97 protein-coding genes, 2 tRNA genes and 1 pseudogene are annotated in these 101,785 nt (G+C 58.8%); 48 read left to right on the plus strand and 52 right to left on the minus strand.

The window, feature by feature from the left end; all coding sequences use genetic code 11:
• Positions 1-636: 636 nt before the first annotated feature.
• The 6 genes from NOM06_RS07485 (at position 637) to NOM06_RS07510 (ending at position 6,609) form a co-directional block, all read left to right on the plus strand.
• Positions 637-1,179: a fimbrial protein gene (locus tag NOM06_RS07485; RefSeq protein ID WP_026034942.1), complete on the plus strand. Its 543-nt coding sequence runs from the start codon at positions 637-639 to the stop codon at positions 1,177-1,179.
• Positions 1,180-1,278: 99 nt separating this feature from the next.
• Positions 1,279-1,668: a hypothetical protein gene (locus tag NOM06_RS07490; protein ID WP_335865372.1), complete on the plus strand. Its 390-nt coding sequence runs from the start codon at positions 1,279-1,281 to the stop codon at positions 1,666-1,668.
• Between the two features lie 67 nt (positions 1,669-1,735).
• A complete protein-coding gene (locus NOM06_RS07495) occupies positions 1,736-4,270 on the plus strand; it encodes a fimbria/pilus outer membrane usher protein (RefSeq protein WP_370688911.1) in 2,535 nt (844 codons plus the stop codon).
• A gap of 10 nt (positions 4,271-4,280) precedes the next feature.
• The gene (locus tag NOM06_RS07500) at positions 4,281-5,012 is read left to right on the plus strand and encodes a molecular chaperone (RefSeq protein ID WP_159144406.1); all 732 of its coding nucleotides are present in this window, start codon (positions 4,281-4,283) and stop codon (positions 5,010-5,012) included.
• A 5-nt stretch (positions 5,013-5,017) separates the two neighbouring features.
• The gene (locus tag NOM06_RS07505; RefSeq protein WP_108541502.1) at positions 5,018-6,046 is read left to right on the plus strand and encodes a fimbrial protein; all 1,029 of its coding nucleotides are present in this window, start codon (positions 5,018-5,020) and stop codon (positions 6,044-6,046) included.
• An 11-nt stretch (positions 6,047-6,057) separates the two neighbouring features.
• Positions 6,058-6,609 carry a fimbrial protein gene (locus NOM06_RS07510; protein ID WP_255910869.1) on the plus strand — a complete coding sequence of 184 codons (552 nt, stop codon included), beginning with the start codon at positions 6,058-6,060 and terminating at the stop codon, positions 6,607-6,609.
• Positions 6,610-6,611: 2 nt separating this feature from the next.
• Here NOM06_RS07510 and NOM06_RS07515 read toward each other — a convergent pair whose 3' ends face one another.
• From NOM06_RS07515 to NOM06_RS07545, 7 genes are all read right to left on the minus strand, one after another.
• On the minus strand, positions 6,612-7,847 hold the full coding sequence (locus NOM06_RS07515) for a winged helix-turn-helix domain-containing protein (protein WP_005354938.1): 1,236 nt from the start codon (positions 7,845-7,847) through the stop codon (positions 6,612-6,614).
• 300 nt (positions 7,848-8,147) lie between these two features.
• A complete protein-coding gene (gene menE / locus NOM06_RS07520; RefSeq protein WP_255910872.1) occupies positions 8,148-9,551 on the minus strand; it encodes an o-succinylbenzoate--CoA ligase in 1,404 nt (467 codons plus the stop codon).
• Positions 9,544-10,473, minus strand: a complete 930-nt coding sequence (gene menC / locus NOM06_RS07525) for an o-succinylbenzoate synthase (protein WP_255910875.1) — start codon at positions 10,471-10,473, stop codon at positions 9,544-9,546. The genes menE and menC overlap by 8 nt, the downstream gene beginning before the upstream one ends.
• On the minus strand, positions 10,473-11,333 hold the full coding sequence (gene menB, locus NOM06_RS07530) for a 1,4-dihydroxy-2-naphthoyl-CoA synthase (RefSeq protein WP_042081860.1): 861 nt from the start codon (positions 11,331-11,333) through the stop codon (positions 10,473-10,475). Before menB ends, menC begins: the two co-directional genes overlap by 1 nt.
• On the minus strand, positions 11,326-12,123 hold the full coding sequence (menH, locus tag NOM06_RS07535; protein ID WP_255910878.1) for a 2-succinyl-6-hydroxy-2,4-cyclohexadiene-1-carboxylate synthase: 798 nt from the start codon (positions 12,121-12,123) through the stop codon (positions 11,326-11,328). The genes menB and menH overlap by 8 nt, the downstream gene beginning before the upstream one ends.
• Complete coding sequence (menD, locus tag NOM06_RS07540; RefSeq protein ID WP_255910881.1) at positions 12,083-13,828, minus strand: 2-succinyl-5-enolpyruvyl-6-hydroxy-3-cyclohexene-1-carboxylic-acid synthase; 1,746 nt, start codon at positions 13,826-13,828, stop codon at positions 12,083-12,085. Before menD ends, menH begins: the two co-directional genes overlap by 41 nt.
• Before the next feature lie 32 nt (positions 13,829-13,860).
• On the minus strand, positions 13,861-15,183 hold the full coding sequence (locus tag NOM06_RS07545) for an isochorismate synthase MenF (RefSeq protein ID WP_255910884.1): 1,323 nt from the start codon (positions 15,181-15,183) through the stop codon (positions 13,861-13,863).
• Between the two features lie 208 nt (positions 15,184-15,391).
• Here NOM06_RS07545 and NOM06_RS07550 point away from each other — a divergent pair, with 208 nt between their 5' ends.
• Positions 15,392-16,297, plus strand: a complete 906-nt coding sequence (locus tag NOM06_RS07550; protein ID WP_255910887.1) for a 1,4-dihydroxy-2-naphthoate polyprenyltransferase — start codon at positions 15,392-15,394, stop codon at positions 16,295-16,297.
• A 75-nt stretch (positions 16,298-16,372) separates the two neighbouring features.
• Here NOM06_RS07550 and NOM06_RS07555 read toward each other — a convergent pair whose 3' ends face one another.
• A complete protein-coding gene (locus tag NOM06_RS07555; RefSeq protein WP_255910890.1) occupies positions 16,373-17,767 on the minus strand; it encodes a PepSY domain-containing protein in 1,395 nt (464 codons plus the stop codon).
• Positions 17,768-18,032: 265 nt separating this feature from the next.
• Between NOM06_RS07555 and NOM06_RS07560 the strand changes: the two genes are divergently transcribed.
• Positions 18,033-18,440: a hypothetical protein gene (locus tag NOM06_RS07560; RefSeq protein ID WP_005354927.1), complete on the plus strand. Its 408-nt coding sequence runs from the start codon at positions 18,033-18,035 to the stop codon at positions 18,438-18,440.
• Positions 18,441-18,467: 27 nt separating this feature from the next.
• Here the strand turns inward: NOM06_RS07560 and NOM06_RS07565 are convergent.
• From NOM06_RS07565 to dbpA, 3 genes and pseudogenes are all read right to left on the minus strand, one after another.
• Positions 18,468-18,560, minus strand: a pseudogene (locus NOM06_RS07565) (YkgJ family cysteine cluster protein); the annotation flags it as partial.
• 46 nt (positions 18,561-18,606) lie between these two features.
• Positions 18,607-18,897 (minus strand): YkgJ family cysteine cluster protein, encoded by a 291-nt coding sequence (locus tag NOM06_RS07570; RefSeq protein ID WP_005363120.1) that lies wholly within the window; start codon positions 18,895-18,897, stop codon positions 18,607-18,609.
• Between the two features lie 88 nt (positions 18,898-18,985).
• Entirely contained in the window at positions 18,986-20,365 is a 1,380-nt protein-coding gene (gene dbpA, locus NOM06_RS07575; protein ID WP_005335919.1) for an ATP-dependent RNA helicase DbpA, read from the minus strand.
• Between the two features lie 542 nt (positions 20,366-20,907).
• Here dbpA and NOM06_RS07580 point away from each other — a divergent pair.
• Entirely contained in the window at positions 20,908-22,113 is a 1,206-nt protein-coding gene (locus NOM06_RS07580; protein WP_005363118.1) for a NupC/NupG family nucleoside CNT transporter, read from the plus strand.
• A gap of 64 nt (positions 22,114-22,177) precedes the next feature.
• On the opposite strand, the gene NOM06_RS07585 is transcribed toward NOM06_RS07580, so the two are convergent.
• Both NOM06_RS07585 and NOM06_RS07590 read right to left on the minus strand, forming a co-directional pair.
• The gene (locus NOM06_RS07585) at positions 22,178-22,678 is read right to left on the minus strand and encodes a metal-dependent hydrolase (protein WP_213387784.1); all 501 of its coding nucleotides are present in this window, start codon (positions 22,676-22,678) and stop codon (positions 22,178-22,180) included.
• 125 nt (positions 22,679-22,803) lie between these two features.
• A complete protein-coding gene (locus tag NOM06_RS07590; RefSeq protein WP_255910893.1) occupies positions 22,804-23,253 on the minus strand; it encodes a YaiI/YqxD family protein in 450 nt (149 codons plus the stop codon).
• Between the two features lie 139 nt (positions 23,254-23,392).
• Here NOM06_RS07590 and zntB point away from each other — a divergent pair, with 139 nt between their 5' ends.
• On the plus strand, positions 23,393-24,358 hold the full coding sequence (gene zntB / locus NOM06_RS07595; RefSeq protein WP_255910999.1) for a zinc transporter ZntB: 966 nt from the start codon (positions 23,393-23,395) through the stop codon (positions 24,356-24,358).
• 13 nt (positions 24,359-24,371) lie between these two features.
• Positions 24,372-24,884: a mechanosensitive ion channel domain-containing protein gene (locus NOM06_RS07600; protein ID WP_005354921.1), complete on the plus strand. Its 513-nt coding sequence runs from the start codon at positions 24,372-24,374 to the stop codon at positions 24,882-24,884.
• 60 nt (positions 24,885-24,944) lie between these two features.
• Here the strand turns inward: NOM06_RS07600 and NOM06_RS07605 are convergent, their stop codons facing one another.
• From NOM06_RS07605 to lpxL, 7 genes are all read right to left on the minus strand, one after another.
• On the minus strand, positions 24,945-25,193 hold the full coding sequence (locus tag NOM06_RS07605) for a hypothetical protein (RefSeq protein ID WP_005363113.1): 249 nt from the start codon (positions 25,191-25,193) through the stop codon (positions 24,945-24,947).
• A gap of 78 nt (positions 25,194-25,271) precedes the next feature.
• Complete coding sequence (locus tag NOM06_RS07610; RefSeq protein ID WP_255910896.1) at positions 25,272-25,844, minus strand: DNA-J related domain-containing protein; 573 nt, start codon at positions 25,842-25,844, stop codon at positions 25,272-25,274.
• On the minus strand, positions 25,841-27,628 hold the full coding sequence (locus tag NOM06_RS07615) for a sodium:proton antiporter (RefSeq protein WP_255910898.1): 1,788 nt from the start codon (positions 27,626-27,628) through the stop codon (positions 25,841-25,843). Before NOM06_RS07615 ends, NOM06_RS07610 begins: the two co-directional genes overlap by 4 nt.
• Positions 27,629-27,818: 190 nt before the next feature.
• Positions 27,819-28,340 carry an MltR family transcriptional regulator gene (locus NOM06_RS07620; RefSeq protein ID WP_005335907.1) on the minus strand — a complete coding sequence of 174 codons (522 nt, stop codon included), beginning with the start codon at positions 28,338-28,340 and terminating at the stop codon, positions 27,819-27,821.
• Between the two features lie 133 nt (positions 28,341-28,473).
• Positions 28,474-29,619, minus strand: a complete 1,146-nt coding sequence (locus NOM06_RS07625) for a mannitol-1-phosphate 5-dehydrogenase (RefSeq protein WP_255910900.1) — start codon at positions 29,617-29,619, stop codon at positions 28,474-28,476.
• A gap of 37 nt (positions 29,620-29,656) precedes the next feature.
• Complete coding sequence (locus tag NOM06_RS07630) at positions 29,657-31,579, minus strand: PTS mannitol transporter subunit IICBA (RefSeq protein ID WP_076493337.1); 1,923 nt, start codon at positions 31,577-31,579, stop codon at positions 29,657-29,659.
• A 626-nt stretch (positions 31,580-32,205) separates the two neighbouring features.
• Entirely contained in the window at positions 32,206-33,129 is a 924-nt protein-coding gene (lpxL, locus tag NOM06_RS07635) for an LpxL/LpxP family Kdo(2)-lipid IV(A) lauroyl/palmitoleoyl acyltransferase (RefSeq protein ID WP_255910902.1), read from the minus strand.
• A gap of 204 nt (positions 33,130-33,333) precedes the next feature.
• On the opposite strand from lpxL, the gene hldE reads away from it, so the two are divergent.
• Positions 33,334-34,761: a bifunctional D-glycero-beta-D-manno-heptose-7-phosphate kinase/D-glycero-beta-D-manno-heptose 1-phosphate adenylyltransferase HldE gene (gene hldE, locus NOM06_RS07640; protein ID WP_005335903.1), complete on the plus strand. Its 1,428-nt coding sequence runs from the start codon at positions 33,334-33,336 to the stop codon at positions 34,759-34,761.
• 116 nt (positions 34,762-34,877) lie between these two features.
• Here the strand turns inward: hldE and tolC are convergent, their stop codons facing one another.
• Entirely contained in the window at positions 34,878-36,200 is a 1,323-nt protein-coding gene (gene tolC / locus NOM06_RS07645) for an outer membrane channel protein TolC (protein ID WP_058057939.1), read from the minus strand.
• A 304-nt stretch (positions 36,201-36,504) separates the two neighbouring features.
• Here tolC and nudF point away from each other — a divergent pair, with 304 nt between their 5' ends.
• The 6 genes from nudF to parC all read left to right on the plus strand — a co-directional run bounded on the left by nudF (position 36,505) and on the right by parC (position 43,447).
• The gene (gene nudF, locus NOM06_RS07650) at positions 36,505-37,146 is read left to right on the plus strand and encodes an ADP-ribose diphosphatase (RefSeq protein WP_005335901.1); all 642 of its coding nucleotides are present in this window, start codon (positions 36,505-36,507) and stop codon (positions 37,144-37,146) included.
• Positions 37,109-37,597 carry a DUF1249 domain-containing protein gene (locus NOM06_RS07655; RefSeq protein ID WP_305120753.1) on the plus strand — a complete coding sequence of 163 codons (489 nt, stop codon included), beginning with the start codon at positions 37,109-37,111 and terminating at the stop codon, positions 37,595-37,597. Before nudF ends, NOM06_RS07655 begins: the two co-directional genes overlap by 38 nt.
• A 22-nt stretch (positions 37,598-37,619) precedes the next feature.
• Positions 37,620-38,438: a 3',5'-cyclic-AMP phosphodiesterase gene (gene cpdA / locus NOM06_RS07660; protein ID WP_041202814.1), complete on the plus strand. Its 819-nt coding sequence runs from the start codon at positions 37,620-37,622 to the stop codon at positions 38,436-38,438.
• A gap of 12 nt (positions 38,439-38,450) precedes the next feature.
• The gene (locus NOM06_RS07665; protein WP_255910906.1) at positions 38,451-39,038 is read left to right on the plus strand and encodes a YqiA/YcfP family alpha/beta fold hydrolase; all 588 of its coding nucleotides are present in this window, start codon (positions 38,451-38,453) and stop codon (positions 39,036-39,038) included.
• A gap of 132 nt (positions 39,039-39,170) precedes the next feature.
• Positions 39,171-41,081, plus strand: a complete 1,911-nt coding sequence (gene parE, locus NOM06_RS07670; protein ID WP_255910908.1) for a DNA topoisomerase IV subunit B — start codon at positions 39,171-39,173, stop codon at positions 41,079-41,081.
• Positions 41,082-41,152: 71 nt separating this feature from the next.
• On the plus strand, positions 41,153-43,447 hold the full coding sequence (gene parC, locus NOM06_RS07675) for a DNA topoisomerase IV subunit A (RefSeq protein WP_255910910.1): 2,295 nt from the start codon (positions 41,153-41,155) through the stop codon (positions 43,445-43,447).
• A 55-nt stretch (positions 43,448-43,502) separates the two neighbouring features.
• Here the strand turns inward: parC and NOM06_RS07680 are convergent, their stop codons facing one another.
• The 9 genes from NOM06_RS07680 to NOM06_RS07720 form a co-directional block, all read right to left on the minus strand.
• Positions 43,503-45,428 (minus strand): anti-phage dCTP deaminase, encoded by a 1,926-nt coding sequence (locus NOM06_RS07680; RefSeq protein ID WP_255910912.1) that lies wholly within the window; start codon positions 45,426-45,428, stop codon positions 43,503-43,505.
• A 454-nt stretch (positions 45,429-45,882) separates the two neighbouring features.
• On the minus strand, positions 45,883-46,680 hold the full coding sequence (locus NOM06_RS07685) for a CPBP family intramembrane glutamic endopeptidase (RefSeq protein ID WP_255910914.1): 798 nt from the start codon (positions 46,678-46,680) through the stop codon (positions 45,883-45,885).
• 320 nt (positions 46,681-47,000) lie between these two features.
• Complete coding sequence (locus NOM06_RS07690) at positions 47,001-48,488, minus strand: oligopeptide:H+ symporter (RefSeq protein ID WP_255910916.1); 1,488 nt, start codon at positions 48,486-48,488, stop codon at positions 47,001-47,003.
• 523 nt (positions 48,489-49,011) lie between these two features.
• Entirely contained in the window at positions 49,012-49,914 is a 903-nt protein-coding gene (locus tag NOM06_RS07695; protein ID WP_255910918.1) for a hypothetical protein, read from the minus strand.
• Between the two features lie 11 nt (positions 49,915-49,925).
• A complete protein-coding gene (locus NOM06_RS07700; RefSeq protein ID WP_139735529.1) occupies positions 49,926-50,693 on the minus strand; it encodes a hypothetical protein in 768 nt (255 codons plus the stop codon).
• 12 nt (positions 50,694-50,705) lie between these two features.
• On the minus strand, positions 50,706-51,248 hold the full coding sequence (locus NOM06_RS07705; protein ID WP_064335393.1) for a hypothetical protein: 543 nt from the start codon (positions 51,246-51,248) through the stop codon (positions 50,706-50,708).
• Positions 51,249-51,271: 23 nt separating this feature from the next.
• Positions 51,272-51,556, minus strand: a complete 285-nt coding sequence (locus tag NOM06_RS07710) for a DnaJ domain-containing protein (protein WP_005343121.1) — start codon at positions 51,554-51,556, stop codon at positions 51,272-51,274.
• 280 nt (positions 51,557-51,836) lie between these two features.
• Entirely contained in the window at positions 51,837-52,589 is a 753-nt protein-coding gene (locus NOM06_RS07715) for an SDR family NAD(P)-dependent oxidoreductase (RefSeq protein ID WP_255910920.1), read from the minus strand.
• Positions 52,586-53,464, minus strand: a complete 879-nt coding sequence (locus NOM06_RS07720) for an NAD(P)-dependent oxidoreductase (protein WP_255910922.1) — start codon at positions 53,462-53,464, stop codon at positions 52,586-52,588. The genes NOM06_RS07715 and NOM06_RS07720 overlap by 4 nt, the downstream gene beginning before the upstream one ends.
• Before the next feature lie 130 nt (positions 53,465-53,594).
• Between NOM06_RS07720 and NOM06_RS07725 the strand changes: the two genes are divergently transcribed.
• Positions 53,595-54,419, plus strand: a complete 825-nt coding sequence (locus tag NOM06_RS07725; protein WP_255910924.1) for a LysR family transcriptional regulator — start codon at positions 53,595-53,597, stop codon at positions 54,417-54,419.
• A gap of 76 nt (positions 54,420-54,495) precedes the next feature.
• Here the strand turns inward: NOM06_RS07725 and NOM06_RS07730 are convergent, their stop codons facing one another.
• The 4 genes from NOM06_RS07730 to NOM06_RS07745 are packed head-to-tail and all read right to left on the minus strand — an operon-like array spanning position 54,496 to position 58,242.
• A complete protein-coding gene (locus tag NOM06_RS07730; RefSeq protein ID WP_255910927.1) occupies positions 54,496-55,011 on the minus strand; it encodes a protein disulfide oxidoreductase in 516 nt (171 codons plus the stop codon).
• 3 nt (positions 55,012-55,014) lie between these two features.
• Complete coding sequence (locus NOM06_RS07735) at positions 55,015-55,758, minus strand: DsbA family protein (protein ID WP_255910929.1); 744 nt, start codon at positions 55,756-55,758, stop codon at positions 55,015-55,017.
• 9 nt (positions 55,759-55,767) lie between these two features.
• Complete coding sequence (locus NOM06_RS07740) at positions 55,768-57,810, minus strand: protein-disulfide reductase DsbD (RefSeq protein ID WP_255910931.1); 2,043 nt, start codon at positions 57,808-57,810, stop codon at positions 55,768-55,770.
• 54 nt (positions 57,811-57,864) lie between these two features.
• Positions 57,865-58,242, minus strand: coding sequence for a hypothetical protein (locus NOM06_RS07745; protein ID WP_193861068.1), 378 nt, complete (start codon positions 58,240-58,242; stop codon positions 57,865-57,867).
• Between the two features lie 185 nt (positions 58,243-58,427).
• Between NOM06_RS07745 and NOM06_RS07750 the strand changes: the two genes are divergently transcribed.
• The 4 genes from NOM06_RS07750 to pspG all read left to right on the plus strand — a co-directional run bounded on the left by NOM06_RS07750 (position 58,428) and on the right by pspG (position 60,505).
• Complete coding sequence (locus NOM06_RS07750) at positions 58,428-59,156, plus strand: 1-acylglycerol-3-phosphate O-acyltransferase (protein WP_019446682.1); 729 nt, start codon at positions 58,428-58,430, stop codon at positions 59,154-59,156.
• Positions 59,157-59,366: 210 nt separating this feature from the next.
• Complete coding sequence (gene pspA / locus NOM06_RS07755; RefSeq protein ID WP_255910933.1) at positions 59,367-60,029, plus strand: phage shock protein PspA; 663 nt, start codon at positions 59,367-59,369, stop codon at positions 60,027-60,029.
• A gap of 2 nt (positions 60,030-60,031) precedes the next feature.
• Positions 60,032-60,238 carry a PspC domain-containing protein gene (locus tag NOM06_RS07760; protein ID WP_043826074.1) on the plus strand — a complete coding sequence of 69 codons (207 nt, stop codon included), beginning with the start codon at positions 60,032-60,034 and terminating at the stop codon, positions 60,236-60,238.
• A gap of 48 nt (positions 60,239-60,286) precedes the next feature.
• A complete protein-coding gene (gene pspG, locus NOM06_RS07765) occupies positions 60,287-60,505 on the plus strand; it encodes an envelope stress response protein PspG (protein ID WP_005335871.1) in 219 nt (72 codons plus the stop codon).
• 90 nt (positions 60,506-60,595) lie between these two features.
• On the opposite strand, the gene NOM06_RS07770 is transcribed toward pspG, so the two are convergent.
• Positions 60,596-60,940, minus strand: a complete 345-nt coding sequence (locus NOM06_RS07770) for a GIY-YIG nuclease family protein (RefSeq protein WP_123172323.1) — start codon at positions 60,938-60,940, stop codon at positions 60,596-60,598.
• A 44-nt stretch (positions 60,941-60,984) separates the two neighbouring features.
• On the opposite strand from NOM06_RS07770, the gene NOM06_RS07775 reads away from it, so the two are divergent.
• Positions 60,985-61,719, plus strand: a complete 735-nt coding sequence (locus tag NOM06_RS07775; protein ID WP_255910935.1) for an ABC transporter substrate-binding protein — start codon at positions 60,985-60,987, stop codon at positions 61,717-61,719.
• Here the strand turns inward: NOM06_RS07775 and rarD are convergent.
• Entirely contained in the window at positions 61,701-62,591 is an 891-nt protein-coding gene (gene rarD, locus NOM06_RS07780) for an EamA family transporter RarD (RefSeq protein WP_255910937.1), read from the minus strand. The two genes, NOM06_RS07775 and rarD, sit on opposite strands and share 19 nt — an antisense overlap.
• A 99-nt stretch (positions 62,592-62,690) precedes the next feature.
• Here rarD and NOM06_RS07785 point away from each other — a divergent pair, with 99 nt between their 5' ends.
• Complete coding sequence (locus NOM06_RS07785; RefSeq protein WP_129503254.1) at positions 62,691-63,278, plus strand: uracil-DNA glycosylase family protein; 588 nt, start codon at positions 62,691-62,693, stop codon at positions 63,276-63,278.
• A 4-nt stretch (positions 63,279-63,282) separates the two neighbouring features.
• On the opposite strand, the gene NOM06_RS07790 is transcribed toward NOM06_RS07785, so the two are convergent.
• Entirely contained in the window at positions 63,283-64,140 is an 858-nt protein-coding gene (locus NOM06_RS07790; protein WP_255910939.1) for a DMT family transporter, read from the minus strand.
• A 91-nt stretch (positions 64,141-64,231) separates the two neighbouring features.
• Between NOM06_RS07790 and NOM06_RS07795 the strand changes: the two genes are divergently transcribed.
• A complete protein-coding gene (locus tag NOM06_RS07795; protein ID WP_107682801.1) occupies positions 64,232-65,122 on the plus strand; it encodes a LysR substrate-binding domain-containing protein in 891 nt (296 codons plus the stop codon).
• Between the two features lie 12 nt (positions 65,123-65,134).
• Here the strand turns inward: NOM06_RS07795 and znuB are convergent, their stop codons facing one another.
• On the minus strand, positions 65,135-65,914 hold the full coding sequence (gene znuB / locus NOM06_RS07800) for a zinc ABC transporter permease subunit ZnuB (protein WP_158113567.1): 780 nt from the start codon (positions 65,912-65,914) through the stop codon (positions 65,135-65,137).
• Positions 65,915-65,935: 21 nt separating this feature from the next.
• Positions 65,936-66,712: a zinc ABC transporter ATP-binding protein ZnuC gene (znuC, locus tag NOM06_RS07805; protein WP_005354861.1), complete on the minus strand. Its 777-nt coding sequence runs from the start codon at positions 66,710-66,712 to the stop codon at positions 65,936-65,938.
• Between the two features lie 93 nt (positions 66,713-66,805).
• Here znuC and znuA point away from each other — a divergent pair, with 93 nt between their 5' ends.
• Complete coding sequence (gene znuA / locus NOM06_RS07810; protein ID WP_058057960.1) at positions 66,806-67,744, plus strand: zinc ABC transporter substrate-binding protein ZnuA; 939 nt, start codon at positions 66,806-66,808, stop codon at positions 67,742-67,744.
• Positions 67,745-67,811: 67 nt separating this feature from the next.
• Positions 67,812-68,486 carry a transglutaminase-like cysteine peptidase gene (locus NOM06_RS07815; protein WP_058057961.1) on the plus strand — a complete coding sequence of 225 codons (675 nt, stop codon included), beginning with the start codon at positions 67,812-67,814 and terminating at the stop codon, positions 68,484-68,486.
• On the opposite strand, the gene NOM06_RS07820 is transcribed toward NOM06_RS07815, so the two are convergent.
• Together NOM06_RS07820 and NOM06_RS07825 are read right to left on the minus strand one after the other, a co-directional pair.
• Complete coding sequence (locus NOM06_RS07820) at positions 68,481-69,422, minus strand: TAXI family TRAP transporter solute-binding subunit (protein WP_255910941.1); 942 nt, start codon at positions 69,420-69,422, stop codon at positions 68,481-68,483. The two genes, NOM06_RS07815 and NOM06_RS07820, sit on opposite strands and share 6 nt — an antisense overlap.
• Positions 69,419-70,717: a LapD/MoxY N-terminal periplasmic domain-containing protein gene (locus NOM06_RS07825; protein WP_255910943.1), complete on the minus strand. Its 1,299-nt coding sequence runs from the start codon at positions 70,715-70,717 to the stop codon at positions 69,419-69,421. The genes NOM06_RS07820 and NOM06_RS07825 overlap by 4 nt, the downstream gene beginning before the upstream one ends.
• 260 nt (positions 70,718-70,977) lie before the next feature.
• On the opposite strand from NOM06_RS07825, the gene mepM reads away from it, so the two are divergent.
• Positions 70,978-72,315 carry a murein DD-endopeptidase MepM gene (mepM, locus tag NOM06_RS07830; RefSeq protein WP_255910945.1) on the plus strand — a complete coding sequence of 446 codons (1,338 nt, stop codon included), beginning with the start codon at positions 70,978-70,980 and terminating at the stop codon, positions 72,313-72,315.
• A 71-nt stretch (positions 72,316-72,386) separates the two neighbouring features.
• On the opposite strand, the gene NOM06_RS07835 is transcribed toward mepM, so the two are convergent.
• Complete coding sequence (locus NOM06_RS07835; RefSeq protein ID WP_005363043.1) at positions 72,387-73,331, minus strand: D-2-hydroxyacid dehydrogenase; 945 nt, start codon at positions 73,329-73,331, stop codon at positions 72,387-72,389.
• A gap of 162 nt (positions 73,332-73,493) precedes the next feature.
• On the opposite strand from NOM06_RS07835, the gene NOM06_RS07840 reads away from it, so the two are divergent.
• Positions 73,494-74,075 (plus strand): YjaG family protein, encoded by a 582-nt coding sequence (locus NOM06_RS07840; protein ID WP_005335839.1) that lies wholly within the window; start codon positions 73,494-73,496, stop codon positions 74,073-74,075.
• A 213-nt stretch (positions 74,076-74,288) separates the two neighbouring features.
• On the opposite strand, the gene NOM06_RS07845 is transcribed toward NOM06_RS07840, so the two are convergent.
• Genes NOM06_RS07845 through NOM06_RS07855 form a run of 3 tightly spaced genes read right to left on the minus strand, consistent with a single transcriptional unit; the run spans position 74,289 to position 77,768 of the window.
• Entirely contained in the window at positions 74,289-74,858 is a 570-nt protein-coding gene (locus NOM06_RS07845; protein ID WP_255910947.1) for a membrane integrity-associated transporter subunit PqiC, read from the minus strand.
• Positions 74,855-76,504, minus strand: coding sequence for an intermembrane transport protein PqiB (gene pqiB, locus NOM06_RS07850; protein ID WP_005335774.1), 1,650 nt, complete (start codon positions 76,502-76,504; stop codon positions 74,855-74,857). Before pqiB ends, NOM06_RS07845 begins: the two co-directional genes overlap by 4 nt.
• On the minus strand, positions 76,497-77,768 hold the full coding sequence (locus NOM06_RS07855; RefSeq protein WP_139733551.1) for a paraquat-inducible protein A: 1,272 nt from the start codon (positions 77,766-77,768) through the stop codon (positions 76,497-76,499). The genes pqiB and NOM06_RS07855 overlap by 8 nt, the downstream gene beginning before the upstream one ends.
• A 177-nt stretch (positions 77,769-77,945) precedes the next feature.
• Between NOM06_RS07855 and hfq the strand changes: the two genes are divergently transcribed.
• Entirely contained in the window at positions 77,946-78,305 is a 360-nt protein-coding gene (gene hfq, locus NOM06_RS07860) for an RNA chaperone Hfq (protein ID WP_005335772.1), read from the plus strand.
• A 132-nt stretch (positions 78,306-78,437) separates the two neighbouring features.
• Here hfq and NOM06_RS07865 read toward each other — a convergent pair whose 3' ends face one another.
• The 6 genes from NOM06_RS07865 to NOM06_RS07890 form a co-directional block, all read right to left on the minus strand.
• Positions 78,438-79,028: an HAD family phosphatase gene (locus tag NOM06_RS07865; protein WP_064341665.1), complete on the minus strand. Its 591-nt coding sequence runs from the start codon at positions 79,026-79,028 to the stop codon at positions 78,438-78,440.
• Positions 79,029-79,093: 65 nt separating this feature from the next.
• Positions 79,094-80,197: an EAL and HDOD domain-containing protein gene (locus NOM06_RS07870; RefSeq protein ID WP_255910949.1), complete on the minus strand. Its 1,104-nt coding sequence runs from the start codon at positions 80,195-80,197 to the stop codon at positions 79,094-79,096.
• Between the two features lie 4 nt (positions 80,198-80,201).
• On the minus strand, positions 80,202-81,842 hold the full coding sequence (locus NOM06_RS07875) for a GGDEF domain-containing protein (RefSeq protein WP_255910951.1): 1,641 nt from the start codon (positions 81,840-81,842) through the stop codon (positions 80,202-80,204).
• 254 nt (positions 81,843-82,096) lie between these two features.
• Complete coding sequence (locus NOM06_RS07880) at positions 82,097-84,133, minus strand: exoribonuclease II (protein WP_255910953.1); 2,037 nt, start codon at positions 84,131-84,133, stop codon at positions 82,097-82,099.
• Between the two features lie 99 nt (positions 84,134-84,232).
• Entirely contained in the window at positions 84,233-85,132 is a 900-nt protein-coding gene (locus NOM06_RS07885; RefSeq protein ID WP_255910955.1) for a LysR family transcriptional regulator ArgP, read from the minus strand.
• A 201-nt stretch (positions 85,133-85,333) separates the two neighbouring features.
• Positions 85,334-85,984 (minus strand): acyl-homoserine-lactone synthase, encoded by a 651-nt coding sequence (locus NOM06_RS07890; protein WP_255910957.1) that lies wholly within the window; start codon positions 85,982-85,984, stop codon positions 85,334-85,336.
• Between the two features lie 62 nt (positions 85,985-86,046).
• Between NOM06_RS07890 and NOM06_RS07895 the strand changes: the two genes are divergently transcribed.
• Complete coding sequence (locus tag NOM06_RS07895; RefSeq protein WP_005335753.1) at positions 86,047-86,829, plus strand: LuxR family transcriptional regulator; 783 nt, start codon at positions 86,047-86,049, stop codon at positions 86,827-86,829.
• Between the two features lie 207 nt (positions 86,830-87,036).
• The gene (gene lysE, locus NOM06_RS07900; protein WP_255911001.1) at positions 87,037-87,645 is read left to right on the plus strand and encodes an L-lysine exporter; all 609 of its coding nucleotides are present in this window, start codon (positions 87,037-87,039) and stop codon (positions 87,643-87,645) included.
• An 81-nt stretch (positions 87,646-87,726) separates the two neighbouring features.
• Here lysE and NOM06_RS07905 read toward each other — a convergent pair whose 3' ends face one another.
• On the minus strand, positions 87,727-89,736 hold the full coding sequence (locus tag NOM06_RS07905; RefSeq protein WP_255910959.1) for a methyl-accepting chemotaxis protein: 2,010 nt from the start codon (positions 89,734-89,736) through the stop codon (positions 87,727-87,729).
• Positions 89,737-89,997: 261 nt separating this feature from the next.
• Between NOM06_RS07905 and ruvA the strand changes: the two genes are divergently transcribed.
• The 15 genes from ruvA (at position 89,998) to NOM06_RS07980 (ending at position 101,784) form a co-directional block, all read left to right on the plus strand.
• Positions 89,998-90,612 (plus strand): Holliday junction branch migration protein RuvA, encoded by a 615-nt coding sequence (gene ruvA, locus NOM06_RS07910; RefSeq protein ID WP_005335746.1) that lies wholly within the window; start codon positions 89,998-90,000, stop codon positions 90,610-90,612.
• 8 nt (positions 90,613-90,620) lie between these two features.
• Positions 90,621-91,631: a Holliday junction branch migration DNA helicase RuvB gene (ruvB, locus tag NOM06_RS07915; RefSeq protein WP_005335744.1), complete on the plus strand. Its 1,011-nt coding sequence runs from the start codon at positions 90,621-90,623 to the stop codon at positions 91,629-91,631.
• Between the two features lie 934 nt (positions 91,632-92,565).
• Positions 92,566-94,122, plus strand: coding sequence for a cytochrome ubiquinol oxidase subunit I (locus NOM06_RS07920; protein ID WP_005335743.1), 1,557 nt, complete (start codon positions 92,566-92,568; stop codon positions 94,120-94,122).
• 11 nt (positions 94,123-94,133) lie between these two features.
• Entirely contained in the window at positions 94,134-95,270 is a 1,137-nt protein-coding gene (cydB, locus tag NOM06_RS07925; protein WP_005335741.1) for a cytochrome d ubiquinol oxidase subunit II, read from the plus strand.
• 14 nt (positions 95,271-95,284) lie between these two features.
• Entirely contained in the window at positions 95,285-95,401 is a 117-nt protein-coding gene (cydX, locus tag NOM06_RS07930; protein WP_005304933.1) for a cytochrome bd-I oxidase subunit CydX, read from the plus strand.
• Complete coding sequence (locus tag NOM06_RS07935; RefSeq protein ID WP_041202810.1) at positions 95,388-95,699, plus strand: cyd operon YbgE family protein; 312 nt, start codon at positions 95,388-95,390, stop codon at positions 95,697-95,699. The genes cydX and NOM06_RS07935 overlap by 14 nt, the downstream gene beginning before the upstream one ends.
• A gap of 105 nt (positions 95,700-95,804) precedes the next feature.
• A complete protein-coding gene (gene ybgC, locus NOM06_RS07940; protein ID WP_005335737.1) occupies positions 95,805-96,212 on the plus strand; it encodes a tol-pal system-associated acyl-CoA thioesterase in 408 nt (135 codons plus the stop codon).
• A gap of 1 nt (position 96,213) precedes the next feature.
• Positions 96,214-96,891 carry a protein TolQ gene (gene tolQ, locus NOM06_RS07945; protein ID WP_213324849.1) on the plus strand — a complete coding sequence of 226 codons (678 nt, stop codon included), beginning with the start codon at positions 96,214-96,216 and terminating at the stop codon, positions 96,889-96,891.
• Positions 96,891-97,337 (plus strand): protein TolR, encoded by a 447-nt coding sequence (tolR, locus tag NOM06_RS07950; protein ID WP_005335733.1) that lies wholly within the window; start codon positions 96,891-96,893, stop codon positions 97,335-97,337. Before tolQ ends, tolR begins: the two co-directional genes overlap by 1 nt.
• A 5-nt stretch (positions 97,338-97,342) precedes the next feature.
• On the plus strand, positions 97,343-98,476 hold the full coding sequence (gene tolA, locus NOM06_RS07955) for a cell envelope integrity protein TolA (RefSeq protein WP_013723471.1): 1,134 nt from the start codon (positions 97,343-97,345) through the stop codon (positions 98,474-98,476).
• Positions 98,477-98,571: 95 nt separating this feature from the next.
• Entirely contained in the window at positions 98,572-99,897 is a 1,326-nt protein-coding gene (gene tolB, locus NOM06_RS07960) for a Tol-Pal system beta propeller repeat protein TolB (protein ID WP_005335728.1), read from the plus strand.
• Between the two features lie 49 nt (positions 99,898-99,946).
• Positions 99,947-100,471 (plus strand): peptidoglycan-associated lipoprotein Pal, encoded by a 525-nt coding sequence (gene pal / locus NOM06_RS07965; protein ID WP_005313284.1) that lies wholly within the window; start codon positions 99,947-99,949, stop codon positions 100,469-100,471.
• A 158-nt stretch (positions 100,472-100,629) separates the two neighbouring features.
• Positions 100,630-101,430 (plus strand): tol-pal system protein YbgF, encoded by an 801-nt coding sequence (gene ybgF, locus NOM06_RS07970; RefSeq protein WP_064339412.1) that lies wholly within the window; start codon positions 100,630-100,632, stop codon positions 101,428-101,430.
• 174 nt (positions 101,431-101,604) lie between these two features.
• A tRNA-Lys gene (locus NOM06_RS07975) sits at positions 101,605-101,680 on the plus strand.
• A gap of 31 nt (positions 101,681-101,711) precedes the next feature.
• Positions 101,712-101,784 (plus strand) — tRNA-Val (locus NOM06_RS07980).
• The last annotated feature ends 1 nt before the right edge of the window (position 101,785 follow it).

Below are 101,785 nucleotides of genomic sequence, written 5' to 3' on the forward strand. Positions count from 1 at the left end.
TACCTGATTACCTGATTACCTGATTACCTGATTACCTGATTACCTGATTACCTGATTACCTGATTACCTGATTACCTGATTACCTCTTTAGGGGGCGATTCATGAAGTGGTTGATAACTATTGTCAAAAATAGATAGGTTATCTTTGTTGTGTTTTTGTTGGAGTTTTGTGTGCGGCTTTAAATTCATAGTCTGACAATATTACAATAGATGTCCTTTATATGAACTTTATTTATTTCATGATCTCGCTTTATGTTTCATTGTTTGCTTAAGTTATTGTTTTCTATGTGTTTATAAAAAAATTTATACAAATCAAAATGTATTTGATGTGCATCAAACGAGTCGTTAATTTGTTCGTCAAGCAAAAGCGGAATGCGGCTTTCTGCACAGACGACAAGGACGTATGTAGTTGTGCAGTTGAGGTGTAGCGGGAACTACCCCTGATGCGGTGTGCTGCTTTTGCTTATTTAAATAAACCTGAAGAGGCACAGTTTATTATTGGCATGACTTCTCATCGGCTTAATGAGAGACGAGCGCCAGCAGTTGCTGTGCAGTATATCGCGGCATCACTTAATATCGTGACTCCAGCATGATTGGAGTGATGCAGTACAACACACGTTAATGTAGGTATAAACGAATGAAAGCTAATAAGATTCTGGTTGCTATGGGTGTTGGTTCCATGCTGCTGTGCGGCTCCGCTTTTGCTGCTGGTGGTGCCGGTTCCGGTAAAGTCACTTTTAACGGTGAAATCATCAACGCTCCTTGCTCTGTAGCCCCTGAGTCTGTTGACCAGGTAGTTGAAATGGGCCAGATCAGCACCAAAGAGCTGGCCAACGGTGGTGAGTCCAACTCCAAGCCGTTCAGCATCAAGCTGCTGAACTGTGAAATCTCCGACGCCGAAGATGCTGTCAAGGTGACTTTCAGCGGTGCCAAAGACCCGGTAGATTCCAGCCTGCTGGTGATCGGTGGTGGTGACGCCGCTGGTGCCGGTATCAAGATGACCGCTCCGGGTGGTGCTCCGATCGTGCTGGGTACTCCGACTTCAGCCTTTACCCTGGTTAATGGTGATAACGAACTGCCGTTCAGCGCCGTGCTGAAAGGCTATGCAAAACAAGACACCAACCCGCTGAAAGCCGGTGCTTTCACTGCAGTGACCAACTTTACTCTCTCCTACGAGTAATAGAGTGCCTTAACGTGTGACAAGGGTTGTGGTGGTGCGAGCCACCACAACTTCACACATTCTGTTTCCTCACATCGAACCCTAATCATGAAAACTTCAATGATGGCGGCCATGGTGCTGCAGCTGGTGATGATGGCGGGATCAGTCCACGCCAACGAACTCACGGATGGACTAGCCGAATCGGGCTGTACGCTGAAGGTGCTGCGCAGCATTCCGCTGCAGGCTCAGCAACCGGGTACGTTGAAAATCAGCGGTTGTCAGGTTGATGGGGCGACGGTGGCATCACTGCCTTTTATTTCCATGTCCGTGCGTGGTGCCATGAGCGATGAGCTGGGCATTCTCAATAACGGCCAATATCACAAGGTATCCGGTGAGCGCTTTATTGTCTCGGATATCGTCAACAGTGATCTGGAATTCAATTTGGGGCTCATCAGCAGTCAGCTGTTTCTTCCGGACAGTACGACGCTGTTAGAACTCAATTATATGTAAGCAAACCAATTGCTTAGTGTAGATACCTCATTACGTGAGACCTTTATGCAATTCCTAGAGTGAAAATATGAGCGTTTCAACATCAGACTCTGTGAGAAAAAAACATTATTCAAAAATGGCTTTTATGCTATGCGTGTCCGGCCTGATGGCGGTGGCAAATCACGCATGGGCAGAAACGGAGTTTAATATTGATGCGCTCGATCTGGATGATCGGACCAAGATTGACCTCTCCCAGTTTGCCGACGAAGGCTACATCCTGCCCGGCGACTACTACCTCGAGATCGAGGTCAACAAGAACAAGCTGCCCCTGCAGAAAATCCCTTTCTACGAGAGCGATACTGGCAAGGGAAAGGGTGGGGTAGCCTGCCTGCCGCAAGAGGTGATTCCCAAGCTGGCGCTGACCGACGAGGCCATCGCCAAGATCGATACCTGGCACGATGGTCAGTGTGCCAACCTGTTGGCGCTGGACGGCGTAGTGATCTCGAACGATATCGGTAACGGCTTGCTGCGCATTGCCATCCCTCAGGCGTGGATGAAGTACAGCGATCCCAACTGGATTCCGCCCGAGCAATGGGATGAAGGGATCCCGGGGATGATGCTGGATTACAACATCAATGCCCAGGTCAACGAAGGCGATGGTTACTCCAATCACAACATCAGCAGCTATGGTACGCTGGGGTTCAACTACGGCGCCTGGCGTCTGCGGGGTGACTATCAGGCCAGCTCTTACTGGGGTGATAATGAGCGGACGTCGACCGAGCTGAACCGTATCTATGCCTATCGTCCGCTGCCGAACATGGCCGCCAAGCTGACAGTGGGTGAGCAGCAGCTCAACTCCCAGTTAATCGATGGTTTCCGCTATACCGGCGTCAACCTGGCCAATGACGAGCGCATGCTGCCGCCTAGTCTGCAGGGTTATGCGCCGGAAGTGAGCGGTATTGCCAAGACCAACGCCAAGGTCACTATCTCCCAGTCCGGCCGGATCATCTATGAAACCAACGTGCCGGCGGGCCCGTTTCGCATCCAGGGGCTGGACAGCTCGGTGCGCGGCCGCCTTGATGTGCGGGTAGAGGAGCAAGATGGCAGTGTCAATTCGTTCCAGGTAGACACGGCAACCGTTCCCTACCTGACTCGCCCTGGCTATGTCCGATACAACCTGGCGGTTGGTGCACCTTCCGAACAGACGGATTCGGTGCACGATGTGCACGGCCCTGCCTTTGTGACCGGTGATTTCTCCTGGGGGGTGGCGAACTCCTGGTCGCTGTACGGCGGCAGCCTGATTGCGGGTGAATACAACTCCATGGGATTGGGTATCGGTCGTGACCTCTATGCCTTCGGCGCTATTTCCGCCGACCTGACCCAGTCCATCGCCAAGTTGCCGGGCCTGTCGACCAAGATTGGCCAGTCGGTACGGGTGAACTACGCCAAGCAGTTTGATGAATACAACAGCTCGATCACCTTCGCGGGTTATCGCTTCTCCCAACATGACTTCATGACCATGTCGCAGTTCCTCAATAACAAGGATCGGTTGGAGAACAACACTACGACCTCGAATGATGACTACAACACCTGGGGTGACAAGGAGCTCTACACCATCACCGCCAACAAGACCTTCTGGGCGGAGGATGCAGCCAAGGCGCTGACTGTTTATCTGGACTACACCCACCGAACCTACTGGGATCACGAGGCAGAGGATCGCTACGGCCTCACTATCAACAAGAACGTGAACATCGGCAGCTTCAAGGATGTTTCCGTCTATGTGTCGGCCTACAAGACCAAGACCGAGAACTACGAGGATGACAAGAGCGTCATGTTGACCCTCAGCGTGCCAATAGGGGACAGAAAGAGCGCGGGATACAGCGTACAGTCCTCCAACGGCAAGGTGACTCACCTAGCCACCTATCAGGACTACAGTCGACCGGATGATACCTATCAGTTGGGGGCGGGCGTGCAGAGCAATGGCCACGCCGTGGCGCGGGGTTACTACAACCACAACAGCGACATCGGAGCTGTCAGTCTCAATGCCTACAGCGTGCAGAGCGAATACACCTCGGTTGGTGCCAGCCTGCGTGGCGGTCTGACGGCGACCCAGCACGGTGCAGCCCTGCACCAGGCGACTCGTCGTGGCGGTACCCGTATGATGGTGGATACCGATAATACCTCCGGCATCTCTTTCAACAATGGCCGCGCCGTGACCAACCGCTTTGGCGTCGCGGTGATCAGCGACATGACCGACTATCGCAAGAGTGACACCCGGGTCGATGTGGATCAGCTGAGCGACGACATCGATGCGATGAATGCCATCAAGCAGGGGACCCTGACCGAGGGCGCAATTGGGTATAATGCTTTCGAAATTGCGGAAGGGTTCAAGCTGCTGGCCAATGTCAGACTACCCGATGGCTCAGTGCCGCCGTTTGGTGCCACCGTCGTCAAGGATTCCGGCCGTGTGCTCTCGGTGGTGGATGAAGATGGCCTGGTCTATCTGACCGGGGTGAAACCGAATGAAGCGTTTGAACTCTCCTGGGGCGGGGCCCGCCAGTGCAAGATAGTGGCGCCGCAACAAGTAACCGATCTGTCGATGAAGACTCTCACTTGCAAGTAATGGGATACCGATGAAAAAGCTGCTCTCTTATATCTGTTTGGCTGCGCTTGGCATGACCTCACTCAACGTCAGTGCCGCCATTGTGCTGGATCGTACTCGTGCCGTTTATCCGGGCGGCGCAAAGTCCATCAGCCTCAACATCAAGAACGAGAACCAGAAGCTGCCCTACTTGGCGCAGGCCTGGATTGAAGATGCCCAAGGCCAGAAGATCTCTTCTCCCTTCGTGGTGCTGCCGCCGGTACAGCGGGTGGATGCCAACCAGAAGTCCATCGTGCGCATCGCCAGTGTGCCGGCCATCGACAGCTTGCCCAAGGATCGTGAGTCCATCTACTACTTCAACCTGCGCGAGATCCCGCCCAAGAGCGAGAAGAGCAACGTGATGCAGATTGCCGTGCAGTCCAAGATCAAGCTGTTCTACCGCCCCGAGGCGATCCTGCCCGAGCGCGGTGCCATCTGGCAGGATCAGGTGCTGATCAGCAAGCAGGGCAAGGCCCTCAAGGTCAACAATCCGACCCCTTACTACATCACCTACGTGGGCCTAGGTCATCCACAGGGCAAGGAGCGGACCACCATCAAGGGTTTCTCTGCCTTTATGGTTGCCCCCAAGTCAGAGCAGACGGTCACCATTCCGGAAACACTGGGAAATGAATTTGTGATCAGCTACGTCAATGACTACGGCGGATATATGGACATCAAATACCAGTGTGCAGGCAATGCCTGTAAAGCCGTGAAGAGCGAGTAAGGCCTATGCTACGTTCCATCTTCTGTTCAAGTCTTATGCTGTTTGCAGGAACGGCATTGGCAAATGGCTATGTGACGCCTAATCCAACCCATGATTACTATATATCGTTGGACAAGGCTGACATTCAAAACAGACCTGGTTTTACTACCAAGGCATTTGAGTGGAATTTGGGAGGGCAATACTCAGGTATCGTTACCTGCCCAGATAGAAGCATTCCGCAATCTCCAGTGTACTATAAAGCAACAATGACGGATGGCTTGCCTCAAGCTGGTGATGGTTTTGTAAAATTAAATGACTTTTTGGATATGAAAGTCGAAATTTGGATAGCCGGTTGGAAGAAAAAATTTGTTACAGCCCCATTTCCGAATGAAAGTAACGATTACCCAAATTACTCTTGTACTAAAGGGAAAGAGACAAGAATAAATAATTTCGAAAGCGGTAGCCGTGGAAAGGTAACTTTTCGCGTGAGAAAACAAATAATTAATGGTGTGCAAATTTCAGATCGTCAAGTGGTAGAAATGTATGGCCGTTTGGGGTCTACCACTACAGATTTTAATAATTTGCCAATGTCTCGAATTACGATTACATCTGCAATATTATATGTTCCTGAAGAGTGTGTGATTAATGGTGGGCAGACTATTGAAGTAGAGTTTGGTGATTTGCCGGGATCAGGATTGGATGGAAATAACTTTGAAAAGACGGTTCCTCTGACATTTCAATGCCGTGGTGGTGTTTTCGAAGGGGATGCTTTGAAGATCAATCTTGGTATTTCTGGAAAACCAACCTCTTTCAGTCAAGACTATCTGCGGACAACTCGGGATGGCTATCAAGGTGGAAATGTTATTTCCGATTTAGGGATAAAATTCAAACAGCTGGATGGTTCTCAGCTGAAATTGAATACCTTCTATCCGGTTTCCATGCAGGGAAATATCGGTGATTGGGGCTTTATCGCTGCACCGGTAACCCCGACAGGTGCAGATATTCCGGCGGGCGATTTCTATGCGACAGCCACCATCGTTGCCGAGTTCCAATGAGGAGATGTTTTATGCTACGGACATTGTGGATAGGCTTGGCGCTGTACCCGTTGTGGGGGGTAACGGCAGCCCCCCGTGCCAGCAATGATCTGGAATTGCTTGGCAATACGGTCCATCTCCATGGCAGGATCATCGATCAGCCCTGTGTGGTTTCTCCTGAATCCCTTGATCAGGAGGTCGAGATGGGGGTAGTTGATGTGAAGGAACTCTATGCCAACGGAGTCGCGGAGCTAGTGCCGTTCTCCATTCGTCTGACCAATTGCAAGCCGGGTATTTTCCGCATGGCCAAGGTGACCTTTACTGGCTCGCAGGATACCGAACTAAGCGGCGGATTGGCATTCACGGCTGGGATTGCCAAGGGGGCAGGCATCCGCCTGTATGACGTGGCTCAATCACCTCTGAATTTGGGTAGTGCCTCCCGCGGCTATCTGCTGGGTGGTGCGGCAGATAATGAGCTGCAATTTTTTGCCAGGGTCGAAGGACATCCAGCGGCATTGACCGCCAAGAACATCCAGCCTGGCGACTATTCTGCCGTCGCCAATTTCATCGTTGCTTATGAATAAACTCAGAAGTCATTGCGCTGGATGACTTTTGTATTGCCATGGCTGGGCCAGGTGATGACGCCACCTAGATAACTGGAAAGGTAAATACCTCCGGGCAATTGAATGAACTTGGCTTTTTGTTTGGGGGGCGTTAGCGCCGCGACCAGAGTGGCGACCAGAGCGTTATTGGTCAGCGCCTGCTGGTCAATGAAATTGACAATGGTATTTTTTATCTCAACCGAAATATCGCCATTATCCCGCTCCAGATCCCCAACAGAATCCAGATTGAACAGCGTCTTTCCCTGATTGTCAGTGGCTATCACGGTGGCCACTACTATTTCTCTGTTCATGGTCACAATATATTTACTCTTTCTGGTCATTTCTACCCAGTTGTCTGGTGCCTGACAATCTCTGTGATATCTGACTGTGGTTTCTTGATTATTGTAATAGTTGTTGGAAACATTATTTCCCTGCTGGTTCATGGTTGTGATAACGCATTGAACTTCTTCGGCCACAGGGTGACCGCTACGCAACAGGAAGATATTTTCGGATAATTTCCTGCTGCTATTGTTGATGGAAAAATAGCTGATGGCTTCTTTTCCAACCAGAATTGAAATCTGCTCATCAGCTTTACGTGAAACTGGTTTTATCAAGGGCGTCAGTGAATCTATTTTCACATTCAGTGCTTTTTCCGTCTCGCTGGTCATATAGAGAGAAATCTGACCTAAATTGATAGTGCGTAGTGTATTTGCTGTCGCATAGTTATAAATGACGAGGGCTAGTGAAGTCAGCGAGACCAGCAGCAATGCAAACAGCAAAATACGCTTTGGGCTGAAATATCGGTCATATTTGCGGCGAGTATATTGCCGCCTAGCTTGAGGTGCAGGGGAAGGCGTCGGCGCATGAATTTCTTCCGCTGGTGCTGGCTCTTCACTTTCCCCTGCGAGCTCAATCGGAGCACAAAACATATAGCCAACCCGTGGAATGGTATCGATCGCATCCATTAAGCCGAAGGATTCCAGCTTTCTTCTCAACGAGAGTATCTGCCGGTTCAAATTGGTATCGGTATTGTCCTGATTTGGCCACAAGGCATCCTGCAGTTTGCTTCTTGGAATGACAGTGCCTGCCTCATCACACAGCATTTCGAGTAGCTCGGCTTCCTTGTTGCTGAGCTTGATGTCCTTGTCCCCTTTCGAGATTCGGAATATTGCAGCGGAGAAAAAGATATCCTCTGCAATTTTATAAATTCTGTTACTCATGTGTGACTCGTCTTACTGCCAAGGAGAGCATTTTACCACCACGCAGTCTTTGTTCAAATAATGATAAATCGTCAATTTCGTTTATTATCATATAGTTAGCTTTCCTACTAAATGCATGGTGGAGGGTATGGTACTACAGCCAATTAATTTGGTTCAAAAAATGTGCAAAAAAAGGCCGTTTATGTAATCGTTCTCACTTATTCAGACTGAGGAGGAGGATTTTGATACCACCAGCATTTTATTTTGAGCCATATGTGTATTTGGATGGCCCCGTGGCGTCACTTTTTGTCGCATGAATAATTATTGCGACCTAATGATATTCTGAAATTGTTTCCGCTGTGGCTTGAGATTACCGCCAAGATCGGGCCAGGGGAGCCAGTGGTCGGGCACCATAAAGCCGGGCAGGGTGCTGCGGATCCAGGCAGCCAGTTCGGAGTCGGGAACCGGCTCGCCGTGCCAGTCGATAAAGGCGGCGGGGCGTTGCCCCCACTCGTCGCTCGGTACCGGCACCACCAGCGCCTGGGCGATGGCGGGATGATCTACCAGTCGCTGCTCTATGGTTTCGGGCTGGATGTTTTCGCCACCCGAGATAAAGAGGTTATCGAGACGTCCCTCTACCAGCAGTTCCCCTGCCGCAGTGAACCTCCCCTTGTCGCGGGTATGAAACCAGCCTTCGTCATCGAGGGGCAGTTCCAGCTCGCCATCTCGGTAGTAACCGGCAAACAGGGTGGCGCCGCGCACGCAGATCTCCTGCTCCCTGATGCACACTTCCCGTCCTGGTAGCGGTTTGCCAACTATGCCTGCATCGCCGGGGATAGCGGTGCAGACCTGGCTCCCCATCTCGGAGAGACCATAACTCACCTTGGGTTCGAGCCCCATGGAGCAGAGGCGGCTCACCAGCGGTTGCGGGATGGCGGCGCCACCGAGCAGCAGCTCGCGCAGGCGGGTACGGGCGGGATCAAAACCCTCTGCCAGCAGGCGCCAGAGCTGGGTTGGCACCAACGAGAGGTGAGTGATGGGCTGGCACTCCAGCCGCTCCTTGAGGGAGCGTTCACGTTGATCCAGCACCAGAGTTGCACCCGCCAGAAAGACCCGAAACAGGATGGCGTAGCCGCCCACATGGAACAGTGGCAGGGAGAGCAGCCAGCCGGACTTCTCATCGAGGGGAATGAGGGTGGCAGAGCCGCGCGCCGAGGCAAGGTGGTTGCAGAGCCGGTGCACCACCGCTTTCGGCGTACCGCTGGAGCCCGAGGTGAGGATCATGTTGTTGAGCTGGGTCGATTCCAGCGGCCATGTTTCCTCGCTTGCCGGCAGTTCGTGCGTGAAGTCGAGCTGCAAGGGCTGCCAGTTGCCTGCCGGGATCTCCCCTGCCGACCAGAAGGCATCGGCATCGAGTTGTACCGCCAGTTCGCGCTGCTTTTCGAGAGGAAAGGCGGGGTTGAGCGGGCAGAACACCACACCGCTGCGCACGCAGGCCCACGCCAGCAGCACATCTTCCAGCGCACCGCGCACCACCGCTGCCAGATGATCGCCACGACGCACTCCGGCTTGTTCCAGCTGTTGGCACAGGCTGTTGAGGCGGGCATCGAGTTGGCGGTAACTGAGGGGGGAGACTGCGTGGATGGCAATGCGGTTCGGGGCTGTGATTGCCCGGTGGCGTACCGGGCAAGGTGTCTGTTCGGGTGAACGGGAGGGGTCAATCACGGTAATACAGTTGCTCCAGTCGGCTCAGTTCCGGCTTGCCATTTTCCCCCAGCAAGTTGCCTGCCATCCAGCGGCGGGTATCCAGACCCGGCGCCTGTTCCGGCGCCCATTCGCCCGCCAGATGAAAGAGCTGGTTCAGGCCCAGATCCGATTCGAAGCAGGAGGAGAGGATCACCTTGAGCCGCAGTTCGCGGGCGCGGGCGATCAGCGCTTCGCAGTTGGCGAGTGAACCGAGCAGGGTAGGCTTGAGCACCAGCGCGCGCAGTTGCGGGATCGGCTCCCACGGCTTGCCTTGTGCCAGCAGTTCGTCCAGCGCCACCGGCATGCCGGTGCGGTTGGCGACAAAGGCGATGTCGGCAAAGTCGGCGCAGGGGTCTTCCAGATACTCGATGCGATTCGGGTCGAGGTGGCCGCAGAAGGTCCACGCCTCCTCGCGGGTCCAGCCCTGGTTGGCATCCAGCACCAGCTTGAGGGAGGGAAGGCGGTCGCACAGCAGGCGGATCAGCGCCAGCTCGTCACGCATCGGGTAGCGTGCCACCTTCAGCTTGGCCTTGCCGGGCGTGCGGTGCAGCCACTCTTTCCAGTTGCGCAGCAGCTCCTGGGGGGAGCCTTGAATGAGGGGATAGGGCTCCGGCAGCGGGTTGCGCTGCTCCGGCCATGTCCGGCGCGCGCAGTCGAGGCCAAATTGCACCGACGGCAGCACGGGGTTCGGGGTGTCGCCAGCGGCTAGGGCCGCCAGCGTGGCAAGGGCTTCTGCCTCTGCTTGTTGCAGGCTCTCTTTCGAGAAGCCGGGCAGGGGGGCAATTTCCCCCCAGCCGTCGTTGATGCGCACCAACAGCCCCTCTCGCGCCACCTCCACCTTGCCGTGAAAGGTCAGTGGCTGGGTAAAAGGCAGTTGATAGCGATACAGGGCTAGTGTCATCAGGGGTTCCGCTTGTATTTGGAGAAGTCGGGGCGACGCTTTTCGTTGAAGGCGTTGCGGCCTTCCTGACCCTCTTCGGTCATGTAGAACAGCATGGTGGCATTGCCCGCCAGCTCCTGCAAGCCCGCCTGACCATCACAGTCAGCGTTGAGGGCGGCTTTCAGGCAGCGCAGTGCCATCGGGCTGTTTTGCAGCATCTCGCGGCACCAGCGCACGGTTTCGCGCTCCAGATCCGCCAGTGGCACGACGGTGTTGACCAGACCCATGTCGAGGGCTTGCTGGGCATCGTACATGCGGCAGAGGAACCAGATTTCGCGGGCCTTCTTCTGGCCGACGATACGAGCCATGTAGGAAGCACCCCAACCGCCGTCGAAGGAGCCCACTTTCGGGCCGGTCTGGCCAAACTGGGCGTTGTCGGCGGCGATGGTCAGGTCACACATCATATGCAGCACGTGGCCGCCACCGACCGCGTAGCCCGCTACCATGGCAACCACAGGTTTCGGGCAGGTGCGGATGTCGCGCTGGAAGTCGAGCACGTTGAGGTGGTGAGTCCCCTCGTCATCCCGGTATCCACCGTAGTCGCCACGGATCTTCTGGTCGCCGCCGGCGCAGAAGGCTTTCTCGCCAAAACCGGTCAGGATGATGGTGCCGATCTGATCGTCATAACGGGCATCGGCCAGCGCCTGCAGCATCTCTTTGACGGTGCGGGGGCGGAAGGCGTTGCGTACCTGGGGACGGTTGATGGTGATCTTGGCAATGCCATCGTTGGACTTGTGATAGAGGATGTCCTCGTAACCGGCGGAGCAATCCTGCCATTCAACAGGTGCATACAGTTCAGCTTCCGTCATTGCTTCAATCATGACTCGTCTCTTCTTGTTGGTTGACCCACTCCGCGAGGAGTCGGGCAAAGTTATCAGGCTGATGGGCGTGCAGATTATGGCCGCCATCAAGCACCAAGTGGTTGATTCTGCGATCCTGGTTCGCCAGCTGGCAAGCCAGCTGATGGAATTTGTGATCCCGCTTGCCACTCACATAAGTAACCGGCAGTTGGCTCGCCATGAGCCAGGGGGCGAGATCCGGCTGCTTGCCTAGCGAAGTGGCACGCAGCATGGTGGCGATGCCCTGACCGTCGTTGCCAAGGCGGCGGGCGATCTGGCGGGCCCGGGCCGCATCGTCAAGATCGGCAAACACCCCTTGCAGGTACCAGTCAGCCAGCACGTCAGCCAAGGGCTCCCGCTCGAAGCGCCGCGCCCACTGTTCATCGTGCTGGATGCGGGCGGCCCGTTCACAGGCCGGTAACCCCGGGTTGCAGTTCTCCAGCAGCAGCCCCCGCAGTCCGGCGGGCTCGCGGCTGGCGTGATAGAGGGCCAGTCGCCCGCCCAGCGAATAACCCGCCAGCAGATAGCGTTCAATGTTGCGGCTGGCCAGCTCGGCTATCAACCACTGGTGGCTCTGCTCAAAGTCGCTGACGTTGAGAGCGCTATGCTGACCATGACCCGGCAGATCGAGGGCGATGCAGTGGATGGCGGGCAGCCGGTCAATCACCGGTTGCCAGTCGCCGCTATCCCCCAGCAGACCGTGCAGCAGCACCAGCGGCACATTGGCATCTTTATTTACCACGGATGGCGGCCCCCAGCGCCTTGAGATCATCGGCCACCTGCTCGCTCGGTACCCGGATCTCGATCAAGGTAACGCTATGTTGGAGGGCGGCGCAGTAATCCTGTTCGAACTCGAGCAGGGTAGTCGGCGCCCGATAGGCGAGGCCAAACATGGCGGCGGCATGTTCAAAGCTGAGACCGTGGGGCAGCCGGTAGTAGCTCTCCAGCAGCTCCCCTTCGGTGGGCACCGGCAACATACGAAAGATGCTGCCGCCATCGTTGTTAAGCAGGATCACCACCAGCGGTCGGCTCGCCTTGCTGAGCAGGGCCAGGCTATTGAGATCGTGCAGGGCGCTGAGATCGCCAAGCAACAGGGTCGTTGGTTGGTCGTTCGACTGGGCAAACCCGTAGGCGGTGGCGATCAGGCCATCGATGCCGGAGGCGCCACGGTTGGTCATCACCCGGCTCGGCCCCTTGCCCGTTTCGCCGAGCATATCCATCAGTCGGGCAGGCATGCTGTTGCCGACAAACAGTTGTCCTTCGATCAGGCTGTTGAGGCAATGGCAGACCCCGAGTTCCGAGAAGTGCTCGCAGGCAGCGGCGATCTGCTGGCTGGCGTTGTGCTGCCGCTCGGCCAATGTGTGCCAGGGGGCTTGTGTGGTGACCGGATGGGCCGTGGCAAAGGCGCTGGCACTGCAGAGCAGCCGGTTGCGCAGCCGGTAGTCGGGATCCAGCCGCGCCGGTTGCGGATCCACCAGCCAGTAATCCTGCCATGAATGGTGCTTGATGAACTGGCCGAGCCGCTTGGAAACAAGCCGCGCGCCAAATTGCAGCAGCACCTCGGCGCGGCCCAGCTCGGCGACGAATTCAGGGTCGTTGAGCGCCATATCCATATGGATGAGGTTGCGGCTGTCGAAGCGGATCTGGCTCTGCAGATCTGCCAGCAACGGCCAGCCAAGTTGCTCTGCCAGTTCGGCGACCACCTGTGCCTGTTCGGGGTCAGTGATCCTGCCGGCGACAATAATGCCGCGCTGTTGGCGAAAGGTTTCCCACTCCGCCTGAGGTGGGCAGGTCGGCTCACTTTGCTGCCACGGGCTCCAGGGCTTGTGCGAGCCGAGCCAGTCACCGAGGGGGGCCAGATAGTCGGAGAAATCCTGATAGTGCTCGCCCGGATAGAGGGGCTCGGGGTACATGCAGTTGAAGTGCACCACCCCGGGAGTGAGTGCCTGTTTGGCCAGCGCCTGATCCACCGAACTCAGCACAAACGCCGCCGGAATGGTCGGGGTGGGGCTCGGCAGGTTCTGCTGATAGACGGGGTAGCGGCCGAAGATCCCCTGCTGGTCGATCGCCTGATTGGCGCCGTTGTCGATAAGCTCGTGAGGGCGATCGGCGGAGAGAATAATCAGCGGCACGCCGGTGAGCTGGGCCTCTGCCACTGCGGGCCAGAGGTTGGCCACCGCGGTGCCCGACGTCATGATCACCGCCACCGGCCGGTTGCTCCCCTTGGCCAGCCCGAGTGCCAGAAAGCCGAGACCGCGCTCGTCAAAGTGCAGGTGACGACGAAAGCCCTGATGGGCGGCGGCGGCCATGGTCAGCGGCGCAGAGCGGGAGCCGGGGGCCAGCGCGATGTCGCGCACCCCGAGGCGAAAGAGCTCCTCCAGCAAGAGGGAGGACCAGACGTGGTTGAAGGTGGCGTGCTGGCTCGAAAACGGTGTGCAGGCAAACTCTTCGCTGGCAGGCTCTTTACGGGTGGGCATAGGGGCTCTCGTAGCGTGAAAAGGGTGAATGACTATCCCAGCAGGGAGAGCACATTGGCGATCTTGTTGTCGAGCTCGGCCCACTCGGCGACAGGCTCGGAACCGGCGACAATGCCGGCACCGGCAAACAGGGTGACGCTGCCCGGCTGAATGCGGGCGCTGCGAATGGCGACCGAGAACTCGGAGGTCTCCCTACTCAGCATGCCGCAGGCTCCGGCGTACCAGCCCCGATCGTAGGGTTCGAACTCGCGGATAAAGGCGAGCGCTGCCTCGCGCGGAGCGCCGCCCACCGCCGGCGTCGGGTGGAGGGCGTCGAGCAGCTGCCAGTCGCAGACGCCGGGCTTGAGCTCGGCTTCGATATCGCACTTGAGGTGTTGCAGCAGCCGCAGTTTGAGAATGCGCGGCTCGGTCAGGGTGGCATCGTGGGTTAGTGGCGCCAGACGGCTGAGGATGTCGGCATGTACCAGCCGGTTCTCCAGCCGGTTCTTGCTGTCGGCCAGCAGCTCGGCGGCCAGTTGGGCATCCACCTCTTCATCGCCGGAGCGGCGAATGGTGCCCGCCAGTGCCTCGGTAAAGAGGTGGCGATCTTCCCGGCGGTAGAGCCGCTCGGGAGAACAGGCGATAAAGGCCTGCTCGGGGGAGAATTGAAAACCGAAGTGGAAGCAGTCCTGGGCGTGGCGGGCCCACTGGTCGAGCATGGCCCAGGGATTGATATCCGCATCATGGTTCGGACTGGTCAGCAGGCTCTCCCGCGACAGCACCACCTTGGGAGTGTGGGCCTGAAAATCAGAGGCGGTGACGCGCTCTACCAGCGTCTGCCACTGGGCGGGACCGGGGCAATCCTGCCGCTGCCAGGGCTGCTTTTGCAGGGCGGGTAGCGGGGCTTCCGGGCGCAGGGCATCGAGGGCGGCTTCGGCCGCCTGCAGTTCGGCCTCGAGATTGTTTTCATCCAGCCAGAGGTTGAGGCAGAGGCTGACGCATTCGCCACGGCGCACCAGCTCGATGCGGGGCAGCACGAAACGGCAGGGGCCAAACCCTTGCCAGCCGGACTGGGCCGGATCGAACGCCAGCCCGCCATAGTAGCGAGGGCTGTCGTCATGATGCTGGTTGGCTGTGTTAGTGCACACCTTCTTGATGGCGTGCGGTTCGGTCAGTTCATGGATGGCGCCCAGCGCGACATACTCGGGACGAGCCTCTCCACGGGCCTGCCAGTAGATGCGGGGATAGAGGGTTTGCGCCGCGAGCCAGCCCAGAAAGGAGCGGATTTCGATCGCCACTCGCAACCGTACGAAGCCGCTGACGTTGCTGTGACGCAGGGCGTCCAGTTGTTGCTTGATATGGGTCTGAGCCAACATGGATTCTTTTCTGAGCCGGGTAGTAACGAGCGATCCGGTAGCTGGATGCCGTAGGTTTATGCCAAAGGGCGATGATTTCCTATATATTATCTGCCCATTCGTCCATGTAAATCGCCCGCGGGAGCTTCACTCTCCGGGGCCAAGTATACCCAAATCCGGTTCGATAACCCTTAACACGATCAATATCCGATTGTTTGGCCATCACAAAATGACAAATACCTTCTCTGTTTGGTTGCTGGCGGCGCGTTTGCGAACATTGCCGCTCGCCTGCTCTTCCATCCTGCTGGGCTCGGGGCTGGCTGCCAGTCGTGGCGCCTTCGATGGCACCATCATGGCGCTCTCCCTGCTGACCGCCATCTTGCTGCAGATCCTCTCCAATCTGGCCAACGATTACGGCGATGCGGTCTCCGGCGCCGACAACGGTGAGCGGATCGGCCCGCAGCGCGCGGTGGTCTCCGGTCTTATCACCAAAAAGCAGATGTGCGTGGCGATGGTGCTGACTGCGCTGGCGGCGGTGGCCAGTGGCCTGCTGTTGCTCGGTTGCGCCTTCGGTGGCCAGTGGCTGCAGATTTTGGCGTTTGTAGTGCTGGGTGGCGCGGCCATCGTCGCGGCGGTGACCTACACCGTCGGCAAGACCCCTTACGGCTATCGCGGGTTTGGCGACATCTCGGTGTTCCTCTTCTTCGGTCTGCTGGGGGTGCTCGGCTCCTACTACCTCTTCACCAAGAGTCTGGAGTGGGATCTGCTGCTGCCTGCCACCGCCTGTGGCCTGCTGGCCACCGCCGTGCTCAACATCAACAATGTGCGCGACATCGAGACCGACGCCGCCAGCGGCAAGATCACTCTGGCGGTGCGCCTTGGCCGCAACCGCGCCATCGCCTATCACTGGGTACTGTTGGGGGCGGCGCTGCTGGCAACCATCGCCTTTATCCTGATCCAGCCCGCCAGTTTCTGGCCGTGGATCTTCTTGCCCGCCATGAAGCCTCTCAGCGATGCGGCCCGCACCTTGCGCGAAAGCTACGATGGCGAGGTACTGACCGGTTCTCTCAAGAAGACCGCCATCAGCGCCTTTCTGTTCAGCCTGCTGCTCTCCATCGGGTTGGCGCTCTCCTGACCGCTGGTCGCAACTCGCCAAGGCGAATAATGAAAAGGGCTCCTGAGATGGGAGCCCTTTTGGTTTCTGGCGGGTTTAGCTGGCTCGAGCCACTTTGAGCGTGCGGCGGGAGAATAGCAGAGTATCCAGCAGCCAGATGGCGACCATGGAGGCGCCCACCAGCGGGAAGGCGATCCCCAGCAGGATCAGCAGGGCGATGGCACCGCGCATCGGCGGGAGTTTGGCGGGCAGTGGCGGCGCGGCGAGACGGCCCTGCGGACGACGGCACCACCAGATCCACAGACCACTCACGGCGCTGGCCAGCACCATCAGGCAGATAAGCAGCATGGCGAGCTGATGGGGCCAGCCGTAGAGCTTGCCCATGTGCAGCATGACGCCGCTCTCCACCGTCTTGGCGACCGTGCCGTAATCCTGCCAGCGCACATCGGCCAGCACCTTGCCGCTGTATTGATCGATATGCAGGGTGGCGTCGTTGCGTGGATCGTCGGCAAACAGGGCGATGGTGTAGACGCCGGTGTCGCCGACCGGCGGGGTGATGCTGTAACCCGGTTGGACTCCCCGCTCATGGGCGATCTCGACCACCCGTTGCAGCGCAATGCGCTGGCTTGCCATCACCACTCCCTCGTGCTCGCCGTGGTTCATGGCACCGTGATCGTGCCCCTCATCAACTGGCTGCGAGCTGGGCATGGGGGTGTTCTCCACCGCCCAGGGAACCGTCTGCTCATGGGCCTGATTCAGGCTGCGAGCCAGCGGTGCCGATTTGGGTACCTCGTTCCACATAGCGGCGGGGAAGCGGTTCCAGACCGCGGCAAACTGATCGCCCCAGAAGCCGGTCCAGGTCATGCCGCTCAACAGCAACAGCAGCAGGAAACCGGCGCCCCAGAAGCCGACCACGGCGTGCAGATCCCGCCACCAGAGGCGTCCGCGCTGGCTGACTCTGGGCCAGAGAATACCGCCCACCCCGGGCCCCTTGCGTGGCCACCAGAGGTAGAGACCGCTTAGCAGCAGGACCAGCCCCCAGCCTGCAGCCAGTTCGATCAGCCGATCCCCCGTGGTGCCGAGCAGCAGGTCGGCGTGCAGGGAGCGAGCCACCGCTTGCAGATTCCACTTGTTATCCATGGTGCCGAGCAGGGCACCGCTGGCGGGATCCATAAACAGGGTCAGCTCCTGTTCACCCCGATTGACGATGAACTGAGCGCTCTGATCGGGTGCGACAGGCGGCAGGTATTTACGCAGGCTGGCATCGGGCATGGTCATCATCGCCTTGGCCAGCAACTGGTCGGCACTCAGTGTTTGGCTGGCGGGGGTGGCCTTCATCAGCTCTGGGGACATCAGGTTGTCGAGCTGGGGTTTGAACAGATAGACGATCCCGGTCAGTGACAGCAGGATCAGGAAAGGGGCGACAAAGAGACCGGCGTAGAAGTGCCAGCGCCAGATCCGTTGGTAATGACTCGAGTCCCTGTTTTTCATTGCACATCCTTGTTGAGGTGCCAAACCTTTCGGTTGGTGGAATGTTTGTGGCGGCGCGGATAATAGCAGTAACGTTTCGTTAACTGCAATCACACATCTTGAGATCGGTTCAGTGCGGGATGTCGGTAACATGAGGTGCCGACGGTTTGCTGGATAGGATGACCACGCTTTGGGGAAAGCCTGTTTGCTGCTGGACTTTTCCTTATAAATTATTACCTTGTGGTAACAATTTGCAGACGATTGTGGTAACGGAATGGGAGCAGTCATGCAGCCACATGGGCAATTCGACATGGAGCGCAGGGGCCAGATGCTGATCTGCCGCCCGAGTGGCCCTTTCAATCTGGCAGGTGCCATGGCCTATGAGGCGCGATTTCGTCACGAACTGGCCGGATTGATGGATGGCCCCTGGGGGATTGTCGAGGTCGCGACCGAGTTTGAAGCGGCCGGGCCCGAGGTGCTGGCCCGTTTTCGTCGCCAGTTTGGCTGGTGTGCCGAGAGTGGCTGTCAGTTTCTGGCGGTGGTCTTCGTGGGGGGCTTCAAGCGCTATCTGGCGGATAATATCTTCACGGGATTGCCCTTTCGGGCGGTACGTTATTTCGAGCAGGAGGCAGCGGCCATCCAGTGGCTGGGGGAGCAGCTCAACACCGCTCCCTGTGAACCTGCGAGCGCTTGACGACCCCGCCCACCGCTTGGGCGGGCTTCAATCCAGCTTGATAAACCACTTGTCCCGCTCGTCAATGCAGTCGGGTTCACCCATTTCGAATTTGCGGCAGATCAGCGGCCGTACCTCGTACATGGATGGGGCACATCATCGTGGTGAGTGCATTCGAGGAGCCTGGTTAATCCAGCTTGATAAACCACTTGTCCCGCTCGTCAACGCAGTCGGGTTCACCCATTTCGAATTCGCGGCAGATCAGCGGTCGCACCTCGTAGATACGGCACATCATGGTGTTGCGGTCGAGGGCGGCGCACCAGCCATCGTCCAGCCGGCGCATGACCGGTATCTCGCCTTCCCGTTCCAGTACATAACGGTCCGGCACGCCGGTATCGGTAAAGAGCATCACTTCGAGGCGGCAGCAGCAGGCTTCGCAGTTCTGGCAGCTCACATCGGTTTGGATTGCTTGGGTCATGGTGCCTGTCTTGCCGCATGGCGGCATCGGAGATATGAAACAGGCGCCTGTCAGGCGCCTGTGGTCTGGCTAATGGCTTGCAAAAACCTTAGCCCAGTTTGCGGGCGCGGTAGCTGCGACCCTTGATCTTGCCTTCCTGCAACCGCTTGAGGGCGGCGCTCGCCACGCTGCGCTTCACCGCGACGTAGGAGTACTGCTCGGAGATCTGGATCTTGCCCACGTCGGCGCCGGCAATGCCGCCTTCACCGGTCAGGGCACCCAGAATGTCACCGGCCCGCACCTTGGTCTTGCGGCCTGCATCGATGGAGAGGGTCACCATCTGCGGGGCGATCGGCTTGATGTCGCGGCCTATGCTGTCGAGATCACCCAGCGGCATCGGAGCCTGCTGGTACTCTTCGATAAAGTTGACGCGCTGGGCCTCGTTCGGCTGATAGAGGCTCAGGGCCAGCCCCTGCTGGCCGGCACGACCGGTACGACCGATGCGGTGCACGTGCACTTCCGGATCATAGGTCAGCTCGTAGTTGATGACGGCGCCCAGCTCCTTGATGTCGAGGCCGCGGGCCGCCACATCGGTGGCCACCAAAATGGTGGCGCTGCCGTTGGCAAAGCGCACCAGCACCTGATCCCGCTCGCGCTGCTCCAGGTCGCCGTTCAGCGCCAGCGCCGAGAAGCCCTTGGCGGCCAGATGGTCGGCCACGTCGTTACAGGCGCGCTTGGTGTTGCAGAACACCACGCAGGAGCTGGGCTGGTAGTGGCTCAGCAGCCAGGTGAGGGCGTCGAGGCGCTGGCCGGCGGGCACTTCGTAGAGCTTCTGTTCGATGGCGCTCCCCTCGTGCAGGGACTCCACGCTCACCTCGACCGGATTGCGCTGCACGCCGCGGCTCATCTGGGCGATCCCTTCCGGATAGGTCGCGGAGAAGAGCAGGGTCTGACGCTGCTGGGGGGCATAGCTGATGACCCGGTTGATATCTTCGCCAAAGCCCATGTCCAGCATGCGATCCGCTTCATCCAGCACCAGCGTCTTGAGGCCGGATAGCTCCAGCGTGCCTTGCTCCAGATGCTTGAGAATACGACCCGGGGTGCCGACGGCAATGTGGGCACCAAAGCTCAGGGTGGCGGACTGCGGTGCGGTCGGGGTGCCGCCGCACAGGGTAACCAGCTTGACGTTGGGCAGGGCGCGCGCCAGACGACGGATCTCCTGAGCCACTTGATCCGCCAGTTCTCGGGTCGGGCAGAGCACCAGCGCCTGCACTTCGAGGCGGTTGACGTTGAGCTTGGCCAGCAGGCCGAGACCGAAGGCGGCGGTCTTGCCGCTGCCGGTTTTTGCCTTGGCGATCAGGTCTTTGCCATCGAGTACCAGGGGCAGGCTCTGGGCCTGGATCGGGGTCATTTGCAGGTAACCCAGGCTGGTGAGGTTCTCTTGCAGGGCGGGGGAGAGATTGAGGCTGCTAAATTCGCTGTTATTCACAAAAGGACTCTATTTCGGAGAAAACGGGGATGCGCGAGCGCTAAGGCTGCGCATCATACCAGAATGTGACACCGGATGTGGCGGATTTTTGAACGGCTGGTCACGAAGAGTCATGAAAGGTTCATTTGTTGCCAAACCGATCGCGGACGATCATCGACAATGCGATAAGGACTATTTTTCAAACACTCATCTAATTATTTATCGCGGATAAACGTTTTCTATTTTCGGTGTTTTAATATAATGATTGGGAAATATTCCACGAACAGTTACTGCGCCACAGGGAATGTTGCGAAAATGCTGATGAAATATTTTCAAAGAACATGAAAACGGCGCCAATCTTACTCAATATGATGTTTTTAAAAGAATTTATATTTTCATGTTGCGCGATTAATATCAGTTCATTGCACAATTAATTTAAAAACGTTTGTATTATTCCGCCTCCATAATATTGCGCGGGATTGTGATGGCTATCTGATTTTTAAATGTGCAAATGTCTATGATGGCGCCGGTCAAAAATTACAATTTACTCAGGTGCTACAGGTATGGAATACGTTCACTTTGTGCTCGGACTGGTGATGGTCCTCGCTCTCTCTCTGCTGGCTAACCGCCACAACTGGAAACAGATTAAACTGCGTTATATCGGCCAACTGCTGGTAGTCGAACTGGCGCTGGCCTGGTTCATGCTGAACTCCGAAGTGGGTCTGGCGGTGGTGGGTGGCTTCGCGGCCGGCTTCACCAAGTTGATGGAGTTTGCCAAACAGGGTACCGACTTCGTGTTCGGTGGTCTGGTCAACGAAGGAGCCTTCTCCTTCTTCCTGATGGTGCTGATGCCCATCGTCTTCATCTCCGTGCTGATCGGTATTCTGCAGTACATCCGCCTGCTGCCGCTGGTGATCCGCGGTATCGGTACCGTGCTGGCCAAGATCAACGGCATGGGCAAGCTGGAGTCTTTCAACGCCATCAGCTCGATGATCGTCGGCCAGTCCGAGAACTTCATCGCCCTCAAGAACATCCTGCCGCACCTGAACGAGAAGCAGATGTACACCCTGGCGGCGACGGCGATGTCTACCGTCTCCATGTCCATCGTCGGTGCCTACATGCAGCTGATCGAGCCGCGCTACGTGGTTGCCGCGCTGGTGCTCAACATGTTCAGTACCTTCGTGGTGCTCTCGCTGATCAACCCCTACGAGCCGGATAACTCCGTGACCGACATCAAGGCCATTGCCGAAGGTGACGAGCACCACACCCCGAAGAAAGAGAACTTCTTCGAGATGCTGGGTGAGTACATCATGGCCGGTTTCACCGTTGCCGTTATCGTGGGTGCCATGCTGGTGGGCTTCATCGCCCTGATCGCTCTGATCAACTACCTGTTCGAGATGGCATTTGGCGTGAACTTCCAGTTCGTCATGGGTTACCTCTTCTACCCGATCGCCTGGATCCTGGGTATCCCGAGTGGTGAAGCGCTGCAAGCGGGCTCCATCATGGCGACCAAGCTGGTGACCAACGAGTTCGTGGCGATGATGGATCTGGGCAAGGTGGCTGCCGAGCTCTCTCCGCGCACCGTCGGCATCCTCTCCATCTTCATGGTCTCCTTCGCCAACTTCAGTTCCATCGGCATCATCGCCGGTGCGGTAAAAGCGCTGAACGAAGAGAAGGGCAACATGGTTTCCCGCTTCGGTCTGAAGCTGGTCTACGGTTCTACCCTGGTCAGCCTGCTCTCTGCCGTTATCGCTGGCATCATGATCTGATCCTCTAGTGGTTCGCACCACTGCTTGGGCCCCTGACCTCGTCAGGGGCTTTTTTGTTTCTGGCTTACAGCTGCCAGCCGCACCACCAGCCGGCAACCAGCAGGGTGAGGGTGCAAAAGCCGGTTTCGATGGCGCCGCCACTGCGCAGCGGCCAGCCTGGCAGGCGGTAACGGCGTTTGATGGGCCAGAAGAGCGGAATGCCCGCCGGGGTGAGCCAGTCCCCCAGCAGATGGCTGAGGTAGCCGACGATAAGCGCATCCTTGACCCCCATGGGCAGGGTGTCCGGCGGCAGGCTCTGGTTCAGCCCCCAGATAGCGGCGGCGACTGCCAGCAGACTGTGGGTGAAGCCGCGATGGCCGAACAGCCGCGACAGAGGTTTCGAGATCCACGGCAGGCGCTGCCCCAGCACCGATTTGGGGTGGTCGAGGTCGGGCAACAGGGCGCTGGCCAGCGCGGCAGGGATGGTCTGCCACAGGCTGGCATCGGCCAGCGCCGGAGTGAGCTGCAGTTTATGGGCGATCAGGGTGCAGGTAACGGAGAAGAGCAGGTGCCCTTGGGCGGTCATGATGATTACGGCGTGGACAAGATGGCGGCGCATCTTACCAGCCTGACGGTTGTGGTCAGCTCTTATTTTAAAAATCAGGATGTTACGGCGAAAAAGCGCCCAGGCAGGGCGCCTTTAGGGTCTCTTTACAGCTTGCCTTTGACCAGCCACTTGTCGAGTGCATTGGCGAAGCGCTGCTTGTCGGCGGCATTGAAGGGGGCCGGGCCGCCGGTCTGCACGCCAGCCGAGCGCAGCTCTTCCATAAAGTTGCGCATGCCGAGCCGCGCCTTGATGGTCTCGCGGGTGTAGATCTCGCCACGGGGGTTGAGCGCCTCGCCACCGGCATCGATCACCCAGGAGGCGAGGGGGATGTCGCTGGTGATCACCAGATCGCCGGGCTGAACCTGCTGGGCGATGACATGATCTGCCACATCGAATCCCTTCTCCACCTGCTGGGTTTTGATGAAGGGCGAGGGGGGCACCCGCAATCCCTGATTGGCCACCAGGGTGGTGACGACCTGGGCGCGGTGGGCGGCACGGTAGAGGATCTCCTTGACCGGAATGGGGCAGGCATCGGCATCAACCCAGATGGGCATGGCATGGTTTCCTGTAGTGAAAGCGGATAGAAAACGAGAGCGGCCATGTTAACACAGGCCTCCCTTCCCGGCGCGGGGCTGAGTCGGCCCTGCCTTTGGTGTAAGCTGGGGCCAGCACATGAAACGAGAAGGAGACGAGATGGATTGGGTGCCCGGTGAAGTGATTTATGCCCTGACCCTGGATGGCAAGGGTGGCATGGCGCCACTGACGGCGGGAAGCGAAGTCCCGGCGGCACATCCCGGCTGGTTGCATCTGGATTACGGCAATCCCGATTCGGCGCGCTGGCTGTTGCAGACCCCCTTGCTCAGCGAGGCGGCCAGGGAGTCGCTGCTCGGCCAGAGCAATCGTCCCAAGCTGGTGCGGATGGGGGAGACGGTGCTGCTGATCCTGCGCGGCATCAACCACAACAAGGATCACAGGCCCGAAGAGATGGTGGCGCTGCGCATCTTCATCACCCCGGATCTCATTATCAGCAGCCGTCGTCGTCCGCTGCTCTCCGAACAGGATGTCTTCAACCAGCTCAAGCTGGGTGGCGGCGCCGATACCCCGGCCGACTGGCTGGTGGAGATTTGTGATGCCCTGACCGATCGGGCGGGGGAGTTTGTTGAAGAGTTGCACGACAAGATCCTCGATCTGGAGGAGATGGTGCTGATGCGCGACATGCCCGCCAATGGCCGCTTGGCGCTGATCCGCAAGCAGCTCATCATGATCCGCCGCTACCTCTCGCCGCAGCGGGATCTGGTGGCGCGGCTGGCCAACGAGAAGATCAGCTGGCTGGATGAGGATGACCGCCGTCGTCTGCTCGATATCGCCGATCGACTGCGGCGCTGGCTCGATGACCTCGATGCCGGGGTGGCGCGCACCGCTGTGCTGGCAGACGAGATCAACAATCTGATGGCAGAAGCGACCAACCGCCGCGCCTACCAGATGTCGGTGATGGCACTGCTCTTTTTGCCTGCCAGCTTCCTGACCGGTCTGTTTGGCATCAACCTCGGCGGTATCCCCGGGGCCGAGAATCCGACCGCCTTCTGGGTCTTTTGTGGTTCGCTGGTGGCGCTGGCCAGCGGGCTGGCTATCTGGCTCAAACATCGGCGCTGGTGGTAAGGAGGCATAACCCATGTGGCAATCAATTGGCCTGACCCTGCTGCTGTTGCTGGGTCATACCCTGATCCGGCGGCTTATTCACAAGAGCCTGCTGGCGCTCGGTCAGAGCAGGCAGGTGAGCGAGAACCGGGTGCTCTACGTGGCCCATGTGTTCCACTTCCTGCTCGGCTGCGCCACCCTGCTGGTGCTGGCCGGGGTATGGGGGCTCGACTTCTCCCGACTGGTGGTGCTCGCGTCCTCCTTCTTTGCGGTATTGGGGGTCGCCATGGTCGCCCAGTGGTCGATCCTCTCCAACATCACCGCCAGCATCACCATCTTCTTCGCCTTCCCCTACAAGATTGGCGACCGGATCCGCATCCTCGACAAAGATGATTCGGTCACCGGCGTCATCACCGAGATTGGCTTGTTCTACGTGCGGGTACGTGATGACAACGGCGATCTGGTCACCTATCCGGCCAACCTGATCCTGCAAAAGCCGGTTAGAAAGCTGGAGGGCAAGGTGGCGGAACCGCTGCAACCGGAATAGAAAGCAACCGGAATAACAAAAGGCTCCCTCGGGAGCCTTTTTACTGTGAGGTGGGTGGGGCTAGCGTTCGAAGAAGCGGTAGAGGTGTTCCACCTGAACCGGGCAGTCGGCCACCTGATGCAGATGTTCGCGGGCCTGCTCGACGGTGCCGAAACTGACCGGGCAGCCGAGGGTGTCGGTCAGCTCGTAGAGGGCGCCATCCTTGCCTCTGAATTCGATGAGCCAGCCGGGAATGGCCACGTCGTGGAGTATTTCGGCCTCTTGCAGGATCTGTTGCTGATAGAGCTTACGAAGTTCACTGACTGTCATGATGCTCTCCTGTGGGGAATATCCAGCTCCAGTCTATGCCTGCCCTTTATGTGCGGCAACAGTGGTGCGGCAACGGGATCATCCCCGCAGGACCTCCCATGCCCAGCGGATGCGGATAAAGGTCTCGGCATTGCCACCCCGATCCGGATGGTGCTGCAGTGCCAGCTCCCGCCAGCGGCGGCGGATCGCCTCCTGACTTGCCCCTTCATTCAACTCGAACAGGGCCAGTGCCTCGGTTTTGTGCCCCTCACCGTCATAAGCGCGCCAGAAGCGGTTGAGCAGGGCCTCCACTTCGGCACGGTCGGTCTGCCAGAACACCTGCCAGTCGAGATAGTAGCTACGCAGATTTTCGCCAACAGCAAAGCCGTGGTTGGCCTCCTGGTTCCCGGCCAGCGGTTCGAGCCGGATATCCAGAGTGCTGATCAGCAGCCACCAACCCTCTTCATAAAGCTCGGCCTGCAGCTGGTAGAGGGCGTTCATGATCAGGAAGTTGACCCGAAACAGCTGCAGCTGTTCATCGTCGGCCAGCCGGGGGATCTCCCCCTGCTGGCGCAGAGCAGCCATCAGTTCATGCACCTTGTAGCTGCCCGCCGCCTGTTGCAATAGCACCAGCAGAGGGGCGATCAGCGGATTATGGTTGGCTTCGTTCATTCGGCGCCTTGCTCTCTGGGCGGCTGCAGGGCGATCAGCAGCTCACCCGCCTGCGGGGTGACGGGGCCGGTAACGATCTGGGGCTTGCCCTTGCCATCCATGATGAACAACGGGATGGCGCCGGGATTGGCGGTCTGATACTGGGCCCAGTCGAACGCCTCGCTCAGGCGGGTCGCCTTGATCTGGCCACCCCGGCTCAGCAAGCCGCTCAGCCTGGCATAGTTGATGTCGGGGCCGAACAGGTTCTGGCGGGCGCGAAAGGTGGCGCTCTCCCGGTTAGCCTTGCCGTGTTGCTCGCTGGAGCGCAGGGAGTAGACCTGCTCCTCGCCGTAGAGGTGGGCGAAGTGCAGCACCCCGAGGGCGTTGTTGTGGCGATTGGGGGAGAGCGCCAGCACGGTACTGATGCTGGTGAGCGGCAGGTGCAGCTCGGCATGTTCCGACTGGGGGTTGCCGAAATAGCAGGGGAGGTTGCTCATCCGCGCCTGTTTGCAGAACTCCCAGGCGGGATCGCAGAGCTGCACTGGCACCCCCTGATCCGCCAGCGCCTTGCCGATGGCTCGCGCCACCGAGTTGGCCCCTATGATGAGCCAGGTATTGGGGGCGCTCTGGCGCATCTTGAGCAGGCTGGCCAGCGGTGCCGAGGTGAGGCTCTGCAACACCACGGTGGAGATGATCACCGCAAATACCAGCGGCACCAGCTTGTCGGCATCGGGAATATCGGCCTGATGCAGGCTGATGGCAAACGAGGCACTGACTGCCGCTGCGACTATGCCACGCGGGGCGATCCAGCTCAGCAGGGCGCGAGCCCGCCAGGAGAGATCCGAGTCCCAGGTCGAGACCAGAATACAGAGCGGACGCGCCACGAATTGCACCACGCACAGCAGCGCCAGCACCATGGGGCCGAGTTGCCAGAGCTGTGCCAGATCGAGGCGGGCCGCCAGCAGGATAAACAGGCTGGATATAAGGATGACCGCGAGATCTTCCTTGAACGCCAGCACCTCTTCTAGATCCAGCCCCTCCTGATTGGCGAGCCAGATGCCGAACACGGTCACCGCCAGCAGGCCGGACTCGTGGCTGAGCCAGTTGGAGAGGCTGAAGGTGACCAGCACCAGCGCCAGCACGCCGAATTTGTGCAGGCTGACCGGTAGCCAGTCCTTGCGAATGAGCAGGGTGGTGAGCCAGCCTGCCACCACCCCGATCAGGGAGCCGACCAGCACTGTCTTGCCCAGCGCCAGCAGGGTATGGCTGATGAGATCCCCCTGACTGCCGAGGCGTACCGCCTCGAACACCAGCACCGCAAACAGGGCGCCGATGGGGTCGATGACGATCCCCTCCCAGCGCAGGATGCGGTCCACCTCCCGGGTGGGGCGGATCACGTTGAGCATGGGGGCGATCACCGTCGGGCCCGTTACCACCAGTACCGCGCCGAGCATGGTGGCGACCCGCCAGTCCAGCCCCAGCAGGAAGTAACCGGCGCTGCCGATGACGGCGAAGCTGACCAGCATGCCGGTGGAGCAGAGATTGCGCACCACCTTGCCGATCCCCTTGAGCTCGGCCAGATGAAGGGTCAACGCCCCCTCGAACAGGATGATGGCTACCGACAGGGAGACCAGCGGAAACAGCAGCTCCCCGAGCAGGGCATCGGGGTCGAGCAGGCCGCTGACCGGGCCCAGAGTCAGGCCGGTGAGCAGCAGAAACAAGATGGCGGGCACCCGCAGCGACCAGGCGAGCCATTGGGCCAGTACGGAGACCAGGGCGATCCCGGCCAGAGAGAGGGCAATCATGCAGACCTCGATTCAGGCAGTGAGTATGGAGCTAGTGTAGTGGCTAAGTTGGTCAGATTGACACCCGAAGGTGCGGGCGTCATGGCCGGGATGGGGAGATGTGCGACAGTCGGCGTCATGGTGGCTGGCGGTGGTGTGAAGGGCGCCAGCCAGACGCCAACCGTGGTGATGGTGTGGCCTCGGGGCCCGATTAGATGGGGCTCTCCTTGTGGAGCTCGCCGACACAGTCGGCCAGCGCCAGTACCAGTGCGGAGCGCACCATCTGATCGAGCCGGTTGAGCTGCATCTGGTAGAAGGCCCAATCCTCTTCGCTGGCGGGGGGCTCCAGCTTCATCATGCCACCCTGATTGACCCCGTGCAGGCGGTCGAGCAGATCGCGGATCGGCTTGTCGCTGAAGCGGTAATCCTTGGGGTCGCGCACCAGAAAGTCGCGGATCTTGATATAGGCTTCGATATCCTGATAGCGCTCGAGTGAGATGAGGCCGAGGGCGAAGATGAGCTTGAGGCGCACCTCCAGCTGGCCGAGGGGGCCGCTCTGGTTGAGCAGGGGTTCGATGGCGTATTTGACGGCATACTCCTCCTGACGGAACGCGCGTCGCATCAGGGAGTCGACCGCCTCTTCCAGGATGGTCACGGCTTCGAGAAAGAAGCCGCGGGGGCCATCCTGCTCGTTCAGTCGTTCCAGTACTTCATCTTCCTGGTGTGTGGTCATAGGTGCATTGGGTCCAGCTGACAGGGAGAGAGTGGGCCTCTCTCCCGGTTTCTATCATATGGGGCACATTCCCTTGCCATTCAAGCGCTTGGCGCGCTATCAGTGGTGGCTGAATGCGCCGCAAGCAGGGTCATTACAGGGTTTCGTAACGGGCGACGATGGCGCGAACCACCTCGCTCTCTTCATCCAGTCCGGTGACGCGGGCCAACGCTTTGGCCGGGCCCAGCTCCGCCAGCAGGGCTTGCAACTCCACCGCCTGCGGATCATCGGCATTGCGATAGTGGAGCGCCGCGGCGATCCCTTCTTGCAACTGCTCGTTGGGCAGGCCGTACTCCAGGGTGCCCAGCAGCGGCTTCACCAGTCGATCCCCCGCCGCCAGCTTGCGCAGTGGCTGACGACCGACCCGGTCAATCTCATCCACCAGATAGGGGTTGGCGAAGCGGGCCAGGATCTTCTCGATATAGGCGGCGTGCAGGCGCGGGTCGAAGCCGTAGCGTTTTACCAGCACGGCACCGCTCTCCTCCATGGCGCGGCGCACCTTGCTGCGGATCACCGGATCCTCGATCGCCTCGCGCACTGTGCGATAGCCCCGCAGCTTGCCGAGGTAGGCGGTGACGATGTGGCCGGTGTTGAGGGTGAACAGCTTGCGCTCGACGAAGGCCATCAGGTTGTCGGTGGGTTCCATGCCCGCCACCTGTGGTAACTCCCCCTTGAACTGGGTCTGGTCGACGATCCACTCGCTGAAGCTCTCGACCGTCACTTCCAGCAGGTCATCGTTGGCTGCCGCGGCGGGCGGCACGATGCGATCCACCGCCGAGTCGACGAAGCCGATGCAGGATTCGAGCGTGGCATGATACGCGACCGGCAGGTACTTGAGTACCTCCTGCTTGAGGTGGCTGGTGCCGCGCACCATGTTTTCGCAGGCGATGACGTTGAGCGGTGTCAGGTTGCCGGCATCGAAGCGGGCCTGCAGCCCCTTGGCCAGGGTGCTGGCAATCTTGTCCAGAATGTTGGGGCCCACTGCGGTGGTGACCAGATCTGCGGTGATGATGCGGGCGATCACCTCGTGACCGGCGGAGCTCACCGCAGCCACGTTGCGCACCACGTCCAGCTTCTGATCCGCACCCACCACATGGACCTTGTACTCCTGACGGTGGTTGAGCTGGTCGATCAGGGTGTCGTTGACGTCGGCGAAGGTGACCTGATGGCTGGCATCCGCCAGCACTTTGCCGATGAAACCGCGACCGATGTTACCAGCACCAAAATGCAATGTTTTCATGATATTAACCTCTTGAACCAAAGACGATGAAAGATGATTACGCAGCCTGTTCGGCACCCAGCAGATCCAGGAAGGCCTGTGGATCCGTGGTGCTGGCCAGCCGGTCGATGAGACCGGGTTCATCCAGTGCATTGGTCAGGCGGGTTATCACCTGCATATGTTCGTCGTTGCGGGCAGCGATGCCGATCACCAGCCGCGCCACCTCATCGGCGGCTTCGCCAAAGGCGACCCCGGCCGGGTACTGGCAGATAACGATGCCGGTCCGCTTCACAAACTCCTTGGCGGCGATGGTGCCGTGCGGCACGGCGATGGATTCGCCGAGGTAGGTGGAGACCAGCTGTTCCCGCTCCAGCATGGCGTTGACGTAGTCTGGGGCCACGTAGCCGCGCTCGGCCAGCAGTCGGCCAGCGGTCAGGATGGCGGCCTCCTTGTTGTCCGCTTTCAGTCCCAGATGCACGTCATGACGGCTCAGGGTAAAGACTTCGGCGGCCTGCGGCTCGTAGCTGTCGTCGTTGGCGGCCACCAGCAGTTGCGGGTTGGCGACATCATCGTTGGCAGCGCGGCTCAGGCTCTGTACCAGCTCCTGATAGAGGCCGTTGTCGAGGAAGTTGGTGAGCGAGATATGGTGAGCGTTCGGCGCATGGCGACGGGCCCGCTCGGTCAGATCCTTGTGGGTAATGACCCAGTCCACCTGATCGTCGAGCTGATCGATGGCGCGGTTGGTGACGCTGATATCGAGCCCCGCGGCCTGCACCCGCTTGCGCAGCATACCGGCGCCCATGGCGCTGGAGCCCATGCCCGCATCACAGGCGACCACAATATTGCGTACCGCCATCAGTTCGCCGCCCGGCTTCTTGGCCGCTGCGGTTTCGGGCTTGCCGCCCTTCATGGCTTTCATCTTGCGAGTGGCTTCACCGAGGGCATCGGCCTCGTCCGCTTCCGGCTGCTGGGCGCGAACGAATACGGCGGCGACCAGGAAGGAGACCAGAGTGGCGCTGATGATGGAGAGGGCGACCCCGATCAGGGAGGCTTTCGGCGTCATCAACAGCACGGCGAAGATGGAACCCGGTGAGGCAGGGGAGACCAGACCGGCGTTGAACAGGGTCAGGGTAAAGACCCCGGTCATGCCACCGGCAATCACCGCCAGAATGAGGCGCGGGTTCATCAGCACGTACGGGAAGTAGATCTCGTGGATGCCACCGAAGAAGTGAATGATGGAGGCGCCAGCCGCGGACTGCTTGGCCGCACCACGACCGAACACCATGTAGGCCAGCAGCACGCCCATGCCCGGGCCCGGGTTCGCTTCAATCAGGAAGAAGATGGAGCTGCCGTGCTCGGTCGCCTGCTGGATCCCCAGCGGCGAGAAGATGCCGTGGTTGATGGCGTTGTTGAGGAACAGGATCTTGGCCGGTTCGACGAAGATGGAGGTGAGCGGCAGCATGTGGTTATCCACCAGGAAGCCGACGCCACCGGCAAGCAGGCCGGAGAGCACCTTGACGAAGGGGCCAATCACGAAGAAGGCGAGGATGGCCAGCAGCATGCCGATAAGGCCGGCGGAGAAGTTGTTGACCAGCATCTCGAAGCCGCTCTTGACGCGACCGTCCATCGCCTTGTCGAAACGCTTGATGGCCCAGCCACCGAGCGGGCCGACCATCATGGCGCCCATGAACATGGGAATGTCGGTCCCCACGATGACGCCCATGGTGGTGATGGCACCGACCACGCCGCCGCGCTCACCCCCCATCAGCTTGCCGCCGGTATAGCCAATCAGCAGCGGCAGCAGGTAGGTGATCATGGGACCAACCAGCTTGGCCAAGGTTTCATTGGGCAGCCAGCCGGTGGGGATGAAGAGGGCGGTGATAAAGCCCCAGGCGATAAAGGCGCCTATGTTGGGCATGACCATATTGGACAGGAAGCGTCCAAAATTCTGTATCTTGACTTTGGTATCCGGTGATAACATGTCGGGACCCCGTTTTAAGCCTGTTTGATTAAAAGTGGTAGTCGGGATGGCCGGTTTTGCCGAACCTCCATCCCGGTCGTCTAAGCAACTTCAATCTACCAGCTTGCGATCAAATTAGGCTGAAAACGGGGTGTCTTGTGATCCAGATCTCGGATGCCCAGCGATACCCCCTCCATAACCAGTGACCCACATCACATTCCCATGCTGTAATTCGGCTACATTTCGATCTTTTCTGTTTTGCATGGTCATTTTTTGTGACTCAAATCACTAAAGTTGTTTTGTGGCTCTCTTGTTGAATAGTGACTTTCGTCACAAATTCAATTTTTGTATTCGAATGGGACAAATCACTCAATTACTCATCAGTGGGTGGTGACGATGGATCTATCGCAACACTCCATTGCTTACCAATGAATCAATAAATTTGTAACCCGCTTTCAGTTTTTACGGTTGGTGATGAGGGCTCTTTTGCGGCTGATTGATGGGAATGGGCGCCAACATGCAGGATGTTATCGAGCGGCAGATGTTCGGGGCGCTTGCTTGCCGCGCAGGGCTGATAGCAGATAAAAACAAACCGCCAGCAGGCGGTTTGTCGGTTTTTGCGATCTGAGCCCTGTCGGGGCTGCGGCTTAGTAGAAACCCGCATCCTCGGGAGAGGGGCGGGTCTTGAAGCGGCGATGGAGCCACATGTACTGCTCCGGCGCCTTGCGCACAGCGGCTTCAATCTCGCGGTTGGCGCGGGCGGCATCGACCATGTCGTCACCGCTGGGGTAGTCGGCGAGCGGTGCCCCGATATGCAGGGTGTAACCCTCTCTGGTGCGGATGTTGTAGCAGGGGAGGGTGATGGTGTTCTTCACCCGCGCCAGGGTGGCGGTGCCGGTGATGGTGGCGGCCTGCTCCACCGCGAAGTAAGGCACGAACACGCTGGCGTGGCTGCCGTAGTCGTGATCCGGCGCGTACCAGAGGGCGTCGCCGTTGCGCAGCGCCTTGATCATCCCCTTCACATCCATCCGGTCTACCAGATATTTGTTGGAGGCGCAGCGACCGTGATACTGGGCATACTCCAGCACCGGATTGGTGTTGGGGCGATAGACCCCCACGCCGGGGCGCACCAGCCCGAAACAGCGGGCGTTGAGTTCCAGCGTCAGGAAGTGGCAGGAGAGCAGCAGCATGCCCTGACCTTTTTCCATGGCGGCGATGACGTGCTCTTCCCCTTCCACCTTCATCAGGTTGCGCATCCGCCAGTCTGGCCAGAACCAGGCGATCCCCACCTCGAACACGGCGCAGCCCACGCTCTCGAAGTTTGCCTTGAGCAGTTTCTCCCGCTCATCCCGGGTCAGCTCGGGCATCGCCAGCTCCAGATTGCGACGGGCAATCTTGACCCGGGACTTCAATATCCTGGCGGCGAGGCGACCGAGCTGACGGCCCAGCCACATCTGGCTACGCCACGGCAGCAGGGTCAGCAGCCAGAGCAGGCCGAGGCCGAACCAGCTGGCCCAGTAACGGGGATGAAACAGGCGGGGCTCCAGGCGGGGAGCGTTGTCATGGGCCATGGCTAATCTCTTGTTCGCAAACACAATCGGGGGATTCTAGCCGAAAAGGGGGGGCGGGGGCGAATGGCTGTGTGCTGGTCAGAGGGGTAACCCGCGTCCGGTTAGCGTGACAGCGGCGGCAACTGCGGTCGGCTTTTTCTACACCGGATAAAAGAGTGTGATAAAATCGCCCGCTGATTTTTCAGGTTTTGAGAGTCGATACAGATGAAGATCACCCTGCCCGATTTTGAAAAAGCCCGCGTTCTGGTCGTTGGCGATGTCATGTTGGACCGTTACTGGCATGGCCCTACCGGTCGGATCTCCCCCGAGGCGCCGGTGCCCGTGGTCAAGGTTGAACACATTGAGGAGCGTCCCGGTGGCGCGGCCAACGTGGCCCTCAACTCCGCCGCCCTTGGCGCTCACGCTGTGCTGCTTGGCCTGACCGGTCAGGACGAGGCTGCCGATGCCTTGGCTGGCCAGATGGCTGGCGTCAAGGTGGCCTGTGATTTCGTTCGTCTGGCCGACTTCCCGACCATCACCAAGCTGCGGGTGCTGTCCCGCAACCAGCAGCTGCTGCGTCTGGACTTTGAAGAGCCCTTCCACTCCGTCGATGCCACCCTGCTGATGAGCAAGGTCGAGCAGGCGCTGCCAAACAGCGACGTGATGATCCTTTCCGACTATGGCAAGGGTGCTCTCAACGATGTGCCCGGCATGATCCAGCGCGCCCGTGCCGCCGGTATTCCGGTGCTGGTCGACCCCAAGGGGACCGACTTCGAGAAGTACCGCGGCGCTACCTTGCTGACCCCCAACATGTCCGAATTCGAGGCCGTGGTGGGCAAGGTGAAGAGCGAAGAGGAGCTGGTCGCCAAGGGGTTGGATCTGGTCAAGCGTTTCGAGCTGGATGCCCTGCTGGTCACCCGTTCCGAGAACGGCATGACCCTGATCCGCGAAGGTCAGCCGGAGCTGCATCTGCCGGCTCAGGCCCACGAGGTTTACGATGTGACCGGTGCCGGTGATACCGTGATCTCTACCCTGGCCACCTCGCTGGCGGCAGGCAAGAGCCTGGACGAAGCCTGCGCACTGGCCAATACCGCCGCCGGTATCGTGGTCGGCAAGCTGGGTACCTCTACCGTCAGTCCGGTCGAGTTGGCCAACGCCCTCTACACCGAGCAGGAGACCGGCTTCGGCGTCATGTCCGAAGCCCAGCTGAAAGTGGCGGTTCGTGCCGCCCGTCTGCGTGGCGAGAAGGTGGTGATGACTAACGGCTGCTTCGACATCCTGCACGCCGGCCATGTCTCCTATCTGGCCAACGCTGGCAAGCTGGGGGATCGCCTGATCGTGGCGGTCAATACCGACGAGTCGGTTCGTCGCCTGAAAGGGCCGGGTCGTCCGGTCAACCCGACCGAGCGTCGCATGGCGGTGCTGGCTGCGCTGGGCGCGGTGGACTGGGTAGTACCGTTTGGTGAAGATACCCCGCAGCGCCTGATCGCCGAGATCCTGCCGGATCTGCTGGTCAAGGGCGGTGACTACAAGCCGGAAGATATCGCCGGTTACGCCGAGGTGACCGCCAACGGCGGTGAGGTGCGCGTTCTCAACTTCGAGGATGGCTGCTCTACCACCGACATCATCAAGACGATCCGCGAGCGCGGCTAACGTTCTGCTGGCCCCGCAATCTGGCGGGGCTCTCTATCGGCGGTAGCAAGCCGACAGAAATACGGATAACAAAAAGGCGACCTTGCGGTCGCCTTTTTCATGTCCGATAGCGGCTATCAGCCTTTGGCTTTTGCCGTGGCAGGCATCAGACCCTGGTTCACTTCCACCAGGTCCTGCGCTTCCAGAATACCGGCAGCCTGTTTCAGGCTCAGGATATTGAGGATGTAGTTGTAACGGGCTTCGGAGAGCTTCTGCTTGGCCTCGTACAGCTTGCGAGTGGAGTCCAGCACGTCGACGATGGTACGGGTACCCACTTCGTAACCGGCTTCGGTCGCCTTCAGGGCGCTGTCGGCGGAGACCACAGACTGGCTGTAGGCGCGCACCGAGCCGATGCTGGCGTTCACGTTGTTGTAGGAGGAGCGTACTGTGCTCTGCACCGAGCGGAAGTTCTTCTCCAGCAGTTCGCTGGCCGCTACGTAGTTGTATTGAGCCTGCTTCACCTTGGAGCTGGTGGCGCCACCGCTGTAGATGGGCAGCTTGAAGGTCAGACCGATATTGGCTTGATTGTCATTGCCGCCGCTCTGAATACTATCCAGCTTGTAATCGGTATTGCTGGTTTGCAGTCCGGCACCGAGATCCAGCGTCGGCTCATGGCCGGTTTTGGCCAGATCGATCTGTTCCTTGGCAATGTCCTTGCTGATGCGGGCACTGTGCAGTTGCAGGTTCTTGTCCAGCGCCAGCTCCAGCCACTTGTCGGAGCCGAAGGCGGTCTTCTGCGGGCTGAAACGATCGGTATTCAGCACGTCCAGATTGCGATGATCGATACCGGTCAGCTCGCGCAGGGTCTCGTAGCTGTTGTCCAGCGAGTTTTCGGCATTGATCTCGTCAGCCAGCGCCTGGTCGCGGGAGGCTTCCGCTTCATGGACGTCGGTGATGGCGGTCAGGCCCACTTCGAAACGCTGCTGGGTTTGCTCCAGCTGACGCTCTACGGCAACCTTGTTGGCACGGACGAACTCCAGGGTATCCATCGCCTTGAGCACATCAAAGTAGGCTTTGGCGGTGCGCACCATCAGGTTCTGGATCTCGAGGTTGTAGGCGACATCTGACTGAGTGGCCTGCTTCTCGCTGATATCCAGATTGACCCAGTTACTGCGACGATAGAGGGATTGCGACAGTGTCACTTCACCCTTGGCGTTGGTATTGCTCTGGGTATCGTTCTTGTTTTGCAGATAATTGAGCCCGGCACCCAGATCGATCTGGGGCAGCAGAGGAGCACGGGATTCGTTGATCTTCTCGAAGGCCTGGTCGCGAACGGCTTTGGACTGCAGCAACTGCGGGTCTTTGATCTGGGCTTGCTGGTAGATGTCGAGCAGGTTTTCGGCATGGGCACCGGCACTGACGCCCAGCAACACCATGACTGACAAAAGTGTTCTTTTCATAGATCGTTTTAACCTTATGTAGTAACCCAAACTGGTTGCTGGAGAGGCAAATATTGTCACCGACCAAGCTTGATTGCAGCTTAATCACTCTACTATAAGCAAAATTTAATGCTAAGAGTCTCAGGTCCGGTGACGGGAACGTCAAGAACCGGACGCAGTTTTCTCCCCGCGCGCCTAGCCAAATGGTCTGTGGCTGCTAAAATCCACCCCTCATTACCATGGTACGCCGAGTGAATGAACGTTCATTCATGTTCCTCGGATTTTATGGTCAAACTGATACAAGTCAAGCTGACGGGAGCCCCGGATGTCGCAGCAACCCTTGCCGCAAGATCGGCATTACGCCGCCGATGATGTGAAAATCATTGAAAAATCAGCTGGATATAACGGCTTCTTCAAGGTGAATGTCTATCGTTTGCAGCATCGGTTATTTGCTGGCGGCTGGAATCAGCCCATCGTGCGCGAGCTGTTCGAGCGGGGTCATGCCGCCGCACTGCTGCCCTATGACCCGGTACGCGACCAGATAGTGCTGGTGGAGCAGTTCCGCATCGGCGCCATGGAGACCAGTCCGACCCCCTGGCTGCTGGAGCTGGTGGCCGGCATTATCGACGAAGGTGAGACCGCCGAGGCGGTGGTGCGCCGCGAAGCGGTGGAAGAGGCCGGGATCGAGGTGGCCCGCTGCGAGCATGCCATCAGCTATCTGGTGAGCCCGGGCGGTAGCACCGAGCGGATCGAGGTCTTTGTGGGCGAGGTGGATGCCAGCAAGGCCGAGGGACTGCACGGTCTGGCCGATGAGGGCGAAGATATCCGGGTGCACGTGGTGAGCCGCGAACAGGCCTACGCCTGGCTCAAAGAGGGGCGCATCGACAATGCGGCCTCGGTCATTGCCCTGCAGTGGTTGGCCCTCAACCATGGCGAGCTGCGCGCCCGCTGGCTGGCGGATCGCTGAGGTGGCGCTGACCCTGCAACAGAGCAGGCGCTATGTGCCTGATCTGATGTCCTTGCAGCGTACCTGCGAGGTCAACTATATGGCGCTGATGAAGCTGCTACCGCCGGGAGGGGAGGTGGGAGCCGAGCGCCGCTATCGGGTCGGCAACGATCTGCAGTTCCAGCTCACCATCATTGGCGAGAGTCGCTTCACCAATCAGGTGATCCTGAGCCAGCACAACCCCGAATTGCCCGAATATTTACAAGCTCAGATAGAGATTCGTTTGTATCATGATGTGCGGATGGCGGAAGTGTGTGCAGCGCAACAGATTTCCCGTTTGCAACCACGTTATGATTATCCCAATAAAAAGATGCACCAGCGGGATGAAAAGGAGCAGGTAAATCTGTTTCTGGCCGAATGGCTAAAATTTTGTCTCAGACATGGCACCAGCCCGATCAATATCTCCAGTTGAACAAATAAAAAGAAGCGTGATTTTGGAAACAGAGCTCCCCCAGGCGCAGGACGGCAGTGTGCGCCTGTTGCAAATTACCGACACCCACCTCTTCGCGAGTGCCGAAGGGCGGCTGTTGGCTGTGCGCACCGCAGAGAGTCTGGCCGCCGTGCTGGAACAGGTGCAGGCCAATGAACACCCCTACGAGGTGATTCTGGCGACCGGCGATCTGTCGCAGGATCACAGCCCGGAATCCTATCAGCGTTTCGCCTCCATGATGGCGCCCCTTGGCCGCCCCATCTACTGGCTGCCGGGCAATCACGATGACAGCCCGCTGATGACCGAATATCTCCATGCCGCCGGGATCAGTGAATCCAAGCAACTGGTGGGCGACCACTGGCAGGTGATCCTGCTCGACACCCAGGTGCGCGGCAAACCTCACGGCATGATCGGTGATCACCAGCTGGCCGCCCTCGACCGTGCCCTGCGCCAATATCCTGATCGCCACGCCCTTATCACCCTGCACCATCAGGCGGTACCGGTGGGCTGCGCCTGGCTGGATCAGCACAATCTCAAGAATGCCGATGACCTGTTCGCCGTGCTGGCTCGCCATCCGCAGCAGAAGACCATCCTGTTTGGCCACGTCCATCAGGAGTTTGACGAGGTGCACCGCGGAGTGCGGCTGATTGCCAGCCCCTCTACCTGCATTCAGTTCAAACCGCTATCCGACGGCTTCGCGCTGGACGAGTCCGGCCCGGGCTGGCGTTATCTGACCCTCTATCCGGATGGGCGGGTGGCCAGCGAGGTGTGGCGCCTGCCGGTGGGGCAGTTTGTGCCCGACCCCAACGCCACCGGTTATTGAGGAGAGCATTTCATGAGGTCGGTTCTCCTTTATCTGCACGGTTTCAACTCCTCACCGGGCTCCGCCAAGGCGCAGCAGATGGCTGCTTGGGTGGCCGCCAATCGGCCGGACATCGAGGTGATCATTCCAGCCCAGCCCAATACGCCAGCGGCGGCCTGGGCGGCTATCGAACAGACCATTGCCGATCTGCAGCGTCGTTATGGCAGTGAATTCAAGTTCGGCGCCGTGGGTAGCTCCCTCGGCGGCTTTATGGCGACCCGGGTGAGCGAGCAGTACGGTTGCCGCGCTGCACTGATCAATCCGGCGGTGCGCCCGCATGAGCTGCTTTGCGACTACCTTGGCCCCCAGACCAATCCCTATACGGGTGAGCAGTACGAACTGCTGCCTCAACATATGGACGAGCTGCGGGCACTGGCGGTACCGGTGGCGGCGCCGGAGCGACTCTGGATCCTGCAACAGCAGGGGGATGAGGTGCTCGACTATCGCAAGGCGCTGGATGAATACCGCTTTGCCCGCCTCTCGCTGGAGTGCGGCGGCAACCACGCCTTTGTCGCGTTCGAGCGCTACCCCGCCCAGATCATCCGTTTCCTCGGGTTATAGTCAGGTTTGAGTCAATAAGGGCGGTCTCGCCCTGCTTGTTCTTCTCCAGATCAAGCTTTCGGTGCGGGGAGTTTGTTCTACCCCCGCCTAGCAGTTAAGATTCCCTCCAAACGTCAATTCGCAAGGCCCTCCATGTCTACTCAATACAATGCGGATGCCATTGAGGTCCTCAATGGCCTTGAGCCGGTGCGTCGCCGCCCCGGCATGTATACCGACACCACCCGGCCCAACCACCTCGGCCAGGAGGTCATCGACAACAGCGTCGATGAAGCGCTGGCAGGTCACGCCCGCAATCTGGAGGTGATCCTGCATGAAGACCAGTCCCTCGAAGTGATCGACGACGGCCGCGGCATGCCGGTCGATATCCACCCGGAAGAGGGGGTCTGCGGGGTGGAGCTGATCCTCTGCAAGCTGCACGCGGGTGGCAAGTTCTCCAACAAGAACTACCAGTTCTCCGGCGGTCTGCACGGGGTGGGTATTTCGGTCGTAAACGCCCTCTCCGATCGGGTCGAGGTGACGGTGCGTCGCGACGGTCAGGTCTACGACATCGCATTCGAGCGCGGCGAGAAGGTGCAGGAGCTGACCATCACCGGCACCTGCGGCCGTCGCAACACCGGCACCCGGGTGCGCTTCTGGCCGCAGGCGAGCTACTTCGATTCGCCCAAGTTCTCGGTCACCAAGCTGGAGCACCTGCTCAAAGCCAAGGCCGTGCTCTGCCCCGGCCTCACCATCAAGTTCCTCGACAAGAACACCGGCATCAAGCTGGAGTGGTGCTACGAAGATGGCCTCAAGGATTATCTGGTCGATGCGGTCAAGCAGTTCACCTGCTTGCCGGAGCAGCCCTTTATCGGCTCGTTCAGCTCCGAACAATCGGCGGTGGACTGGGCGCTCTGCTGGTTGCCGGAAGGGGGCGAATGCCTCGCCGAATCCTATGTGAACCTCATTCCCACCGCCCAGGGCGGTACTCACGTCAACGGCCTGCGTCAGGGCCTGCTCGACGCCATGCGCGAGTTCTGCGAGTTCCGCAACCTGCTGCCGCGGGGGGTCAAGCTCACTCCGGAAGATATCTGGGATCGCTGCGCCTATATCCTCTCCATCAAGATGCAGGATCCGCAGTTTGCCGGTCAGACCAAGGAGCGCCTCTCCTCCCGCCAGAGCTCTGCGTTTGTCTCCGGCGTGGTGAAGGATGCCTTCAGCCTCTACCTCAACAGCAACACCGAGCTGGCAGAGCAGATCGCCGAGATCTGTATCTCCAGCGCCCAGCGCCGGATGCGCGCCGCCAAGACGGTGGTGCGCAAGAAGATTACCCAGGGCCCGGCGCTGCCCGGCAAGCTGACCGACTGTAACTGCGCCGACCCCATGCAGGGGGAGCTGTTCCTGGTGGAGGGTGACTCTGCGGGCGGCAGTGCCAAGCAGGCGCGGGATCGCGAGTTTCAGGCCATCATGCCGCTGCGCGGCAAGATCCTGAACACCTGGGAGGTGGAGGCCGGTCAGGTGCTCGCCTCGCAAGAAGTTCACGATATCTCGGTCGCTATCGGGCTCGACCCCGACTCCGAGGATCTCAGCGGCCTGCGCTACGGCAAGGTGTGCATCCTCGCGGATGCGGACTCGGACGGTCTGCACATCGCCACCCTGCTCTGCGCCCTGTTTGTGAAGCACTTCCGCACGCTGGTGGAGAAGGGTCACGTCTATGTCGCCATGCCGCCCCTCTACCGGATCGATATCGGTAAAGAGGTCTACTACGCCCTCGACGAGGACGAGAAGAACGGTGTGCTGCAGCGGGTCGAAGCCGAGAAGAAGAAGGGCAAGGTGATGGTGACCCGATTCAAGGGTCTGGGTGAGATGAACCCGAAACAGCTGCGGGAAACCACCATGGATCCCAACACCCGCCGTCTGGTGCAGCTCACCATGGAGTCGGCAGGAGAGAGTGAAGTGGATGCGGCTGACGAGACCCTTCAGCTGATGGACATGCTGCTGGCCAAGAAGCGGGCGGGTGATCGCCGCGAGTGGCTCGAAGAGAAGGGTAACCTCGCCATCATCTAAGCCGTCGGTCACCTGCCGATCCGCATTTCAGGCGTGCCCTCCTGGGGGGCGCCATAGCAAGAGAAAAACATATGAGTGATGCTATCGAGCTCAGTCTGGACGGGGTAGAGCGCCAGCCAATGCGCACCTTTACCGAACAGGCTTACTTGAACTACTCCATGTACGTCATCATGGATCGGGCCTTGCCGCATATCGGCGACGGCCTCAAACCGGTGCAGCGGCGAATTATCTACGCCATGAGCGAGCTGGGGCTGTCTGCGCTCTCCAAGCACAAGAAGTCTGCCCGTACCGTGGGTGACGTGCTGGGTAAGTACCACCCCCACGGCGACAGCGCCTGTTATGAAGCCATGGTGCTGATGGCCCAGCCCTTCTCCTACCGCTACCCGCTGGTTGATGGTCAGGGCAACTGGGGTGCGCCGGACGATCCCAAATCCTTCGCTGCCATGCGTTATACCGAAGCGCGCCTGTCGCGCTTCTCCGAGCTGCTGCTCTCTGAATTGGGCCAAGGCACGGTGGAGTGGACGCCGAACTTCGACGGCACCATGAAGGAGCCGGTGGTGCTGCCTGCCCGTCTGCCGCACATCCTGCTCAACGGGGTGACCGGTATCGCGGTGGGGATGGCGACCGACATCCCGCCCCACAACGCGCGGGAAGTGGCCTACGCATGTGCCGAGCTGCTCGACAACCCCAATGCGGGGCTGGATGTGTTGATGCAGCACATTCAGGGGCCGGACTACCCGACCAACGCCGAGATCATCACCCCGCGCGACGATATCCGCAAAATCTACGAGACCGGCAAGGGCTCCATCAAGCAGCGGGCGGTCTGGAGCGAGGAGGATGGCGACATCGTCATCACAGCGCTGCCCCATCAGGCCTCCGGCGCCAAGATCATGGAGCAGATCGCCGCCCAGATGGTGGCGAAAAAGCTGCCGATGGTGACCGATCTGCGCGATGAATCGGACCACGAGAACCCGACCCGTCTGGTGATCGTACCGCGCTCCAACCGGGTGGATGTAGAGGGGCTGATGGCCCACCTGTTCGCCACCACGGATCTGGAGAAGAACTACCGGGTCAACCTCAACATCCTCGGCCTCGACAACCGGCCGCAGGTGAAGTGCCTCAAGACCATCCTCAGCGAGTGGATCCAGTTCCGCCGCGAGACGGTGCGTCGCCGCCTGCAGTTCCGCCTCGACAAGGTGCTGGCTCGCCTGCACATCCTCGAAGGGTTGCTGATCGCCTATCTCAACATCGACGAGGTGATCGAGATCATCCGCACCGAGGATGAGCCGGGCAAGGTGATGGTGGAGCGCTTCAACATTACCGAGACCCAGGCCGAAGCGATCCTCGAGCTGAAACTGCGCCATCTGGCCAAGCTCGAAGAGTTCAAGCTGCGCGCCGAACAGAACGAACTGGCCAAAGAGCGCGACAAGCTGGAGCTCATTCTGGGCTCCGAGCGCCGTCTCAACACCCTGCTCAAGAAAGAGCTGCTGGCCGATGCCGAGAAGTACGGTGACGATCGCCGCACCCCGCTGGTGGAGCGTGCCACCGCCGTGGCGCTGACCGAGAAAGAGCTGGTGCCGAGCGAACCGGTCACCGTCATCCTCTCCGACAAGGGGTGGGTGCGCGCCGCCAAGGGCCACGACGTGGATGTCGAGGGGCTCTCCTACAAGGCGGGGGACAACTACCTGACCCACGCCTTTGGCCGCAGCAACCAGCAGGCGGTGTTCCTGTCGAGCTTTGGCCGCACCTACTCGCTGGAGGCGCACACCCTGCCCTCCGCCCGCAGTCAGGGCGAGCCGCTCACCGGCCGCTTTGCGCTGGGTGCCGGTGAAGAGGTGCGTCATCTGGTGATGGGTAACGAAGGCGAGCCGTATCTTATCTGCTCCGATGCCGGTTACGGCTTTGTCTGCACCTATGACGACCTGATCGGCAAGAATAAGAACGGCAAGGCGCTGCTCACCGTGCCGGAAGGGGGTCAGGTGATGGCACCCCAGAAAATCGGCTCGCCGGAGACCGATCTCTGCATGGCCATCTCCAACGAAGGGCGCATGCTGCTGTTCCCGCTCAACACCCTGCCGGTGCTCGGCAAGGGCAAGGGCAACAAGCTCATCAGCATTCCGTCGGCTCGGGTGAAAGCACGGGAGGAGTTTGTGGTGATGGCTGCTGTCATCCCGCAGGGCCAGTCCGTCACCCTGTTTGCCGGCAAGCGCAAGCTGACCCTCAAACCCTCCGATCTCGATTACTACCGCGGCGAGCGCGGCCGCCGTGGCGCCAAGCTGCCCCGCGGTTTGCAGCGGGTCGATCGCATCGAGATTGAACCCGCCGCGGGAACCGAACCGGTAGCCGGGGAAAATCAGGAAGGGTAATTAATGGAGAAGGGAGCGATTGGTCGCTCCCTTCTATTTATGCGTAAAGTGTAGATTATTGATGTATTTGCATCCAAAGCTCTGATGCTGCAGTTTCTATTTCTAAGTATGACTTTGGTATTAGCGGGGATCTAATTGGTGCTTTTGATTTGTCCCATTCTAAGATCGCACCACCTTTATCTTTACGTTTCAGTTTGGAACCACCACCTAAACTCATGGAAAAAAGATCAAGAAATCGACGTGGGCCAATACCAATAAACGGTTCAAATGCTACTGTATCTTGATTAGATGAAGCTAAGTCTTCGAACTCAGAGATCAATTTAATGGACTCGGAGTGAAAATCTAAAGCTCTACTTTTGGGATATGGTTCTACATAGACAACACGTTTAATACCACTGGCTATAATATGTTTAGCACAATTGTGACAAGGGAATGTTGTGCAATAAATAGTTGAGTCATTGGTGGAAATGCCAGCTCTTCCGCAAGAAAGTAAAGCATCCATTTCGGCATGAACTACACGCCCAAATTCGGTGAGGTCGGAAATTTTACTATCTTTCAAAATCTTTATGATGTCTAGTTTGTTTTCTTCTTTTAATAAACCTTTGTTTAGAAGATTTACTGCAATCTCACCTATTATTTCTGATTGGGCTTGCTTGTTGGAATCACCCTCTCTCATATAGTCTTTTCCATCTGGGTGATCTTCTACTTTTCCTGTTTTGGGGTCTACCTCAGCCCAATATAATCCCCCGCCTGATTTTGGTACATCATTTGCTCCTGTTGCAATAATCTGTTGCTCTCTACTTATTATAGCACCAACCTGTCGTGACAAATCTCCTGAACGAACAGAACTGTTAAAAGCCATGAACATAGCAAATTCATCAAAGGTTGGGTTTTTGTATGGGTTGGAGAATATCAACTCCAGAAAACGTTGCAGTCCATTTTTTACTTGATCGTTATTACTACCTAAGTTAAGGAAGAAGTCAGATAAATGATAGGTATCACGGGTTTTTTGTCCATGGTCAACACTTTCATCCTCGTCAATTTTTATGAGCTCATTAGCTTCGTTTTGATTTAAACCTTTATCTTCACACAAGTGTTGTCTACGTCTTTTTTCATCTGCATGTATTCCAATTAGGTAGAAGCCGTCACCATATATTTTTCGTAAAAACTCTACCTCGCTAGGGTGTTTTAATGAATTGACTATATAAGCTGTCTTGGACGTGTTTGTAGTTCTCGATTTTGATATTTCTTTGGCAACGCCTGCAGATAGAATTGCATTGTTTCTGCTCTTTTCTCGAAGGCTATCTCCAGCATCCATATAATGTTTAATTCTGGCGTACTCGTTAGTATTACCATGGTAAGTAGGTAGAATACTTAAGACGCGAATATCTTTAACTGTATAACCGAACCCTTGTAGCCTATCTGTCAATGGGTCGGTTACTCTTTTGTATTCTGTACCTACTGCGCTGACAATCCCAATTATTAACTCACTCTCATTGACACCTTTTGTTAAGTACTCAAGCTCTAAAGATAGAGGTTGAGATTCTTTGTTGTTATTTTCATTTGGCCTTGAGTCAGTGAGTGCATCAACAGAAACACTTGGGAATGCACTTAATCGTTGGTTTTCGCTAGGGTATAATAGATTAGGGACTTCTGTTTCTAGTTTATATTTTTCAGGGTTTTTCCCTTGGAATTGTATAGAGCCTGTAGTTTCAAACCAGTTCATGACCCCATGGCCGAGCCGAAATACTTTTTTATTATGTTGGCTTTCATCCCAAGTTCCGTTTAAAGAACTTAGTCGTTCTTTAAAAACATCAAAAGAGCTCGTAAACTTTAATGCCATATTATCTACCTCGTGAGTTCCATTCCAGTGTTGAAAATAATCAATGAGGTCATTTTCATTATCTTTATACTCTATCTCGAGTGTGGCTTTGTCTGAAGCTTTTAGGGCTAAAGGTGTGAGCTGGCTCGGTATATCCATGAGACTGTCGATTTGATTCGTCCTGTAGGTCTGATTAGCGAAGCGTAATCAGACGATCGCGAAAACAGGTTGCCGTAATTCTGCTGGTGTGCCAGCTGATCTCTTCTCTATGTCCATCGCCCCCGGGATTACGGTGCGGACGATTACGCTTCGCTAATCGACCCTACGCGTCCCTGCTTGATTTCACGCTCTGCTGCTTGTCGGTGGTTTGTTCCCCCTTATCCCCGACCTTTCCCCCCTTATCTATGGCAAAGAGTGGGAGAATGGAGCAGAGATCGCAGCCATTGATAGTGACCGTGGTATGGCGTGATAGCTAAGGGTGACAGCTATGGCTACAGGTTGGCAGGCACTGGTTCCCTCTCCCCTTGGGAGAGGGTTAGGTGTAGGGTGCAATGAAATTGCACCGCTATTGAATCCGCGAGGCTGCCGGTGCAATGGATTGCATGAATTGCCGCTACCCGGCGGCGTGAGCGCCCAGAAATGCCGCCATGATGGTAAACAGCAGCCAGTCATTGATAATGTGTGCGCCGGTCGATACCCAAATATTTTTGGTAATGATGTAGCCGCTGAGCAGCACAATGCGGGCCGTTCCGATAACCAGAAAACATTGCACGAAATTCCACTCATAAGTGGGCAGATGCAACGCACCGAAGATAAGCGCAGTACAGATCCAGGCGGTGATAATGGCACGCTTGCGCGTCATGGCGAGTCTTTGGTGACAAAACCAGAGCACAGCCAGAAACGGCAAGATGGAGACCACCTCCTCACCGAACAGCTGCGGGGCCGTTTTTAAATAAAAGAGGATGAGTGCCGTATCTGAGGCCTCTGCCAGCAGGGCGTTGGCCGGGTTTGCATTCATTTTGAAAACAAGCTGCAGCAATAATGCAACGGTAAAGGAGACCAGAATATTGGCGCCAGCAATGGCGACCATCAACAGAACATCGCGCCATGTCGGCGTGCGAAACAGTGCGCGCCACCCTTTACCCACCATGATGGCGAGTACAGCCAGCGGGATTAGTGGAAACAGGATGGCGGGAACAAAGCCGCCCATGGTGGTTTTAAAAAATGCGATCGGCACCGTCAGCATCGAGAAACCCAGCGCCGCACCCAGCAGGAGCACTACCCAGTGGCGGGCAGATAATGCATGGGGCCCCTCGCGATAAAAGGGAAAATCCCCGGCAGTTTTGCGCTCGAAACCATAGCAATCCTTGTCATTCAATATTGGCATGGCGGCAGGTTGATCTTCATTCATGGTGTCTCTCGATATGTATTCGGGTGTGGTGCAGACAATCGTACACCAAGGTTGTGCCCCGCGAGGTTGCCGCGGCCATGGGTTGCGCAGCTTGTCCCAGATACTGGATTGTTTCATTGATGCGACAGCCAAAAATGGATTGGCCGATTTGATGCAAAAATCATCATGGGCGCCACTCTGCCCGCCTGAAAAAAGCCATCCATCCCGCCAAAAGCGAGGGCCCCTCATCCATGATGGCGGGGCCCTTTGCATTATCAGCCGCGTTGCTGATTCAACCGTTCGCGCTGGCAGGGCCAATAAAATGGCTGGCCCGAACCCGATTAGACAGGAATGGCTGTCGCCGCCGGTGGCGGGGTGAGCTTGGAGGCGATCAACTGGCGCAGGCGGGGCACCAGCAGCAGCAACACCACGCCGCCTGCCAGCGAGCCCCAGCCCAGCATATTGAATACCGAGCTGTAACCCGGGTTGGTGGCCATCGGGGTGCTGCCGATATTTTGCGGCATGGCGCCGGAGACATAGCCCGCCAGCACCGAGGCGACGCCGGTCACCATCATCCAGCAGCCCATCATCAAGCCTTGCAGGCTGGCGGGGGCCAGCTTGCCAATCATGGCGTAACCGATGGGGGAGATCAGCAGCTCGCCGAAACTCTGCAGCACATAGCTGATGGCGATCCACTTGAAGGCGACCAGCCCGTCGGCACCCGCCAGATGGATGCCGAGCGGCAGCACCAGCATGCCGAGCCCCATGCAGAACAGGGAGGCGGCAAACTGGGAGGGGATGTCGATATTCCACCCCTGCTCGCGCAGTCGCTTGAACAGCAGCGCCATCAACGGGCCCCCGATGACGATGACGAGGGTGTTGATGTTCTGGATCCACTGGGGAGCGACCCGCAGCCCGAACACGTTGAGGTTGATGTTGTGCTCGGAGAAGAGCATCAGCCCCATGGGCGCCAGCTGATAGAGCGACCAGAAGATGAGGGAGCCAAGGGCGAGGATCAGGTAGGCCACCATGCGGCTGCGCTCGGCGGCGTCCGGATGGCGGGCGGTCATCACGCAGAGCAGCACCAGCACCACGGCGCCGAGGATCATCACGAAGCTGCCGCTGAAGCTGGCGTGGGTCAGCAGCAGGCGCAGCGCCGGCACCAGCATGGCCAGAATGGCGATCCCCACCAGCATGCGGCGGTAGAAGCCGCTCCCTTTGACATGGCGCAGCGGGGTGCTGATATCCGCCAGAATCGGCCAGCAGGCGAAGGTGGCGATGATGGCGATGATGTTGCCCAGCGTCGCAAACAGGAACAGGGTGCGGTAATCCTCGGTGAGCTGGAAGTAGCCCGCCACCGTGAAGCCGATAAAGAAGCCCAGATTCATCCCGGCGTAGTTCCACAGGAAGGCACTCTCGCGGCGGTGATCATCCGGGGCGAAGCGCTGGGTCAGCATCATGTTGAGGCAGGTGACGTTAAGGCCGCTGCCAGTGAGGAACATAGCGAGTCCCCAGTAGAGGCCGGTGATCCCCATCTCGGCGATGAAGTAGCAGCCGATCACCTGCAGCACCATCCCCATCACGAACAGGTTGCGGTTGCTGAGGTAGCGCCCGCCGAGATAACCGCCAAACAGGTGCAGGCCATAGTTGAAGGCCCCGAAGACCCCCATCATGGCGTTGGCCTGGGATTCACTGAAGCCGAGCCGCTTGGTGGCGTAGAGCACCAGGGTGGAGTAGAGCACGGCAAACCCCAGGGTCGAGAAGGTTTGGATAAAGAACAGCGCCCCGGAGCCGGGGGGAATGGTGGGGTGTTGATTCGAAGCGCTCACGGTCTGTCTCCTGTGAGAGAAGAAAGTCATTACTCGTCCTGAGAGCGTACCGGTCTGCTGCCGGCTAGCCTTGTGCGCTTCCATGCTGGTCTGAAGGCCGGTCTGTCATTTAGCGGCCAAGCGGTGCAAATAGCCATACCTGAAATTTAATCTGGCGAGATTAATTGCTTTTTATTGATCTATTCCGCCTTTTTATGCGCGATTGAGTCGTGGGTTTAGCTCGATTTACCACGCGATTGCGGCACGGTTGATGTGATCCAGTCGGCTATTTGGTGCCGATTATGGCGCTGTAGCGGGATCTGTGTAGCGCTTTGTTGTCCCGAAACGCAGCTGGCGCCAAGCGGTTGTATTGCAGGTTGTTTATTCATCCTCGGGTATTGAGTGAATAAATATCGGGAGGAGAAGGGGTCGCAGCAGGGTGACTTGCGTGTGTTCTCTCTTTGCTGTCGAGAGGGTGAGGGGAGGATAGAACAACGCCCGGCAGGCCGGGCGTTGGTGCGACTGATGGGCGGTGAAAGCGGCCTTAGAAGTCGTGGTAGAGCGGCCAACCAAGCAGCGGGTGCTTGAGCCCGGCGCGCATCTCGACGTTGTCGAGCTTCTCCGGCGAGGCGTTCTCTTTTTGCAGCAGCTGGTACTGGCGCACAAAGCCGAGGGTGTGGAGCAGGTTGGGCACAAAGCCCGGGCTCAGCTCTTGGCGCAGGGCGGCGGCCATGTCGGCGGGTAGCGCGCTCAGCATCAGGGCGAGCTGGGCGGCGAGGTAGTCGGTGTCGTACCAGTTCTCGTCGAGCTCAATCTCCCGCGCCAGTTTGCGCTTGAGATCCTGTTTCACCTTGAGCGGGGCGGCGCCACTGCCCTTGCCGCAGAGGATGCGGTAGAGCAGCGCTTCGGCCAGCTTGTCCTCCATGGTGGGGTGGTCGCTCTCGCAGGCGAAGAAGTGCTGGTCGATGAGTTCCATCAGGCGGCTCTTGTTGTGCTCGGTCAGCGCCTTCTCGTACTCCTGCCACCCTTGCCACTCCTCCACATCGGGCGGGCTCGAGATCTTGTCCAAGAGCCGCGCATCCACATCACCATAGAGGCTGTTGCCAGCCTGCTTGGGGCTGACGGTAATGAGCATCGACCAGCCCTTCTGGAACGGCTTGATGGGGCCTTCCGGCGCCTGCAGCAGCGCCAGCGCCTTGGCCGGATCCCGTGCCGAGAGCTCCTGCAGGCCGAGGCTCACCACGCCGATGACGTCGTGGGCCGCCTGCTCCAGCAGGTGCATCTTGTACTTGTTGTAGTACTTGTCGGCGAATTTGAGGCTCATCAGCACCGCCTTGCCCTTGATGGCGGCGAGCTGTTGCTGACTCAAGAGTTCGTTGTCGCGGCCAAAGCGCAGCACCTGGGTGAGATAGGGGCCCTGGTTGGCATCGCGAATGACTAACTGCATGAATGGGCTCCTTAATCCAGAAAGCTGAACATGTCGTCGACGTCGCCGTACTCGTCTTCCTCGACCTTGTTCTTCTCTTTGGCCTGCATCACCAGCTCGGCGGCAAACTTGTTGATGATGCCGTCCCAGCTGGAGTGCTCGTTGCGCAGCAGCGCCTTGATGGCTTTCTCCACCTCGGGGGCCAGCTCGCGAATAAGCATCAAGAGGCTGCGCGGGTCATCCAGCGCGTAGTCGTGGACATCCTCGCTCTGCTGGCGCTCGCTGTAGCGCAGGGACTCTTCGAGATCTTCCTCTTCGGCGTGCAGCACGTCGCGATAGCCTTCGTCCTCTTCATAGCGTTCGCCGCGATAGAACTCGATAAAGGGGATGGCGAGGTAGAAGAGACCGGCCGGATCTTCGGCCACGCACTCGAGGATCTCGCGCTGCTTGGCTTCGCTATCCTGGGTGCGGATCAGGTAGTTGAGGAAATCGAAGGTATGCTGTTGCAGCTCGTCGGCGTTGTTCTTGATCGCCTCTTCCCAGTAGAGCGGCTGCTGGCAGACGATGTCGCGGATCCGCTCCGGGGTCATCAGCTCGGAGATGATGGAGGGGAAGGAGATGTCGTGCTGGCCGTTAATCTGGGTCAGGGTAACGATATCAATGTTTTCAATCACTTCTGCCAGCTGGTCGTCAGACATGGTCTTGGCGATCAGCTCGAACTTCTCGCTGGCCTGCTTCGGCTCGATAACGGCCAGCTCTTTGATCTCGATGGCGGTAATTTCTATCAGACTGTTGCTCATGCCTTGCCCCAATTAGAAACGGACTTCGTCGTACATATCCTGATCGCCGTCGTCATCACCATAGCGGTCACTGCCGCCATGGTAGTCGGCGTCGGCATCTTCCCCGTCTTCATCTTCTTCGTCGCGCAGCTCATAGTCGTCATCACTGCGGTGGCTGCCGCGCGGCAGCGGGTTATCGAGCAGGAACAGCACGGCGCAGGCTTCCATCAGCTGATCTTCGCTCTGGGCCCGCACCGCCTTGACCAGCGGCAGGGCGGCGTTGTTGAAGCCGACGCTCACCTTGAACTCGTCCCAGCTTGGCTGCTCGCCGCTGGCGAGCCACTTGTTCCACTGCGACTTGGCCTTGGCCGGGAACTGCACCCGGCCATAGAGAGCCAGCGGCAGATACTCGGGCATAAACTCCAGCATGCTCATATCGGCCAGCAGCAGGCTCTTCATCTGGTCGGTGAACTGTTCCAGCCCCTTGGGGTCGTCCTGATCCCGGTAGGATTCGATGTTTTCGCTGGCATCGCTTTGCAGCGACTTGAGCCGCGCCTGGTCCCATCTCTTTTGCATAGTTGCTCTTTCTGCCTGCTGTTTCAGGGGTAGAACTGATCCCACATCTCCTGCATGGCGGAGGCGGGGTCGGTCACGATGACGTTGTTGAAATCCTTGATAAAGGCGGCCCGCTGTTTCGGATCGGACAGCACTTCATAAGCCTGCTTTACCTGGTGCAGCTTGATGGCTGCCTGCTCTTTCTCTTCTTCGCTCGCCCCGTGCAGCTTGTCGGGGTGGTACTGGTTCGACAGCCGACGATAGGCTTTCTTGATGTCGTTTTCGCTGGCGTTGGACTTGACGCCCAGCACCCGAAAGTAGTTGTTCATGGCAGATCCTGCATCACTGGCATCATAGGATTCACGCTGCGAGTGCCTGATGGTGGGGATTGGCAAACCAGGCACGGCAAAAACCCGTCATTTTAACGGAAACAGCCCGCCAACGCGATGAGTTGGGCGATCAATTAACGGGCGAGATGAAGAGGTGTCAGTTGAGCGTCTATTGTTGCCAGTCGGTCTGGCCAGTGCAAGGGCGGCGGGGCAAAAGCGATGAAAAAACGGGCAGGGAAGGGGCGGGCGGCAGGCTGGGGTAAGGCTGCCGCCGCAGGGGTTACTCCTCCCAGAAGGAGGCGGAGGTGTGGTAGATCATCTTCTTGCTCATCCCGCCATCGACCACCAGATTGGCACCGTTGATAAAGTCGTTCTGGGGATCCGCCAGAAAGAGGCAGGCGCGGGTGATGTCGTCGGGGCGCCCGACCCTGCCGCTCGGGTGCTGGCGGTGATCCGCCTCGGTCAGGGTGTGGTAATCCTCCGCCTGGATCCAGCCCGGACTGATGGCATTGACCGTGACGGGGTAGTCGGCCAGCGAGTTGGTGAGGGACTGGGTGAGGGCGACCAGTGCCCCCTTGGAGGCGCCATAGGCATCCCAACCCGGCTCGTTCTGCTGCCAGCGGGTGGAGGCAATATTGATGATGCGGCCATAGGGCAACCCGCGGTTGGCCTGCACAAAGGCGCGGGCGCAGAGCATGGCACCGCGCACATTGACCGTCATCACCTGATCGAACTGGGCTGCGCTCAGCTCCTCGAAGCGGGTGTGGAACTTGCTGATGGCGCCGTTGTTGATCAGCAGATGGATGCCGCCGTGCTGCGCGCGCACCTCGGCAAAGAGGCGCGTGATGGCCTGCTCATCGCGCAAGTCGAGCGGGTAAAAGTGGATCTCGGGATGGTCGAAAGCGTGAGGAGCCAGATCGGTGGCGATCACCCGATAACCCGCCTCGGCCAGCCCGATGCAGAGCTGGCGGCCAATTCCGCCCGCGGCGCCGGTGACCAGTGCAATTGGGGTGTGGTTGGTCAGCTCGTTCATTGTGCCGCTCCATTGCGCGCCCGCAGCACCTTGATGAGGGCCGACACCTCCTGCTGGCCAAATCCTTGCGCCACCCCTTCCTCAAACAGATCGGCGGCAAAGCGCGGGAAGCGGCTGTCGATCCCGGCATCGGTGGCATGACCGGCGAGGCGGCTGATGGCGGCGCTCCAGGTTTTCAGGCTGGCGTAGGGGTGATCGAAATCGCCGCTCGCCAGCGTCTTGCCAAGGTGGGCCACATCGCCACCCAAAATCGGTGAAAGCTCGCTGAACTGGGCGCACACCTTGGCCACCGGCAGCCCTTCCGCCTCGCAGATCAGGGCGCCGTGCAGGGCACCGAGCAGACCACCGGCAAAGTAGGCGGCGACGGCGCAATCTTGCGCCGCGGCGGCGCCCACCGCCTCGGCCACATGGTCGAGGGTAGGGGCGAGCAGGCGCAGCACCGGCTCGGCGTCGCTAAAGGCAGCGCTGGCCCCCGAGCAGATGATGCTGGCATCGCTGGTGCCTATTTGATCCGGGAAGCAGAGGATGGCGCCATCGAGATAGCGAGCGCCGCGGGCGTGGCTCCAGCTCTCCAGCGCTCTGGCCCCCTGCGGGCTGCCGGTGGAGAGCTGCACCAGCAGCTTGCCCGCCACGGCGTCGCTCGCCTCATCCAGCAGCCGCTGGCTGACGGCGTAGTTATCGACGCATACAAGGGTGATATCGCTTGCGGCGATGGCCGCGCCAACCGAGGGGGCGAGTGTCGCGCCCAGCGCTTGCAGCGGGGCGGCCTTGGCGGCGCTGCGATTCCAGACGGTGACCGGATGGCCCGCCTTGAGCAGGGTGGTGGCGAGGGCGGAGCCCATGGCCCCGAGGCCGATGACAGAGAGATGGCGCATGATGGCTCCTGACTGTGTTGATAGACGCTGATATAGAAAATTGGGATGCCTTGTGGCAGGTAAGCCACTATATTTGCCCCGTGTCGCCGTGAAAAATGGCTTTTATGACTGTCTGGTATAGGTGAATTCTATGGATGTGCGAACTCTGCGTGCGTTTGTGGCTGTCTTCGAGGAGCGCAACATCACGGCGGCGGCCACCCGCCTCTTCATTACCCAGCCCACCCTCTCCACCACTATCAAGATGCTGGAGGATGAGCTGGGAGTGACCCTGTTTGTGCGGCAGGCGCGCGGGGTGGAGGGGACCGAAGCGGCCCACCGGCTCTATCCCCGTGCCAAGCGGCTGATCGCCGATACCGACTCCCTCGCCCGCGAGTTTCGTGAAACTTCCCCCTGCCTCGAGGTGACGGTGGGGATTGAGGCAGACCTTGGCGATGGCGTGGTTGGGACGCTGGTCAACGGGGTACTCGCCCACGAGGAGATCCTGCTGACTCTGGAGGAGGGTTGCTGTGGCGATGTGCGGCTGGGGTGTGAATCCCTGCGTTGCGGTGACGAGCTCTTTATCCCCCTGCTGGAGGAGGAGTTCGTGCTGGTGTTGCCGCCGGACCACCCGCTGACGGGCAAGGGAGCGCTCACCCCGGATGCGCTGGCGGACGAGCCCTGGGTAACCTGCCCGCGCCACGACTCCCACCTGCGGCTGATCGCCATTCTCGGCAATCAGGCGCCCCTCTATCCACGGCGGGCGGGGTCGCTGCGACTGGCGGCGACTATGGTGGCCGCCGGGGCGGGGATTGCCTGGCTGCCCCGTTCGCTTTGTCTGCCCGGTTGTACTGTCGCCGAGCTGGCGGCCTCTTCCTTCAAGCGGCGAGTAGGGCTCTGCTATGCCCCCGATGCGTTGCGCTCGATAGCGGTGACTGCCCTGCTGGCGCAGGTACGCGGGATGCAGCTCCCCGCCTGATGTCGGGATAAAAATGTCAGGCATAAAAAAGGGCCATCCGGTGGGATGGCCCTGTTGAGGCAATGTTGTTGCGTGGCTAGAGCGATGCCCACCAGAGCCGCAGCTGCAAGCCCCACTTCGAGCTCCAGCCGGTGGTGCTGCTCACAAGCGTCCCATCCTTGATGACGAGGAAAGTCGGGGTAACCCCCACCTGCCACTGGGCGGCCAGATCCCCCGACTCGTCGTTGTGGGTCGGGAAGGTGAGCCCTTTCTTGCCCATCCCCTTGCCTAACTGCTCCGAATTGCCGGAGCGCAGCGCCACCGTCAGCACGTGTTCCCCCTCTTGCCAGAGCTGCTGCACCGCCGGGGTGGTGAAACGGCAGACACCGCACCAGCTGGCCCAGTAGTAGACCAGCAGCGGCTTGCCTTGGCTTAAGGTAGCGAGATCCGTGCTGCTACCATCCTGCAGAGTGACGGGGGCGCTCATTGCCCCCTCTGGCAGAGTCGGGCTGCGCCACAGATCCAGCAGGGTCGAGATGATCAGCGCCATCAGCAGCAGCCAGAGCGCCTCCTTGCCCCAGCGGCGCCAGCGGGGTTGAGGATTGGTGGTCATTCTTTACCCCTGCTTGGCCAGTTCGGCCTTTACCAGCTGCTCCAGCTCCTCATAGGGGATGGCGCCCGGTACCAGCTGGTTGCCAATCAGGGTCGCTGGTGTGCCCTGTACCCCGAGGATGGTGCCGATGCGCAGGCTGTTGCGCAGCTCCTCGGTCGCCTTGGCGGCCGGTTTGAGCGCGGTGTTGCCGGTGGCCGCCAGCGCCTTGTTGATGTCCGCCTCGGTCAGCATCCCCTGCTTGCTCATCAGCTTGTCGTGCAGGGTGAGGAAGCGGGCGGGATCCTGTTGCCACAGGGTCAGGCTGTATTGGGCCGCCTTGGCGGAGGTCTGCCCCTTGAACGGCAGCAACTTGATCACCAGCCCCAGATCGTCCGGAAAGGCCTTGAGCAGCTTGGTCAGCTGGGGATCGAACTGCTTGCAGTAGGGGCAGTTGTAGTCGGTGAACAGCACCAGCGTCAGCTTGGGGTTCTTGGCGCCGAGGCGCGGGCTGGTGGCGCTGTTGAACAGCACATCCTTGTTGCCCTTGATGAAGTTGCCAAGCTGCGCCTCCTGGGCTGCCGCGTTCTGTTTCTCCCAGGATTCGGCGGCCTCGTCGAGGATCTTGGGGTTGGCGATCAGGGTCTCGCGGATCAGCTCCTTGATGCGCGCCTCCTGCTCCGGGGTGAAGGGGGCAGCGTGCAGGACCGGAGCCAGCAGGGTTGCGGAAAGGGAGGCCAGCAGGGTCAGGGCGCTAAGAGTCGGTTTCATGGTTGCTCCTTAAAATCGGGTGGTGCCAGCCTGAAGCAGGCCAGCCTTGTGCAATGTGGTCAGCAGATCGTCCTTGTCGAGCAGGGGTGACAGTGTGGCCCCTTGCGGCAATTCCGGGCCGTAAATCTGGTTGAAGGGGACGGCCGCCGCGCCCCGCTTACGCAGGAAGGCGGCGATGGTGTCGCTTGGTTTGCTCCAGTCGCCGCGCAGGGCCACCACATCGGGGGCAGAGAGGGCCTGTTGCACCTCATCGCGCAGCAACACGTTGTATTTGTTGGCCTTGCAGGTGACGCACCAGTCGGCGGTGACATCGATAAAGACCCGCTTGTTCTGGGCCAGCGCATCTGTGATGGCGCGTTCGGAGAGCGGCTGCCAGACCACCTTGTCAACGTTGGCCGAGCCCTGCGCGCTAAAGGCGCCGCTCAGCAGCAGGGGGCTGCCAATCAGGGCGGCGAGGGCGATCGCCAGCGTGAAGCCGCGGATGCCGTAACGCCAGATGATGCTAGTCAGCAGCGCCAGCAGCATGGCAACCATCAGCCAGCCGGTGGCATAGCTGCCGAGATGGTTGTCGAGCAGGCTGGTGAGCCAGAGGCTGGAGCCCAGCATCATCAGGCCGAGCAGGATACGCAGATGGTTCATCCAGCGACCCGGCTTGGGCAGCCAGAGGGCGAGCCGCGGCAGGGCCGCCACCAGTAGCCAGGGCAGGCTCATGCCAATCCCCAATGCTGTGAAGATAAGCCAGAGCTGGCCAAGGGGCGCTGCCAGCGCAAAGGCCACTGCAGTGCCGAGGAAGGGGGCCGAGCAGGGGGTCGCCAGCAGAGTGGCGAAGCTCCCCTGCAGGAAGTGACCGCCGAGGCCGTTGCCACCGCTGGTGGCAAGGCGGGTGCTGAGGGCGCTGGGCAGGCGGATCTCGAACAGCCCCAACAGGTTGGCGCAAAACAGCAGGGTGACCAGCACCATCAAGCCGATAAAACCGGCGCTCTGGAACTGGATGCCCCAGCCGACGGCCCCTTGCGTAGCGCGTAGCAGGCTGCTCATAGCCGCCAGCACCCAGAAGGAGGCGATGATCCCGGCGCTGGCGGCGAGGAACTGTTTGCGCACCGCTCCCTGTTCACGCTCCTGATGTTGCAACACAGTTCCCAGCTTGAGCGCCAGCACCGGCAGCACGCAGGGCATCAGGTTGAGGATCAGGCCGCCGAGCAGCGCCGCCCCCAGCAACCAGAAGAGGGGCTGGCTCGGCGCTGGCAATACGAGCGCTTCGCCAATCGAGCCTTTGGTCTGCCAGGCCTGCTCGCCACTGGTGAGCAGCAGGCCGAGGGATTGGCCGCGCAGATCCGGCGCATCCCCCTGCCAGCCATCGCTCACCGGCACCCGGGCGATCAGGGTGTTGCCCTCGACCTCAAGCGCCGGTTTGCCAAATTCGGCACCCTCCAGAGCGTCGATGAAGAGCGCTGGTGATTGCCAGCCTTCTGCCCGCTCGGCGCGCAGTTGCAGCTGGTTGTGCTGATAACCGAGCTCGACCCGGGTTTCGGCAGGCAATTGCTGGGGCAGGGTACTCATCGCCTTCGCCCAGCCGAAGTCGAAGTCGGCTGGGGCCTGCCCATCCACCGTGAGGGTGAAGGGAAAGTCGGTCAGGATGCAGACATTGCTGCAGGTGGAGAGGCGTAGAGTCCCCTTGAGCGGTTGCCCGGTTGGGTAGTTGAGGCTGAGGGGGAAGGTCACATCCCCCTGATAACCCTGGGTGCTGAGCCCGGCCACCTCGAAGTGGCGTGGCACCGGCCAACGCCACTGAAAGTCACCGACCGGCTCGTCCCACAGGATCTGGGGAGCAATGCCCCCTTCTCCCGGACTGTGCCAGTAGGTCTTCCAGCCTGATTCCAGCTCGACATCGAGCAGGATGCGGGTCTGATCTGCCGTGCTGCGGTCGGCCTGCAGCCGTACCCGGGCGTGATCATTCTGTGGGCTGGTGAGCCAGCCCGTGTCGCTGGCCAATCCCATGGATTGCCACAGCAGACCGCCCAGTAGCAGGGCCGCCTTGAAGAGATTCGACATCTTTTTGGTCTCGCAAAAAATTGAGTGACAGCTAACGAAAGAACGCAGCCGAACTCATTCCCGCCAGACGCAGAGGGTGAGGTGCAGACGCCGCTCGGGCGGCGAGATGACTCTGGGAGGGGGCAGTGGCGGTGTGTAGCGCCAAAGGGGAGCCAGCAGGGCGATCAGCACGGCCACGGCAAAGAAGAGCTGTTCGACGCAGAGCAGGGTGGCAGCGCTTAGCCACTTGCCGTTGAGCTGGCAGCTGGTGGGCTGCGGGCTGGCCGGTTTGGCATCCTCTTGATCCGTTGCCGAGCCTGGAACGGGCAGCACCTGACAGCTGAGGGCGTGATCGAGCAGGGCAAGCCGGGCCAGCGGCTGGGCCGCACAATTGAGCACCAGCAGGCAGACCAGCAGCAGGAGATGTTTCGCTACCCGTTGTTGCAACATCATGTTTGCCCCGTCCATCAAGATGGGGCCATCCTAACGACCAATGGCGGGTGGGGCAAGTCGGCGGCGTATTGATGAGAAGTACTGTGGGTGGCGCGACGGGGAGGGTGGTCGGTTCTGTTTGGCGAACGCTTGTTCGCTAAAAGGGGGATCAGTATACTGCGCCGAGTTAAAACTCGAGGTGTTCGATGCTCAAAATTGCCCGTGTGCTGCTGCTTGGTCTGCTGCTCATTTTCTGGTTCCTGTTCGGCCTGCTGCTCTGTCTGGTTCGTCCGCGCCATCCCAACAACGTCTATGTCTTCGCCCGCATGTATCACGCAGTCTGCCCGCTGATCGGGCTGCGAGTCAAAGTGACGGTGGCCGACGAGGTCAAATCGGTCGGCCCGGCGGTCTACGTCTGTAACCACCAGAGCAACTTCGACATCTTCACCGTGACCGGTGCGGTGCAGCCCGGTGTGGTGGCTGTGGGCAAAAAGAGCCTGCTCTGGCTGCCGCTGTTCGGCCTTATCTTCTGGCTCTCCGGCAACGTGCTGATCGACCGCTCCAACCGCTCCCGTGCCATCGGCACCATAGGTCAGGTGGTGGATCGCATCAAGAACCGTGGCACCTCCATCTGGATGTTCCCGGAAGGGACCCGCTCCCAGGGACGTGGCCTGCTGCCATTCAAGGCGGGCGCTTTCCACACTGCGGTACAGGCTGAAGTGCCGGTGGTGCCCATCGTCTGCTCCAGCTACTTCGGTCAGGTCGACCTCAATCGCTGGGATAACGGCGAAGTGCTGGTGGAAGTGATGGCCCCGGTCTGCAGCAAGGAACACGGTGCCAGCGGCATTCGCGATCTCTCCGACACCTGCCGCGCCCGGATGGAGGCCAAGCTGGCCGAACTGGACAGCAAGCTGGGCCACAGCCACGCCGCCTGACGGATAGCGCAGACGAATCGACAAGGGAGCCACAGGCTCCCTTTTTTGTTGGTGAAAATCACCACCTGGTTGGCTATTTTCACCAATAAACCATCCTTGAGTTTCCTCATTAAATTCCCATCTATATGTAAAACAACAATAATTTTTCTTGGCACGGCTCTTGTAATGCAATGGGAAGAGATAGCCATCCCATCAACAAGGAGCCAGACCATGAGCGTATTCAGCCGCCTGACCGACGTGATAAATGCCAACCTGCACAGCCTGCTCGACAAGAGTGAAGAGCCGGAGAAGATGCTGCGCCTGATGATCGAAGAGATGGAGCAGGTGCAGGTCGAGATGCGTACCCAGGCCGCCCGCGTGATTGCCGAACAGAAACAGCTGGAGCGTCACCAGCAGGGGTTGCAGGCGCAGATCCTGGAGTGGTCGGCCAAGGCCGAGCTCGCCATCCAGAAGGGACGTGAGGATCTTGCCCGTGCCGCGCTGACCGAGAAGCTGGCGGAGGTCAAAAAATGTGAACAGCTGGAGCAGGACAAGGCCCGGGTGGCCGAGGTGCTGGCCCAGCTCACCGCCGACAGCGAGCGGCTGGCAACCAAGCTGACCGAGGCGCGCGAGAAGCAGAAACTGCTGACCCTGCGCGAGCAGACTGCCCACAGCCGCATTCGTGCCCGCGCCCAGGTGGACAACCAGCGGATGCATGAGCTGATGGCGCGCTTTGACGGTTTTCAGGGCCGGGTCGATCAGCTGGAAGCCCAGCTGGAGGCGGCCACCCTGGGGCAGAATCCCTCGCTGGAGGCCCAGTTCCGCGAGCTGGAGCTCAATGACGAGATCGAGCGCGAGCTGGCTCGCCTCAAAGGCCAGAAGGCGGAGGTGTAATCATGAGCCCCTGGCCCAAGGATCTGGTGCATCGCAAGCTGACCGGGGTCTGCGCCGGTATTGCCAGGCGGTTGGGGGTCTCCAGAGTCACGGTGCGGGTGGTGGCACTGCTCGCCCTGATCCTGATGCCGCCGCTGGCACTGGCCGCCTATCTGCTGGCGGTGCTGATGATGCCGCCCCGTTATGAATTGAAGCGCTGGCTGGATTGACCGAAGGGTTGCCAAGCCGGCAGACAAGGTACTGATAAGGAGCAAGTTATGCTGGAATTTTTCATCTTGCTGGTGGTGCTGCTGGTCATGGCACTGACCGGTTTTACCCTGGTAGCCATGTTGCTGGTGAGCGGCCTGTTTGTGCTGCTTGGGGCGCTGGGTGGCATGCTTGCTCTGATCATCAAGCTGGCCCCCTGGTTGTTGCTGGTGCTGGCGGTTTGCTGGCTGATCAGTAACCGCAGCAAGCGTTCCAATACCTACCTCTAACCCGCCTGAGGTTGTGCAAGACGTTGTGTGATGCTCCCTGATTTCCCCTTTCCGGCCACTCATCGAGTGGCCTTTTTTTGCCTGTCGTCCTCAAGGCTGGGTGGCTGCGGGTAACCACTGGGGGCTCCAGCTCTGCCAGAGTGCCGGGCTGTGGATCAGCTGCTCCTTGAAGGATTTCGGCTGCTGCTTGAGGCGATATTCGATGCGCAGGGCTGCCCCCTTCTCGCCGACTTCCTGTTGCCACGCCAGCGTCAGTGGCCCCTTGCCGCGCAGGGCGCGAGCGCCCTTGCCGCTCTGGTGCTGACGCAGACGGCGCAGCGGATCCGTGCTGATCCCGGTATAGAGCAGGCCGGTGGCGGTACGCACCATATAGACAGACCAGCGGGAAGGAGCGGATGGTTGCGGCGCAGGAGTGGTGGTCGCGGGTTCTCTCATTCAAATTCTCTGTGCCAAACTCAGAGGCAGCTCAAGGAGGTGCGATGAGAGTCTGGTTTTGGTTGTGGTTACTGTTGTCGGTCCCGGCTCTGGGGGAGACGATCCGTCTCTACGATTACCATCAGCATCCCCCCTTCAACACCGGAGTGGATGAAGGGCTGAGCCGCGAGCTGGTCAAGTATCTCAATGAAAAGCTGGGGGGTGAACCCAGAATAGAGCTTTGGCTGGTCAATCGCGCCCGGCTGGCGCTGGAGATGGCGGATCCCGACTTTGACGGTCTGGTTGTCTGGGTCAATCCCGCCTGGGTGGGGGATCCCCATCGCGAACGCTATCTCTGGACCTTTCCGGTGATGCGCGACACCAACGAGCTGGTCTCGAACATCGACAACCCGGTCACCTATCGCGGGCCTGACTCCCTCAGAGGGTTGGTGTTTGGCGGGGTGGAGGGTTACCGCTATCAGGGGATCGATGATGCAGCTGGCCGCGGGGAGCTGGTGCGTCAGGATGCCAAGAAGGTGAAGACCAATCTTGAGCTGCTGGTGCGCGGCCGCATCGATGTGACGTTGGTAAGTGGTTCATCGCTGGGCTTTTTCATCGACGCACAGCACTATCAGGGCAAGCTGTTTATCTCGCCCTTCCCCCAATCTAGCTATACCCGCCATATCCTGCTACCCAAATCCCGTCCCGAGCTGCATGCCACCCTCAACGACATCGCCGAGCAGATGGACCGGGATCCCCGCTGGCACAAGGTGCTGGAGTCCTATCGCGATACGCCCTGAGGGCGGCGCTTGAGCCGGTGCAGCGGTAACAGGCTCACCAGCAGACCAGCCCAGACAAAGGCGAAACCGACAGCCTTGATGGGGTCCGGCGCCTCACCAAACCAGTAGATGGCGAGCAGGAAGGCGAGGCTGGGCTCGATATATTGCAGCAGTCCCACAGTGCTCATCCGGGTTCTCGCCACCGCATAGCAGAACAGCCCCACCGGCAGCAGAGTAGCGGGCGCACTGCCCATCAGCAGCAGCTTGTCGGCCAGATCCCCGTTCACGAATGCCCCTTCCCCGTGCCATGCCAGCGTGCCGATGATGATCAGCGCGACGGGCAGTTGCACCATGGCTTCCAGATAGAGGCTGGTGCCGGTGTCGTAGTGGATTTTCTTCTTGATAAGGCCATAGCAGGCGAAGTTGGCCCCCATGATGAGGGAGAACCAGGGGAGCTGGCCGTAGCAGAAGAGCATGTAGGCGAGACCCGCCAGTGCCAGAGCGACTGCCAGATGCTTTTGCGGGGTGAGCCGCTCTTTGAGGAAGATGACGGCGAATACGATATTGAACAGTGGGGTCATAAAGAAGGCGAGGCTGGTGGTCAGCACCTGCCCGGTAGTGAGGCACCAGGTGAACATGCACCAGCTGATGGACATCACGGGGCCCGCCAGCAGAATGAGGCCGAGCTGGCGCGGCTCGCTGCGCAGTTGTGCCCAAGGCACCTTGTGGCCAAGCAGCAAAAACAGGGCGCCCAGCAGCACCACAGACCAGAGCACCCGGTGGGAGATCAGCTCCCACATGTTGACCTCGGGCATGAATTGATAATAGAGCGGTAGCATCCCCCACAGGATGAAGGAGAGGGTCGCGGTGCCGGTACCTAGCCAGTTTTTCATTATTGTCCGTTTATTAAATTAAACACCCATGACGATAGTAGGGGGCGCGCCCTGTTTCCACAAGAGGGAAAACAGGGAAATGCTGGTACTATCAACGTCATGCAGCGAATCGATAAGTTGTTTGAGCAAATCAGGGCCTGCCGTCTGTGCGAGGCTCATCTGCCGCTGGGGCCTCGTCCTGTGATCCGCGGGGCCGAGAGTGCCCGCCTGCTGATCATCGGTCAGGCGCCCGGTACCCGGGTGCATGCCAGCGGTATCCCGTGGGATGACCCCTCCGGTGACAGGCTGCGCCAGTGGCTCGGGGTCGATAAGGCCACCTTTTACGACGAATCCCGCATCGCCATCATGCCGATGGGGCTCTGCTATCCCGGCAGGGGAAAATCCGGCGATCTGCCACCGCGCCCCGAATGTGCGCCTACCTGGCACGACAAGGTATTGATGCTGTTGCCCAATATCGAACTGACCCTGCTGATCGGCCAGTATGCACAAGCCCATTACCTGCGGGGGGCGGCCAAGGGATCGCTCACCGACACGGTGCGCAGCTGGGCCGACTATGGTCCCGGCTGGCTGCCGTTGCCGCATCCCTCCCCGCGCAATACTCTCTGGCTGAGGAAGAATCCCTGGTTCGAACAGGAGATCGTCCCCCATCTGCAGCAAAGGGTCGCCCCTTTGCTGGCACGACCCTGAGTGCTTAAACCGCCGGCTCGGCCAGCGGTTTTGGCTTGCTGCGGGCCATGGCGATGAGCGGCAGGACGATGCAGATACAGCCCAGCAGCAGCGGCAGGCCCGGCTGCTCGTCAAACAGCCACACCCCGATGGCCACCGCCATCAGCAGACCGGTGTACTCCGCCGAGGCGATCTTGCTCGCCTCCGCCTTGCGATAGGCCACCACGCACAATCCTGCATAGACCATGATCAGCGCCGAAGAACCGAAGGCGGGCCACCACATCTGCCACTGCCAGTCGCCCCCTTCCCACAATGCCAGCGCCAGAATAAAGGGCATGCTCAGCACGTTGGTGAAAAACAGGGTCTGGGCGATGGGCTGCTTGAGCGGGAGCCGCTTGATCAGCAGATTGTTGAGCGCCATCGACAGCGCCACCCCGAGCGCCGCCAGCGCGGCCCAGTTCACTTCGGTAGGGCGCAGCACGATCAGTACCCCGATAAAGCCGATCAGCGCGGTCAGCACCTTCTGGCGCGAGATCGCTTCCCCCGCCATCCACACCGCCAGCGGCACCATCATCAGGGGGGCGGCATAGAAGAGGGCATTGGCGGTAGCGAGTGGCAAGCGGGTGAGGGCCACCACCATCAGGCAGACGCCGACCGCCCAGATATGGGCCCGCAGCAGGTGCCACTTGATGGCCACCGGCGGGTTGCGGCGCCATGACCAGAGCAGCCAGGGCATCAGCAGAATAGCGGCCGAGAGCTGGCGGAAAAAGACAAACTGGAAGATGGGCTGATCCGGCTCCAGCACCTTGACCAGCGCATCGGAAAAAACCGCCACCATATTGCCCAGCACCAGATAAAGGATGCCGATCCCTACTGCATTCATACCACCTCCCACTTCAGATGAGCGGAGGGTAGCGTGCCGGTTGATATCCAGTAAAATGATAAAAAATGACCACTCATGAGATATTTAGATAATGAAGCTTCCTCCTCTGCGTGCGGTGCAATATTTCGAGGTAGTGGCCCGGCTGCTCAGCTTCTCCCGCGCCGCCCTTGAATTGAACGTCAGCCAGAGTGCGGTCAGCCACCAGATCCGCCTGCTGGAGGATTTTCTGGGTGAGCGCTTGCTGCTGCGTCAGGGTCGGCTGCTCTCGCTGACAACCCAGGGGGAGAGCTACTTCGAAGGGATTGCCGCCGGGCTCAGCCAGATTGCTCAGAGCAGCGAACAGCTGCGCGGGGGCGGCGAGATGCGGGTCCGGCTCGCAGTCTACAGCTCGTTTGCGGTGAAGTGGCTGATCCCGCGGTTGGCGGGATTGCGCCAACTCTACCCCGAGCTGGATTTGAGTCTGGAGATGGTGGCGGAAGATCCCGAACTTTCCGATCGGGTGGCGGATTGCTTTATCACCGTCTCACCCCACGGACGGGGCTACTGTCACGATCTTATCTATCAGGAGCGGCTCTTTCCGGTCTGCAGTCGCCGCCTGTTGCAGCAGATCAGCGGGGAGTGGCCTGAGGCCATCTGGCAGTTGCCGCTGCTCTCGGTGCAGTCCATCTACAAGGCGCGGGGGGAGGATTGGCAGCGCTGGGCCAAGGCGGGTGGCTTGGTGATCCCTGACGAGGCGCGGATGCACCATTTCAGCCATGTGCTGCTGGCGATGGAGGCGGCGGCCTGGGATCAGGGGGTGGCATTTGTGAATGACTACATGCTACGGCCCGATGATCCCCAGCTGGTGGCCTTGCCGGTACACCAGCTGGAGACGGGGGATGCCTTCTACTTCACCTGCAAGCGCTCCCGGGCCCATGAGCCCGCCATCAGCCGGTTGCGCCAGTGGCTGATGATGGAGACACGCCAGAGCATGCCGTTGTAATTGCTCGGGTTATCAGGCTTTCTTGAACTGGCTCAGCACAAACAGGCTGGTGGCGCAGACAACCACTGAGGGGCCTGCCGGAGTATCTTGATACCAGGAGAGGGTCAATCCACCCAGCACGGCGAGACAGCCAATCAGCGCGGCAAAGCCGGCCATCTGCTCCGGCGTCTGGCTGAAGCGGCGGGCGGTGGCGGCGGGGATGATCAGCAGGGAGGTGATGATCAGCGCGCCGACAAACTTCATCGCCACGGCGATCACCAGTCCGATCAGCAGCATCAATACGCAGCGCAGCACATCGACCCGGATCCCCTCGACTCGTGCCAGCTCTTCCGAGATGGTCATGGAGAGCAGGGGATCCCACAATCGCCACAGGGTGAGCAGCACCAGCGCGCCACCGCCGTAGATCCAGAGCAGATCTATCGGTTGTACCGAGAGCAGGTCGCCGAACAGGTAGGCCATCAGATCCACCCGCACGTTATCCATAAAACTCAAGGTAACCAGACCGAGGGACAGGGCACTGTGGGCCAGAATGCCGAGCAGGGTATCGGTCGCCACTTGCTGGTTGCGACTCATGATCACCAGCAGCATCGCCATGGCGAGGCAGCAGACCACTACCGCCAGGGTGAGATCGACCTGCAGCAGGATGCCCAGCGCGATGCCAAACAGACAGGCATGGGAGAGGGTGTCGCCAAAATAGGCCATCTTGCGCCATACCACGAAGCTGCCGAGGGGGCCGGCCAGCAGGGCGATGCCGAGACCGGCCGCGAGGGCGTATAACAGAAAGCTGTCCACTTGAATGTCCTGTTGCTTGCGCTATTTGCTGTGAGCGTTGTTGCGAGAGGGCAGGCGGATGACGGGGGCCTGCGGTTCATGATGATGGTGTTCGCCATCGCAGTGGTGGTGGTGGGTATAGACCGCCAGCACCTCCTGCTCCGGTCGCCCGAACAGACGGGCAAATTCGGGGTGGCGGGCCACGCTTTCCGGCTCGCCATGACAGCAGACGTGGCGATTGAGGCAGATCACCTCGTGGGTGCTGGCCATCACCAGATGCAGATCGTGGGAGACCATCAGCACGGCGCAATTAAATTCGGCGGCGAGCTGGCCGATCAGGGCGTAGAGCTCGATCTGGCCAGTGATGTCCACGCCTTGAACCGGCTCGTCCAGCACCAGCAGCTCGGGCTTGACCAGCAGGGCGCGAGCCAGCAGCACACGCTGCATCTCGCCGCCGGAGAGTTTTTGCATCCGGTTTTCCAGCAATCCCTCTGCGCCAACCCGGGCCAGTGCCTCCTCGATGGAGAGGCGGCTATTTTTGCCCAGTTGCAGGAAGCGGCGCACCGTCAGCGGCAGGGTGGGATCCAGATAGAGGCGCTGTGGCACATAGCCGACTCTCAGATCGCGGCTGCGGGTGATCTTGCCCGAATCCGGGGTGAGCAGACCCAGCACCAGCTTGCTCAGGGTGCTCTTGCCCGCCCCGTTGGGGCCGACGAGCGTGGTGATTTTGCCTTTATTGAGGGTAAAGGAGACCTTGTCGAGCACAGAGCGTCCATCAAACGAGAGAGAGACCTCTTTCAGCTCTACCAGTTGGCTCATGACAACTCCGGGGTTTACAGCCAGTGAGAGTTATAATATAACAAAAAGCGGCTGTTATATTATCACATACTCACCCCCTGACGAGATTCACCAATGAGAATTATTGCGCTTTTCACTGCCCTGCTGGCGGTGAGTTTGCCTGTTCGTGCCATTGAGGTACTGACCACCATCAAGCCCCTTGGCTTCATCGCTGCGGCGATCACTGACGGCGTGAGTGAGCCCAAGGTATTGTTGCCGACCGGCGCCTCTCCCCACGATTTCTCCCTGCGCCCGTCCGATATTCGCAGCATCAACAGTGCTGGGCTGGTGGTGTGGGTTGGCCCCGAGCTGGAAGGGTTTATGGCCAAGCCGCTGGCCAATCATCCCCATGCTTTGGCCCTGACTCAGGTTGAGGGAATGCCGCTGTTCAACTACGCGACTCAGGATAGTCATGACTCCCATGACCATGATGATCACGATCATGCCGCCCACGAGCACGGTAACCATGATCATGATGAAGGGCATGAGGGACATCATCACGAAGGGGTCGATCCCCATATCTGGCTTGGTCCGACGCAGGCCAAAGTGATTGCCAAGGCGATCGCAAGTGAATTGGGCAAGCTGGATCCGGCCAATCAGGCTCGCTATGACGCCAACCTCGCGGCATTTGATACCAAGGTGGATGCCAAAGACAAGGTGATTGCTGGTCAGATGAAGGCGGTGAATGAGAAGGGGTACTTTGTCTTCCACGAGGCGTATGGTTACTGGGAGCGCCACTACGGCATGAGTTCAAAAGGTCACTTTACCGTGAGCCCTGAGCGTCGCCCGGGCGCCAAGACCCTGGTGGATATCCGCAAGGCACTGGAAGAGAAGCAGGCGAGCTGCATTTATGCCGAGCCGCAATTCTCACCGGCTGTGATCGAATCGGTGGCACGCAATACCGGCGCCAAGGTACTGTTGCTGGATGAGGTGGGTGAACAGGTGCCACTCGGCCCGGATGGTTATCCCCAATTCATGCAACAACTGGCAGACGCATTTGCCCAGTGTCGCTGATCGCCTGCTGAGCCTCTCATCCGGAGGGACTATACTGACCTCCAGCATCTGACATGGAGTGTCCGGTATGAAATGGTTGTTGATCCCGGTCTGCACGTTGGCGCTATGTTGCGCCAACGTGCAGGCTTCGCGTCTTTCCGAATATATTGCCAGTCCGGATCTGCGGGCCAAGCTACAGGAAGTGTATGGTGGCCGGGCCATCCAGCGGGCCGAGGCATTCTCTCGCCTGCTCACTCCCAGAGCGGGAACCACGGATCAGCAGAAGATCGAGCTGGTGAACAACTACTTCAACAATCTCACCTACAGTGAAGACCCCAAGCTGTGGGGAGATGAGGATTACTGGGCCAATCCGCTGGAGTTCATCGGTGCCCGAGGTGGGGATTGCGAGGATTACAGCATCTCCAAGTACTACACCCTGATGGAGCTGGGGGTGGATGAGAAGAAGCTGCGGCTGGCCTACGTCAAGGCGGTGCGTTACAACCAGTTCCACATGGTGACGCTCTACTTCCCGACACCCAAGGCTGACCCACTGGTGCTCGACAACATCAACAGCCGGATCCTGCCGGGCAGCAAGCGTACCGATCTCATTCCCGTTTACAGTTTCGATGCCAAAAGCATCTGGATCATGAAGTCACGGCGGGAAGGAACGCTGGCGGGGAGTGCCGATCGGTTGGCGCAGTGGACATCGATGAAGACCCGTTTCTCCAGCGAGCAACTGCGCTCTCCTCGTCGTCAGTTATAGCTTGCCCGCCGCCTTCAACTCATCGAAATATTTCGCCGCGCCCGGATGCTGTTCAATACTCAGCACCGGGCCGGTTTTATTGCGTGCCCGGTGAAACATATTGGCGTAGCCATAAGTCTGCTCATTGAACTTGGTCTGCTGGGTCAGCATGGCCTTGGTCAGACGATAGACAGACTCTTCCGGCATGCTGGCATTGGTAACCAGGGTGGCGGCAATGGCAAAGGTGGGAGTTGCCTTCAGATTGCCGGGGTAGATACGAGCGGGCACCTGACTACGTTGGTAATATTTGACCCCTTTGAGTAGCTGATCACGGGTGGCCCCATCGATGGGGAGGAAACTGACCGCGCAGCGTTTGGCGGTGTCGAGCACAATCCGGTTAGGATGCCCCATCACCAGTGCAAATGCGTCGATCTGCTTGCTGCAGAGCGCATCCGGCAGGTTGGCCATGCTCTTCAGATCGAGATCCTGCTCTTTCGCTCCCAAGATGTTGAACAGGGTCAGCGCCGTTTGGCGGGTTCCCGAGTTCTTCAACCCCATGTCGATGGGGGCGAGCTTGAGCTGCTCCAGTGATGTGATATCGCCGTCGGCACGGATCACTATGGTGAATGGCTCGGCATGGGTGGCAAACAGGGCGCGCAGCTCAGGTTGCGGCTGGGTGGTAAAAGGGCCCAAGCCCCGACTTGCCTGATATAGCCAGTCTGACTGCACCATGGCGTAGGAGGTCTCGCCACTCTTCAGCCGCTTCAGGTTTTCTATTGAACCCGATGAGCTCTGCAATGTGCACGCAAGTTGCTCATCGACCTCATGGGCCAGACGGCAAAACTCTTTGGTTATCTGGTGATAAATCCCCTGCTCACCCCCGGTGGTGATAGTGACGGTTTCAGCCATCAGGCCGGGTTGCCACAGTAGGGGCAACAGCATGGCGAGCTTCTTCATGATTGCGCCTCCTTGGCATAACCATCGATACCCCAGGTCCGCAGTTTGTCGATGTCGCGACACTCTCCCGATTCTGCCAGCAGGGTATAACCGGCGGCATGCATGGTTTGGGAGAGCAGATTCCAGTAGAGCGGCGCATCGGTCAGCTGACAGCTGATAAAGATGGGATTGAGCGGGTCAAGTTGATTGAAGGTATCCGCATTGAGGGGAATGGCGCTGAAGGCGAGCTCACACCCCTGTTCCTGCAACGCGGCCAAGGTAGACTGGCCGTGGGCGGGGAATGTGGCTACATCCCAGCGCCAATCCAGTGTTTTTCCTCGACCCTGGCTTAGCAGAGGGGCGATCTCGGACCATTGCGGATGATTGAGTAGGGAGAGGGGCAGCAAGACCCCTTCTATATGAGAGTGCTGCCACTGTTGCAGGGCGCTCTGGACGGTCGCGAGATCGCTGTCGGTTCCGAGGTGCTGACTGGGCAAGAAACGCTGATAGAGCGTGATCTCCCCTTGTGTGGAGACAAATTTTTGCAGTTGCCCGCCTTCCGGCAGTGGGCTCACTCCTTGCAGCGGCTGTGGGGTCGTCAGTGGCAGCTGTTTTCCCAGTTGGGTGATTTTGAGTCGTTGTTGCAGCAGATCCCGTTTGCGTTCGGAAACCAATTGGTTGATGGAAAGTGCCACCTCTTTAAGGTCTTGCAACCAGGGGGTGGGCAGGGTGCTGTTGAACTGGTGTTTACGGATGCGGATCAGCTGCAGGTTGATCTGTTCCAGGGGCTGCAGCAGGCGTTTGCACACCAGGGAGATGATCAGGGTAAATACGATGAGGCCCGCCAGCAGCGCCAGACCGGTGCGGCTGATGGCATTCCACAGATGCTGATAGGCGTAGCCGCTATGCCCCTCAAGGGTCAGAGTGCCCAGCATGCGCCAGCCATCGGTCAACTCTTGCTCAATCTTGACGGGCGGCATGCCGATAACCGAGGGAAGCCAGCCGGGGACATTTTGCTGGGTAGAGTGGAAGACCTTCTGAAACAGCAGCTGGCCATCGGGATCGATCAGGGTGACCGAGCTGACGAAGCCGCCATCGAACATGGCATTGACGATGGTCTCGGCCAGCACATTGTCGTCATTGAGCAGGGTTCCTTGCAGCACCAGCCCGAGAGCGGTGATGGCGGTTTCCAGGTTGGCTGACATCTGGTCGAGGATGGATTGGCGGACCGTCGTGACTTCCAGCGCAAACAGCAGCGCTGCACCGATCAGGAACAGGACGACAATTATTCTGATTAACAGTTTTGCTAACGACATGTCCACTCCATGGAAAAGTTATCGCAACATTTCGGGTTTCTATTCAATATCGAATCCGACCCGGTTCTTAAAAATAGGAAAAAATGGTTAAAAAAGACGATCATTTCTGCCCATCAGGGCAGGTTATGCATAAAATGTGAGGTTCATGCAGATTGTGATGAACTATTTGTAACTATTTTTGTCCAAAAAACAGTTTTATACGGTTTTGTCACAACTGACATCGCAACTCACACTCTTTAGATCTAAATACAGGATAGCGGATGAAACGTCTCCGTCCCTTGGTAGTACAGGCTGCCAATTGGGAACCACCGGTTCCCCGCAAACACTTTTACGCCATGCTGATGCTGACGGCCATGACCCTGTCAGCAGTGGCATTATTGCCAGCTCCGGGTGACATCCTCGAGCGGCCGCTGCGTCTTGAGTTGCCCATTGATACCGCTGGTACGGCAACCAACGAAAACAACACCGACTTTAACGAAATCCCCGATCACGAACTGGTTGATCAGAGTGCGCCGGATGACGACATCCCGGTCGATACCTCCCCCCAGTGGCAGGATTACCGGGTTCGCAACGGCGAAAACCTGACCGCTATTTTTAACAATCTCGGTCTATCCACCACCACCCTCTACAAGGTGCTGGACGCGGACAACAAGAACTATCTGGCGCGCCTCAAGCCGGGCCAGAATATCGAGCTGCTGATCGATCAGGACAACATCCTGCAGCAACTCAAGATCCGCCTGAACATCAAGCAGACGCTGGTGATGGCGCGCAGTGACGATGCCTACAGCGCCTCCATGATCAATGAGAAGGTCGAGTGGCAACCGCAGCGTTACAACGGGGTGATCAACGGCAGCTTCTATGTCAGTGCCCGTAATGCGGGGATTCCGGCCAACCATATCCAGAAAATTGCCAACCTGTTCCAGTGGCGGATGAATTTCGCCAAGGATCTGCAGAAGGGCGACAAGTTCAAAGTGCTGGTGCGCCAGGAGACGGTGGAAGGCAAGAGCACGGGCAACAGCCAGCTGCTGGGTGTAGAAGTGACCAGCCAGGGCAAGACGGTATCGGCCTGGCTCTCTGATGACGGCAACTATTACGACGGTCAGGGCAACAGTCTGGAGCGCGGATTCCGCCGCTACCCGACCCACAGCCGCTATCGGATCAGTTCCAATTTCAACCCGGCGCGCAAACATCCGGTAACCGGTATGGTGCGTCCTCACGAGGGCACCGACTTCGCGGTACCGGTGGGCACGCCAGTGCTGGCGACTGGCGATGGTATCGTCCAGAAGGCAACCAGCCACCCGCTGGCAGGTACCTATGTCGTCATCAAGCATGGCCGTACTCTCTCTACCCGTTATCTGCACCTGAGCAAGCTGCTGGTCAAGACCGGTCAGCGAGTGAAGATGGGCGACAAGATCGGCCTCTCCGGCAACACAGGTCGTTCTACCGGTGCTCACCTGCACTACGAGCTGCGGATCAACAACCGCCCGGTCAATGCCATGACTGCCAAGCTGCCGATGGCTGAACCGCTCAGCGGCAAGGAGCGTCGTCAGTTCCTTGCCAAGGTGAAGAGCTACCGCAAGGAGCTGGCCGCGGGTTGATACCTGTCGTCACAGCCTGAAATGAAAGGCCCCGCCAGATTGGCGGGGCCTTTTTACATGCGCCGTGAGGGTCAATAACCCTTGTCGAAGTCGATCTTGCCATCCAGTGGCTGGCCATCGATAAAGCGGATGTAGTTGCGCACAAAGATCTGGGCCACATCATCCGGGAAGCTGTAGGCGCTGTTGTGGGGGGTGACGATGAGGTTGGGTTGGCCCCACAGTGGACTGTCGGCAGGCAGTGGTTCCTGCTCGAACACATCCAGCACCGCCATCGCCAGCTTGCCGGTGCGCAGTGCGGTGAGCAGATCGCCCGAGTGTACGGCGCTGCCACGGCCGACGTTGAACAGGATGGCGCCCGGTTTGCAGTGTTCGAAGCGGGCGGCATTGAACAGATGACGGGTATCGCGGGTGGCTGGCAGCACGCTGACGATGACATCGGCCTGCGCCAGCATCTTGTTGAGCGCAGGTAGTTGATAAACCTGATCAAACCCGGCCCGCTCCCGACCGCTGCGGCTGATGCCCAGCACCTTCATGCCAAAATGTTTGCCGGTATGGGCGATATGCTGGCCAATGCTGCCGGTCCCCAGGATCAGCATGGTGCGCCCCTTGAGGCCCTGATAGGGGTGGCTTTGCCACAGTCGCTGTTTCTGCTGCTCCCGATAAAGGGGAATCTGGCGCATCAGGCTGAGCAGATGACCAAAGACATACTCGCTCATCAGCGGGCCGAAGATGCCGCGTACATTGGTGAGCTGATAATCACGGCGACTGTCAGGGTCGAGCAGCACATCGACTCCCGCATAGGTGGACTGGAACCAGCTCAGCTTGTTGGCTTTGGGCAGCAGCGGTTTGGCACGGGCCGGTTCGGCCATCAGAATATGGGCTTCGCCGATCAGCTTCTCGGCATCGCTCTGGTTATCGGCCCGCAGAATGCGCAGATGGGGGAGATTGGCGGCCTTGAGCAGCCGTTCGTAGTGAGCATTATCCTGGCTGAGCAAAAGAAGGGTACGTTGGCTCATACTCTTGTTCCTTATCAGAATTTGCGGCGCAACAAGATGCCGCTCTCGACCCATCTTACCTGACTTCATATCGCAACATAGCCGACCAGGGCGCTTTTTCGTTTTCGCCGCGCCCCTCGTGGGCTACAATCTGCCCCACATTTTGCAAAGGATCCGACTCCAGTGTTTGGTGACAAGTTTTATAAGCGACTGGCCGAGCTACAGCCTTGGCAACAGACCGTCTACACCCTGGCGCTGGCAGAGCGCATGTACCCCAACTATGCCCTGTTCTGTCAGGCCTCCGGCTTTGGCAATGCTGGCGCTTTCCGGCATGCGCTGGATCAGATGTGGGTCTACCTCACCGTCAAGGGATCCCGGGTCAATCTGGGTGCCATTCTCGAAGAGTTCGAGTCTCACATTCCGGATCCCCGCAAGTTTGAATCCTACGGTGCCTATCCGGCGCTTGATGCCTGTGTTGCGCTGGGCTGCGCCTACAACTCGGTGATCTGCCGGGTCGGCGAAGAGGCCAACGATGCCAGCCATGCGTCGGTCGGTACCGTGGCCGGTTTTATCGAGCTGCTGGAAGAGCGGGATCTGACCGAAGAAGAGCTTTACGAGCACGAGTACATGGAAGCTGAGCTGGAGTTCCAGGTTGAACTGCTTAAGCGGGTTGCCCATGAGCGCGACAGCGATCGTATCCTGGCCATCAGAGTATTCGCCTCTCAGGATGGCGTCTCCAATATCGGGATCAGTCTGGAAGAGTAATCCTCTGCGGCCCCTGATCGAAAAAAGCTCCCGTTCGGGTAAGTGCGCCTCGAACAAGCTGTTTTGGGGATTGTCTAGTGTGAAAAAATCCGAAACCAATTGATTTGGTTTCGGATTTTTTATTTTTATTGCACAGGCGATAGATTGACTGGCATGACGGGCTTTATGCCAACTGGCGTCGTTTTTTTATCTCTGCAATCGGCGGATGGCCGATTAGCTGGTGCTCTGGCGCACCTCGGCGGCGATCTGGTCGAGCAGCTGTTGCCAGCCCTGACCCAGTTCGTTCACCAGTGCGTTGTAGCCATCGGCCGGCAGTACCCGCTCCTGACGGAAGGGGGCATCGCGCAGCACGGTGCCATCTTCTGCCAGCAGGCGCCAGCGGCCGCTCAGCACGGCGCTGCCGTCATGACGGCCCTGAAAGCGCTCCACCAGAATGGTCAGCACCGGCCCCTTGCGGGCGCCATCCTGTCGCACCACCCAGCCCGGCAGGCGGGTGGAGAGGCCATTGAGGGTGAGCTGGTTGAGCTGATCGTCCAGCGCACCGGCCCAGCGATGGTACTCGGTGAAGTGCAGCTCTTGCCCTTCCAGCTGATAGACCAGACTGATCCGGTCGAGCTGGCTGGCCAGCGCCACCGGGCGCAGCACCAGCTGGTGCTGCGGTTGGGCCGGGGCCGTTACGGGTTGCTGGTTGTCGGCATCGAGCGAGTAGTAGTGCAGGCTTGGTTGGCTGCTGCAACCCGCCAGCAGGCCCAGCAGGGCCAGCGTCAGGATCTCTTTTTTCATTGTTTGCCTCGCTTGGGCTCAGGGTCCGATGGATGCGCGCGATCGAAGATCAGCGAGCTGGGCTGCTCGTTGAGGGAGTGCACCAGCGGCTGCAGTTCGCGCATCAACTGATTGAGGGTCTGCACCGACTGACGCAGATCCTGATTGGTCTGCGACTGGGCATCATAGGCCTGCAAGGTCTCCTGCAACTGCTTGAGGCTCTCGTTGAGCGAGGCGGGCAGCTGCTGGGTGGAATCCTTGGCGGTGAGCTTGTTCAGGTTGGCGCTGACTGCACTGATGTTCTTCAGGGTGCCATCCAAGGTGGTGAGTGACCCGTTGACCTTGGTCAGGGTGGTTGCCATGTCCATGTCGACAAACTTGTCGAGGATGAGGTTCACCTTGCGCTCGATCTGATCCAGCCCGCCCTGCACGGTGGGGAAGACCTGATAACCGGCCAGCTTGGCCTGTTCGAAACGTGGCGCGTCCGGATAGAAGTTGAGATCGATGATCTTGCCGCCGGTCAGCAGGCTCGAGGTCTTGAGGCTGGCACGCAACCCCTCCTTGAACTGCTTGCCGAACAGGGCACGCCATTGATCCTTCTCCGCCTTGGCATAGCGGTGGGAGAGGCGCTGCACCTCGATGCGGGCCAGCACCGGGATCTGGCGGCTCTTGAAGATCTGCACGCCCTTGTCCTCGATGAGGTAGGGGGCGGAGATGACGGTACCAACCCGAATGCCGCGATACTGCACCGCCGCGCCCGGGTGCAGGCCACCCACGTTGTCATCGAACAGGAAGACGTAGTCGATGAACTGATCCAGACTACCGGCCAGCACGCTCGCCTCATCCTGGAACAGGGTGAACCCTTCCATCTGTTTGACCGGCTCGCCAGGGGCCCAGCCGGGTGGCAGACCCATGGTGATGCCGCCATCGATCAGACTCTCCAGCGAATCCATCTTCACCTTCATCCCCTCGCTGCTCATGGAGACCTCGAAGCCCGGGGTCATCCAGAAGCGGGAGTTGCTGCTCACCAGAATGTCATAGGGGGCGTGGATGAAGATTTGATACTGCATCTCGCTCTTTTCCGGCAGGAACTTCGCCTCTTCCACCTGACCTATGGTGAAGCCCTGATAGTTGATGGGGGAGCCTTCCCCCAGCGCGCGGGTGTCGCGACTGCTGAGAGTGAGACGCAGCCCCTTGGCATCGAGGGAGGCGAGCGGCGGTTTGTCCAGCATGGCGTACTCGTCCCGCGCCCGACCTTTCTTGCCGGGGGCGAGCTCGATATAGGCGCCGGAGAGCAGGGTGCTCAGACCCGATACCCCTTCACGGCCCACTCTGGGCTTGACCACCCAGAACTGGCTGTCACCGCGCAGCATGCCGGAGGCGGCATTGGTCAGCCGTCCTTTCAGCACGGCATGGCTGTAGTCATCGCTCAGCTCGACGGCCTCGATACGGCCGACGTCCACTTCGCGGGAGCGGATCACCGTCTTGCCAGCGACTATGCCCTCGGCAGTGGCGACTGTCAGGGTGAAGCTGGGGCCTTGGGAGTACCAGTGCTGGAACAGCATCCAGAGACCGATGAACAGCGCCAGCAGGGGCACCATCCAGATTGCGGCGGCAGAGCTCAGAAAGTCAGAGCCCGGTTTCCACCTTTTTTTACGCTCACTCACGTTCGCGTTCTCCTTGTTGTAAATCCCAGATCAGGCGGGAGTCGAAACTCATGGCGGCGACCATGGTGATCAGCACTACACCTGCAAATGCGACGGCCGCAGGGCCGGGATAGATGGTCATCAGATTGTCGAGCCGGATCAGGCCCGCCAGAATGGCCACCACGAAGACGTCGATCATCGACCAGCGTCCGACAAATTCGGTCATGCGATAGAGTTTGAGCTTGCCGAGGGGGGAGGTGACATTGCCGCGCTGCACCATATAGCAAAGCCAGAATAGCGCCAGTATTTTCACCAGCGGCACCACCACGCTGGCGAAAAAGATCACCGCAGCTATGGGGTAGGAGCCCATGGCCCAGAGCAGCACCACACCGCCGAGGATGGTGGAGGGGCTGTCATCACCGAGAAACACCGTATCCATGATGGGATAGACGTTGGCCGGAATGTAGAGAATGGCGGAGGTAAACAGCAGCGCCCAGGTACGGTTCAGGCCGCCCGGCTTGCGGGCATGCAGCTTGCCGCCGCAGCGGGAGCAGCTGTGGCTGCCCACCTCGCTCAGGGCGCCACAGATATGGCAGCCCACCAGACCTGATTCCAGCGCGCCCGCTTCCGGGTCGATATCCCGCGCCTCGGTAGGGCCGAACAGCCGCTGCCACAGCCACATCTGATCCAGCGAGGAGATCATCTTGATGAGCAGCACGGTGTAACCGACGAAAGCCCAGAATGACAGCCCCATCTTGATGTCGGCCATCCCCATCAGCTTGACCAGCGAGATGAGCACCCCCACCAGAAAGACATCCACCATCAGCCAGGGTTTGATCCGGCAGAGCAGACGGCCGAGGGAGCGCAGGGCGTTGCTGTGCAGATCTTTATCGATCCGCCACAGCACCAGCATGATGGAGCCCATATAAACCAGCGGCAGGCCGATCAGGGTCAGGCTCAGTACCGCGCCGAGAAACAGATAGCCCTCATCCACCAGGGTGGTGATGCTCTGCAAAAAGGTCATCTCCTGGCCCACCCCTTTGGCCGAGAAGGACATAAAGGTAAAGGCATTGGCGAGCACGAACATGATGAGTGCCGCGAACCCGTAGGAGATCGGCAGCAACTCCTGCTGTGGCAGGTGGCGACTCAGGGTGTGTCCGCAACGGGGGCAGCAGCTGGCCTGTCCCACCTCGAGCGGTGTGGCCGGGATCAGCAGGTCACACTCTTCGCAGGCAGTGGCATCATGGACATAGGTGGTGTGGTGTTGGTGTGAAACCGGATGCAAGATAAAACCCCAGATAAGGCCCGTGGTAGAGCCAGAGCTGGCGATTATCGCAGTTGTGCTGGTCAGCGACCAGCCCCCCGGAGGCCGCTATTGCTGGCGGGAGTGAGAATGACTTTGACAAGCCAGTGCCCATTTAGCACAATCAAACGCCACTTTTTTTCCGCGGGACAATAATTTATGACAACTGAATCCCCCAGCTACTCCACGATTGAGCAAGCCTTCTCCCTCGGGAACGGGCAAGATTCTGCCCTCAACTGGTTGCGCAAGAACCGCAGTCAGGTCGCTATTTTTCTGGTGAGCGGCATCAAGCTGGAAGGCACCATCAGCGGGTTCGACCAGTACAGCGTGCTGCTGACCGATGCTCATGGTAACCAGCAGCTGGTCTACAAGGCCAAGATCTCCACCATCGCCATGCACACCGGCCGTCCGCAGGTGAATATCCAGCGTGCTCGCAAGCCACGTGTCTCCATGGCGCCGCGCCCCCACGGTGCGCCGGGTCGTTATGACGACAACCAGGGCGGCGGCAACAACGAGTAATCGTCTGCCCCGCACACCCCGTTGATGCGCCCTGCGTCAGCGGCTGACGGAACCTGCTCTCATTTTCATTCATGTCCCGTATGAGAGCCGGTTCCGGTTATCGTCCCTTGCAGGGCGATATTTTTTTCCGCACTACGCCGTTATGCCGACTGGTTGACCCTCTTTGACCATGCAGGTCTGCATACCCGCCGCTTCTCCGGCCTGTACCCCGATACCGGTATCTTCAAACACCAGACAGCCTGATGGCTCGACCCCCAGCTTGCTGGCGACCAGCAGGAAGGTGTCCGGATTGGGCTTGTGCAGCTCCACATCGTCTGCGGTGACCACCACTGAGAAGTAGCGATCTAGCCCGGTGTTGCGTAGCACCGCTTCGGCGTTGACGCGGGGCGAGCCGGTGCCGATCCCCATCGGGATGACGCCATGATAGCGCTCGACCAGCGCCTGCATGGCCGGAAAGACGGTTGCCTTGTGCAGGTTGGCCACATAGTGGGCGGTCTTGCAGCGGGTGACTTCGAGCGGATCGAGGGGGAGCTGCTGCTCCTGTGCGACCAGCAGGGCTATCTTGCGGCTCGGCATGCCACCCAGTTCATAGAACCAGTCGGCATCGAAGCGAAAGCCAAACTCACGGGCAGTATGTTCCCAGGCGGCGAGGTGCAGCGGCATGGAGTCGACCAGGGTGCCATCAAGGTCAAAGACCAGGCCTTGGAATCCGGAAAGGGTCATGGTGCGGGTCAGTCTCTGAAAAAAGGGAACCCATTCTAGCCAGTGGCTCCCCGCCTCGCCATCACCTAGCTGGTGAGAAACGCTTGCCCCCACATTTGTGACTGAAAATAGACGGGGGTGAGCTGGGCCGGATCGAGTTGATATTTGGGGGCAAGCTGCTCCAGCAGGGCCCAGTTGCCCTGTTCATAGGTGCTGACCAGCTGAAAAAGATGAAAGAGTGGCCCTTCGTGCAGTTCGATGGCGCGCTGCACGCTCTTGGGCAGGTGGGCCATCAGCGGCTCCGACAGCAGGGCGCCATCGAGCACCAGCCCCACCAGAAAGGCCCAGCTTGCCTCCGCTTTACCCAGCGCCGTGAGGGCAATCAACTCGCAGAAGCGGCCGCGGGCGATGGCCATGCGGGTGCAGGCCTCCGGCATGTGCTGGCTTACCCGGGCCAGACCGTTGATCAGTACGAACTTGCGGATCTCCTGCTCCCCCAGATAGGAGAGGGCGCGGGGCACCGAGGTGATGGGGGCGGCATGATCGAAGCCGGGGGCGTTGACGTAGGTGAGCAGCAGGCCGGGCAGCCAGGCATCCTGCTCCAGCAGGCGGGCTACCTGGGCGAAGGAGAACTCTTCGTGGCAGATGAGCTGGAGGATCTGCTGTACCAGCGCCATATCGGGCTGGTTGGCCCGCTGATTGACCAGCTCGGGACGGGCGAGAAAGCCGCCGGCAAAGAAGTCGACCCCCGCCTCCCGCAGCGGGAGAAAATCCGCCCAGGTTTCGATGTTCAGCGCCATCCGCTTGTGTTCGGTGGGCTGGCAGATCCCCTCTTCCCCCATCCAGTACACCAGCAGACGGCTTGCGCCGAGCCAGCGTGGATCCCGGTTGGCGCCGTGCACCGCCAGTCTGCGCCGACTGTCGCGCCACTGCTCCAGCACCGGGAACGAGTTGGGCTGGCGTTCACTGGAGGCTTCAACCAGCGGGATCGCGTCCTGATCCAGCAGCAGGGGACGCTGTTCATCGAGCTGTTCGTGGGTGAAGGGCACCAGATATTGGCGCCCCTGCGCCAGCAGGCGGCAATGTTGCGCCAGTGAAGGCCATTCGGCCGGTGAGCTGAGCTGATAGTCGATGCCGTAGGCCACCAGAGCCAGGCGACGATTGAAGATGGGGTAGCGACGCAACAGCATGGGATCACCGATAGGCCAGAGTGCGGGCCCTCCCTTGTGACTTGGCGTGGTAGAGCGCCTGGTCAGCCTGTTCGGTCAGGGTCTGCCATGCTCCGTCCTGGGAGGGAACCAGATAGCTAAAGCCTATGCTAACCGTAATGAAATCAGCAACCCGCGAGGCGGGATGGGGCATTTTTAAGCGGGCAAGACCATCGTGGATCCGTCTGGCCAGCTGTTCGGCCTCACCGGGTTGGGGGGCGCAGAGCAGAATGACGAACTCTTCCCCGCCGTAACGGGCGACCAGATTGGTGCAGCGCCGCTCTGCATCCCGCAGCACATGGGCCACCTGTTGCAGGCAAAGATCCCCCTTGGCATGGCCGAAGTGGTCGTTGTAGGCCTTGAACTCGTCGACGTCGATCATCAATACCGCCAGCAGGTTCTGGGTGCGCCGTGCCCACTCCCACTCCCGCTGCATGGTGATGTCCCACTGGCGCCGGTTGGCGATGCCGGTGAGGGGATCTTCCAGCGACAGCAGGGAGAGGCGGTGATTGGCCTCCTCCAGAGCCCGGTTGGTCTCGGCCAGCTGCATGGTGCGCTCGGCGACCCGGGCCTCCAGCTGGCGGTTGAGGGTTTCCAGCTGCTCTTGGGTGCGCTGGCGGATCAGCAGTTGCGACAGGATGGCGGCGTACTGTTTGAAGATCTCGCTCTGATAGGCTTTGAGCGGACGGTGCCAGAGCAGGTTGTCGGCGGCGATCCAGCCGATGGGGGTAGTGCCATCCCATAGCGATACCATGGCGTTCCAGCCACTGCCCACCTGCTGCTTCTCGTAGTAGAGAGGGGTATCTTCCATCACCAGCACGTAATCCTTGCGCCTGAGCGCCTCTTGCACCGTGGGGTGATCCGGAATGGGGCTGATGAAGTTGTGTTCATCCATCAGCTCGCCCTCCTCGCTGGTGCCCCAGGTGCCGCGCATGGTCTTGCCATCCGGTTCGATCAGGAAGATGGCGACCCGATCGAACTGCAGCTCCTTGCGGGCCAGCAGCACGGCATCCCGCAGCAGATCGTTCTCGCTGCGACTGCGGGAGAGGGTGACGCTGACCATGTGCAGCGCCTGCAACATGGTGAGGAAGGAGCCCTGCAGTGCCTGACTTTGTACCAGATCGGTCTGGGTATGGAGCCGCTGGTCCCGCTCCTGATTGACCTGGCTGGAGAGCAGGTGATTGCTGAGCTCGGCAGTCAGATAGTGGATAAGGAGCTGGATGCCCTGACGCTGGTGGGAGGAGAGGCGATCGATGCGGCGGCGGGTCTCCAGATAGATGACCCCTTCCAGTTTCATGTGACGCTTGAGAGGGAAACAGGCGCGTAACTGCGGCTGGGCGGGCTCCACATTTTCGCCGGGATCCGGCGGAGGTTGGAGTTGTTCGATCACCAGTTGTCCCTTCTCCATCGCCTTGTCGATCAGGTGGTGGGGCAGGGTCAATTGACCGAGATGGGCGAGATCAAGCGTGGTCAGCCCCTGATCGAGCTGAAAGCTGTAGAGCTGCGGTTCGGGGGCTTTCAGCCAGAGGTAGAGGCGTTCGGCATCGGTCTTTTCACGGATGGTGGCGAGGCTCACTTCGCATAACTGAGCGAAGTTGGTGAAGTGTTCCGGGTCCCATTCCTGCATACCAATATCCCTTGGATTGTACCCAAGCGAGTATAGACATATTTCTCCTTGATTAATATGTCAGAAAGGAGAGGCAGCGCACATAACGGTTGCTTTCAGCCCTGCTGGTGGAGACATTCACTGCGTTCTCTGCCAATCGTGGATAGAACTGTGTGCCATAACGGTATATATGGCAGCTTGTAGGGCGGGATGCTGGGCAAAAAAGAGCCCGCACGATGGCGGGCTCTCGGGCAGATTAGATGATTCTGCGCGGCTTATTCTGCCTTGGGGGCAGCCTCAGCGGGCGTTTCACTGCTATCGGCTGGCGCACTCTCGGTCGCCGGGGCTTCCGGTGCCGGACCCGGTACCAGATCTACCGCCGGTTTGGCGATGAGAGAGCGGGTCTCTTCCACCGCTTCGGTCAGCTTCACCTCGATGATCTGGCCGAGCTCGTAGACCACTTCGGTCTTGTCCAGATAGACGCGACCGTTGTCCCAGTTGCACTCCAGTCGATCCTTGTTGTCGAGAATATGGCGGGCAGGCAGGAAGACTACGGCGCCGTTCTCCTGCAGACGCAGCTTGAGACCGGCACGCATCACGTCGATGATCTCGGCGTTGAATACCTGATCGGTGCCAGCCGCTGCTTTCAGGTAGCGAACATAGAGCCAGTCGCCGATGTCACGCTCCACCATTCGGTGCAGGCGGCGGCAGGCGGTCAGATGCTCGGTGAGCTCCTGACTCGGGCGCTCACCCGGGGTCTTGCCGGCGATGACGGCTTTGAGCAGACGATGGTTGACCATGTCGCCGTATTTACGGATCGGGGAGGTCCAGGTGGCGTAAGCATCCAGACCCAGACCGTAATGGGCGCCCGGTTCGGAGGACATCAGCGCATAGCTCTGGAAGCGGCGGATCTTGCCATCCAGCCAGCGGGTGTCGAGGTTGTCGATCCAGCGGCGCAGGGCGCAGAAGCCGGAGAGGCTGGCGATCTCGTCGCGCTCGAACGGGGCTTCGGCACTCTTCAGCAGGTCGATGGCGCCGTCGAGGGACTCTTCGTCAAAGCCGGTGTGAACGTTGAAGATGCCGTAACCGACGCTCTTGCCCAGCACGCGACCGGCACAGATGTTGGCGGCGATCATCGACTCTTCCACCATGCGGTTGGCGATGCGGCGCGGCTCGACGTGGATGGCCAGCACTTCGCCATTCTCGCCCAGCTCGAAGTCGTAGTCGGGACGATCCGGGAATACCAGCGCATGCTCGGTTCGCCACGCGATGCGCGCCTCGGTCATTGCCTTCATCAGCGGCAGCTGGGCCAGTACGCCTGCGTCGATGGACAGCTCTTTGCCATGCTCGGCCCAGTCGGAGACGTCGTCATAGTTGAGACGGGCGTGGGAGCAGATGCGGGCGGCGAAGAACTCGGTCTCCTCCAGTAGCAGACCATCTTCGGCGATCAGCAGACGGGCGCACAGAGTGTTGCGCTCCTCGCCCTCTTTCAGGGAGCAGAGCTCGTCGGAGAGGGTGCGCGGGATCATCGGCACGTTGCGGCCCGGCATGTAGACGGTGAAGGCGCGCTGGGCGGCCTCTTTGTCCAGCTCGCTCCCTTCGGCCACATAGGCGGTCGGGTCGGCGATGGCGACCAGCAGCTCCCAGCCGTTGTCAAGCTTGGTGATGGCCAGCGCATCGTCCATATCCTTGGTCTTGGCACCGTCGATGGTGAAGAAGGGCACCTTGGTCAGGTCACGACGGGGCAGCTCTTCCTCTTCGATCACCTTCCACTCCGGCAAATCAGCCGGCTCGACCTGGGCCAGATTGTGGCGCGCCAGCACCACCCACCAGGGCACATTGTGATCTTCCTGGGCGGCGATCTTCTGGATGATCTCGGCAGAGAAGTTGCCGTCGACCAGCGCATGGCGCTTGAGGGTCGCCACCACCCAGTCACCTTCCTTGAACTCTTTCTCATCCAGGCCCTTCTTGACGCGGGCCTTGATGGCATCCTTGATCAGCGGGTGGTCGGCCACCACGTTGAGGCGGTCACGGAACATCTTGACCCGGGCCACGAAGCGAGTGACGGACTGCTCCAACAGGGTATCCGGCTCTGCCACTTCCTTCTCTTTTTCGGTGCGGATCAGGGCGGTCACCCGGTCACCGTGCATCACCTTCTTCATGTAGGGAGGCGGCACGAAATAGCTGGTCTTCTCATCGACTTCCAGAAAGCCGAAGCCCCGGTCCGAGGCGCGGATCACACCCTCTTTCTTGGGGATGTTTTCGCGGATTTGTTGCTTGAGCTGGGCCAGCAGCGGATTGTCTTGGAACATAAGTGAGGAACCTGAAGTGAAAACCTGGGTGGAGACCTGATGAAGGATCGCCCAGCACTATACGTTTTTAGCCCTGCAAAGCCAAGGTGAATGGCCTGCTCAGCGTGGTTTCAACTGCGATCTGGCATGGTCGATAAGGCGTTGGGAGAGCTGCTTGTGAATCCCTTTTTCCAGTACCCAGCGGTGCCAGTAGAGGCGTTCCGTCAGGACGTGGTCGGGACTGAGGTTGAGTAGTGACCCGTCAGCCAGCTGGCCTCTTATCTGCAATTCGGGAATGAGGCAGTAGGCCAACCCCTGTTCGGCCATGGCGACGAAGGCCTCTGACGAGTGGACCGTATGGCAGGGATAACCGCCGGGCTCCAGCCCGAAGTGTTCTCTCATAAAGCTCACATGCATGTCATCGCGCTGATCGAACGCCACCGCTGGTGCCTTGGCCAGCGCCTCCCGGGTCAGACCGTGAGGGAAGTGGCAGGCTACGAAGGCGGGGCTGGCGGTAAGCAGATAGTTCATCTCACCGAGCTCATCAACGCAGCAACCCGCCAGCGGCTGGGGATGCAGGCTGACTGCACCAAAGGCCTGACCCTCGCGGACCTTGTCGAGGGTGCGGCTCTCGTCATCGACCAGCAGGTTGAGTTCGATGGGGTGCTGTTTCAACAAGGGGGCAATGGCGGGCAAAAACCAGGTGGCCAGGCTGTCGGCGTTGACGGCGATACTGATCCGGATTGGCTCCTGCGGTTGGTCGGGGGTCAGCTCCCCCGCCAGTTCGAGCTCGAGCTGGTGTACCTGCCGATAGTGGGCCAGCAGTTTTTGGCCGAGTGGCGTGGCCTGCAGCGGTTGGCTGCGAATGAGTAGCGGCTCGGCAAACTGCTGCTCCAGCTGCTTGATCCGCTGGGAGATGGCCGACTGGGTGATATGGAGCGACTTGGCCGCCCGATCGAAGTTCTGCTCCTGCAGTACCGCATCCAGCGCCCGCAGCAGTTTGTAGTCCAGCTCTTTCATCTTCTCTCCCTTCCGTTGCCCAAGGGCTGACTCTACGTCACTCGGCAGGGGACAACAATGGGCGGCGGAAGGGGCGTTGCGCTGTGATTTTTGACAGTAGTGGTCAGGCCATTGAGGGAGGATACTCTCTGGTGCCGCATGGGGTAGCCCTGCGCAGATCGTAGCGACATCTTTATCCCGGGTCTGTTTTCCCGGGATTTTTTATGAGTGAACTGCCAGCACCGGTGACGGTTGCTGCAGTGGATAATGGCTGGTTTGATAATGGCCCAGCAGAGGTTGGGAGACCGCCTGCGCGAAGCGCTCATCCAGATGGAAGCGGATGCCTACGCCCCTTACCGCCCCCAGATCGACCGCCTGACGATGACCGAGCCGCTCGATGGGCAGGCCAAGTCGGCGGAAGATGCGCTCCACCGGCAGGCTGACGACGGCGACCAGCTCCCGGATCCCGTGGGCATGGGCGAAGGCATAGACCTCGCGGAAGATGACGCAAGTGAGTTCGCTGACGCCATTGCTCATGCGCGGTGCGCGCTGGGCATCTATAGCCAGACGGGTGAGTTCCCAGACATCGGGGGTGCGTGGCGCGCTTTCACCGGCAAGGGCGGTGGGGAAGATGGTGGGCAGCATATAGGCATCGGCACAGTTGAGCAGACGAATACAGCCACACAGCCCTTGTTCGTCCTCGATCAGCACCCAATGGGTGTCTGGCGTGTCGAAGCTGTCACGCTCCAGGCCCCGATGAGACTCGATATCCCAGCCGAGCCGGTCGGAAAAGACGCGATTTCGAAAGCGATAGAGTTCATTCTCCACCTCGTTTCGTGGATGTTCTCTCAATTTTCCTTTAAAAACCAACATTATGGACCCTCTATCTTGCTATTCGCCGTTATAATCACATGTCTGGCCAAGGGGGCTTTCATATGAACAGAGACCAACTGCTTGAGTACCTCGAACATTTCACTTCGGTGACGGACGGCAATCGTCTGGCCGAACTGATCGGTCGCTTTACGCTCGGGATGGGCTATGACTACTATCGCTTCGCCCTGATCCTGCCGATGTCGATGCAAAGGCCCAAGGTGGTGCTGTTCAACCAGTGCCCCGATTCCTGGGTGCAGGCCTATACCGAAAACAACATGCTGGCGTGCGATCCGGTGATCCGGCTGGCACGCAAGCAGACGCTGCCCATTTACTGGAACCGCCTCGATGAGCGGGCCAGTTTTCTGCAGGAAGGAACCATGGACGTGATGGGGTTGGCAGCCGAGTTCGGGTTGCGTAACGGCATCTCCTTCCCTCTGCACGGTGCTGCCGGGGAGAACGGTATTCTCTCCTTCATCACCTCCGAGCGGGCCTCGAGCGACCTGCTGCTGGAGTCCTCGCCGATCCTCTCCTGGATGTCCAATTACATCTTCGAGGCTGCCATTCGGGTGGTGCGTTTCAGCATGATGGACAGTGCGGGTAAAGACCCCTTGACCGAGCGCGAGACCGAGTGCCTGTTCTGGGCCAGCGAAGGGAAGACCTCTAGCGAGATCGCCTGCATCCTCGGGATCACGGAGCGCACGGTCAATTACCATCTCAATCAGGTCACCCGCAAAACCGGCTCCATGAACCGCTATCAGGCCATTGCCAAAGGGGTTAGTACGGGGCTTTTGCTACCCAATTTGGAGCAAGTTGTGGTTACCAACTTCCCCAGATTGCTGCAGTAGGCTGAGCCCGCAGGCACAACAGATTCTCCTGCCGCACTCTGAGGGTCACAATTGTCAGATCCGGTAATTGACAAGGGCTGGAACAGCGGCTGGGTATGCCGGTTTTTATTAGCAAAATGAATCAATAAGTAAATCAATGAATTTCTAGGAAGGAACTACCATCGCTATAGTGCCGCTCATTCATCATTTCGAACGGTACTCTCCATGATGTTCGCAACGACACTGCAAGGCTTCACCATCGGTCTGGCCATGATCATCCCTATCGGCGCCCAGAATGCCTTTGTGCTGAGCCGGGGCATCCATCGCAATCACCATCTGTTGACGGCCACGCTCTGCAGCCTCTGCGATCTCACCCTGATTGCTATCGGCGTATTTGGCGGGGCCAATGTGCTGGCCACCAGCCCCCTCGGCATGGCGCTGCTCACCTGGGGGGGCGTGCTGTTTCTCGGCTGGTTTGGTGGCCGTTCCCTGCTCAGTGCCTGGCGTGGTAAAGGGGAGGGGCTTGCCGAGTCTGCTCAGCAGATGGGTGCCAAAAGCGTGCTGGCGATGACGCTGGGAGTTACGCTGCTCAATCCTCACGTCTATCTCGATACATTGATGCTGCTCGGCTCCCTTGGCCGTCAGGTGAGCGAGTCCCTGCGTCCGGCTTTTGCTGCGGGGGCCATGCTGGCCTCGTTGGTGTGGTTCTACTCGCTGGCGCTGGGTGCTGTGGCACTGGCGCCCTGGTTGGCCCGAGGCCGGGTGCAGCAGGGGATCGATCTGCTGGTTGGCATCATCATGCTGAGCCTGGCTATTCAACTGGCCATAGGACGTTGAGGAAGTTAAGGCGGCAGGAATGAGCGACCGGTAACAAAAAGATGCCACTCACATGAGTGGCATCTTTGCTATTGACAGGGTTCAGACCCTGAACTGGGAGAGCAGGCGCTGCTGCAGCAGGCTAGCCTGATGGAGCGAGGAGGCGAGTTGCAGACACTCCTGCGCCTCCTGTTCTCCGGTTCTGGCTTGCAGACTGATGCCGGAGACCTTGTCAGAGGAGTGGCTCAGGGTGTGTGACAGTTGACCTGTGGCTACGGCGACCTGCTGCACCATGTCGGCCAGCTGGTCGATGGCGCCTTCCACCTTGAACAGGATCTGCTTGGTGTTCTCGGAGTCCTGCATGCCGGACTCCACCGTCTTGAGGTTGCGTTGCATCATCAGATAGGCGGTCTCGGTCTGCTGCTGGATGCTGCTGATCACCTGGCTGATCTCGGCGCTTGATGTCGCGGTGCGATTGGCCAGGGTGCGCACCTCGTCCGCGACCACCGCAAAGCCACGCCCCATCTCCCCTGCGCGGGCCGCTTCGATGGCCGCATTGAGGGCAAGCAGGTTGGTCTGCTCCGAGATACCGCTGATGGTGGAGATGATCTGGCCAATTTGACCCGCCTGCTCCTTGAGGGAGTTGATGGCGATGGCACACTCGCTCACCTCTTGTACCACCCGTTGCATGCCCGCGCTGGCGGAGGCGACATACTGGCTACTCTCGGTGGTCAGCTGGCGCACCTCATTGGCATTGTGGGCCGCCATGCTGCAGTTGTCCGAGATACCGGTGGCGACCTGCACCATCTGTTCACTGTCGTGGTGCAGGGCCAGCGCATGTTCGGCGGTCTGGCGGCTGCTCTGGCTGATTGCCTCCACCCGGTTGACCGAGGTGTGAACGTGTTCGCTGATGTGCTGGTTGTTGTCCATGGTGGAGCTGATCATCTTCTGCAATTTCTCGATGAAACGATCCACGCTGTTGGCCAGCGAGCCTATCTCGTCATCCCGTTGCAGGTTGATGCGGGCGTTGAGATCTCCCTCGCCGGCGGCGATATCCTGCATTCGTTTGTCCACTTGCAGCAGCGGGGTTACCAGTTTGCGGGTCAGCCAGAAGCCGCAGAGGGTGACCATGACCAGGCTCAGCAGCAGGCCACCCAACAGCAGGGTGCGGGTCTGGCTAATGATGCCGTTGAGCTGGGCCACCTGATCCTCGACGGTGGCATCGCCGCTCTCCTCGATGGCAACCAGCTGTTGTCGCAGATCATCCGCACTGACCTCATAGGCGGACTGCTGGGCCTGATAGCTGCCGAGCGCATCGACCCACTGTCCCATCAGTTGTTGATGCCGGGTTAACAGGGCGCGATACTCTGCCGACAGTGTTTTGCCGGCAAATTCGCCGGTTCCCTCGATATCGAACAGCCCAGTGCCGAGCATGCTGTCGATTGCTTCGTGGTAGAACTCGGTCGCTTCTTTCAGCTCGGCCTTGATCGCCTCTGTGACTCCTTGTCTGCGCATCTTCTCCAGCGCATAGAGCTGGCGTAAAAAGCCGATGTTGGACTCCATCCCCCCGTCGGCCGCTTCCCAGCGAGTGGAGAGGCCGCTGTTCCAGCTGATGGTCTGGTCGGGGGATTGGGTCAGCGCCTCGACCGCGCCGTCGCCGATCACCTCCAGCTGGGTCGAGAGGCGGGCCATCAGATCGGCGTTGTGATGCAGTGCCTGATCCACCTCTGTATACGCGTGATAGAGCGCCAGCAGCTTCTCTTGTTGCTGTTGATAGTCCTGCTTGTGCTGTTCCATGGTGGCAAGGGCTGCACCATCAATGAGCTGCCCCTGGTTGACCCGGGCCAGCGCGTCATCGGTCGCCGCCTTGGCAGCATCAAGTTCGGCGCGATTGAGCGGGGTACCGTTTTGCATCTTCTGAATCTGTAGCTGTTGGTTGCCCAGCTCTATGGAGCCCTCCATGGCGCCATCGGCGGTCTGCCAGGCGGCGCCTAGTACGTAGGAGAGCAGATTGGCTAGCCGCTGGCTGCCATACCAGCCAACGACCCCCATGCCAAGCGTACAGCCGAGCAATATGGCAAGACCCAGATTGGAGGTGGTAACAATTTTCATGTGATGGCCTTCCTTGGTATCGACATTGGCACCAGTTTCGGTTCCGAACGGGTTTAGTGTAGTGGTTTATCCCCTCGCTCGGGGGCCGGTGCGGCGCTGAAACATCCCATGCACTGGCTGCACCCGATCAAGCATGGTGGAAAATGGGATAAAAAGCCTCTCTGACCACAAGGGTGTTGCTGCCCTATGCTGGATACTTATCCAGTTATTCTTTATGCTATGAGCCAATTTACGAATAGTTGTATTGGTGAGGAGAGAGCCGTGATTGGTCGCTTGAGAGGCATTGTCATTGAAAAGCAGCCCCCCGAGGTCCTGCTGGAAGTGGGCGGGGTTGGCTATGAGGTACAGATGCCGATGAGCTGCTTCTATGATTTGCCGGAGATCGGCAAGGAAGCGACCATCCATACTCACTTCGTGGTGCGGGAAGATGCCCAGCTGCTCTATGGTTTCAACCACAAACAGGAGCGGGCGCTGTTCCGCGAGCTGATCAAGACCAACGGGGTCGGCCCCAAGCTAGCGCTGGCTATTCTCTCCGGCATGACAGCTACCCAGTTTGTGCTGAGTGTCGAACGTGAAGAGATAAGCTCTTTGGTCAAACTGCCGGGAGTCGGCAAGAAGACCGCCGAGCGTCTGGTGGTGGAGATGAAGGATCGCCTCAAGGGGTGGGTCAGTCACGACCTCTTCTCCCCGGCCATGGTCACCTTGCCAGCCAGTGAACCAGAATTGCGGGCACCTGATGTGACCGAGGAAGCGGCCAGTGCGCTGGTGGCCCTAGGTTACAAGCCGCAGCAGGCGAGCCAGATTGTCAGCAAGATCGCCAAAGAGGGGATGTCGGTGGAAGATATCATCCGTGAATCCCTGCGTAGCCTGGTATGAGGTAGTTGATGATTGAAGCAGACCGCCTCATTTCGGCCAGTGCCGCCCGTGAGGATGATATTATTGACCGGGCTATCCGCCCCAAGAAGCTGGCTGATTACACCGGTCAGGATACCGTCTGCGAGCAGATGGAGATCTTTATCGAAGCGGCCCGTCAGCGGGGTGAAGCGCTCGATCACCTGCTGATCTTCGGCCCGCCGGGTCTGGGCAAGACTACCCTCGCCAACATCGTCGCCAACGAGATGGGGGTCAATATCAAGACCACCTCCGGCCCGGTGCTGGAGAAAGCGGGGGATCTGGCGGCGCTGCTCACCAACCTCGAACCGAACGATGTGCTGTTCATCGATGAAATCCATCGCCTCAGCCCGGTGGTGGAAGAGGTGCTCTATCCGGCGATGGAGGATTACCAGCTCGACATCATGATCGGGGAGGGACCCGCAGCTCGCTCCATCAAGCTGGATCTGCCTCCCTTCACCCTGATTGGCGCCACCACTCGGGCCGGTTCACTGACCAGCCCGCTGCGGGATCGCTTCGGTATCGTCCAGCGGCTGGAGTTCTACAACGTCAAGGACCTGACCGATATCGTCTCCCGCAGCGCCCGTTGTCTGGGGCTCGACATGACGGAAGATGGTGCCATTGAGGTCGCCCGTCGCTCTCGCGGCACGCCGCGGATTGCTAACCGTTTGTTAAGGCGGGTGCGCGACTTTGCCCAGGTGAAATCCGATGGCCGGATCGACGGCCCCATTGCTGCTCGCGCCATGGACATGCTTGATGTCGATAACGAAGGTTTTGACTTCATGGACCGCAAGCTATTGTTGGCTGTCATAGACAAGTTTATGGGGGGCCCGGTGGGTCTCGATAATCTGGCCGCCGCGATCGGGGAAGAGAAAGATACTATCGAAGATGTGCTGGAGCCTTATCTGATCCAGCAAGGGTATCTGCAACGTACACCCAGAGGACGGATTGCGACCACACGAGCCTACGCTCATTTCGGTCTTCAGCGACCAGATGAGAAGTAAAAACAGTCGTTTGAACATGAAACCGCCGTCAAAGGCGGTTTTTTATTATCCGGGCAAAAAAAAGCCCACGGCGGATGCGGTGGGCAAAGACAATTCAGGATGGATGTTCACAGACAGTGAGTGCGTCTGGACACAGACCGGAAAATAAACAGGTGAGCCGTCGCGAGCTCTCAGAGTCGGTTCAGTTGATAGAGCTGAACAAAGGAAAGCTTGTAGTAACGGATGGTTTTAGCAACAAACTTTTTCATCTTCGATTCCAATAGACAGGTTCAAATTGATCGTCGAATACGTACCGTGAACCCGGATTAACCGGCCTGTATCCAAGGGTATGCCCTCACTGCGAGGCGCATTGTAGGAGTTCGAATCGACCCCGGCAAACAAGAAAAATTGCACTCTTCAAATTAGTTTATCTAATGTCTTTATTGATGAAATTGGCTCGCATGAGTATGCATTCTTTGCAATTTTAAATTGAGTTTTCGAATCAGATTGCCTGACTCGGATAACATGGAAAAAGGCGCGTCATTCACGCTTTTCAAATTAAACCGAGTGGCGGGATGTTAAATTCTTAAATTGATTTAAATCAATGTTTTACGCTTTATCGTGTTTTGTGATCTGGCTCGCGTCAATAATCGTGAAATAGATTAAAAATGCCTTTCAAAGCCATGTATGGCGGGTCCTTTTACATTGATTTCAATCAAATAAAGGTGATATAAAAACCCGGTCATCATGGGCGAGAATAAATTTAGGCTGATTGTTTTGGAATTGTTAAACATTAGCTTTATTTGCGTTCTCGTATTGCCTTGTTGTTAATGCCAGTGGTTACTGAACGCGTTTTGTTGTGACATGTCCCAATAAGGCTCATTCGATAACCTCCAACGGAAGCTTTGTGCTTAAAACTTAAAATAGCCGTGCCAATAATCGGTGAGGAAACATCATGATTGCTGAGCATGTGGTAGACCTATCGCGGTTCCAGTTCGCTGCGACGGCCCTTTATCACTTTTTGTTTGTACCCCTGACGCTGGGAATGGCCTTTCTCCTGGCGATCATGGAATCCGTCTATGTGATGACCAACAACACCATCTACCGGGACATGACCAAATTCTGGGGTAAGTTGTTTGGTATCAACTTTGCCTTGGGGGTCACCACAGGTCTGGCCATGGAGTTCCAGTTCGGGACGAACTGGGCTTACTACTCCCATTATGTCGGCGATATCTTCGGGGCCCCGCTGGCTATCGAAGGGCTGATGGCTTTCTTTTTGGAGTCCACCTTCGTCGGTATGTTCTTCTTTGGTTGGGATCGTCTGAGCAAGCATCAGCATCTGGCTGCCACCTGGTTGATGGCGCTGGGTACCAACCTCTCCGCCCTCTGGATCCTGGTCGCCAACGGCTGGATGCAGAACCCGGTCGGTGCCGAGTTCAACTTCGAATCCATGCGGATGGAGATGATGAGCTTCGCTGACGTGGTGCTCAACCCGGTTGCTCAGGTCAAGTTCGTCCACACTGTGGCGGCTGGTTATACTTGTGGCGCCATGTTTGTGCTGGGTATCTCCTCCTACTACCTGCTGAAGAATCGTGATGTGGCGTTTGCCCGTCGCTCCTTCGCTATTGCCGCCGCGTTCGGTATGGCTTCCATCGTGTCCGTGCTGATCCTCGGTGACGAATCCGGTTACGAGACCGGTGAAGTGCAGAAGGTGAAATTGGCCGCTATCGAAGCCGAGTGGGAAACTGAACCTGCTCCGGCCGCCTTTACCCTGTTCGGTATTCCGAATCAGGAAGAGATGCGCACCGACTACGCCATCAAGATCCCCTATGCACTGGGCATTATCGCGACCCGTTCTCTGGACGGTCAGGTCACCGGTCTGAAGGATCTGAAGAGCGAGCACGAACTGCGCGTTCGTAACGGTATGACCGCTTACGACCTGCTGACCAAGCTGCAATCCGGTGACAAGTCTGACGAGACCCGCGCTCGCTTCGACGAAGTGAAGCAGGATCTGGGCTACGGTCTGCTGCTCAAGCGCTACACCAGCAACGTGACCGATGCTACCGACGAGCAGATCAAGGCCGCCGTGGATGACTCCATCCCGCAGGTTCTGCCGCTGTTCTTCGCCTTCCGCATCATGGTTGCCGTCGGCATGCTGATGCTGGTGCTGATTGGTATGGCCTTCTATGACAGTGCCCGCCACCAGATCGGCAAGCGCAAGTGGCTGCTCAAGGGTCTGCTGTGGGGTATCCCGCTGCCGTGGATCGCCATCGAAGCAGGCTGGTTTGTGGCTGAATATGGTCGCCAACCCTGGACCATTGCAGAGGTGTTGCCGACTTCCCTCTCTGCATCCAATTTGCCTGCAGCCGAGATCTGGTTCTCTCTGATCGGTATCTGCCTGTTCTATACCGTACTTCTGGTTATCGAGATGTACCTGATGTTCAAGTATGCCCGTCTTGGCCCCAGCAGCCTGAAGACTGGCAAGTATCACTTTGAACAGATCAAGGCATAAGGAGAGCGACCATGTTTGATTACGAAACTCTGCGTGTCATCTGGTGGGCTCTGGTCGGCGTACTGCTGATCGGTTTTGCCATCACTGACGGCTTCGACATGGGGGTAGGCGCACTGCTCCCGTTCGTCGGCAAGAAAGATGTCGAGCGCCGCGTGATGCTCAACACCATGGGGCCGCACTGGGAAGGTAACCAGGTGTGGCTGGTCACTGCCGGTGGTGCCTTGTTCGCCGCCTGGCCGATGGTGTATGCCGCGACCTTCTCCGGCTTCTACATCGCGATGATCCTGACGCTGATGGCGCTGTTCCTGCGTCCGGTCGGTTTCAAGTACCGCTCCCTGCGTGCTGATGCCAAATGGCGCAGCAACTGGGACTGGGCCTTGTTCGCCGGTAGCGCCGTACCGCCCATCGTCTTTGGCGTGGCCTTTGGCAACCTGCTGCAAGGCGTTCCGTTCGAGTTTAACCAGTTCATGATGTTGACCTATCACGGCAACTTCTTTGGTCTGCTTAACCCGTTCGGCATTCTGGCTGGTCTGGTGAGCCTGTTCATGCTGCTCACCCAGGGCGCAACCTGGTTGATGATGAAGACCGACGGTGAAGTGCTGGCGCGTTCCCGCACTGCCGCCATGATCTGCTCACTGCTGACTCTGGTGCTGTTTGCTGCCGCGGGTTGGTGGGTAAGCGGTATGGAAGGCTATGTCATCGTCAAGGCTGCCGCGACTGACGCAGTATCCAACCCGATGAACAAGGAAGTTGTCCTGCAGGCTGGTGCCTGGATGAACAACTACACCCTCTATCCGTGGATGGTGGCCGCCCCTGTACTGGGTCTGGCCATGAGCCTGCTGACTGCGCTGTTTGCCCGCATGAACATCGGCTGGCTGGCGTTTACCAGCTCCTCGCTGGCGATTGCCGGGGTCATCCTCACTGCCGGTTTCTCCATGTTCCCGTTCGTGATGCCCTCAAGCCTTGAGCCGTCACTGAGCCTGACCATGTGGGATGCTACCGCCTCTTTCAACACCTTGCAGGTGATGACTGTGGCTGCAGCGATCTTCGTACCGATTGTGCTGGGTTACACCATCTGGACTTACATCAAGATGTTTGGCCGGGTAACCAACAAGCACATCGAAGATAACCAACAATCTCTCTATTAAGAGGTGCGCTGATAATGTGGTATTTCACCTGGATCCTGGGGCTGTTGCTAGCCTGTGCATTTGGCATCATCAATGCGCTGTGGCTGGAACACACCGAGAACATGGATCGTCAGATCGATGAAAACAAGTGATCGACTCGCCAGGCTGGCCGCTCCACTGGAGCGGCAGCCGTGGCAGGGGTTGATGTTACTCGCGGCGGCCTTGTTGGCCGTCGCTATTTTACAGGCCCCCAATCTGATCGCGGCCAACACCAGCGAGCATGGTCTCTGGCTTGCTCCCTGGCTGATGTGGGCCGTCTGTTGTGGCGTACTTAACGGGCTTGGCTTTCATCTGAAAAGCCTGCCTGGACGTGTGCTGTTCAACCCCTGGCTCGCCTGGCCCAGTTTGTTGTATGGCCTCTGGCTGACACATTCATATTTCCTTTCATAAAAAACTGGGGGAGGCAGGATTTCCCTGTCTCCCCCTGCTTCTTTCCTATTCAGCCCTGCGCTATGATAGCCCCCCATCTGACTGTCGAATGGATCACAGATTGTTATGGGGGAAGTCTTTGAGTTTCCGGTGCGTGTCTACTACGAAGACACCGACGCCGGGGGCATCGTCTACAACGCCAATTATCTCAAGTTTATGGAACGCGCTCGCACCGAGTTTCTTCGTGCCAAAGGGGTCGAACAGGACGTCTGGCTGCAGGAGGGATATGCCTTCGTGGTGAGCCGAACTGAGATCGATTTCCGCTCGGCGGCCCGTTTTAATGAACTATTGAATGTATTAACGCAAGTGATTGAAGTGAAACGCGCATCCCTGCGCTTTTCGCAGCAGATCCTGGCGGCTGATGGACGACTGATCACCCAGGCCATGGTACAGATAGCCTGTGTCAGTCATCCGCAAATGAAACCTGTAGCTATACCTGAAAAAATCAAGGGAGTGCTGTTAAGTGCACGCTGAAATTTCGTTTATTGGCCTGTTTTGGCAAGCCAGCCTGTTGGTAAAACTGGTCATGATGACCCTGATGAGCATGTCTATTGTCTCGTGGGCGCTGATTATCCAGCGTTCAAAGGCGATCAAGGCGGCCAATCTCGCATCGGAACAGTTTGAAGATCGCTTCTGGTCAGGGGTCGATCTCAATCGCCTCTATCAGGAGTCCTCTTCCCGCCGCGATGATATCGAAGGCATGGAAGATATCTTCTACTCCGGCTTCAAGGAGTATGCCCGCTTGCTCAAGGCCGGTGCCCGTGGTCAGGATGCGGTGATGGATGGTACCTACCGCGCCATGCGCGTCTCCCTCTCCCGCGCGGTGGATGATCTGGAATCCAACCTGCCGGTGCTGGCGACCATCGGCTCCATCAGCCCCTATATCGGTCTGTTCGGTACCGTATGGGGGATCATGAACGCCTTTATCGCCCTGGGTCAGGTGCAGCAGGCCACCCTGCAGATGGTGGCACCGGGTATCGCGGAAGCGCTGATCGCGACCGCCATGGGTCTGTTTGCCGCTATCCCGGCGGTTATCTTCTACAACCGCTTCTCCAACAAGGTCGAGCGGCTGGAGAACGCCTACGCCAACTTCATGGACGAGTTCACCACCATTCTGAACCGTCAAATTGCACAGCAGCAGGGTGATCAGTAATGCAAACCTATCAGCGGATCCGGCGCAAGAAGGTGGCCGAGATCAACGTGGTTCCTTATATCGACGTCATGCTGGTGCTGCTTATCATCTTTATGGCGGTCACGCCGGTGATCACGCAAGGGGTCAAGGTGGATCTGCCACAGGCTGAGTCCGAGCAGTTGCCGGAAGATGCCAAGCCGCCCTTCATCGTCAGCGTCAATACCGAAGGTGAGTATGTCATCAAGGCTGGCGAAGCCGATGACGAGCCGGTGCCAAGCGGAACGCCAGAGGCGATGCAGCAATACATCACCGAAAAAGCCATGGGCTATCTGGCGATCAACCAGAATGCCCCCGTGGTGGTCGCGGGTGACAAGGCCGTGCGCTACGAAGAGGTGATCCTGTTGATGGTGGCCCTCAAGAATGCGGGTGTGCCTCAGGTTGGCCTGATGACAGATCCGGTGAACTAACGGAGATGGATGTGAAGCGTGGTATTTCCGGTTATCTCATCGCGTCGTTTCTGCTGCACCTGATCATCGGCATCATCCTGTTTGTCGGGCTTGATTTCAGCAAACCGAAACGACCCGAATCGAAGGGGCAGATCGTCAATGCCGTCATGCTCGATGAGAACTTCCTCAACGAACAGGCCAAGCAGATCCAGCAGCAGAAATCTCAGCCCAAGCCTCAAAAGGTAGAGAAAGAGAAGGATAAGGAAGACACGGATCTCGCCAAGCGTGAGCTGGCTCAGAAACAGGAGCAGCTTCGCATCGCCGAGACCAAGCGCAAGCAGGCCGAAGAGGCGACTCGCAAGGCCGAGGCCGAGAAGCAGAAGAAGGTGGCCGAGCAGAAGCAGGCGGAAGAGAAGGCCCAAAAAGCCGAGGAAGCCCGCAAGCTGGAAGAGCAGAAGGCCAAGAAGGCCGAAGCCGAGCGTAAAGCGGCGGAAGCCGAGAGCAAGGCGTTGGCGCTGAAGAAGAAAAAGGAACAAGAGAAGAAAGAGGCCGAAGAGAAGGCCAAAGCGGCAGAAGCCAAGGCCAAGAAAGCGGAAGCTGACAAGAAGGCCAAAGCTGAAGCCGAGAAGAAAGCCAAGGCAGAAGCAGAGAAAAAAGCCAAAGCCGAGGCTGAGAAGAAGGCCAAGGAAGAGGCTGAGAAAAAGGCAAAAGCTGACGCAGAGAAGAAAGCCAAGGCAGAGGCCGAAAAGCAGGCCAAGATCGCGGCTGAGCGCAAGCGTAAAGCCGCCGAGCAGGCCAAGCTGCAAAAAGAGATGGAAGAGATGATGCAGCAGCAGCTGTCGGCTGAGGCCAATGCTCGCAGTCAGGCGGCATCGGCAGCAGCCCAGGGCGAAGTCGACAAATATGCGGCGCTCATCAAGGCCACTGTTGAGCGGTATATGATTTTGGATCCCACCATGCGGGGCAAAACATGTACTATCGGCGTACGTCTTGCGAGCAGTGGCTTTGTCATATCGGTAGATAACGGCCAGGGTGACCCGGCGGTTTGTCGTTCCGGTAAGGCGGCTGTTCTGAAAGCCAATCAACTGCCTGTGCCCAAGGATCCTGCGGCATTCGAGATGTTGAAGGAATTTAACCTGAAGTTAGAACCGAGTATCTAAGCGTGATAAAACGAGGTTGCTTGCCTCCGGTTGGCAACCTCTCGCCGAGAAAGGAATTTAACCTCTCATCTATATTGGAACCGAGTATTTAAGCCATGATCAGAAAAGTATTTTTTGCTTTGGTTGGCTGTTTGTTGCTGGGCCAGAGTGCCCAGGCGGCCCTGGACATCGTCATCACCGGCGGTATTGATAGCGCACGCCCCATCGCCGTTGCTCCCTTCAAGTGGGAAGGTAACGGGCAGTTGCCGCAGGACATCGCGGAAGTGGTCTCCAACGACCTGATGCGCAGCGGCAAGTTCAAGCCGCTGGCCCGTGGCCAGATGCCGCAGACCCCGAGCAGCAGCAGCGAGATCAACTTCGCTCCCTGGGCCTCCCAAGGGGTTGAAGCCGTGGTGGTGGGTTCCATTTCGGCAGTCGGTGACGGCACCTACAAGGTCAACTTCGAGCTGGTCGATGTGCTGAAAGGCCAGCTGGCCAAGGCACAAGGTGGCGAGAGCAACGGTTACATCCTGGATAGCCGCATGGCGACCATCCCGGGTGCCCAGATGCGCCAGTTTGCCCACCGTATCTCCGACATCGTCTATGAGCGTCTGACTGGCGAGCGCGGTGCCTTCCTGACCCGTCTGGCTTATGTCTCCGTACAGCAGGGTACCCAGTTCCCGTATCAGCTGCGTATTTCTGATTACGACGGTTACAACGAGAAGACCCTGCTGCGCTCCCGCGAGCCGTTGATGTCTCCGGCCTGGTCGCCGGATGGCAGCAAGCTGGCTTACGTGAGCTTCGAGAACCAGAAGTCCGAAATCTACGTGCAAGATATCTACACCCAGCAGCGCAGCCTGATCACCAGTTTCCGCGGTATCAACGGGGCGCCGGAGTGGTCTCCGGATGGTCGTCGTCTGGCTATCGTTCTCTCCAAAGACGGTTCACCGAACCTCTATGTGGTTGATGTCGCTAGCAAGCAGCTGACCCGCGTCACAACCAGCCGTGTGATCGACACTGAACCCTCCTGGATGCCGGACGGGCAAAATTTGTTGTTCACCTCTGAACGTGGTGGCAAACCCCAGATTTATAGCGTAAATTTGGCGACTGGTATGACTCGCCGGATGACTTGGGAAGGTGAATCCAACCAGGGTGCATCCATCACTCCTGATGGCAAAATCATGGTGATGGTGACCCGTGTTCAGGGACAGTATCGTATTGCCCGTCAGGACATGGAAAACAATGCCCTGTTGGTCCTTACCCAGAGTGCTCTGGATGAGTCGCCAAGTGTGGCTCCCAATGGCAGCATGATCATTTATGCCACCATCTATCAGGGTCGTAAGAGTCTCGCGTTGGTGTCGACTGATGGTCGCTTCAAGGCTGTGCTTCCGACCAGTAGCGGTGAAATTCGTGCACCAGCTTGGTCGCCCTTCTTGAATTGATAAAAATCCAATTGTTTTTTGTTTTGTTATAAAGGTTTAAGGAAATAGCATGCAACTCAATAAACTGCTCAAGGGTTTGGCCATCGCACTGCCACTGTTCACCCTGGCCGCTTGTAGTTCTTCTTCTGATTCCGACGCCGCTGGCGCTGAATCAGGTATGACCGACGGCATGGGCGGTGTACAAACCGGCGGCGCCAACGGCATGTTGTCCCCGGAAGAGCAGATGCGTCAGAAGTTCGAAGCACTGCAGCGTGACAACGTGATCTACTTCCCGTTCGACGGTTACGATATCCAGGGTCAGTACGCTGATCTGCTGGATGCCCACGCCAGCTACCTGCGCGAGCGCCCGAGCGTGAAAGTCCTGATCGAAGGTCACGCCGATGAGCGCGGTACTCCGGAGTACAACATCGCCCTGGGCGAGCGTCGTGCCAAGGCTGTTGCCAAGTATCTGCAAACCCTGGGTGTGCAGGCCGAGCAGCTCTCCATCGTCAGCTATGGCGAAGAGAAGCCGCTGGATCTGTCCCACACCGAGGATGCCTTTGCCAAAAACCGCCGCGCGGTTCTGGTTTACTAAGGTTTGAACCGAACGAAGTTCGTTTATATGCAAGCGGCCATTTCGATGGCCGTTTTATTTGCACTAAACGCCAAGGTTTGATCCGAATGAAATCTGCATATGCGAGCGACGATGGCGCTGGCCGTTTTATCTGTACTAAACGCTAAGGTTTGATCCGAATGAAATCTGTGTACAAGCAAGCTGTCGTTGCGCTGGCCGTAATGGTTGCTCTGAATGCGCAAGCTGCGGCACCGGTCAGCGATCTGGGCGGTGACTCAAGTGGTGGGGTTGTCCTTAGCGGCAACAATGGCGCCATCGTGCCCACCGGTAGCCTGGAAGATCGGGTTGCCCTGCTGGAGCGCACCCTCAATGCCCGTCTGCGACTGCAAGCTGAATTGCAGCAGCAGGTCGACTCCCTGCAAGGGGAGGTCTCCGAGCTGCGTGGTCAGCTGGAGCAGCAGACCTACCAGATGGAACAGTCGCAAGAGCGCCAGCGTCAGCTCTACCAGGAGCTCGACAAGGTTGCCAGCAGCCAGCAGGCTGCTCCAGCCGCCCCGGCCCCTGCTGCTGCCACACCGGCTGCCGCCGCCAATTACTCAACCAATCAGGATGAGAATCAGGCCTACGACGCAGCAGTCAACATGGTGCTCAAAGAGAAGAACTATGACAAAGCCATTCCGGCTTTCCAGGGCTTTATCAAGCAGTACCCCAATTCGGGCTATGTTCCCAATGCACACTACTGGCTCGGCCAGTTGCTGTTCAACAAGGGTGACAGAGCCGGTGCCTCGGCCCAGTTCTCGACCGTGGCCAACAAATACAGCAAATCCCCCAAGCGAGCCGATGCGCTGCTGAAGCTGGGTATGCTGGCGCAGCTGGATGGCAAGAAGGCGGAAGCCAAATCCTTCTATGAGCAGGTGATCAAGGGCTATCCCAACACCTCGCCGGCCCAGTTGGCCAAACAGAGTCTGGCCAAGCTGTAACATTGCTGTATGTCACTGTTTTCGTAACGCTACTGTAAAAACAGCCTGCATTTGTACGCACAGTGAGCAAACGGATTTAAATTACGAATTTTCTGTTGCACCGGAAATTTAAATCCGTAATATAGGCCGCCGTCAGAGCCGAAGCAGTAATGCAGTCGGAACTGGTCGTGGTGAGGGTCGTTAGCTCAGTCGGTAGAGCAGTTGACTTTTAATCAATTGGTCGCTGGTTCGAATCCAGCACGACCCACCATTTTCTCCACTCGGTGGAGACAGAATTCCCAGGTCGTTTAGCTCAGCTGGGAGAGCACCTCCCTTACAAGGAGGGGGTCACTGGTTCGATCCCAGTAACGACCAC

It is taken from the genome of Aeromonas sp. JL9 (assembly GCF_024436075.1).
Taxonomy (GTDB): Bacteria; Pseudomonadota; Gammaproteobacteria; order Enterobacterales; family Aeromonadaceae; genus Aeromonas; species Aeromonas veronii.

What these genes read in the sequence shown, in the direction of transcription:
- znuC (WP_005354861.1), bottom strand. Translation starts at nt 66,712, where the DNA reads ATGAGCCAACTGGTAGAGCTGAAAGAGGTCTCTCTCTCGTTTGATGGA.
- NOM06_RS07735 (WP_255910929.1), bottom strand. Translation starts at nt 55,758, where the DNA reads ATGAAACCGACTCTTAGCGCCCTGACCCTGCTGGCCTCCCTTTCCGCA.
- nudF (WP_005335901.1), top strand. Translation starts at nt 36,505, where the DNA reads ATGTCGCAGCAACCCTTGCCGCAAGATCGGCATTACGCCGCCGATGAT.
- NOM06_RS07750 (WP_019446682.1), top strand. Translation starts at nt 58,428, where the DNA reads ATGCTCAAAATTGCCCGTGTGCTGCTGCTTGGTCTGCTGCTCATTTTC.
- tolR (WP_005335733.1), top strand. Translation starts at nt 96,891, where the DNA reads ATGCAAACCTATCAGCGGATCCGGCGCAAGAAGGTGGCCGAGATCAAC.
- NOM06_RS07745 (WP_193861068.1), bottom strand. Translation starts at nt 58,242, where the DNA reads ATGATGTTGCAACAACGGGTAGCGAAACATCTCCTGCTGCTGGTCTGC.
- NOM06_RS07610 (WP_255910896.1), bottom strand. Translation starts at nt 25,844, where the DNA reads ATGAACGAAGCCAACCATAATCCGCTGATCGCCCCTCTGCTGGTGCTA.
- NOM06_RS07665 (WP_255910906.1), top strand. Translation starts at nt 38,451, where the DNA reads ATGAGGTCGGTTCTCCTTTATCTGCACGGTTTCAACTCCTCACCGGGC.
- pal (WP_005313284.1), top strand. Translation starts at nt 99,947, where the DNA reads ATGCAACTCAATAAACTGCTCAAGGGTTTGGCCATCGCACTGCCACTG.
- NOM06_RS07590 (WP_255910893.1), bottom strand. Translation starts at nt 23,253, where the DNA reads ATGCCCATCTGGGTTGATGCCGATGCCTGCCCCATTCCGGTCAAGGAG.
- ruvB (WP_005335744.1), top strand. Translation starts at nt 90,621, where the DNA reads ATGATTGAAGCAGACCGCCTCATTTCGGCCAGTGCCGCCCGTGAGGAT.
- tolC (WP_058057939.1), bottom strand. Translation starts at nt 36,200, where the DNA reads ATGAAAAGAACACTTTTGTCAGTCATGGTGTTGCTGGGCGTCAGTGCC.
- NOM06_RS07680 (WP_255910912.1), bottom strand. Translation starts at nt 45,428, where the DNA reads ATGGATATACCGAGCCAGCTCACACCTTTAGCCCTAAAAGCTTCAGAC.
- NOM06_RS07875 (WP_255910951.1), bottom strand. Translation starts at nt 81,842, where the DNA reads ATGCAGGAATGGGACCCGGAACACTTCACCAACTTCGCTCAGTTATGC.
- NOM06_RS07630 (WP_076493337.1), bottom strand. Translation starts at nt 31,579, where the DNA reads ATGTTATCACCGGATACCAAAGTCAAGATACAGAATTTTGGACGCTTC.
- NOM06_RS07815 (WP_058057961.1), top strand. Translation starts at nt 67,812, where the DNA reads ATGAAATGGTTGTTGATCCCGGTCTGCACGTTGGCGCTATGTTGCGCC.
- pspA (WP_255910933.1), top strand. Translation starts at nt 59,367, where the DNA reads ATGAGCGTATTCAGCCGCCTGACCGACGTGATAAATGCCAACCTGCAC.
- NOM06_RS07510 (WP_255910869.1), top strand. Translation starts at nt 6,058, where the DNA reads ATGCTACGGACATTGTGGATAGGCTTGGCGCTGTACCCGTTGTGGGGG.
- NOM06_RS07740 (WP_255910931.1), bottom strand. Translation starts at nt 57,810, where the DNA reads ATGTCGAATCTCTTCAAGGCGGCCCTGCTACTGGGCGGTCTGCTGTGG.
- znuA (WP_058057960.1), top strand. Translation starts at nt 66,806, where the DNA reads ATGAGAATTATTGCGCTTTTCACTGCCCTGCTGGCGGTGAGTTTGCCT.
- hfq (WP_005335772.1), top strand. Translation starts at nt 77,946, where the DNA reads ATGACAACTGAATCCCCCAGCTACTCCACGATTGAGCAAGCCTTCTCC.
- NOM06_RS07835 (WP_005363043.1), bottom strand. Translation starts at nt 73,331, where the DNA reads ATGAGCCAACGTACCCTTCTTTTGCTCAGCCAGGATAATGCTCACTAC.
- mepM (WP_255910945.1), top strand. Translation starts at nt 70,978, where the DNA reads ATGAAACGTCTCCGTCCCTTGGTAGTACAGGCTGCCAATTGGGAACCA.
- NOM06_RS07895 (WP_005335753.1), top strand. Translation starts at nt 86,047, where the DNA reads ATGAACAGAGACCAACTGCTTGAGTACCTCGAACATTTCACTTCGGTG.
- NOM06_RS07560 (WP_005354927.1), top strand. Translation starts at nt 18,033, where the DNA reads ATGCAGCCACATGGGCAATTCGACATGGAGCGCAGGGGCCAGATGCTG.
- NOM06_RS07880 (WP_255910953.1), bottom strand. Translation starts at nt 84,133, where the DNA reads ATGTTCCAAGACAATCCGCTGCTGGCCCAGCTCAAGCAACAAATCCGC.
- NOM06_RS07495 (WP_370688911.1), top strand. Translation starts at nt 1,736, where the DNA reads ATGAGCGTTTCAACATCAGACTCTGTGAGAAAAAAACATTATTCAAAA.
- NOM06_RS07580 (WP_005363118.1), top strand. Translation starts at nt 20,908, where the DNA reads ATGGAATACGTTCACTTTGTGCTCGGACTGGTGATGGTCCTCGCTCTC.
- NOM06_RS07865 (WP_064341665.1), bottom strand. Translation starts at nt 79,028, where the DNA reads ATGACCCTTTCCGGATTCCAAGGCCTGGTCTTTGACCTTGATGGCACC.
- NOM06_RS07885 (WP_255910955.1), bottom strand. Translation starts at nt 85,132, where the DNA reads ATGAAAGAGCTGGACTACAAACTGCTGCGGGCGCTGGATGCGGTACTG.
- NOM06_RS07585 (WP_213387784.1), bottom strand. Translation starts at nt 22,678, where the DNA reads ATGACCGCCCAAGGGCACCTGCTCTTCTCCGTTACCTGCACCCTGATC.
- NOM06_RS07845 (WP_255910947.1), bottom strand. Translation starts at nt 74,858, where the DNA reads ATGAAAAAAGAGATCCTGACGCTGGCCCTGCTGGGCCTGCTGGCGGGT.
- NOM06_RS07730 (WP_255910927.1), bottom strand. Translation starts at nt 55,011, where the DNA reads ATGACCACCAATCCTCAACCCCGCTGGCGCCGCTGGGGCAAGGAGGCG.
- NOM06_RS07570 (WP_005363120.1), bottom strand. Translation starts at nt 18,897, where the DNA reads ATGACCCAAGCAATCCAAACCGATGTGAGCTGCCAGAACTGCGAAGCC.
- NOM06_RS07700 (WP_139735529.1), bottom strand. Translation starts at nt 50,693, where the DNA reads ATGAGCAACAGTCTGATAGAAATTACCGCCATCGAGATCAAAGAGCTG.
- NOM06_RS07770 (WP_123172323.1), bottom strand. Translation starts at nt 60,940, where the DNA reads ATGAGAGAACCCGCGACCACCACTCCTGCGCCGCAACCATCCGCTCCT.
- tolB (WP_005335728.1), top strand. Translation starts at nt 98,572, where the DNA reads ATGATCAGAAAAGTATTTTTTGCTTTGGTTGGCTGTTTGTTGCTGGGC.
- menC (WP_255910875.1), bottom strand. Translation starts at nt 10,473, where the DNA reads ATGACACTAGCCCTGTATCGCTATCAACTGCCTTTTACCCAGCCACTG.
- NOM06_RS07600 (WP_005354921.1), top strand. Translation starts at nt 24,372, where the DNA reads ATGTGGCAATCAATTGGCCTGACCCTGCTGCTGTTGCTGGGTCATACC.
- NOM06_RS07550 (WP_255910887.1), top strand. Translation starts at nt 15,392, where the DNA reads ATGACAAATACCTTCTCTGTTTGGTTGCTGGCGGCGCGTTTGCGAACA.
- menH (WP_255910878.1), bottom strand. Translation starts at nt 12,123, where the DNA reads ATGATCTCAAGGCGCTGGGGGCCGCCATCCGTGGTAAATAAAGATGCC.
- menD (WP_255910881.1), bottom strand. Translation starts at nt 13,828, where the DNA reads ATGCCCACCCGTAAAGAGCCTGCCAGCGAAGAGTTTGCCTGCACACCG.
- cydB (WP_005335741.1), top strand. Translation starts at nt 94,134, where the DNA reads ATGTTTGATTACGAAACTCTGCGTGTCATCTGGTGGGCTCTGGTCGGC.
- NOM06_RS07500 (WP_159144406.1), top strand. Translation starts at nt 4,281, where the DNA reads ATGAAAAAGCTGCTCTCTTATATCTGTTTGGCTGCGCTTGGCATGACC.
- NOM06_RS07685 (WP_255910914.1), bottom strand. Translation starts at nt 46,680, where the DNA reads ATGAATGAAGATCAACCTGCCGCCATGCCAATATTGAATGACAAGGAT.
- NOM06_RS07720 (WP_255910922.1), bottom strand. Translation starts at nt 53,464, where the DNA reads ATGCGCCATCTCTCTGTCATCGGCCTCGGGGCCATGGGCTCCGCCCTC.
- zntB (WP_255910999.1), top strand. Translation starts at nt 23,393, where the DNA reads ATGGATTGGGTGCCCGGTGAAGTGATTTATGCCCTGACCCTGGATGGC.
- NOM06_RS07790 (WP_255910939.1), bottom strand. Translation starts at nt 64,140, where the DNA reads ATGAATGCAGTAGGGATCGGCATCCTTTATCTGGTGCTGGGCAATATG.
- hldE (WP_005335903.1), top strand. Translation starts at nt 33,334, where the DNA reads ATGAAGATCACCCTGCCCGATTTTGAAAAAGCCCGCGTTCTGGTCGTT.
- NOM06_RS07820 (WP_255910941.1), bottom strand. Translation starts at nt 69,422, where the DNA reads ATGAAGAAGCTCGCCATGCTGTTGCCCCTACTGTGGCAACCCGGCCTG.
- NOM06_RS07870 (WP_255910949.1), bottom strand. Translation starts at nt 80,197, where the DNA reads ATGCTGTTGCGTCGCTACCCCATCTTCAATCGTCGCCTGGCTCTGGTG.
- NOM06_RS07725 (WP_255910924.1), top strand. Translation starts at nt 53,595, where the DNA reads ATGGATGTGCGAACTCTGCGTGCGTTTGTGGCTGTCTTCGAGGAGCGC.
- menB (WP_042081860.1), bottom strand. Translation starts at nt 11,333, where the DNA reads ATGATTGAAGCAATGACGGAAGCTGAACTGTATGCACCTGTTGAATGG.
- NOM06_RS07545 (WP_255910884.1), bottom strand. Translation starts at nt 15,183, where the DNA reads ATGTTGGCTCAGACCCATATCAAGCAACAACTGGACGCCCTGCGTCAC.
- cydX (WP_005304933.1), top strand. Translation starts at nt 95,285, where the DNA reads ATGTGGTATTTCACCTGGATCCTGGGGCTGTTGCTAGCCTGTGCATTT.
- NOM06_RS07795 (WP_107682801.1), top strand. Translation starts at nt 64,232, where the DNA reads ATGAAGCTTCCTCCTCTGCGTGCGGTGCAATATTTCGAGGTAGTGGCC.
- parC (WP_255910910.1), top strand. Translation starts at nt 41,153, where the DNA reads ATGAGTGATGCTATCGAGCTCAGTCTGGACGGGGTAGAGCGCCAGCCA.
- NOM06_RS07505 (WP_108541502.1), top strand. Translation starts at nt 5,018, where the DNA reads ATGCTACGTTCCATCTTCTGTTCAAGTCTTATGCTGTTTGCAGGAACG.
- NOM06_RS07620 (WP_005335907.1), bottom strand. Translation starts at nt 28,340, where the DNA reads ATGACCACACACCAGGAAGATGAAGTACTGGAACGACTGAACGAGCAG.
- NOM06_RS07715 (WP_255910920.1), bottom strand. Translation starts at nt 52,589, where the DNA reads ATGAACGAGCTGACCAACCACACCCCAATTGCACTGGTCACCGGCGCC.
- NOM06_RS07695 (WP_255910918.1), bottom strand. Translation starts at nt 49,914, where the DNA reads ATGCAGTTAGTCATTCGCGATGCCAACCAGGGCCCCTATCTCACCCAG.
- NOM06_RS07625 (WP_255910900.1), bottom strand. Translation starts at nt 29,619, where the DNA reads ATGAAAACATTGCATTTTGGTGCTGGTAACATCGGTCGCGGTTTCATC.
- NOM06_RS07825 (WP_255910943.1), bottom strand. Translation starts at nt 70,717, where the DNA reads ATGTCGTTAGCAAAACTGTTAATCAGAATAATTGTCGTCCTGTTCCTG.
- parE (WP_255910908.1), top strand. Translation starts at nt 39,171, where the DNA reads ATGTCTACTCAATACAATGCGGATGCCATTGAGGTCCTCAATGGCCTT.
- NOM06_RS07615 (WP_255910898.1), bottom strand. Translation starts at nt 27,628, where the DNA reads ATGATTGCCCTCTCTCTGGCCGGGATCGCCCTGGTCTCCGTACTGGCC.
- NOM06_RS07775 (WP_255910935.1), top strand. Translation starts at nt 60,985, where the DNA reads ATGAGAGTCTGGTTTTGGTTGTGGTTACTGTTGTCGGTCCCGGCTCTG.
- rarD (WP_255910937.1), bottom strand. Translation starts at nt 62,591, where the DNA reads ATGAAAAACTGGCTAGGTACCGGCACCGCGACCCTCTCCTTCATCCTG.
- lpxL (WP_255910902.1), bottom strand. Translation starts at nt 33,129, where the DNA reads ATGGCCCATGACAACGCTCCCCGCCTGGAGCCCCGCCTGTTTCATCCC.
- lysE (WP_255911001.1), top strand. Translation starts at nt 87,037, where the DNA reads ATGTTCGCAACGACACTGCAAGGCTTCACCATCGGTCTGGCCATGATC.
- NOM06_RS07515 (WP_005354938.1), bottom strand. Translation starts at nt 7,847, where the DNA reads ATGAGTAACAGAATTTATAAAATTGCAGAGGATATCTTTTTCTCCGCT.
- NOM06_RS07555 (WP_255910890.1), bottom strand. Translation starts at nt 17,767, where the DNA reads ATGAAAAACAGGGACTCGAGTCATTACCAACGGATCTGGCGCTGGCAC.
- NOM06_RS07935 (WP_041202810.1), top strand. Translation starts at nt 95,388, where the DNA reads ATGAAAACAAGTGATCGACTCGCCAGGCTGGCCGCTCCACTGGAGCGG.
- NOM06_RS07655 (WP_305120753.1), top strand. Translation starts at nt 37,109, where the DNA reads ATGGCGAGCTGCGCGCCCGCTGGCTGGCGGATCGCTGAGGTGGCGCTG.
- NOM06_RS07605 (WP_005363113.1), bottom strand. Translation starts at nt 25,193, where the DNA reads ATGACAGTCAGTGAACTTCGTAAGCTCTATCAGCAACAGATCCTGCAA.
- NOM06_RS07890 (WP_255910957.1), bottom strand. Translation starts at nt 85,984, where the DNA reads ATGTTGGTTTTTAAAGGAAAATTGAGAGAACATCCACGAAACGAGGTG.
- pspG (WP_005335871.1), top strand. Translation starts at nt 60,287, where the DNA reads ATGCTGGAATTTTTCATCTTGCTGGTGGTGCTGCTGGTCATGGCACTG.
- ybgC (WP_005335737.1), top strand. Translation starts at nt 95,805, where the DNA reads ATGGGGGAAGTCTTTGAGTTTCCGGTGCGTGTCTACTACGAAGACACC.
- ybgF (WP_064339412.1), top strand. Translation starts at nt 100,630, where the DNA reads ATGAAATCTGTGTACAAGCAAGCTGTCGTTGCGCTGGCCGTAATGGTT.
- NOM06_RS07485 (WP_026034942.1), top strand. Translation starts at nt 637, where the DNA reads ATGAAAGCTAATAAGATTCTGGTTGCTATGGGTGTTGGTTCCATGCTG.
- tolA (WP_013723471.1), top strand. Translation starts at nt 97,343, where the DNA reads ATGGATGTGAAGCGTGGTATTTCCGGTTATCTCATCGCGTCGTTTCTG.
- NOM06_RS07705 (WP_064335393.1), bottom strand. Translation starts at nt 51,248, where the DNA reads ATGCAAAAGAGATGGGACCAGGCGCGGCTCAAGTCGCTGCAAAGCGAT.
- NOM06_RS07785 (WP_129503254.1), top strand. Translation starts at nt 62,691, where the DNA reads ATGCAGCGAATCGATAAGTTGTTTGAGCAAATCAGGGCCTGCCGTCTG.
- NOM06_RS07710 (WP_005343121.1), bottom strand. Translation starts at nt 51,556, where the DNA reads ATGAACAACTACTTTCGGGTGCTGGGCGTCAAGTCCAACGCCAGCGAA.
- NOM06_RS07920 (WP_005335743.1), top strand. Translation starts at nt 92,566, where the DNA reads ATGATTGCTGAGCATGTGGTAGACCTATCGCGGTTCCAGTTCGCTGCG.
- NOM06_RS07905 (WP_255910959.1), bottom strand. Translation starts at nt 89,736, where the DNA reads ATGAAAATTGTTACCACCTCCAATCTGGGTCTTGCCATATTGCTCGGC.
- NOM06_RS07490 (WP_335865372.1), top strand. Translation starts at nt 1,279, where the DNA reads ATGATGGCGGCCATGGTGCTGCAGCTGGTGATGATGGCGGGATCAGTC.
- NOM06_RS07760 (WP_043826074.1), top strand. Translation starts at nt 60,032, where the DNA reads ATGAGCCCCTGGCCCAAGGATCTGGTGCATCGCAAGCTGACCGGGGTC.